Source organism: Gaoshiqia sediminis, assembly GCF_025907915.1.
Lineage (GTDB): Bacteria > Bacteroidota > Bacteroidia > Bacteroidales > Prolixibacteraceae > Gaoshiqia > Gaoshiqia sediminis.
Genome location: NZ_JAPAAF010000003.1, coordinates 57,672 through 173,014, shown reverse-complemented (window position 1 = coordinate 173,014; position 115,343 = coordinate 57,672). Strand labels below are relative to the sequence as shown.

Annotated in this window: 80 protein-coding genes and 1 tRNA gene (2 of these 81 cut by a window edge); 52 read left to right on the top strand and 29 right to left on the bottom strand. The window is 47.9% G+C overall.

Going from position 1 to position 115,343, the window contains the following annotated elements:
• The 4 genes in view from N2K84_RS03830 to N2K84_RS03815 are tightly spaced (at most 22 nt apart) and all read left to right on the top strand, a layout consistent with a single transcriptional unit that may run on beyond the window.
• Positions 1 to 308, top strand: the 3' end of a protein-coding gene (locus N2K84_RS03830) for a purine-cytosine permease family protein (RefSeq protein WP_282590454.1). Its footprint begins 1,204 nt before the window's first position; only the last 308 of its 1,512 coding nucleotides appear in the window; its start codon lies beyond the left edge, outside the window; its stop codon occupies positions 306 to 308.
• Positions 305 to 496, top strand: a complete 192-nt coding sequence (locus N2K84_RS03825; RefSeq protein WP_282590453.1) for a hypothetical protein — start codon at positions 305 to 307, stop codon at positions 494 to 496. The genes N2K84_RS03830 and N2K84_RS03825 overlap by 4 nt, the downstream gene beginning before the upstream one ends.
• 22 nt (positions 497 to 518) lie before the next feature.
• Positions 519 to 3,245, top strand: coding sequence for an alpha-L-rhamnosidase (locus N2K84_RS03820; RefSeq protein WP_282590452.1), 2,727 nt, complete (start codon positions 519 to 521; stop codon positions 3,243 to 3,245).
• Between the two features lie 18 nt (positions 3,246 to 3,263).
• Entirely contained in the window at positions 3,264 to 5,306 is a 2,043-nt protein-coding gene (locus N2K84_RS03815; RefSeq protein ID WP_282590451.1) for an aceric acid hydrolase, read from the top strand.
• A 95-nt stretch (positions 5,307 to 5,401) separates the two neighbouring features.
• Here the strand turns inward: N2K84_RS03815 and N2K84_RS03810 are convergent, their stop codons facing one another.
• Positions 5,402 to 6,934: a glycoside hydrolase family 28 protein gene (locus tag N2K84_RS03810; RefSeq protein ID WP_282590450.1), complete on the bottom strand. Its 1,533-nt coding sequence runs from the start codon at positions 6,932 to 6,934 to the stop codon at positions 5,402 to 5,404.
• Between the two features lie 358 nt (positions 6,935 to 7,292).
• Here N2K84_RS03810 and N2K84_RS03805 point away from each other — a divergent pair, with 358 nt between their 5' ends.
• From N2K84_RS03805 to N2K84_RS03605, 41 genes are all read left to right on the top strand, one after another.
• Positions 7,293 to 8,288, top strand: a complete 996-nt coding sequence (locus tag N2K84_RS03805) for a LacI family DNA-binding transcriptional regulator (protein WP_282590449.1) — start codon at positions 7,293 to 7,295, stop codon at positions 8,286 to 8,288.
• Between the two features lie 103 nt (positions 8,289 to 8,391).
• Complete coding sequence (locus N2K84_RS03800) at positions 8,392 to 9,537, top strand: iron-containing alcohol dehydrogenase (protein WP_282590448.1); 1,146 nt, start codon at positions 8,392 to 8,394, stop codon at positions 9,535 to 9,537.
• A 28-nt stretch (positions 9,538 to 9,565) separates the two neighbouring features.
• On the top strand, positions 9,566 to 10,480 hold the full coding sequence (locus N2K84_RS03795; RefSeq protein ID WP_282590447.1) for a dihydrodipicolinate synthase family protein: 915 nt from the start codon (positions 9,566 to 9,568) through the stop codon (positions 10,478 to 10,480).
• A 1-nt stretch (position 10,481) separates the two neighbouring features.
• The gene (gene pdxA, locus N2K84_RS03790; RefSeq protein ID WP_282590446.1) at positions 10,482 to 11,516 is read left to right on the top strand and encodes a 4-hydroxythreonine-4-phosphate dehydrogenase PdxA; all 1,035 of its coding nucleotides are present in this window, start codon (positions 10,482 to 10,484) and stop codon (positions 11,514 to 11,516) included.
• Between the two features lie 17 nt (positions 11,517 to 11,533).
• Positions 11,534 to 12,703, top strand: coding sequence for a four-carbon acid sugar kinase family protein (locus N2K84_RS03785; protein WP_282590445.1), 1,170 nt, complete (start codon positions 11,534 to 11,536; stop codon positions 12,701 to 12,703).
• A 2-nt stretch (positions 12,704 to 12,705) separates the two neighbouring features.
• Complete coding sequence (locus N2K84_RS03780; RefSeq protein ID WP_282590444.1) at positions 12,706 to 14,268, top strand: sodium:solute symporter family protein; 1,563 nt, start codon at positions 12,706 to 12,708, stop codon at positions 14,266 to 14,268.
• A 52-nt stretch (positions 14,269 to 14,320) separates the two neighbouring features.
• A complete protein-coding gene (locus tag N2K84_RS03775) occupies positions 14,321 to 15,712 on the top strand; it encodes a glycoside hydrolase family 140 protein (RefSeq protein WP_282590443.1) in 1,392 nt (463 codons plus the stop codon).
• Between the two features lie 9 nt (positions 15,713 to 15,721).
• Positions 15,722 to 16,660, top strand: coding sequence for a glycoside hydrolase family 43 protein (locus N2K84_RS03770; protein WP_282590442.1), 939 nt, complete (start codon positions 15,722 to 15,724; stop codon positions 16,658 to 16,660).
• Between the two features lie 19 nt (positions 16,661 to 16,679).
• Positions 16,680 to 18,518: a sialidase family protein gene (locus N2K84_RS03765; RefSeq protein ID WP_282590441.1), complete on the top strand. Its 1,839-nt coding sequence runs from the start codon at positions 16,680 to 16,682 to the stop codon at positions 18,516 to 18,518.
• 14 nt (positions 18,519 to 18,532) lie between these two features.
• Complete coding sequence (locus tag N2K84_RS03760) at positions 18,533 to 20,086, top strand: MGH1-like glycoside hydrolase domain-containing protein (RefSeq protein WP_282590440.1); 1,554 nt, start codon at positions 18,533 to 18,535, stop codon at positions 20,084 to 20,086.
• Positions 20,087 to 20,117: 31 nt separating this feature from the next.
• Positions 20,118 to 20,810, top strand: coding sequence for a DUF3826 domain-containing protein (locus tag N2K84_RS03755; RefSeq protein ID WP_282590439.1), 693 nt, complete (start codon positions 20,118 to 20,120; stop codon positions 20,808 to 20,810).
• A gap of 18 nt (positions 20,811 to 20,828) precedes the next feature.
• A complete protein-coding gene (locus N2K84_RS03750; protein WP_282590438.1) occupies positions 20,829 to 21,926 on the top strand; it encodes a sialidase family protein in 1,098 nt (365 codons plus the stop codon).
• Between the two features lie 140 nt (positions 21,927 to 22,066).
• Positions 22,067 to 23,467 carry an alpha/beta hydrolase family protein gene (locus tag N2K84_RS03745; RefSeq protein ID WP_282590437.1) on the top strand — a complete coding sequence of 467 codons (1,401 nt, stop codon included), beginning with the start codon at positions 22,067 to 22,069 and terminating at the stop codon, positions 23,465 to 23,467.
• Positions 23,468 to 23,628: 161 nt separating this feature from the next.
• Positions 23,629 to 24,987 carry a pectate lyase gene (locus tag N2K84_RS03740; RefSeq protein ID WP_282590436.1) on the top strand — a complete coding sequence of 453 codons (1,359 nt, stop codon included), beginning with the start codon at positions 23,629 to 23,631 and terminating at the stop codon, positions 24,985 to 24,987.
• Positions 24,988 to 25,007: 20 nt separating this feature from the next.
• Positions 25,008 to 25,595, top strand: a complete 588-nt coding sequence (locus N2K84_RS03735) for an RNA polymerase sigma factor (protein WP_282590435.1) — start codon at positions 25,008 to 25,010, stop codon at positions 25,593 to 25,595.
• 68 nt (positions 25,596 to 25,663) lie between these two features.
• Positions 25,664 to 26,848, top strand: a complete 1,185-nt coding sequence (locus tag N2K84_RS03730; RefSeq protein ID WP_282590434.1) for a FecR family protein — start codon at positions 25,664 to 25,666, stop codon at positions 26,846 to 26,848.
• A 149-nt stretch (positions 26,849 to 26,997) separates the two neighbouring features.
• The gene (locus tag N2K84_RS03725) at positions 26,998 to 30,303 is read left to right on the top strand and encodes a TonB-dependent receptor (protein WP_282590433.1); all 3,306 of its coding nucleotides are present in this window, start codon (positions 26,998 to 27,000) and stop codon (positions 30,301 to 30,303) included.
• Between the two features lie 18 nt (positions 30,304 to 30,321).
• Entirely contained in the window at positions 30,322 to 31,899 is a 1,578-nt protein-coding gene (locus N2K84_RS03720; RefSeq protein WP_282590432.1) for a RagB/SusD family nutrient uptake outer membrane protein, read from the top strand.
• Positions 31,900 to 32,068: 169 nt separating this feature from the next.
• Positions 32,069 to 33,136, top strand: coding sequence for a uroporphyrinogen decarboxylase/cobalamine-independent methonine synthase family protein (locus tag N2K84_RS03715; protein WP_282590431.1), 1,068 nt, complete (start codon positions 32,069 to 32,071; stop codon positions 33,134 to 33,136).
• A 9-nt stretch (positions 33,137 to 33,145) separates the two neighbouring features.
• Entirely contained in the window at positions 33,146 to 34,273 is a 1,128-nt protein-coding gene (locus tag N2K84_RS03710; RefSeq protein ID WP_282590430.1) for a uroporphyrinogen decarboxylase family protein, read from the top strand.
• Positions 34,264 to 35,538: an MFS transporter gene (locus tag N2K84_RS03705; protein WP_282590429.1), complete on the top strand. Its 1,275-nt coding sequence runs from the start codon at positions 34,264 to 34,266 to the stop codon at positions 35,536 to 35,538. Before N2K84_RS03710 ends, N2K84_RS03705 begins: the two co-directional genes overlap by 10 nt.
• Positions 35,539 to 35,554: 16 nt before the next feature.
• The gene (locus tag N2K84_RS03700; protein WP_282590428.1) at positions 35,555 to 37,990 is read left to right on the top strand and encodes a glycoside hydrolase family 95 protein; all 2,436 of its coding nucleotides are present in this window, start codon (positions 35,555 to 35,557) and stop codon (positions 37,988 to 37,990) included.
• Between the two features lie 319 nt (positions 37,991 to 38,309).
• On the top strand, positions 38,310 to 41,138 hold the full coding sequence (locus N2K84_RS03695; protein WP_282590427.1) for a glycoside hydrolase family 2 TIM barrel-domain containing protein: 2,829 nt from the start codon (positions 38,310 to 38,312) through the stop codon (positions 41,136 to 41,138).
• Positions 41,139 to 41,179: 41 nt separating this feature from the next.
• Complete coding sequence (locus tag N2K84_RS03690; protein WP_282590426.1) at positions 41,180 to 43,168, top strand: right-handed parallel beta-helix repeat-containing protein; 1,989 nt, start codon at positions 41,180 to 41,182, stop codon at positions 43,166 to 43,168.
• Between the two features lie 75 nt (positions 43,169 to 43,243).
• Positions 43,244 to 43,963, top strand: a complete 720-nt coding sequence (locus N2K84_RS03685; RefSeq protein WP_282590425.1) for an L-rhamnose mutarotase — start codon at positions 43,244 to 43,246, stop codon at positions 43,961 to 43,963.
• A gap of 36 nt (positions 43,964 to 43,999) precedes the next feature.
• Entirely contained in the window at positions 44,000 to 46,705 is a 2,706-nt protein-coding gene (locus N2K84_RS03680) for an alpha-d-galacturonidase (RefSeq protein WP_282590424.1), read from the top strand.
• A gap of 27 nt (positions 46,706 to 46,732) precedes the next feature.
• Positions 46,733 to 46,942, top strand: coding sequence for a hypothetical protein (locus tag N2K84_RS03675; RefSeq protein WP_282590423.1), 210 nt, complete (start codon positions 46,733 to 46,735; stop codon positions 46,940 to 46,942).
• Between the two features lie 81 nt (positions 46,943 to 47,023).
• A complete protein-coding gene (locus tag N2K84_RS03670; protein ID WP_282590422.1) occupies positions 47,024 to 49,501 on the top strand; it encodes a glycoside hydrolase family 95 protein in 2,478 nt (825 codons plus the stop codon).
• A gap of 74 nt (positions 49,502 to 49,575) precedes the next feature.
• Positions 49,576 to 53,070, top strand: coding sequence for a malectin domain-containing carbohydrate-binding protein (locus tag N2K84_RS03665; protein ID WP_282590421.1), 3,495 nt, complete (start codon positions 49,576 to 49,578; stop codon positions 53,068 to 53,070).
• Between the two features lie 39 nt (positions 53,071 to 53,109).
• Positions 53,110 to 55,389 carry a glycoside hydrolase family 31 protein gene (locus N2K84_RS03660; protein WP_282590420.1) on the top strand — a complete coding sequence of 760 codons (2,280 nt, stop codon included), beginning with the start codon at positions 53,110 to 53,112 and terminating at the stop codon, positions 55,387 to 55,389.
• 165 nt (positions 55,390 to 55,554) lie between these two features.
• Positions 55,555 to 56,619: a uroporphyrinogen decarboxylase/cobalamine-independent methonine synthase family protein gene (locus N2K84_RS03655; protein WP_282590419.1), complete on the top strand. Its 1,065-nt coding sequence runs from the start codon at positions 55,555 to 55,557 to the stop codon at positions 56,617 to 56,619.
• Between the two features lie 85 nt (positions 56,620 to 56,704).
• Entirely contained in the window at positions 56,705 to 57,766 is a 1,062-nt protein-coding gene (locus tag N2K84_RS03650) for a Gfo/Idh/MocA family protein (RefSeq protein ID WP_282590418.1), read from the top strand.
• Positions 57,767 to 57,808: 42 nt separating this feature from the next.
• Positions 57,809 to 59,392: a sodium:solute symporter gene (locus N2K84_RS03645; protein ID WP_282590417.1), complete on the top strand. Its 1,584-nt coding sequence runs from the start codon at positions 57,809 to 57,811 to the stop codon at positions 59,390 to 59,392.
• A 290-nt stretch (positions 59,393 to 59,682) separates the two neighbouring features.
• Positions 59,683 to 60,279 (top strand): RNA polymerase sigma-70 factor, encoded by a 597-nt coding sequence (locus tag N2K84_RS03640; RefSeq protein ID WP_282590416.1) that lies wholly within the window; start codon positions 59,683 to 59,685, stop codon positions 60,277 to 60,279.
• A 64-nt stretch (positions 60,280 to 60,343) separates the two neighbouring features.
• On the top strand, positions 60,344 to 61,348 hold the full coding sequence (locus N2K84_RS03635; protein WP_282590415.1) for a FecR domain-containing protein: 1,005 nt from the start codon (positions 60,344 to 60,346) through the stop codon (positions 61,346 to 61,348).
• Between the two features lie 194 nt (positions 61,349 to 61,542).
• Positions 61,543 to 65,079 carry a TonB-dependent receptor gene (locus N2K84_RS03630; RefSeq protein ID WP_282590414.1) on the top strand — a complete coding sequence of 1,179 codons (3,537 nt, stop codon included), beginning with the start codon at positions 61,543 to 61,545 and terminating at the stop codon, positions 65,077 to 65,079.
• A 19-nt stretch (positions 65,080 to 65,098) separates the two neighbouring features.
• A complete protein-coding gene (locus tag N2K84_RS03625) occupies positions 65,099 to 67,129 on the top strand; it encodes a RagB/SusD family nutrient uptake outer membrane protein (protein ID WP_282590413.1) in 2,031 nt (676 codons plus the stop codon).
• Between the two features lie 83 nt (positions 67,130 to 67,212).
• Entirely contained in the window at positions 67,213 to 68,943 is a 1,731-nt protein-coding gene (locus N2K84_RS03620; protein ID WP_282590412.1) for a pectate lyase, read from the top strand.
• A 266-nt stretch (positions 68,944 to 69,209) separates the two neighbouring features.
• A complete protein-coding gene (locus tag N2K84_RS03615) occupies positions 69,210 to 70,118 on the top strand; it encodes a sugar phosphate isomerase/epimerase family protein (protein ID WP_282590411.1) in 909 nt (302 codons plus the stop codon).
• 13 nt (positions 70,119 to 70,131) lie between these two features.
• Complete coding sequence (locus N2K84_RS03610) at positions 70,132 to 70,803, top strand: DUF3826 domain-containing protein (RefSeq protein WP_282590410.1); 672 nt, start codon at positions 70,132 to 70,134, stop codon at positions 70,801 to 70,803.
• Between the two features lie 77 nt (positions 70,804 to 70,880).
• A complete protein-coding gene (locus tag N2K84_RS03605; protein ID WP_282590409.1) occupies positions 70,881 to 74,045 on the top strand; it encodes a DUF6298 domain-containing protein in 3,165 nt (1,054 codons plus the stop codon).
• 6 nt (positions 74,046 to 74,051) lie between these two features.
• On the opposite strand, the gene N2K84_RS03600 is transcribed toward N2K84_RS03605, so the two are convergent.
• Positions 74,052 to 74,915, bottom strand: a complete 864-nt coding sequence (locus N2K84_RS03600) for a helix-turn-helix domain-containing protein (protein WP_282590408.1) — start codon at positions 74,913 to 74,915, stop codon at positions 74,052 to 74,054.
• Between the two features lie 115 nt (positions 74,916 to 75,030).
• Here N2K84_RS03600 and N2K84_RS03595 point away from each other — a divergent pair, with 115 nt between their 5' ends.
• Genes N2K84_RS03595 through N2K84_RS03580 form a run of 4 tightly spaced genes read left to right on the top strand, consistent with a single transcriptional unit; the run spans position 75,031 to position 78,627 of the window.
• Positions 75,031 to 75,699, top strand: a complete 669-nt coding sequence (locus N2K84_RS03595) for a cobalamin B12-binding domain-containing protein (RefSeq protein ID WP_282590407.1) — start codon at positions 75,031 to 75,033, stop codon at positions 75,697 to 75,699.
• 9 nt (positions 75,700 to 75,708) lie between these two features.
• On the top strand, positions 75,709 to 77,058 hold the full coding sequence (locus N2K84_RS03590; protein WP_282590406.1) for a uroporphyrinogen decarboxylase family protein: 1,350 nt from the start codon (positions 75,709 to 75,711) through the stop codon (positions 77,056 to 77,058).
• Positions 77,055 to 77,954, top strand: a complete 900-nt coding sequence (locus N2K84_RS03585; protein WP_282590405.1) for a CobW family GTP-binding protein — start codon at positions 77,055 to 77,057, stop codon at positions 77,952 to 77,954. The genes N2K84_RS03590 and N2K84_RS03585 overlap by 4 nt, the downstream gene beginning before the upstream one ends.
• On the top strand, positions 77,926 to 78,627 hold the full coding sequence (locus N2K84_RS03580; RefSeq protein WP_282590404.1) for a vitamin B12 dependent-methionine synthase activation domain-containing protein: 702 nt from the start codon (positions 77,926 to 77,928) through the stop codon (positions 78,625 to 78,627). The genes N2K84_RS03585 and N2K84_RS03580 overlap by 29 nt, the downstream gene beginning before the upstream one ends.
• Positions 78,628 to 78,897: 270 nt before the next feature.
• Here N2K84_RS03580 and N2K84_RS03575 read toward each other — a convergent pair whose 3' ends face one another.
• From N2K84_RS03575 to N2K84_RS03565, 3 genes are all read right to left on the bottom strand, one after another.
• A complete protein-coding gene (locus N2K84_RS03575; RefSeq protein ID WP_282590403.1) occupies positions 78,898 to 79,602 on the bottom strand; it encodes a class I SAM-dependent methyltransferase in 705 nt (234 codons plus the stop codon).
• A gap of 572 nt (positions 79,603 to 80,174) precedes the next feature.
• Positions 80,175 to 80,705, bottom strand: a complete 531-nt coding sequence (locus tag N2K84_RS03570) for a hypothetical protein (RefSeq protein ID WP_282590402.1) — start codon at positions 80,703 to 80,705, stop codon at positions 80,175 to 80,177.
• Between the two features lie 245 nt (positions 80,706 to 80,950).
• A complete protein-coding gene (locus N2K84_RS03565; protein ID WP_282590401.1) occupies positions 80,951 to 81,133 on the bottom strand; it encodes a hypothetical protein in 183 nt (60 codons plus the stop codon).
• 290 nt (positions 81,134 to 81,423) lie between these two features.
• On the opposite strand from N2K84_RS03565, the gene N2K84_RS03560 reads away from it, so the two are divergent.
• The gene (locus N2K84_RS03560; RefSeq protein ID WP_282590400.1) at positions 81,424 to 82,119 is read left to right on the top strand and encodes a hypothetical protein; all 696 of its coding nucleotides are present in this window, start codon (positions 81,424 to 81,426) and stop codon (positions 82,117 to 82,119) included.
• 1,034 nt (positions 82,120 to 83,153) lie between these two features.
• Here N2K84_RS03560 and N2K84_RS03555 read toward each other — a convergent pair.
• The 22 genes from N2K84_RS03555 to N2K84_RS03450 all read right to left on the bottom strand — a co-directional run bounded on the left by N2K84_RS03555 (position 83,154) and on the right by N2K84_RS03450 (position 108,264).
• Positions 83,154 to 84,530 (bottom strand): pectate lyase family protein, encoded by a 1,377-nt coding sequence (locus tag N2K84_RS03555; RefSeq protein ID WP_282590399.1) that lies wholly within the window; start codon positions 84,528 to 84,530, stop codon positions 83,154 to 83,156.
• 12 nt (positions 84,531 to 84,542) lie between these two features.
• Positions 84,543 to 86,003 (bottom strand): DUF1593 domain-containing protein, encoded by a 1,461-nt coding sequence (locus tag N2K84_RS03550; RefSeq protein ID WP_282590398.1) that lies wholly within the window; start codon positions 86,001 to 86,003, stop codon positions 84,543 to 84,545.
• Positions 86,004 to 86,033: 30 nt separating this feature from the next.
• On the bottom strand, positions 86,034 to 87,347 hold the full coding sequence (locus N2K84_RS03545) for a DUF1593 domain-containing protein (protein ID WP_282590397.1): 1,314 nt from the start codon (positions 87,345 to 87,347) through the stop codon (positions 86,034 to 86,036).
• Positions 87,348 to 87,363: 16 nt separating this feature from the next.
• Complete coding sequence (locus N2K84_RS03540) at positions 87,364 to 88,800, bottom strand: nucleoside hydrolase-like domain-containing protein (protein WP_282590396.1); 1,437 nt, start codon at positions 88,798 to 88,800, stop codon at positions 87,364 to 87,366.
• Between the two features lie 23 nt (positions 88,801 to 88,823).
• Positions 88,824 to 89,846 (bottom strand): DUF1593 domain-containing protein, encoded by a 1,023-nt coding sequence (locus tag N2K84_RS03535; protein ID WP_282590395.1) that lies wholly within the window; start codon positions 89,844 to 89,846, stop codon positions 88,824 to 88,826.
• 17 nt (positions 89,847 to 89,863) lie between these two features.
• Positions 89,864 to 91,228 (bottom strand): nucleoside hydrolase-like domain-containing protein, encoded by a 1,365-nt coding sequence (locus tag N2K84_RS03530; protein WP_282590394.1) that lies wholly within the window; start codon positions 91,226 to 91,228, stop codon positions 89,864 to 89,866.
• A gap of 23 nt (positions 91,229 to 91,251) precedes the next feature.
• Positions 91,252 to 92,679: a glycoside hydrolase family 88/105 protein gene (locus N2K84_RS03525; RefSeq protein WP_282590393.1), complete on the bottom strand. Its 1,428-nt coding sequence runs from the start codon at positions 92,677 to 92,679 to the stop codon at positions 91,252 to 91,254.
• A gap of 88 nt (positions 92,680 to 92,767) precedes the next feature.
• A complete protein-coding gene (locus N2K84_RS03520; RefSeq protein ID WP_282590392.1) occupies positions 92,768 to 93,742 on the bottom strand; it encodes an ABC transporter permease in 975 nt (324 codons plus the stop codon).
• A 10-nt stretch (positions 93,743 to 93,752) separates the two neighbouring features.
• Positions 93,753 to 95,288, bottom strand: a complete 1,536-nt coding sequence (locus N2K84_RS03515; protein ID WP_282590391.1) for a sugar ABC transporter ATP-binding protein — start codon at positions 95,286 to 95,288, stop codon at positions 93,753 to 93,755.
• A complete protein-coding gene (locus tag N2K84_RS03510; protein ID WP_282590390.1) occupies positions 95,272 to 95,910 on the bottom strand; it encodes a DUF2291 family protein in 639 nt (212 codons plus the stop codon). Before N2K84_RS03510 ends, N2K84_RS03515 begins: the two co-directional genes overlap by 17 nt.
• On the bottom strand, positions 95,907 to 96,863 hold the full coding sequence (locus N2K84_RS03505; protein ID WP_282590389.1) for a D-ribose ABC transporter substrate-binding protein: 957 nt from the start codon (positions 96,861 to 96,863) through the stop codon (positions 95,907 to 95,909). The genes N2K84_RS03510 and N2K84_RS03505 overlap by 4 nt, the downstream gene beginning before the upstream one ends.
• A 4-nt stretch (positions 96,864 to 96,867) precedes the next feature.
• Entirely contained in the window at positions 96,868 to 97,833 is a 966-nt protein-coding gene (locus tag N2K84_RS03500) for a transketolase family protein (protein ID WP_282590388.1), read from the bottom strand.
• Between the two features lie 88 nt (positions 97,834 to 97,921).
• The gene (locus tag N2K84_RS03495) at positions 97,922 to 98,752 is read right to left on the bottom strand and encodes a transketolase (protein ID WP_282590387.1); all 831 of its coding nucleotides are present in this window, start codon (positions 98,750 to 98,752) and stop codon (positions 97,922 to 97,924) included.
• A gap of 104 nt (positions 98,753 to 98,856) precedes the next feature.
• Positions 98,857 to 100,272 (bottom strand): L-fucose/L-arabinose isomerase family protein, encoded by a 1,416-nt coding sequence (locus N2K84_RS03490; RefSeq protein WP_282590386.1) that lies wholly within the window; start codon positions 100,270 to 100,272, stop codon positions 98,857 to 98,859.
• A 30-nt stretch (positions 100,273 to 100,302) separates the two neighbouring features.
• Positions 100,303 to 101,799 carry a glycerol kinase GlpK gene (gene glpK, locus N2K84_RS03485; protein WP_282590385.1) on the bottom strand — a complete coding sequence of 499 codons (1,497 nt, stop codon included), beginning with the start codon at positions 101,797 to 101,799 and terminating at the stop codon, positions 100,303 to 100,305.
• A gap of 225 nt (positions 101,800 to 102,024) precedes the next feature.
• Positions 102,025 to 102,786 (bottom strand): DeoR/GlpR family DNA-binding transcription regulator, encoded by a 762-nt coding sequence (locus N2K84_RS03480; RefSeq protein ID WP_282590384.1) that lies wholly within the window; start codon positions 102,784 to 102,786, stop codon positions 102,025 to 102,027.
• Between the two features lie 27 nt (positions 102,787 to 102,813).
• Positions 102,814 to 103,440 carry a 3,4-dihydroxy-2-butanone-4-phosphate synthase gene (gene ribB / locus N2K84_RS03475; protein WP_282590383.1) on the bottom strand — a complete coding sequence of 209 codons (627 nt, stop codon included), beginning with the start codon at positions 103,438 to 103,440 and terminating at the stop codon, positions 102,814 to 102,816.
• Positions 103,441 to 103,600: 160 nt separating this feature from the next.
• Positions 103,601 to 103,673, bottom strand: a tRNA-Thr gene (locus N2K84_RS03470).
• A gap of 66 nt (positions 103,674 to 103,739) precedes the next feature.
• Entirely contained in the window at positions 103,740 to 106,112 is a 2,373-nt protein-coding gene (gene lon, locus N2K84_RS03465) for an endopeptidase La (RefSeq protein WP_282590382.1), read from the bottom strand.
• A 255-nt stretch (positions 106,113 to 106,367) separates the two neighbouring features.
• Positions 106,368 to 107,126: a triose-phosphate isomerase gene (tpiA, locus tag N2K84_RS03460; protein ID WP_282590381.1), complete on the bottom strand. Its 759-nt coding sequence runs from the start codon at positions 107,124 to 107,126 to the stop codon at positions 106,368 to 106,370.
• A 131-nt stretch (positions 107,127 to 107,257) separates the two neighbouring features.
• Positions 107,258 to 107,680 (bottom strand): DsrE family protein, encoded by a 423-nt coding sequence (locus tag N2K84_RS03455; RefSeq protein WP_282590380.1) that lies wholly within the window; start codon positions 107,678 to 107,680, stop codon positions 107,258 to 107,260.
• Positions 107,681 to 107,760: 80 nt separating this feature from the next.
• Complete coding sequence (locus N2K84_RS03450; RefSeq protein WP_282590379.1) at positions 107,761 to 108,264, bottom strand: YkgJ family cysteine cluster protein; 504 nt, start codon at positions 108,262 to 108,264, stop codon at positions 107,761 to 107,763.
• A 188-nt stretch (positions 108,265 to 108,452) separates the two neighbouring features.
• Between N2K84_RS03450 and purL the strand changes: the two genes are divergently transcribed.
• Both purL and N2K84_RS03440 read left to right on the top strand, forming a co-directional pair.
• The gene (purL, locus tag N2K84_RS03445; protein WP_282590378.1) at positions 108,453 to 112,142 is read left to right on the top strand and encodes a phosphoribosylformylglycinamidine synthase; all 3,690 of its coding nucleotides are present in this window, start codon (positions 108,453 to 108,455) and stop codon (positions 112,140 to 112,142) included.
• A 254-nt stretch (positions 112,143 to 112,396) separates the two neighbouring features.
• A complete protein-coding gene (locus N2K84_RS03440; protein ID WP_282590377.1) occupies positions 112,397 to 114,436 on the top strand; it encodes a tetratricopeptide repeat-containing sensor histidine kinase in 2,040 nt (679 codons plus the stop codon).
• Positions 114,437 to 114,438: 2 nt separating this feature from the next.
• Here the strand turns inward: N2K84_RS03440 and N2K84_RS03435 are convergent, their stop codons facing one another.
• Both N2K84_RS03435 and N2K84_RS03430 read right to left on the bottom strand, forming a co-directional pair.
• Entirely contained in the window at positions 114,439 to 114,996 is a 558-nt protein-coding gene (locus N2K84_RS03435) for a DJ-1 family glyoxalase III (RefSeq protein ID WP_282590376.1), read from the bottom strand.
• Between the two features lie 109 nt (positions 114,997 to 115,105).
• Positions 115,106 to 115,343: the 3' portion of an RNA polymerase sigma factor gene (locus N2K84_RS03430; RefSeq protein WP_282590375.1), read on the bottom strand. The gene runs 269 nt beyond the window's last position; 238 of the gene's 507 nt are visible here — the last part of the coding sequence; its start codon lies off the right edge, out of view — the gene reads right to left on this strand; the stop codon is at positions 115,106 to 115,108.

Here is a 115,343-nt window from a genome sequence, read left to right as displayed (position 1 = left end):
TTCCTAAGTTAGGCTTAATCAGTAGCTTTACTGAAAAATCTCGAAAACTGTTTAGCTGGCCTGCTGCTGTCGCTTGGTTTGGCTCATTCTTTATCTGTTTTGTAATTTACGGAAAGGATCATTTACCATGGATGGAACGTATGATTGGAGATTATTTGCCGAGGTGGGTTGATGTCATTCAAATGGATTTAACTTACCTGATTGCACCCGAGTATATTTTAGCTTCGTTGATGTATTTGGGGTTTAGTTACATTCAGCAAAAACAAAAAAAGAACGTTCAATTAATACAAGAAGGAGGGTTATTATGAAAAAAGTGCTGATTGTAATATCGTTTATCGGATTGGTGTTGACCATCGTGCCGTCCATTTTGGTATTTAAGCAGGTTATCGCTATTGAAACGCATTTTCATTTAATGGTAGCCGGTATGTTTTTGTGGTTTGGTACTTCTCCTTTTTGGATGAAAACCAAATCGTTGGATGATGAAGAAAAAGCATAGTACATAATAAAACCTTGTTGTTTTGAAAATTACGAACTTAAAGACAGAGTATAAAAGCAATCCAGTGGGATTGAAAGCTTATAAACCTCGCTTAAGCTGGGAAATTGTCGATGAGAAAAGAAATGTTTTTCAACGGGCTTATCACGTGAAATGCGCAGCTACGGCGGCTGATCTTAATGATGAAAACAAGTTGCTTTGGAATTCGGGACGAATTGATTCAGATCAGTCAATTCATGTTGAATATGATGGGGTGATACTTCAATCAGGTCAACAAGCTTTCTGGACAGTAAAAGTGTGGAACAATTACAAGGAAGAATCATCCTGGAGTGCCCCGACTTGTTGGGAAATGGGACTCTTGAACAAGGATGATTGGAAAGCTCAATGGATTGAACCGACCCTTGAAGAAGAACCTTCCGTTTCGACCCCGTCTCCTTATCTGCGTAAGGAATTTCAACTGAATAAAGCGATCAGGAAAGCAACAGCCTGCATCACATGCCACGGCTTGTACGAATTGTCGTTAAACGGTGAAAAGGTAAGCACGGACCTGTTTACGCCCGGTTGGACCAGTTACCAACAACGATTGCAATACCAGACTTACGATGTTACCGAACAAATAACATCTGGTGCAAATGCCATCGGCGTGATTTTGGGCGATGGCTGGTACCGCGGGTTTCTGGTTTGGCAGGGTAATAAAAACCTGTATGGCGATAAACTTGCCCTTTTGTTTCAGCTTAAACTGGATTATGTTGATGGGACTTCTGAATGGATCATCAGCGACCCGGACTGGAAATCGGGCACAGGCCCTATTCTTAAATCAGATATTTACAATGGCGAAACCTATGATGCCCGACTGGAAATAGCGGGATGGGACTGCGCCGGTTTTGATGATTCTGCATGGCGGCCCGTCATTCTGAGAGATTACGGATTTGACAATCTGGTTGCATCGGAGGGAGTTCCAGTGAGGATTACTGAAACACTCCGACCGGTTGAAAAAATCACTACTCCAAAAGGGGAATTGGTTTTTGATCTAGGACAAAATATGGTGGGTTGGGTACGGTTTCGGTTGAAAGGAAATGCCGGCGACAAAATTACGCTGAACCATGCCGAAGTTCTCGATCAGGACGGCAATTTTTATACCGATAACCTTCGTGCGGCCAAAGCTGAGGATACTTATATCTTTAAAGGTGATGGCCAGGAAGAATATGAGCCCCGCTTTACCTTTCACGGCTTTCGCTATGTGAAAGTCAGTGATTATCCGGGTGAAATAACATTGGATGATCTGGAAGGCCGTGTGGTTCATTCGGACATGCCTCTGACGGGCGAATTTGTTTGTTCCGATCCGTTGATTAACCGGCTGCAAAAGAATATCGATTGGGGCTTGAGAGGTAATTTCCTAGATGTTCCTACCGATTGTCCACAGCGTGACGAGCGTTTAGGGTGGACCGGCGATGCTCAGGTTTTTGCACCAACAGCCTGCTTTAATCGCGATGCTGCATCATTTTATACCAAGTGGATGAAAGATTTCATCGTCGATCAGAAACCTGACGGTAGTGTGCCCTGGGTTGTGCCAAATGTTGTAAAAGACGGGGGAGGCACTGGTTGGTCCGATGGTTTTGGTTCAACTGGCTGGTCCGATGCGGCTGTCATTATTCCCTGGACGGTTTACCAGGTTTATGGTGATACCCGCATCCTGGAAGAGCAATATGAATCGATGAAAGGCTGGGTGGAATACATGATTCGTGAATCAGGCGAAGCCTGCATTTTTAATGCGGGGTTCCATTTTGGCGACTGGTTGTCGTTTGCCGAGTATTATTCATACAACTATAATGCCCCCGATTACGGCTATGCCGGGGCGCACACCGATAAAGAACTGATTGCCACGGCTTACTTTTATTACACGACTGGTTTGATGCAGAAAACGGCCAGTTTGCTGGGGAAGGTGGAAGATGAAGCACGATACCAAAATCTTCTACCCAAGATTAAAGACGCATTCAATAGGGAATTTGTCACCCAAACCGGTCGATTGACTTCCGGAACTCAAACTGCCTACACCTTGGCATTATGCTTCAATTTATTGCCGGATACTTTGGTGCCGGTTGTTGCCAAACGGTTGGCCGACGATGTTAATTATTTCGGGCACCTGACTACCGGCTTTATTGGCACGCCTCTCATTTGCAGGGCATTAACCGATCATGGTTATGCAGATGTTGCCTACAAGTTGTTGTTTAACAAACGCTATCCTTCGTGGCTGTATCCGGTAACACAGGGGGCCACTACGATCTGGGAGCGCTGGGATGGTATCAAGCCCGATGGAACATTCCAAACGGTGGGCATGAATTCGTTTAATCATTACGCCTACGGGGCAGTGGGCGACTGGCTCTATAAATCGGTAGCCGGTCTGAACCCGGACGAACAAAGCCCAGGGTACAAATCTTTTTTTATCAAACCCTGGTTGCATGAAGAGCTGGATTTTGCCAAAGCCAGTTATCATTCCATATATGGAAAAATTGTTTCGGGATGGAAAAGGGAAGGGGAGAAGCTGATCCTTGAAGTTGGAATTCCGGCAAACACAAAAGCCCGGATATTTATTCCATGTTCTGATGCTGCTAGTGTAACTGAAAACGGGAAAAAGCTTACAGGGCATCCTGATTTGACTTTTATCGGGCAGGAAGCCGGTCGGGTGATTATTGAAGCCGGTTCGGGATATTATCAATTGGTTTGCAGATCGTATGAATTTAAACAGCAGTAATTATTAAAATATTCAAGAATGAACTTAAAAGAAATCATGAAACCGGCCCTTGCTGCCATCTTTGCGATGGGTGTCTTGGGAATCTCGGCGCAGGATAAAAGTCTGGTGGATACTTCGCATAGTCCGTTTGCCAAATTAAGCGCCGTAAATATGACCGATGTAAAGTGGACGGATGGCTTTTGGGCCGAGCGCTTCCACGTTTGCGAGCACAACATGGTGCCCCACATGATGGACATGTATATGAATGATTCGATCAGTCATGGTTTCGCCAATTTTGAAATTGCCGCAGGGCTAAAGCATGGCACCCATGTTGGTCCGCCGTTTCATGACGGCGATTTCTATAAGATGCTGGAAGCCTTGATTATGGTGAATGCTATGAACCCGGTTCAGCAAACAGAGCAGAAGATTGATTCGATCATTGGCATTATCGCGAGAACACAACGGGCTGATGGCTATATACATACGCCCGTGATGATTAAAACCCGTGAAAATCCCGATGAAAAGGCTGAGTTTGCCGAGCGCATGGATTTTGAAACCTACAATATGGGTCACCTGATGACGGCGGCCTGTGTTCATTATCGACTAACCGGCAAGAAAAACCTGCTTGACGTGGCCGTAAAGGCAACCGATTTTCTGTATCGGTATTACAAGGAGCATGCGCATGAACTAGCCCAAAATGCCATTTGTCCATCACACTACATGGGCGTTGCCGAGATGTACCGCACCCTGGGTGAACCGCGTTATCTCGAATTGTTAAAAGGATTGATCGACATCCGCAGCATGGTTGAACATGGTCGCGACCACAACCAGGACCGGATCCTGTTTCGGGAACAAACCAAAGCTCAGGGGCATGCCGTCCGGGCCAATTACCTGTATGCCGGTGTGGCCGACGTATTTGCCGAAACCGGCGACGATAGTTTAATGACTGCACTCGATGCCATTTGGCACGATCTGGTGGAAACCAAAATGTACATCACCGGCGCCTGCGGGGCATTGTACGACGGGGTTTCGCCAAACGGTACAACCTACGACCAGCCTTCCATTCAATTGGTGCACCAGGCATACGGACAGGATTTCGAGTTGCCGAACCTGACGGCGCACAACGAATCGTGCGCCAACATCGGTAACGTGCTGTGGAACTGGCGCATGTTGCAGGTAACCGGAAAGGCCAGTTATGCCGATGTAATGGAGCAGGTGATGTACAACAGCCTGCTGGCTGCCGTGAGCCTTGATGGGAAGCGACATTTTTATACCAACCCACTGGCCGTTTCGGACGATCTTCCGTATGAGCTTCGCTGGTCGAAAGACCGGGAAGAGTATATCAGTTACTGCAACTGTTGTCCGCCGAACACCATCCGTACGGTGGCGCAAATCCACAACTATATGTACAGTATTTCGGATGAAGGCTTGTGGGTGAATTTTTACGGTGGAAACAAGTTGAAGACGGTTTTGGCGGACGAATCAGCGCTGGAACTGGAACAAGTGACCGATTATCCGTGGGACGGAAATGTAAAACTGAAAATTAACAAAGCGCCTAAAAAGGAATTTGCCCTGTTTGTGCGGATTCCCGCCTGGAGTGCGGACGCTGCAATTACGATCAACGGTAAACCAGCTGATGGTAAAAATCAGCCCGGGACGTATCGGGAATTGTCTAGAACTTGGGAAAAAGAAGATGTGGTAGAAATCAATTTCCCGATGGAGGCACGCCTGATTGAAGCCAATCCACTGGTGGAAGAAACCCGTAACCAGGTGGCCGTGCAGCGTGGTCCGGTGGTTTATTGCCTTGAGGCAGTGGATTTGCCCGAGCAGGTTGGTATCCATGAGGTGGCCATACCGGTTGACAGTCAGTTCAAGCCTGTTCCGTTGACGGTGGCCGGAGGTTCGTTTATGGCTTTACAGGGCGAAGTGAAAAAGCTGGATGCAGCAGATTGGAGCAATACCTTGTACCGCCCCGTTTCGTCCCGAAATGATGAGCGTATCACCATCAACCTGATTCCTTACTATGCCTGGAACAACCGCGGCAAAAGCGATATGAGCGTCTGGATTCCGCTTGCCCGGTAAATAACCCAAAAGGCCTGAAACTGAAAAACTACCCGGGTAGCTTTGCGGTTTCAGGCCTTCATATTGATCAACCTTCCGGAGTACCGGTCAATCCGTTACTTCAGCAGTTGTACTTCCTGTTTTACACCTGACAATACGTTATTTTGGATAACAATATCCTTGCACGACTGGCTTTGCTGAATGAAGATGTCGGTTTCGCGGGGCTGGAAACAATTCATGATACTTACCTGCTCCACATCATCGAGTTTAATGACCGGCGTATTGGCCAGTGGCGAATTGGAACTGAGGGCGTTAATCTCGATGTATTTGCTCTTTTCGATGGACAGTGCCGGACCGTTGAACGCATTCATCTGCACATTGTGGAAGCTGATGTCTTCGGCATCTTTCACGGTGAAACCGATTTCGCCGTTGATACGGATGTCGGTAAATGAAATGTTGCTGATAGGCATTTCATCCAATCCCAGCAAAAATCCAGCCTGTTTGGCATTCCCGGTTATCCCGCTGAAATGAATATTGCGAAACACCGGTGTTCTTTCTGATACCGGTTCGTACTCGGTTTTTGAATAGTACATGTTCAGTTTGATGGCTTCTTCACGGATGTCTTTCATAATCACATTGCTGACACGGATGTCTTCAACCACACCTCCCCGTCCGCGGGTCGATTTGATGCGAATGCCCCGTTCGGTGCCTTCAAACACGCAGTTGGTAATGGTGACTTTTCTAACATCGCCCGACATTTCGCTTCCAATAACAACGCCGCCGTGGCCGCTTAACATGGTGCAGTTGGTAATGGTGATGTTCTCACAGGGAGCTGCCTCGGCCCGCCCGCTGCGGTCTTTCCCCGATTTGATGGTGATGCAGTCGTCGCCTACCGAAATGTGACAATTGGAGATATGAACATACTTGCACGATTCGGGGTTGATGCCATCGGTGTTTGGAGAATCAGGATTGTTGATTGTTACGCCGTCAATGGTAATGTTCTCACAGAATTCCGGGTTGACGGTCCAAAACGGCGAATTGATGATGGTAATGCCTTCAATACGAATGTTTTTGCAATACATGGGCTGAATAAAGGGGGGGCGCAAAAAGCCACGCGTTACCATATCAGGAATGTCGGGCAGCAGCACATCCGGATTGTTCTCTGCAAATAGCTGTTGCCATTTCGACTTGAATGTTTTGGGTTGGGAGTACAGAAAATGGTGATAATCCCACCATTTTTTGCCTTGACCATCCAGCGTTCCCCGCCCGGTGATGGTAATGTTTTCGGCCTCGTAGGCATAAATCAGCGGTGAAAAATTTACAACGGTTGTCCCTTCCCATCGCGAAGGTACCATGGGCAGGTAATGGTCAAAGTTGTCGCTAAAGCGGAGGGTTGCACCGGCCTCCAGGTAAATAGTAATGTTGCTTTTCAGGTGGATGGGGCCGGTGAGGTAGTCGCCTGCCGGAAAGTAAAGTGTGCCGCCACCTTCCTGACTGGCAGCTTCGATCAGTTCGCGGATTACTTCCGTGTTAAGGTATTCTCCGTCGGTTCGGGCGCCGTGTTCCAACACGTTCTTCCAGCCGGGGTTTTGCGCATGCAGGTTTACCGTTAGGAATAGGAAGAATAAGATTTTTACCGTTTTTCTCATGACTTTTGAATCTGATTATTTAATGATTAAATGCGTTCTGCAGTTGTTGGTGTTACAAAAAAAGTAAAAATAATGTAAACGATTACATGTAAGGGTAAAATTTCTGTCAGACAAGTTGCCGCAGGAGGAAAGCATTGGTCAATATTCTTAAGTACCCTGCGAAATTTGCTGATCTGGAAATGATTGAATGGTGTTTTAAACACAAGTCTGCACGCGTGGATCTTTTTCATGCGTGGCAGCAAAAAACTGATTAAAAAATTCGTGTGTTTCATGAAATCGTTTACATTTGTATCTTGGTTGACTATTTAAGGGCGATTGTCTATTTTCAACCCGAATATTCATACGTAAAACAACGTTTATGGCCAGCATGAATGATGTCGCCAGAAGGGCAGGAGTATCTATCGCTACCGTATCGAGGGTACTGAATAACAGTAGTAGCGTGAACGAGGAAACTCGCCTGAAAATTCTGAAAGCGATCAAGGAACTAAAATATCAGCCCAGTCGGGTTGCCAAAAGGTTACGATCAAAAGGTGGCCCGGGTAATTTGCTTGGCGTTCTCATTCCCGACATTCAAAACCCGTTTTATGTTGATGTTCTGCGTGGCATTGAGGATATTGCTTACAAAAACAACTATGTGATCATTGTTTGCAACTTCAGCCAGGACGAGAAAAAGGAAGCCATGTACCTCGATATTCTGGAATCGGAAGCCATTGATGGCTTGATTGCTGCCCCGGCAAGCGAAGATGATGTTCGGGTGAAAAAGATGGTGCAAAACGGGTTGCCGGTAGTTTGTGTTGACCGCGGCTTAAACGGAATTGATGTGGACGTGGTTTGGGTGAACAATGATGCGGGAGCTTTTGCTGCCGTTGATTATCTGGCAAAGGCCGGTTACAAACGGATCGGACACATCGCCGGTCTGCCAACGATTCCTTCCTCGCGCTTGCGGGAGGCCGGTTACAGGCGGGCCTTGGCCGAAAACAACCTGCCCTTCGATCCTCAGTGGCTTGTTTATGGGAACTCAACTTACAAAAGTGGGGTCGAACTGGCAGAAAAGCTGCTAAGCCTGCCAACGCCTCCGGATGCCTTGTTTACCGGTAACAACCTGATCACCTTGGGCGCACTGGAAACAATCCACAAAAGAAAACTTCATATACCGAACGATGTCGCTATCATTGGTTTTGACGATATGAACTGGTCCAATTCATTAAACCCGCCACTTACGGCTGTGCGGCAACCTGCTTACGAAATCGGGCAGCGAGCGGGCGAATTGCTGATCCAGCGGATACGCGACCCCAAACGTGCCCCGATCCAAATGACGCTGAATTCGGAATTAATGGTACGGGGTTCCTGCTAGTAAGCTCAGAATTTCTTTATAAAAACGTTTTCATTTAATTTCAAATTTATATTTTTGTGAATCCTTGAGAAATAATTGGTTCGAAAATGTAAACGTTTACAAAATGAAAAAAATAATCATAAATAATCCTTCGCGCTTTGTATTTGGCAACGGAAGCCTCAAACAATTTGTTGATGACTTTTTGGAGAGGGGCTTCAAGCGCATGTTTCTGTTAACGATTCCGGTTTTGGACAAAACCTTATCGCCTTATTTGGCACAGCTGACTACTGGCGGTGTGGCCATTGAGGTGTACAACCGGATTACCAACGAACCCACTTTTGCCGAGTTTGAAAAGGTACTGGCGCTCGCCCGCAATTTTCAGGCCGATGCGGTTGTCGGCATCGGGGGAGGGAGCGTGCTTGATACGGCCAAGTTAGTGGCAGCGCAAATTCGCAACACACAGACAACAGAAGAGATTACCGGCATTGGTATGCTAAAAGAGCGGAAAACCTATCTGGCTTGTTTGCCCACCACTTCGGGAACGGGCAGTGAGGTATCGCCAAATGCGATTTTTCTGGATGAAAGCGATCAGGAGAAGAAGGGCGTTATCAGTCCGTACCTGATGCCTGATGCTGCCTATATTGACCCGATTCTGTCGGCTGGCGTTCCTCCGGCAGTGACTGCAGCTACAGGGATGGATGCCTTTGCTCATTGCCTCGAAGCTTTTGTCAACCGCTTTGCTCACCCGGTAACCGACCGTTATGCGCTGGACGGGATGCAGCTAATTTTTCAGAACCTGAAAAAAGCTTACGATGACGGAAGCGACCTCGATGCCCGGGCAAATGTATCCTTGGGCAGCGTTTACGGGGGCATGTGCCTGGGGCCGGTCAACACCACTGCGGTTCACGCGCTTGCGTATCCGTTGGGCAGTAAATACAAGGTACCTCATGGCCTTTCAAACGCTGTTATTTTGCCATGGGTGATGGAATTCAACTTGCCGGCAGCCACCGAAAAATATGCCCGCGTAGCAAAAGCAATCGGGATTACCGGCTGTCAATCTGAAGAGGAATATGCGCAGGCCGGAATAAGAGCGGTGCGGGAACTGATGAAATCGATCGGGATCCCCGCGAAACTTCGGGAACTTGGAATTCCTGAAAATGCGTTGGAAGATATGGCTGTTTCGGCCCTGAAAGTACAGCGGCTATTGAAAAACAATGTGCGCGAAGTTACTCTGGAGGATGCATTGGAAATGTATAAAAAGGCTTACTAGCTGAATAAAATAAAGGTTAAACACAAAAATGAAAAAAGACAATCCCTATAAAGGCGTCATCGTTCCGATGGTTACGCCACTGAATGATGATTATTCTGTTGACAGTGACGGAGTGGGCAAAATTGTCAACCTGTTGCTGGAAGCAGGCGCCAGCCCTTTTATTGCCGGTACTACCGGTGAAGCCAGTTCGCTTTCTTTTCAGCAAAAGGAAGTGCTGGTGAAAGAAACGGTTAAACAAGTGAACGGAAAAACATTGGTCTATGCTGGAATCTCGAGCAATTGTTTGCCCGAGTCGATCGATGCCGCCAAACGCTTTGCTGATTTGGGGGCCGATGTGCTGGTAGCCAACATGCCTTCGTATTATCCCTTGAAAGATGCCTTTACGCTGCGTTATTGTGAGCAGCTTGCCGAAGCCTGTCCCAAACCGCTTATTTTCTACAACATTACGGCAACAACCGGTTATTCCATACCACTCGATATCCTCGAAAAGCTAAGTTATCATCCCAATATTGTAGGCTTGAAAGATTCGGAGCGTGATCAGGATCGTCTGGATAAGGCGCTGAGCTTGTGGAAAAACCGGGAAGATTTTGCACATTTGATCGGTTGGGCAGCCATGTCGGTTTACGCCCTGAAAAACGGTTCGGATGGGATTGTCCCCAGCACCGGAAATTTTGCCCCTGTACCTTACGTGGAGCTTTACGAAGCGGCACGGGCAGGTGATTGGAAACTGGCAGAAACTCTTCAGCAAAAAACAAACGATTTGTCGGCCCTTTATCAAAAAGGGCGCAGTTTGAGTGAATCGCTGGCTGCTTTAAAAGTAATTATGAATGAAAAAGGATTGTGCGGCACACAGATGATGCCTCCGATCTACCGGATGGAAGAAAAGGAGGAAGCAGCTTTCATTCAGGAAATTGGTAAAGAACTGGAAAATATTAACGCATAGCATGGATACTCAAAATAAGATTATACTGGCCATTACCATGGGCGATCCTGCCGGAATTGGACCTGAGATTGCGGCTAAGGTATTTAATGAAATTTCGGTATATGCAGTCTGCCGACCATTGTTGATTGGCAACGCACAGGTAATACAGGAAGCCGTAAAACTGACCGGACTGAACTTGAAAATTAATCCGGTAACAGAAGTTGGGCAGGCTAATTTTACCTACGGAATCATTGATGTATATGATATTCCGTCCGATCATTTGTCCGAAATTAAGCACGGCGTAGTATCGGCTCCGGCTGGTGATTTGGCTTTTCGGTCGGTTCGCAAGGCCATTGAACTGGCGATGAATGGCGAAGTGGACGGAACTGTCACCGGACCCATCCACAAAGAGGCGATCAACCTGGCTGGACACCACTTTTCGGGGCATACCGAAATTTACGCACATTATACAGGGACAAAAAAATATACCATGTTGCTGGCTGACGAAAAAATAAAGGTAACGCATGTGAGCACACACGTTTCGTTGCGTCAGGCCTGTGATCTGGTGAAAAAGCAACGGGTATTGGATGTGATTCAATTGACACACGAAGCTCTGAAGCGCATTGGGATTGCCAACCCCCGGATAGGCGTGGCCGGTTTGAACCCACATGCTGGTGATGGTGGTTTGTTTGGAACAGAAGAGATTGAAGAGATTTTACCGGCCATTCAGGATGCACAGAAACAGGGCATACTAGCTGCCGGGCCATACCCTCCCGATACCTTGTTTTCGCTGGCAAATGGGGGAAGTTTCGATGGCTGCGTGGCCATGTACCACGATCAGGGGCACATTCCCTTTAAGCTGGTAGGCTTTATTTGGGACGAAGAAAAGCAAGCGATGAAGAGTGTGAAGGGCGTGAATATAACGCTGGGGCTGCCCATAATTCGTACCTCGGTCGATCATGGTACCGCTTTCGAAATAGCCGGAAAAGGTATTGCAAGTGCCGACGCTTTGCTGTTTGCGATCGACTATGCCATCAAACTTCATCAAAATCAGTAACATTGAAAGACGGGAAAATGATAGCAGTGATTGCCGATGATTTTACGGGTGCGGCAGAGATTGGCGGGATTGGGCTTCGGCGGGGCATGAAGGTGTTGATTGAAACCTCGGTTGAAGCTGTCGAAGATATCGACTTGTTGGTACTTGCCACCGAAACCCGTTCGATGCCGGCCTTACTGGCCAAGCAGGAAATTGAAAAAGTAACCGGTCAATTGCAGGATCTGAAACCGAGGTTTATATTCAAAAAACTGGATTCTGTATTGCGGGGAAATGTATATGACGAACTGAACAGTCAACAACTTGTTTCCGGAAAAAAAAGAGTGATTATGGTTCCGGCCAACCCTCATTTTAAACGGATCATCCAAAATGGTATTTATTATGTGGCTGGTGTTCCGCTGGCAGAAACGTCATTTGCGCACGATCCGGAGTTTCCGGTGAAGCACTCCACCGTTCGGGAGATTGTTGGCGGGGAAGCTGACAACGTAACCGTGAAAGATGTTACGGAGGATTTGCCGGATGAGGGCATTATTATTGGCAACGTGGTATCGGTGGACGAATTGGCCGCATGGGCCGGTCGGGCTGACGAACAGTCGGTATTGGCAGGCGGTTCCGGATTTTTTGATGCCATCTTACAACGGGATTTTCCGGCAAAAACAGAAACTGAATGCACAGATTATTTGCCTGGAAAACACGCCTTGTTTATTTTGGGAAGCACTTTCCCGAAAGATAAGACGATGATGGATAAATTTACGGACGCCGGCATTGAGGTTCTGAACCTGAACCAAGAGATTTTTCAGGAGCACAAAATTCCTTCCGGCTCGCTGATTGCGTTGGCCCAAAAAATTGTAGAGGCTATCCGCGAGAACCGGAGGGTGGCCGTTACTACGATTTGTTCCGACACCAATCGGAAGATTTCAGCCGAAACAACCCGTAAAAATGTAGGCCGGGTAGTGAAAAAAGTATTCAACCAGGTTGAAATTGATGATTTGTTTATTGAAGGAGGAGCAACGGCATCCTTAATTTTGCACAATTTGGGTATCCGGCAGCTGGTTCCGTTTCGGGAGTTGGGTTTTGGCGTAATCCAGATGCGAACGGCCCGTTATCCGGGACTGACAATAACCACCAAGCCCGGAAGTTATGCCTGGCCCGAAATTTTAATCAATAAAAAACTGACTAAACAAAAATAGCTATGCAATCAACACCCTCCATTCATGTAATTGATTACCTGATCATGATCCTTACTTTGCTGGTATCATTGGGGATCGGATTTTGGTTTTCGAAACGGCAAAGTGATACGAAAAATTATTTTACAGCCAAAGGATCATTACCCTCATGGGCAATTGGCATTTCCATTTTGGCAACACTAATCAGCAGCATTACTTTTTTGGCCTATCCGGGCGAAGGATTTACTTCAAACTGGATCCGCCTGGTACAGGGACTTATGGTTCCCATAGTGCTGGTAGCCATTGTTGGTTTTGTTGTGCCCTTGTTCAGGCACGTTATTCAGTTGAGTACCTACGAGTATTTCGAGAAGCGTTTTGGCTTTTTTGCCCGCCTTTACACGTCCATTTCATTTATCCTGACACACTTCTCGAAAATGGGAACGGTGTTTTTTCTAATTTCGCTGGCGCTGAGTAAAATGACCGGATTGGACACGGTGACCATCATCTGGATTATCGGCGGGGCCGTAGTTGTCCTTACCATGCTTGGCGGTATCGAAGCGGTTATTTGGTTGGATGTAATCCAGGGATTTCTGTTGATTATTGGTGGACTTATTGCCTTGGGGATCCTGCTTTTTCTTCCTGAAGGCGGTCCGATGGAAGTATGGGAAGTAGCCATGCAGAACGATCGTATTGGTTTTGGCCCGTTCGACTGGGATTTTGTCAATCTAACTTTCATTGTGATGGCGCTGAACGGCGTTTTTTATGCCATTCAGAAATACGGGACCGACCAAACCATTGTACAACGGTACCTGACTGCGAAATCAGACAAAGCTGCCATCAAAGCTTCGCTGATTGGCGTGCTGCTGAGTGTTCCAGTTTGGGCTATGTTCATGTTTATCGGTACGGCTTTGTTTTCGTACTACCAAATCACCGGCGATGTGTTGCCACCGGGAATTGAAGCTGATGCTGTTTTCCCGTATTTCATCATGACCAAACTGCCCGTTGGCGTGGTGGGACTGATTTTGTCGGCCTTGATTGCAGCGGCCATTTCAAGTCTCGATTCCGATTTGAACTGCTTGTCGGCCATTTTGATGGAGGACTATTACATCCGCATGCGGCCTAAAAGTACGGAGCAGCACCGCTTGTTTATGAGCAAGCTGTTTATTGTTATTGCCGGTTTGGGCGCAATTGCGGTGGCCATGTTTTATGTTGCTGCCGGAAGCGAGGGTGTACTCGGGATTATTTTCACCCTGTATTCCATCTTCTCGGGTGGTATTGCCGGGATGTTCCTGCTGGGTATTTTCAGCACCCGGGCCAATAAGCAGGGGCTCTACTGGGGAATTGGAGCCAGCGTGTTGTTTACCGCCTGGGCGCTGCTTACATCAACTCCTATCGGTCTTGAAGGAAACGAAAAACTTTTGGTAAACTTGGGATCATTCAATTACATACATCATAAATACATGATCGGTGTTTACAGCCACGTGGTGTTGATCTTTTTTGGCTACCTGGCCAGCTTTTTGTATAAAGGAAAGACGATTGAACCAACGTTGACTTGGGTTGGCTGGAGAAAGATGCAAAAAGGAAAATAATTCTTTCCATTCATTAAAAATAAATACGGATATAATTTCAAAAACCAATAAAATGAAAAACTTATTTCTGCTGATTAGCCTGGCGGTGCTTCTGTTTTCGTGCTCTACTGAAGTAAAACAAGAAAAGGGCATGGGCCTGCTGAAAGTATCCGCCGATGGTCGTTCTTTTACCGATGAGAACGGCGATCCGTTTTTCTGGCTTGGCGATACCGGCTGGTTGTTGTTCTCTAAGTTAAACCGCGAAGAAGCCGTAAGTTACCTGGATGACCGCCAGGAAAAAGGCTTTAATGTTATTCAGGTGATGGTGTTGCACAGTGTTGGCGCTAAAAACAGTTACGGCGATTCGGCGCTCGTCAGCCAAAGCGTGGCCCAACCATTTGTTACTGAGGGTAGTAGTTTTGAAAATCCTGAAGAATATGACTATTGGGACCACATGGATTTTGTGATCCGTGAGGCCGAAAAGAGAAACCTTTACATGGCGCTGGTGCCTGTTTGGGGAGGCAATGTGCGGGGCGGATTTGTCAGCCGCGACGAAGCTAAGGTTTACGGCGAATTTATGGCCAACCGCTATAAGAACCAATCTAATATTATCTGGTTGAATGGCGGAGATGTTCCCGGGGCCGATTCCATTCAAACCTGGAACATCCTTGGAAATGCCCTGCGTACAAACGATCCCAACCATCTGATCACTTTCCACCCGAGAGGAAGGACCCAGTCGTCGATGTGGTTCCACAACGAAGAATGGCTGGACTTCAATATGTTTCAATCAGGCCATCGCCGCTACGACCAGGATGATACCGAGTTGAATTACGGCGAAGACAACTGGCGCTTTGTGGAAACCGACTATAACCTGAAGCCGGTAAAACCCACCCTCGACGGTGAACCTTCGTACGAAGGAATTCCGCAGGGATTGCACGATACGCTGCAACCGTTCTGGAACGATGCTGATGTTCGCCGGTATGCCTACTGGTCGGTGTTTGCCGGTGCTTGCGGATATACTTACGGGCACAGCGCTGTGATGCAATTTTACCGCCCCGAAGATACCGGCGCTGCCTATGGCGCAAAAAAATACTGGACCGAAGCCATCAACGATCCGGGTGCCGCGCAAATGGTGCATGTGAAAAACCTGATGCTTTCGCGCCCGTATTTCGAACGGGTTCCCGACCAATCATTGGTAGCCGAACAACCTGGCGACAAATACGATCGTCAGCTGGCAACCCGTGGAAAAAATTATGCGTTCATTTACACTTACAACGGAAAGAACATCCGGGTAAACATGGGTAAAATTAAAGGTGAACAGGTGAAGGCCAGCTGGTTTAACCCGCGCAACGGCGAGATTTCCGAAATCGGTACTTTCCCGAACACAGGCGTACAGGAGTATAATCCGGCAGGTGAACCGGCTGACGGAAACGACTGGGTTTTGATGCTGGATTCAGTAATCTAAAACGCAGTGATGATGAAAAGAGCTTACCTATTTCTGTTGGTGTTGCTTGCCGGATTGGTTTCGTGCCAGCAGGCCAGCGAAAAAGAATATTACGTTTTCACTACTTTCCGTGAACCGGCCGACAAAGGTTTGTTCCTGGCCTACAGCGAAGATGGTTATCATTGGTCCGACCTTGGCGGACCCTACCTGGCGCCCGAAATCGGTAATCAGAAAGTTATGCGCGACCCTTCGGTGGTGCAGGGCCCCGATGGCACATTTCATATGGTATGGACGTCCTCGTGGAGGGGTGACCTGGGTTTTGGATATGCATCGACCACCGATTTTATCAACTGGTCGGAGCAGCAGTTTATCGAAGTAATGACCGATACCTCAACGGTAAACGTTTGGGCGCCAGAACTTTTTTATGACGATGGAGGAGAGCGGTTCATCATTATTTGGGCATCTACCATTCCTTTTAAATTTGAAAAAGGAGAGGAAGAAGAGCGGAACAATCACCGGATGTACTACACAACAACCAGAGATTTTAAGACCTTCACCGAAACAAAACTGTTTCTTGATCCGGGTTTTAGCGTCATTGATTGTGTTATTGTGAAGCGCAAAAAAGATGATTACGTGTTGGTATTGAAAGATAATACCCGCCCTAACCGCAACATCAGTGTTGCTTTTGGTAAATCGCCATTGGGGCCGTTTGACAACTATTCAGAACCGTTTACCGGTTTTCTGACCGAAGGCCCTACGGCCGTGAAAATCGGTAACGACTACCTGATTTATTACGATTCGTATGGGGATAAATCATACCGGGCGGTGAAAACTTCTGATTTTACTGTATTTACAGATATCTCAGGGGATATTTCTTTGCCAGAGGGGCATAAGCACGGAACGATTGTAAAAGTCAGCAAAGATGTGATTGATAAGTTGCTGCAAGCCAAGAGTGAAAAGTTTCAATAAACAGAAAATGATAGAAGATATGAGAAGGATTAGTATGGCAATATTACTGCTGCTGGCAGTATGGATGGTATCCGCTCAGGATACCGTTCGGTACACCGGCAGCACCTTGAATAATTCCGATTACCATCACGGGCAGTTGAGCCCGGTTATTGGCGTACACAACATTCAGGTACTTCGTGCCAGCCGTGAGCATCCCGAAATGGCTGACGTATATGGCTGGACCTACAACCACGGTCCGAACATCGCCTACTGGAATAACACTTTTTTTATTCAGTACCTCAGCAATCCGGTTAGCGAGCACGAAGCTCCCGGCCAGGTTTATCTGAGTACCTCGAAAAACGGATACGACTGGGAACAGCCCATTGTGCTTTTCCCACCCTATAAAGTTCCTGATGGCACGGTGAAGGAGGGTGTTGAAGGAGTTGCCAAAAACAATTTTTCGGTGTTGCACCAGCGCGTTGGATTTTATGTGGCCCCCAACGGGAAGTTGCTGACCATGGGTTATTATGGTATTTGTATCACCCACGAAGATAGTCCGAACGATGGCAAAGGGATTGGCCGTGCCGTGCGCGAGATCTATGCAGATGGCTCGTTAGGGCCCATCCATTTTATCCGTTATAACAAAGGGTGGAACGAAAAAAATACCGATTATCCCTTTTACCAGTCATCAACCGATAAAGCGTTTGTTGCTGCCTGCGATGCCATGCTGGCCGAACCGCTCATGATGCAACAGTGGGTTGAAGAGGCCGATCGCGACGATCCGCTGATTCCGTTGAAAGAACAATACAAAGCTTTCTCCTATTACCACCTCAATGATGGCCGTGTTGTCGGTCTTTGGAAACATGCGCTTACCTCAATCAGCAACGATGGCGGAAAAACCTGGGAATACACAGCTACACGCGCTCCGGGCTTTGTTACGAAAGCCGCTAAAATTTGGGGACAGAAAATGTCTGATGGTAAATTTGCGACGGTGTACAACCCGTCACAGTTCCGTTGGCCACTGGCCATATCGCTGAGCGACGATGGCCTTGAATATACCAACCTTCATCTGATTAATGGTGAAATTTCCACCATGCGTTATGGCGGTCAGTTCAAGTCGTACGGTCCTCAATACATGCGTGGAATTCTGGAAGGCAACGGAACGCCTCCCGATGGGAAAATGTGGCTCACCTACAGCATGAACAAAGAGGATATTTGGGTTTCGTCGGTACCTGCGCCCGCTTTGACCGAAGCGACCAAGCATGCTGCCGATGTATTCGATAAAATGAAAAATGGTAAGGAACTCGACACGTGGAATATCTTTTCGCCAGCCTGGGCCCCCGTGAAAATTGAGGAAGATCAGCAAGGCAAAAAAGCGCTGGTATTGCGCGACAAAGATCCCTTCGATTATGCTGTAGCTGAAAAGGTCATTCCGGCATCTAAAAAATTGGCTGTTGAGTTTGTGATTAACCTGGCCCAAAACGATCATGGCTTGCTGCATGTAGAATTGCTTGATGCAAAGGGGAATGCGGCTATCAGGCTGATGTTCAACAACGAATCGAATTTTATGAATAAAGACGGTTATGGCGAAAACCGAAATATGGTTTACGAACCCAACCGGGATTATGAGGTGAAGGTGATGGTAGATGTTGACCGCAATTTTTACGAAGTGTTCGTTGATGGTGAGCGCAAATCAGGACGGCTTTGCCATCAGAAAGTGGAGTCTGTTTCCCGAATCATGTTCCGCACAGGCGAGCGTCGCTATTATCCAACCATCGATTCACCCCGCATGCAATGGTTCGATGTGGAGAATTCCGGGGCCATCGATCAGGAAGCTGTTTATAGCATCAAATCATTTAAAACCTACGAAACGAAATAATAAGAAAGGAAAAAATGAATATTTCACGTAATCAACTCGTCATATTGTTTTTTATTCTGGGGATAACTTTTGCTGCTCATTCGGCAATGGCCTCGGGTAAAAAGCAGAAATCTGTTCTGAAGGCCGATGATTTCAAACATTATGCGGATTATTTCAACCGTATGGAAGACGAAAACATGGCGAAAGCCATTCCAAACTCGGCTTCGTGGGATTGGATGAAAACCAACATCCCGCTGTTTGAATGTCCGCAGGATAACTTTGAAGAAATGTACTATTATCGTTGGTGGACACTGCGCAAACACATCACCGAAACACCAATGGGGTACGGCATCACCGAGTTTCTGGTTGACCGTCCCTATGCCGATAAATACAACCTGATCAGCTGTGCGCTGGGGCATCATATCATGGAAACCCGCTGGCTGCACAACCCGGTTTATTTGCAGGACAATGTAAAAATCTGGTTCCGCGGAAACGACGGTGGCATGATGAGCAAATTGCTGAAGTTCAGCAGTTGGACAGCCTTTGCCCTGTACAACAGTTATTTGGTGAATGCAGATAAAGCCTTCGTGACCGAAATGCTGCCTGATTTGGCAGAAGAGTATCAACAATGGGAGGTGGAAAAAAGACTTCCGAATGGACTGTTTTGGCAATACGATGTGCGCGATGGCATGGAAGAGCAAATTAGTGGCGGGCGGAAAGTGAAAAACAAGCGCCCTACCATCAACAGCTACATGTACGGGAATGCGCTGGCTCTGTCGAAAATTGCGGGTTTGAATGGTAATCAAAAACTGTCAGACTTCTATGCGGCCAAAGCCGATACCATGAAACAGCTGGTGTTGGAAAACCTGTGGAGCGCCGACGATCAGTTTTTTGAAACGGTGAAGGAAGAAGGAGGCTTTGCCCAGGTGCGCGAAGCCATTGGGTATATTCCCTGGTATTTTAACCTTCCCAACGTAGAACATTCTGTAGCCTGGAAACAGGTAACAGACAACAATGGTTTTCTTGCTCCGTATGGACTGACCACTGCCGAACGCCGTCACCCCGATTTCCGCAGCCACGGCTGTTGCCGCTGCGAGTGGGATGGGGCCATCTGGCCTTTTGCCACTGCGCAAACGCTTACCGGAATGGCCAATCTCCTGAACGACTATCAGCAATCGGTGGTGAATAAAAACGATTATTTCATGCACATGGAGCTTTACGTGGAGTCGCAGTATCACCGCGGTCGTCCGTATATCGGCGAATATCAGGACGAAACAACCGGCTACTGGCTGAAAGGCGACCAGGAACGCAGCCGCTATTACAACCATTCCACTTTCAACGACCTGATGATCTCGGGTTTAATTGGTCTGCGCCCGCGTGCCGATGAGGTGATTGAGGTGAATCCCCTGATTCCTGAAGATAAATGGGACTGGTTTTGCCTCGACAATTTGCTTTATCATGGGAAAACGTTGACCATCATCTGGGACAAAACCGGGGAGAAATATAAAAAAGGAAAAGGCCTGAGCATATGGGCCAATGGGAAAGAAATTGGCCGGACTGCCCGTCTGGAAAAACTGATTTGTCAATAAAATCAATGGATAAATTTAAACCTAAGAATCAATGAAAAAATCTTATCTCAAGGCAGGTGCATGGTTGCTGGCCGGTATGCTTATGTTTTCTCCTGTTGCCCAGGCTGTGACCGGAAACACAAAAACTGTGACTGTTGCCGCAGAACCTACCGACCAGGAGAAAAAAGCCGCCGAATGGGTTGCTTCACTCAGCCTGAATGACGAAGTAAAAGAAAAAAGGGTTACTGCTGTTATCGCTGAGCACCTCACTGCTGTCCGCGACTGGCACAATGCTCATCCAGCCTCTACGGTCCCGGCGGGTATCAACCCTGTAACCGGAAATCCGTTAAGTGAACTCGACCGCCAGATCATCGCCGACTCGGCCATGCCCAAAACCGTGCATGAGGCTTTGATGACCGGACTTCGCCACGATTTGACGGAAGAACAGGTGGAGGCCATACTCGACAAGTACACCATCGGAAAAGTAGCTTTCACCATGCAAGGGTATAAGGCTATTGTGCCGGATTTAACGGAGAAAGAAGAAGCTACCATTCTTGGTTATCTGAAAGAAGCCCGCGAAATGGCTGTCGATTATAAAAACATGAAACAGATTTCCGCCATTTTCGAAATCTACAAAACCAAGTCGGAACAATACCTGAACAATAACGGGCGAAACTGGCGTGAAATGTACAAGGCTTACGTCAATGCACGTAAAGCCGAAAAAGCTGCAAAAGCAAATAATTAATTTTCAAGAAAGGAAGAAATGAATAAAAACTGGATCAAGATGGGGGTGCTGGTATTGGCAGCCGGATATTTTTCAGCCTGTTCCACGGAATCAGGCGACCGATGGAAGCAAGGAATTGTGGAAGAACAGTTTCTCTACGAAGAAGATGTTTACCCGTCCTGTCATTCAGGTACTTTGGCCGAAACACCCGAAGGCCTGGTGGCTGCCTGGTTTGGCGGTACGCGCGAGCGTCATCCGGATGTAACCATTCGGTTCAGCCGTTTGGTTGACGGGGAATGGACAAAATCCATTGAAGTGGCAAATGGCGTAATAAACGATACGTTGCGTTACCCAAGCTGGAATCCGGTGTTATATCAAATACCGGATGGCGATCTTCTTTTGTTTTATAAAGTTGGTCCAAAACCTTCGGAATGGTGGGGAATGTTGAAGCGTTCAACTGATAACGGTCGCACCTGGAGCGAGGCCGAAGCGCTTCCCGAAGGATACATTGGCCCGGTAAAAAACAAACCGGTATTGCTGGACAACGGGATGTTGATTTGTCCGTCGAGTACTGAAGGTGATGGTGGCTGGCAAGTACATTTCGAAATGACCCCCGACTTTGGTAAAACTTGGGAAAAAGTTGGCCCGATCAACAGTCCTTCCACGTATTCCATCATTCAACCCAGTGTGTTGACATATCCCGATGGACGGTTGCAGATTTTGTGTCGAAGCCGAAACAGTGTGATCGTTGATTCGTGGTCGTCTGATATGGGTGAAACCTGGTCGTTGCCGCAGGAATCCGGATTGCCAAACAATAACTCGGGCACCGATGCGGTAAGTTTGGCTGATGGCCGTCAACTGGTGGTTTACAACCATGTGAAAACTCCGATTGGCGCATCGAAAGGTTACCGTACACCGCTGAATGTAGCTGTTTCGGAAGATGGCCGCAATTGGTCGGCAACGCTGGTCCTTGAAGATTCCGAAATTAGCCAGTATTCCTATCCGGCTGTTATTCAGTCTTCCGATGGCATGTTGCATTTTATTTATACCTGGCGACGCGAAAAAATGAAATACGTAAAAGTGGATCCGGCAAAGCTAAAGTTGACCAAAATTGTCAACGAGAAGTGGCCGGAGTAACCGGAAATAAAGTGCCAGTGGCCGCAAGCTTGTGTCTGTAAAAGATGGGATCCCGAATCAAGTTCGGGATGACCTTCTCTAAAGGGGATTTTACTAAGGGCACAAGTTTACGGCCACTGCCGATATTAAACCTAAAACCGATGAAAAAGATTTCTTCACTGATTGTACTTTTTGTGGTGGCTGTTTATCAGCTTTTTGCACAGTTTCCCAACTCCGACAATAACTTTCGGCGTCCGTTAAAAGAGGTTTTAAAAGACATTGAAACGCAGTATCAGGTAAAATTGCGCATTTCGGCAAAAGATGTGGAAGGGAAAGTGCTGGACTATGCCGACTGGCGTTTTCGTCCAGGTTTGGAAGAAACCCTGAAAAATGTGTTGGCTCCGTTTGATTTAGTTCACCTGCCCGACGGCGCCCCCGACAAGTTTAAAATTGAAGGGTACCGCTATCACCTGCGAACTGTACCGGAAGCTCGCGAAATTCTGGATCATCTGGCAGGTAAGTATTCGGATAAAGACAGTTGGGAAGTCCGGCGCAGTGCACTGAAAAGTTGCCTGCCCGAGGCCGTCCGTTTGTCGCCTCTGCCCCAAAGCCCGGGTGCAAAACCCATTCTGACACCAAAACGAAAAATGGACGGTTATACCGTTCAAAATATCGCGCTGGAAGTATTGCCGGGTGTTTATGTCTGCGGCTCGGTTTATCAACCCGCTAAAATAAAAGGGAAAATACCGGTAGTTTTGTGCCCGAACGGCCATTTTGGCGAAGGGCGTTACAATAAAGATATCCAGGCCCGCTGTGCCGGACTGGCCCGGATGGGCGCCGTGGCCGTGAGTTACGACCTGTTTGCCTGGGGCGAATCGGCCCTGCAATTTGAACCGGAAGCACACCGCAAAAGTTTGGCCAACACCATGCAGGTGCTGAACAGCATTCGTCTGCTCGATTACCTTCTTTCGCTGGATTACGCCGATCCCGACCGGGTTGGGATTACGGGCGGATCAGGTGGGGGCAGCCACAGCATTCTGATGGCAGCGCTCGACGACCGCATCGATGTGAGCGTTCCGGCAGTGATGATGTCGGCCATTCATTACGGCGGATGCCCCTGCGAAAGCGGTAACCCGATTCATTTGTGCGAGGGTGGAACTAATAATGTGGAATTGGCCGGGCTTTTTGCACCCAAACCACAGCTCATCATTTCGGATGGCGGCGACTGGACAGCCAATGTTCCCGAACTGGAGTTTCCCTACCTGGAACGTATTTATAAGTTTTACGGCGCTGATGATTTGGTTGAGAATGTTCACTTTCCCAAAGAAGGACACGATTACGGCCCGTCGAAACGGGCTGCCATGTATTGCTTTATGGCGAAACATTTGCGACTCGACCAGTCTAAAGTTTTTTCTGGTGACGGGCAATTGGACGAATCGACTATCATCATCGAATCTGCTGATCAGTTAAAAACATTTGGTGCGAACGGCGAGAAACTTCCGGCCAACGCGCTAATTGGATTCGATCAGCTGGAGGAAGTTTTTCAGAAAGCTTTTTTATAACTTAACTATTAACGTTAAGAAAAAGTCACCCTGAATTTATTTCAGGGTCTGTATATAATGGATAGAGATCCCGAAACAAGTTCGGGACGACGATATCCGAGTTCTCAAAATACCAATACAGTTCTATGTGAGAATGATGTGATCTTAAAAATGAATAGATTATGAAATTAAATCAACATCGCTATTTGATATTTTTAATGCTGGTTTTGTTTACCGGTTTAAGTGCAATGGCCCAGCAACTTGCTTTTCCCGGTGCGCAGGGATTTGGCGCATATACGCAGGGCGGGCGCTTTGGCAAAATTGTGGAAGTTACTAACTTGAATGATGCTGGTCCCGGAAGTTTGCGCGAAGCTATCGAAGCTGAGGGGCCGAGGACGGTGGTTTTTTGCGTGTCGGGAAACATTGAGCTGAAGTCGATGCTCACCATCACCAATCCGTTTATCACCATTGCCGGACAAACAGCCCCGGGCGATGGTATCTGTCTGAAAGATTTTCCTTTGCACATACAGGATGCGCATGATGTGATTGTTCGTTTTATCCGGGTACGTCCGGGCATTGCTTCCGGGCTGAACGGCGACGAGATCGATGGTATTGAAGTGCGCGATTCGAAAAATATCATCATCGACCACTGTACCGTGAGCTGGACCGTGGATGAAGGTATTAACTCATGGAAGGGTACCGAAAATATTACGGTACAATGGTGTATCATTGCTGAACCACTTAATAAATCAATTCATCATAAAAGTGCCCATGGTTTTGCCGGATCGGTAGGAGGGAAGTTTGCATCGTATCACCATAACCTGTTGGCTCATGCTGCCGGGCGGAACCCCAGTATCGGAGGAAATAGTGAGTACATGACCGAATCGCTCGATTTTCGAAACAATGTGGTGTTTAACTACGGGCACCGCACTTGCGATGGCAAACCCGGAAGCATAAACTTTATTGCGAATTATTACAAACCAGGCCCGGCATCATCCGATAAGATAAAGACCCAACTGGTACGAATTGACAATGCGCAAAAGTATGGTTTCGATTCAAAATGGTATATTGCAGATAACGTGGTGCATGGTTTTCCGGCTGCCAAAGAAAACAATTGGGAAAATGCCGTTGCCTGGGACGAAGGAACTTCGCCTGAAATTAACCGGTTGAAAGAACCTTTGCCAACGTTGGAAATCTCGATGGTTTCGGCTGAAAAGGCGTACAAAAATGTACTGAAACATGCCGGGGTGATTGTCCCCGGAAGAGATGCGCACGAAAAACGAATAGTGGCTGAAGTAGAGGGGAAATCACCAATCCGGGGAAATGGTATAGTTGATACGGTGGAGCAGGCCGGTGGCTGGCCCGAGTTGAAATCTGGTGAAGCTCCTGTAGATACTGACCATGATGGCATGCCCGATGCGTGGGAGTTGAAAGCTGGATTGGACCCGAATGATCCTTCGGATGCGAATAAAAACAGAAACAATGATGGCTATACCAATGTGGAAGAATATTTGAATAGCTTAGTGCCAATGCTGGAATAAAAAAATTACCTGCTGCTTGTATGATGAAAGGAGTCCAAAACGCCGACTGGTCTGTTGAATGGTCCCGCTTTAAATGCGGGGACATGGATTCCTTTCGCCGTATTTACGACCATTTCTTCGACCGTCTGTATCGGTATGGCTGCAAACTTACCGCCAATACCGAGATGGTTGAAGACAGCATGCAGGAACTTTTTCTTTCCCTTTACACCCGACGCGAAAATCTGTCGGAAACCGTTTCTGTTGAGTTTTATTTGCTGAAGGCCCTGAAATTGATTATTTACGGGAAGCTTCGAAAAGAAAAAAAGTATGTTTTCAGTCGGGAAGAAAACGATTTTAAGCTCGAATTTTTATTGGAAACCGACGAGCCGGAGGATCTGGATCAACGCAGGGTTGAGCTTATCCTTAAATCACTGGGCGAACTTAATCCTGCTGCCCGTGAAATTATCTACTTAAAATTTTATAGCGATTTGGACTACCGGCAAATTGGGGAGATGCTGGGCATTCAGCCCGATTCGGCCAAGAAGCAAGTGTACCGCGTCGTTTCGTCCTTGCGCGCCTTGTTGAAAGATACTCCGCTGGAATTATTGCACATATGCTTTAGGGCATAAAAAATAGCCTGAAATTCCTGTCCACTTTTCCTGTCTTCGTGCAATTAGAAAGAAAATACACGCAACGAATGGCGGACCTTGAAAAATATATTGAAGATAAACGATTCATAAAATGGGTTTATGAGCCAGATCCCGAAACTGAGGCCTATTTTGCCAGTTACCTGGAGGCTCACCCGGATGAAAAAACGGAGTTCCTTCGGGTAAAAAAAGAACTATCCCTGTTAAAGGTTAAACAGCTGAAACCCGACACTGCAACAAAAGAACGTATTTACCACGAAATTACAGCTGCCCGTCCGGCAGGGAAAACCGGGCATTTGGTTCGCTTCAACCTGGCCGTTTGGGTTCGTTATGCAGCTGTAGCGATCTTCTTTTTTGCAATTGGCTCGCTTTTTATGTACGAATTTGGCCGAAATGCGGGAACAATGCCAGTGGCTGAAAGTTTGTTGGTGAAAAGCGCTTCCCAAAATACAATGGTTTACCTGGCCGATGGCTCACAGCGCGAAATTGGTCATGCCCAAACCGTGATCGATTTTTCTCATTCAGGCCATCTGGTTGTCGAAAACGATACCATAAAAATTGGGAAAACTTTTCCTCAAAACTCAAAAAACCTTGTAGTTGTGCCACATGGAAAGAGGGCCGTTGTAAAATTGTACGATAACAGCGAGGTGAAACTAAATGCCGGTAGCCGGATTATCCTGCCGGATGCTTTTTCGAAAGAAACCCGGAATGCCTATCTGGTGGGAGAAGCTTTCTTTGATATCCGGAAAGATCCGGCCCATCCGTTTTTGGTTGAAACATCGTCGGCCGTTGTGAAGGTCTTGGGCACCAGCTTCCATTTAGCTGCTTATCCCGATCGCGAGGAGGTAAGCACTTTCTTGCAGGAAGGCGTGGTTCGCTTCCGGGCTGCCGATCATGGTTTGTTTACCGGTTGGGTGGAGCTGAAACCAAACGAACAGGCAACTTTTAGCCGGGCCAGTCAAAAAATTGCCGTCACCCGGGGCGACGAAACATACTACCGGCTTTGGAAAGACGGCATTGTCCAATTCAACAACGAAACGGTGCAACAGCTGATCAACCGTGTAGAACAATATTTCAACATAACAGTTCGCCTGCCCGACCCCCAGGTTGGTGACTTGCGAATTAGCGGGAAACTGGATTTGAATAAAGATTTAAACGAGGTATTTGAATATGTAGAACTAATAACTGATAAAAAAGTAGTGAAAGAAAATGCCGGCGCATTTAGTTTGAACTAAAAACCGGAAGATGGTGGCACATCCTCCGGTTCAAACCAGGTTAAAACTAACTGGCTGGTTTATTATAAACTAAACATTTCAAATTTATGAAAAAAAAATCATTAACTGACTTTCCCACCTGGGGGAGCATTAAAACATTATGGAGAATCATGAAACTAACTACACTGATCTCTTTGTGTTTCGTAATTACGGCAGCAGCCAATTCGTATTCACAATCAACCAAACTAAACTTAAAGCTTTCCAACTCGTCGGTGAAGGAAATCCTGAACCAAATTGAAACGGAAAGTGAATATGTATTTCTGTATAATCTGAGCGAAATGGATGAAAACCGCAAGGTTGACATCGATCTTGAAAATGCCACCATCACCGAGGTGCTGGACGAAATTTTAAAAGGTCAGCACCTAACCTATTCCCTTTATGACCGTCAGGTGATTATCCGTGCAGATGATCAGGCCCGGCAATCAACCCAAAGTGTGCAGCCGCAAACGGCAAGCGGTAAAGTTACCTCTACTTCGGGAGAGCCGATTCCGGGAGTTACTGTTGTAGTTCTGGGAACAAACACAGGGACAATCACCGATCTGGATGGATCATTTACCTTGAGTAATGTAACGCCGGGTTCGGTTCTGGTGTTCTCTTTTGTGGGTATGGTTTCTCAGGAAGTGAGCTTTGAAGGGCAGGCTTTCCTGAATGTAAAACTGGCGGAAGAAACTATTGGAATCGAAGAGGTAGTGGCCATTGGTTATGGTACCATGCGTAAAAGTGACCTGACGGGAGCCATAACTCAAGTCAAATCGGACGAATTGGCGGCGGCATCCGTTTCAAACCCTATTCAGGCTTTGCAAGGACGCGCTTCCGGGGTGGCCGTACTGACGAACAATGCTCCTGGTTCTTCGCCCACCTTACGTGTTCGTGGTAGCGGCTCTATCAATGCCGGCAACGATCCCTTGTATGTAGTGGATGGTTTTCCGCTGATTAATAACGACCTGAATGATATCAACCCGAACGATATTGCGTCTATGGAAATCCTTAAAGACGCTTCTTCATCAGCAATTTATGGGTCTCGCGGTGCGAATGGCGTTGTGCTCATTACCACTAAAAAAGGACAGCAAGGGAAAAATAACTTGTCGGTAAATTCTTACTTCGGAATTCAAACTCCGGAACGATTGGTTGACATGCTTGATCAGGATGAATTTATCGAATATGTGAATGAGGCTTATACTTACTCCAAAGGGGCCCCGGTTTATTCATCCACCAATCCGGCACCGGCCTATAATACCGACTGGCAGGATGCAATTGTTCGTGACCAAGCCGTCCTGCATGAGCATTCAATTACTTTTGACGGAGGAAACGACCGCACAAACTACCTGTTGTCTGGTGGGGTCTTTTCACAAACCGGGCTGCTACCGGCATCCGGCTTTGAGAAATATACTTTCCGTAACAATCTCACCCATAAATTCAGCAATTGGCTCACCGTTGGTTCGCATATGAACTTCAGTCATGCGGTACAGAATGTACGGGATAATCCTACCGGGAATATTTTCCGTTTCGGCTGGCCTACCATGCCAACCAAAAACGAAGACGGCTCTTGGTATTATTCCTTCCTCGATCCGCAACATGACTCTTATATAGAAGGGCGCTGGAACCCGGTGGCTGATGCCCAGGAAGTAACGGATGAAAGGACTCGTAATCGAATTCTGGGTGATGTTTTTGCCGAATTCACGCTGCACAAAAATTTGAAATTCAAAACGAATATAGGCGTTGATATGTCGAATTCAAAAGGCTATCAATACGAAACTTCCAGGTCGTCAGCAGGATTGAGCTCAGGTGGAAAGGGAGTGGGCGGACAATCGTACAATAAAATGACTTCTCTGTTGTCGGAGAGCATGTTGACTTATTCCAATGTTTGGAATGATGTGCATCGGTTTACTGCCGTTGGAGTTTATTCATACCAGGATTATGAATACGATGTGCTGAGTATCAGTGGATCTGGTTTTGACAATGATGCCACCGGGGCTTACGATATGAACCTGGCTACCCGGGAAGGTGTAAGATACAGCTCAAATAAATATGGGAATAAACTGATCTCGTGGACTGCCCGTGCTTCTTATGTGTATAACGACAGATACATGATTACGGCAACTGGCCGCTATGATGGCTCATCCCGTTTCGGTGAGAACAATAAATGGGGGTTCTTCCCTTCACTGGGGTTGGGCTGGACAGTCAGTCAGGAATCTTTCCTGATTGATAATCCCGTGCTCACCAACCTGAAACTGCGGGCTAGTTTTGGTATTACCGGTAACCAGGAGATCAGCAACTATGCTTCATTGCCCAAACTGACCTCTGCCAATTATGTCTATAATTCAGTTTTGATGCCCGGATATACCGAATCAATCGGAAATCCGGATTTGAGCTGGGAGCGCACCACTCAAATCGATTTGGGTATGGAAGTGGGCTTATGGAATATTTTTGATATCAATTTTGATTATTACCAGCGCACCACCAATGACCTGTTGTACAATGTACCTATCCCGACAACATCCGGCTTTAGCAGTATTCTGAATAATATCGGTGAGGTACAAAATAACGGTGTGGAATTATCCGTATTCTCGAAAATCCTTGACGGGGAGCTGAAATGGTCGGTTGGGGCCAATGTGACTTACAACAAGAATGAAATCACGGAGTTGTACGGTGACGTTGAGAAAATTACCCTTGGGACTTCATCGAACGGTTATGCCCGCTTTTTGGAGATCGGTAAGCCGGTAAATGCAGTCTATACCCGCGAATCTGCCGGCATCATCCGCACCCAGGAACAGTTGGACGAATACCGGAAAATCCGTTCCACTGCGAACTTAGGTGAAGAGATGTATGTGGACCATACCGGGAATAATTCGATTGGTACAGACGACTACATTTGCATCGGCTCGCCGGAACCCAAGTTTTTCTATGGTTTCTCAACCAATGCCAGCTATAAAAATTTCACATTGGAAGTTTACGGACAGGGAGCGCATGATTATGCTTCTGTCGCCGGGATCGACAACAGCGCCTTTGGCGGAACTTCGCTGGTAATTGGTTATGCCACGTCAACCGATAGTTATCTGATGTACGGTGAAAATCAGATCTTGAACCAAAATTACCAGCCTTCTCAATATGCTTACGACCGCATGTGGAGCGAAAGCAATCCGAACGGTAGCTTCCCGCGTGCCGGGGCCAAAGATGTCTATTTTTCAGACCGGACCAGTGCTAACTGGAGTTATTTTATTCTGAAAAACATCAAATTGGGATACGACTTTACCCCAATGATCAAAAATGTAAATTGGATAAAACAGCTGAATGTTTATGTCAACATGCAGAACTACTTTAACCGGGCCAATCATCGCGGTTACAACCCGGAAAACGGGGATACAACCTACCCCTGGGCAAAGTCGATGATCTTTGGTGTTAATGTTAAATTTTAATCAGAAAAACGAATCATTATGAAATTTATAAAATATCTTTTGCTCGCATTTGCTGTGCCGTTCTTTACTCAGTGCACAGACCTGGATGAAGAACCTTATACCTTTCTCGCTCCTTCAGCCTTTTATCAGGATGCCGAGGAATTGGGTATGGCCGTAGTAAGTGTTTATGATGCATTTCAGACAGCTTATGGAGGTTCTAACTATAAGCATCATATGTATTTAGAGGTTTTAACTGAATTTGGAGCTCCCGCCTATGCCAAGGATGATGTCCATCTCTGGAATGCCTGGTATGATATAAACAACCCATCCCGTACCTTTTCAAACGACTGGCCTCGTGCTTTTACGTTGATTAATCGGGCCAACATTGTTCTTGGTCGTGGCGAAGGAATTGATATGGACGAAACATTGAAAAGCCGCTATTTTGCCGAAGTGCGATTCCTTAGGGCATTGGCTAATTATAAATTGGTTCGCATCTTTGGCGGCCTTCCCATTCCAGAATCCTATACCACGTCCATGGAAGGGCTCGAAATCCCGCGCAAATCGGTTGCCGAAACGTATGAACACATCATTGCCGATCTGGAATTTGCCGAAGCTAACCTTCCGTTAAAATCGGCTTATTCGGCCAATGACAAATGGCGACCGTCAAAAGGTGCTGCTCAGGCCTTTTTGGGTGAAGTTTACCTGACCCGTGCCAGCATGGAAGGAGTGGATGCTTTCTTCGATAAATCGAAAGAATACAGTGAAAAAGTAATCCAGTCCGGCGAATTCGAGTTGGAACCCGATTTTAAAGATCTCTGGTATTGGTGGAATACCAACAATAAAAACGGGAAGGAATCCATCTTCGAAGTTCAATACGGACAAATTAGCGGCGAATATAACAACTTGCACGTCATGTTTGGGGTGAATATTACGGAAGCCAGCATTGGCTGCTATATGTACCGTCGTTATGGTCCTACCATCCCGGCATATTTGTCGTACAGCGATGACGACACCCGGAAGGAAGGAACTTTCCTGGATCGTTTTAACCGGACAACCAATGGTGTAATCACCGGCGAATTGGTTTTTGTTCCTGAGGATAACGGATTTTATCCCGGTTCTCAGGGCTGGAATACAGCCTCGCCCGGAAACATTAAGTTTTACGACAGGACTCCCGAGTCGGCATCTCTGAAAATGCCTCAGGCCAACATTTATGTCATGCGTTATGCTGATGTATTGCTGAACTATGCTGAAGCTGAAAACCACATCAATGGCCCCACAACCGATGCGCTGGATAAAATCAATGAGGTTCGTAACCGTGCCAACCTGGAAGATATTCCCGAGGGAGTTAGCTTTCAGGAACTGGATGACTTTATTTACCGTGAACGCGGTTGGGAATTTATCGGCGAATCGCAGCTTTATTTTGACGCTCTGCGTACTGACCGACTTGGCGCAAAAGTTCAGGACGAATGGGAATACGGACTGGATAATGGTGTTTATATGTACAAGGACGCTACTCTGGAATTTGTTCCTCAAAAGACCTTCTTGTGGAAGATCCCGACTTATGATTTGGATTCCAATCCCGCGTTGGAGCAGAATCCGGATAATGTTTCGAAATAGTTAATCCTGAGATAGTGAGGGCGGAATGGTTTCATTCCGTCCTTCATTTTATTTTGAACGCGGATAATTCTTTATACTTTCAGGAAGTATAGTGTCAGCATTAATAATTAATATAAAATTTCAGCAGCTAAGGGTTTTTAACTGTACGTAGCGATGAATCTATAAAATCATGAATAAGTTCTTGGGAAATGAAATGTTGCCTGTAGATATTGTGCTAGCCCCTGAATGGTGGTACAAAAATGAAAAGGTCACTTTCGACCGTGATTTCTTTTTTCATCCGCTGAAACGGGTGGAGGTAGAGCAGCGTATGGAGAAAGTGCTTTATGAGCGTTGGGGAAAATTTGGCTTGGGAGAGCATAGAGATCAGGCGCGGCCGGAAATTGGGGCCGTTCATCTTGCTGCAGGATATCTGCTTTCTGAAATGATGGGGTGTGAGGTAAAATATACTGAAGCTCATCCACCTCAGGTGTTGGCGGCTCATCAGGAGTTAAGGAATATTTCGGTCGATGAGGCTTTTCGTTCTGATGCTTTTCGCAAAGTTTCTGGATTGACCGATTCCCTGAAAAAGAGATATGGATTCCTGACAGGCGATATTAACTGGGGAGGAATCCTGAACATTGCCATGGATTTGCGGGGAGAAAATATTTTCCTAGATATGATGATGACGCCGGATGAGTTAAAAGAATACTTTGCTGGGATCGCCAGTGTCATTGAGAAGTTTACTTCATTTCTTCAGTTTGAAACAGGAACGACATCAATTTCTGTAAATCGGGCCGTTCGTCATTTAAACCAACCTGTTTTGCTGCATTCCGAATGTTCGCATACCATGATTTCAGAGGAAGATTACGAAAATTACCTGTTGCCGTTTGATCAGCAATGGAGTAAAAACAGACCGTTTGGAATTCATTACTGTGGATCCGATCCGCACCGGATGGCAGCCAGCTTTGCCAAAATACCGCACCTTGACTACCTCGATCTGGGCTGGGGTGGCGATGTAAAAGTACTTCGGGGACATCTGCCGGATACGTTTTTTAATATCCGCTTGAGCCCGGTTGAAATTACCCGGCAGTCACACGACGAGATCCGGGAAACAATCACCAGACTGGTTCACGATTCGGGAAATCCTTATCTGACCGGCGTTTGCTGCATCAATATGGATGACTCGGTTACCGATGACCAGATTAGTACAATTTTTGAAACCGTGAAAGAATTGAAAAATGAGTATTCTGGCAAATAGTTAACTAATATGACAAAAAAATTCAATAACCGATTGGCTGATGCCCAGGCAACGCAGGTAACGCCGGTAAAATCCGAAGCGTTCGATTTTCCAGAATACGAAGCTTATGCTGCCGCATTGAATGAAGGCTGTGCCCGTTTTTGGCAACAATCGTCCGGTGTGGCAGTGTACCGCCGGATGCGGGTGGGGGAGTGCTTTTCGTACGGTTGCCGCGATATGACGCGCTCGCTGGAACTTCAGTTGGGAGCATTGCAGAAAAGCATGCTTTTTAAAGCCGATGTGCCCAATTTTCTGGAGCCTTGGTACGGCATCGGTACTGTTGCCAGCGCTTTTGGGGGCGATTACATTTGGGTGGAAGGAAATGCGCCTGCTCTGAAACCACGCTTTTCAACGATCGATGAAGTGCTGGCTTACGAACCGCAAGAGATATCGCAAACCCTGATTGGCCGGTATACGCTGGACATGATTGACTATTTCATGGAGCAAACCCAAGGTCGCTTGCCGATTTCGCTCACCGACACCCAATCACCGCTGAACATGATTGGTCACCTGTATCCGCTCGATCAGTTTTTTATGGATATGCTGCTGGAGCCGGATAAAGTATCGCAGCTATTCGATATTTTGGCGGATTTATCCATCAGCTTCAACCAAGAGCAATTGAAGTTGATTGGCCCTGCACTGGCATCGCCGGGACATGGGTTCGCTTCTTCAACAAAGTGGACTGGTTTGGGCATGAGCGATGACAATGCCATTATGATTTCGCCTGATCAATATTTAGAACTGGCTGCTCCTTCTGTTGAAAAAATATGCACTCCGCTGGGAGGACCGGTTTTTCACTCGTGTGGCGACTGGTCGGGCTGGGTAGAGGCCGTGCTGCAAATAAAAGGACTGAAGATGGCCGACGGGGCTTTTTCGCCTCAAACCGATCCGGGGGCAACCAGCAACCTGGAGGCTTTTCATCGTTTTGCCCATTCTGGCATTGTGCTGAATGCCCGCATCGTGGGCGATTTGGAAACCATCCGCGAGCAGGTTTCGCGCCTTTGGGTGCCCGGGATGAAACTCGTTGTAGTAACGTACTGCGAAACTCCTGCCGAACAGGAAGAAGCGTATGATTTAATCCATCAGATATGCAGGTAGAAAAGCAAGACAAAATAGGAAATTATCGCTGGCGCATTGTGGTGTTGCTGTTCTTTGCAACCACCATCAACTACATCGACCGGCAGGTGCTGGGCATCCTGGCTCCGCAGCTTCAGCAGCAATTTGGCTGGTCTGAGTCCGACTATGGCTTCATCATCATGGCCTTTCAAATCGCGTATGCTGTTGGATTGATCTCGATGGGAACGCTGCTGGACAAAATCGGTACACGTTTGGGCTTTATTATTGCAATTTCGTTGTGGAGCCTTGCCGGGATGGCCCATGCTGCTGCCCGAAGCGTATTCTCCTTTTCTTTGGCACGTTTTGCGCTTGGCATTGGCGAATCGGCCAATTTTCCGGCGGCTGTTAAAACGGTTGCTGAATGGTTCCCGAAAAAAGAACGGGCTTTGGCTACCGGAATTTTTAATTCGGGACCTAATGTTGGAGCTATCCTGACTCCTTTGCTGATACCGGTTATAGCGCTGGAGCTGGGGTGGGAATGGGGCTTCATTATTACCGGAGCACTGGGGTTTATCTGGTTGCTCTTCTGGATTCCGATGTACCGGAAACCGGAACTTGATAAACGTTTGAGTGATGCCGAACGCCGGCATATCTTACAGGATGACACAGAACCTGATGCAACCAAACTGCCCTGGAAATCAATCATCTCGTATAAGCAAACCTGGGGGATATGCCTGGCTCGGTTTCTTACCGATCCCATCTGGTGGTTTTTTCTGTATTGGTTGCCCAAATTTTTAAATTCAAATCACAATATCGATCTAACCAATATTGGTTTGCCACTCATTATCATTTATATGGTTTCAATTGGTGGTTCAATCTTTGGCGGTTGGATGTCTTCCTTCTTGATCAATCGCGGAAAGAACCCTGTCGCGGCCCGAATACTGACGATCTTCTTGCTGGCTTTGTTGGTCGTTCCTATCTTTTTTGCCTCATTTACTTCCAGCCTATGGCTTGCTGTGGCGCTCATATCGATGGCAACCTTTGCTCATCAGGGATATGCCGCTAATATTTTCACCATCGTTTCGGATATATTTCCGAAGAGTGCAGTGGGTTCTGTTGTTGGACTTTCCGGTTTTGCCGGAGCTATCGGTGGTGTGTTGTTTTCCGGGGCCGTTGGAGTAATCCTTGAAATTACCGGTAGTTATTATGTCATCTTTGGAATTGCAAGCGTAGCTTATTTGCTGTGTTGGTTATCGCTTCAATTGTTGGTGCCGGCACATCAAAAGATTCAACTGCCACAGATTTGATTATTGAAATGAATATATGAAGAAAGTTTTCGATAAAATAGCCTTCAGTTCCGGGGTGTATCAGACAGTTTTCATCTTTCTGTTTACTTTTTTGTATTCGTGTCAAAAAGCGGAACCGAAAAAACATACTATTTGGTTCAAAGAACCTGCCGAATATTTTGAAGAGGCTTTGCCATTGGGAAATGGACGTATCGGAGCAATGATTTATGGCGGTGTAGAACAGGACCAAATTTTGTTGAACGAGGGAACTTTGTGGTCGGGAAAACCGGTTGATCCGGCCATGAATCCGGAGGCATACAAGCATCTTCCGGCTGTACGCGAAGCTCTTTTCTCCGAAAATTATGAGCTCGCCAATCAGCTCATAAAAAAGTTGCAGGGAAGTTTTTCGGAATCTTATCAACCAGTGGGCACCCTGTTTTTCGATTTTGGCAAGCAAGGTCAAATTTCGGACTACCGCCGGAAACTGGATCTGGAAAGTGCAGTTTCAACTGTTGAATACACTACCGGTCAAACGCAAATTCTGCGTGAATCATTTGTGTCCTTTCCTGATCAGGTAATGGTGGTCCGCTTTTCTGCAAAAGGAAAAGTTAAGCTAAGTTTTTCGGTGAAAACTGACAGTCCGCTGCCGCATGTGGTTGCCGTGGACGAAAAACGGCTAACCATGACAGGAAATGCTCCGGTGCATGTTGTTCCAAGCTATTGGGACAGCGTTCATCCGGTTGAATTTGCAGAAGGGCAGGGGATGCAGTTTTGTCTGTTGGCTGAAGTAGCCGTGACGGATGGCCAAATTACCCAAAGCGACAGTTTGTTGCAGGTGGACGATGCTTCTTTCGCCGAGTTCCGGGTATCCGTGGCAACCAGCTTCAACGGATTTGATAAAGATCCCGCAACCGAAGGAAAAGATGAAAAAGCACTCGCTGTGAATTATTTAATCCAGACTCAACAATATTCGTACGATCAGCTAAAAGAAAGGCATATTCGCGATTTTCAGTCGTATTATAATCGTGTTCGCATTGATCTTGGAGAATCGGAGCTTGATACGCTCAGCACACCCGAACGCCTGATGCATTTTTCAAACGGTGGCGACGACAACGATCTGGCAGCTTTGTATTTTCAGTTCGGTCGCTATCTGCTCATTAGTTCCTCGCGGCCAGGCAGCATTCCCGCCAACTTGCAGGGAATTTGGAATGCTCATGTACGCCCAATCTGGAGTAGCAATTATACCACCAATATTAATGTTGAAATGAATTATTGGCCTGCTGAGGTTTGTAATCTGTCTGAAATGCACGAACCGCTGATTGATTTCACGGCAAATCTTGCCAAAACCGGTGAGATTACGGCGAAAACATTTTACGATTGCGGAGGCTGGTGTTGTCATCATAATACAGACATCTGGGCAATGAGCAACCCCGTTGGTGACTTTGGCGGTGGCGGGGCCAACTGGGCCAACTGGAACATGGCAGGGGTCTGGATTTCGACACACTTGTGGGAACACTTTGCCTTTACCCGAGATACTGTTTATTTGCGTGAAAAAGCCTGGCCCTTGATGAAAGGCGCAGCACAGTTTTGTCTGGACTATATGGTTCCCGGGAAAGATGGCTATTTGCTAACTGCTCCTTCAACTTCGCCCGAAAATAAATACCTGACTGATCAGGGGGTTGTCGGTGGTGCATTGTATGGTGCAACGGCCGACTATGCCATGATGCGTGAATTATTCAGCAGTCTGATTGAAGCTGAAAAAATATTAGAGATTGATCCGGAATTTTCGGCGCAGTTATCACAGGCGATGAGGCAGTTTCCTCCTTATAAAATCGGACGTAAAGGGAATATCCGGGAATGGTATTACGACTGGGAAGATGAAGACCCGACCCATCGGCATATGTCGCACTTGTTTGGCCTCTATCCTGGCCATACTATCTCTTTGACAGAAACACCCGAACTGGCAGAAGCGGCCGAGCGCACCCTTCTGTTGCGCACAAACGTTGGTACCGGCTGGTCAATCGCTTGGAAAATGTCATTGTGGGCACATCTGAAAAATCCGGAAATGGCTTACGATTGCCTGAAACGTCTGTTGAACTATGTTGACATTCGAAAAGAAACCGGTATGAACTTCACCGGGGGTGGCGCCTATGCCAACTTATTCGATGCCCATCCACCGTTTCAAATAGACGGAAATTTTGGAGGTACGGCCGGAATTGCTGAAATGTTACTGCAAAGCGGCAATGGAGAAATTGAACTTTTGCCTGCCCTGCCGCAAGCATGGAAAACAGGACGGGTTTCAGGGCTTCGCGCGAGAGGGGGCTATACGGTGGATATGGAATGGGAGAATGGTTCTTTCAAAAAAGCAATCGTTGTTCCCGACCACGAAGGACATTTTAAAGTCCGGGTAAATGAAAAACTCCTGGAATTGTATGGAAAAAGAAATGAACTGGTAGTGGTTCGGAATATGTAAAATGAGATTGAATTTTCAAAATATATCAAATATTTCTATGTGAAATGTAAACGTTTTCGTAATATAGCATCGCCGTTTTTAAATATAGGAATACGAAGCAAACCAATTAATAAAACATGATAAACCGACTAGTTTTCTTGCTTGAATGAATTTATTTGTCCGTCTTGATTTGGAAATTATTATAGCAATACTGTAAACGTTTACAGTTGATGTGTAGATACAAATAATACTGGCGAGGTGAAATTGGAACATGTTTGTTCCGGTTTTCCCCGATCGAATTACAAAACAAAGATTAACTGGTCGAATAAAATTAAATCTGATGAAACACATTTTTGTAAAGCTTTTCTGTGTAGCTCTGGTTCTGGTGCAGGGATTTGCGGCCACGGCCCAAAAAACAGAATTGAAATACCTTTCGGGCACCGGAAGCGAACAACCTGTGGAGTGGCAGTTTTTCTGCACCGATGGAGAAAATTCCGGCCAATGGACTACCATTCCGGTACCGTCGAACTGGGAATTACAGGGCTTTGGCAAATACAACTACGGCCATGCAAAAGACGGTGAACGGGGAAAAGAAAAAGGCCTATACCGCCATTCATTTGAGGCACCTTCCGACTGGAAAGGGAAAGCCGTGAACCTCGTGTTCGAAGGCTCCATGACCGATACCGAAGTGAAGATTAACGGTAAGCTGGCCGGGCCTATCCATCAGGGATCGTTTTATCGGTTTAAATATGATGTTAGTCGTCTGCTGAAATACGGGGCCACGAACCAGTTGGAAGTTAGCGTTGCCAAACACTCGGCCAATGAATCGGTCAACAGGGCCGAGCGCTACGCCGATTTCTGGATTTTCGGTGGCATTTTTCGCCCGGTGTACCTGGAGGCCAAGCCACAGCAACACATCGAGCGGGTAGCTATCGACGCCCGGGCAGACGGTTCGCTAACAGCGGAGGTCTTTTTGCAAAAACCGACAGGCTTGGAAACTTTAAAAGCACAAGTTTTTGATCTGAGCGGAAATCCGGTAGGATCGGAATTCTCAGCTTCGGTTTCCAAAGGTGTCAGCATGGTTCAGTTGCAGTCACACATTCCAAATATGAAAGCCTGGAATCCCGAAAATCCGAATCTGTACCAGGTTACCGTCAGTTTGATATCGAAAGGTAAAGTCGTGCATGAAGTGACAGAGCGTATTGGTTTCCGAACAGTGGAAGTGCGTGAGCGCGACGGCGTCTATGTGAACGGCGTGAAAATAAAGTTCAAAGGTGTCAATCGCCATACCTTCCGTCCCGAAACCGGCCGTTCCTCTTGTAAGGCATTCAGTATTGAGGACGTGAAACTGATGAAGGAAATGAATATGAATGCCGTGCGTATGTCGCATTATCCGCCCGACAAACATTTCCTCGAAGTGTGCGATTCGCTGGGCTTGTTTGTACTGAACGAGCTGGCTGGCTGGCACGATGCATATGATACCGAAGTGGGCAGCAAGTTGGTCCAGGAGATGGTGACCCGCGACGTAAACCACCCGTCGATTGTATTGTGGAGTAACGGCAACGAGGGCGGACACAACTTAGAGCTGGATCCGCTTTTTGGTCAGTACGATATTCAGAAACGAGAGGTAATCCATCCCTGGAACGAGTTTAACGGCTTTGCCACGCAGCATTACCGGGCTTATGATTATGGCGCCGGTACTTATTGGAACGGTCACCTGATCACGATGCCTACCGAATTCCTGCATGGTATGTACGATGGCGGTCATGGCGCCGGTCTGTGGGACTACTGGGAACTGATGTGGAGCAAATCACGTGCTGCCGGCGGTTTTCTGTGGGTTTTTGCCGACGAAGGTGTGGTGCGCACCGATAAAAATAATGAGATCGATACCGATGGTAGTCATGCTCCCGATGGCATCTTGGGCCCTCACCACGAAAAAGAAGGCAGCTTCTTCGCTATCAAAGAAATTTGGTCGCCGGTGCGCCCCGACGACAGCGATATCACGGCTGATTTCGACGGAAAAATCAAGCTCGAAAACCGCTATTTCTACACCAACCTGAAAGAATGCAGCTTCAGCTGGAAGTTGGCGAAATTCCCTTTGCCGGGAAGTTCGGAGAACGTGAAAACGGTAACCGGAACTGCTTCTGCACCCGATATTGAACCCGGGCAAAAAGGGGTGCTGCAACTGTCGCTTCCGGCAGACTGGGCGGGCTACGACGTACTTTATTTTACGGCAACCGACCGCTTCGGAAACGAAATTTACACCTGGAGCCGGGCCATCAAGCTTCCGTCCGACATGATTGCGAAACTGTTGTCCAAATCCGAAAGTAACAATGCTTTGTCTTTCACGGAAACAAACAATGTATTTCGTATTAAAGCCGGAACGGTTGAATATTCAATTGGGAAAACGGATGGTATGTTGAAAAAAGTGGTGAACGAAAAAGGCGAAATTCCTTTCCGTAACGGGCCCGAAATGAGTGCCGGGTTGACTGCTTTCAAAAGCCTCGAAATGAAAAATTATACCGATAGCCTGATGTTGATCTGTTCTTTTAACACAGATAAATCCGATTCTACCCGGATGAAAGAATTTACCTGGACTTTTTACCCGAGTGGTTGGGCCAGATTACACTTGTATTATGTACCGGAAGTGTACGACAAGGATTTCGACTATATGGGCGTAAACTTCAGTTACCCCGAAGAGTTGGTGACCGGCGTGAAATGGCTGGGCCGTGGCCCCTACCGGGTTTGGAAAAACCGCATGCAGGGTGTTGAGCTGGGAGTTCATCAGAAAGATTACAACAATACCATTACCGGGGTTGCGCCCCTGATTTACCCCGAGTTTAAAGGCTACCACGCCAATTTGTACTGGGCAAAAATTGAATCGAAAGAACAGAGTTTTACCGTTGCAACATCCACAGAGGATGTGTTCCTGCGCCTTTATACTCCGGCTCAGCCAGAGAAGGTGTACGAACGCACAGCTCCGGCATTCCCGGCTGGCGACATCTCGTTTATGCAGGCAATTCCGCCCATCGGCACCAAGTCGAACGATCCCTGGAACATGGGCCCGAGCGGAAAGAAAAACATGTTTTTTGACTACGGCCCGTACGACAATTGGCGAACCCGAAGCAAACAAATGACGCTCTATTTCAATTTCGACGCAGGGCAATAATGATGGAATTTCAAACCAACGAAAACAAGCGATAAAACCAAATGAAACAAAATCGATTAAACCAACTGCTGATTCTGGCTTTGATGGTACTGACGACCTGGTCGGCCGGAGCAGCCGATATTTGGGTGTCGCCTGCGGGGAAGGACACCAATCCCGGTACGGAGAGTAAACCGCTTGCTTCTTTGCAGGCTGCCGCTATAAAGGCTCGCCAATTGAGGGCAAAGAATACCGCAGCCATTAAAAGTGGTATTCAAATCATTCTGAAAGAAGGCGAGTATTGGCTGAAGGAGCCGCTTCAACTTGGGCCGGAAGACTCGGGAACCGAGCTGTCACCAACCGTTTTTCGGGCTGCCGACGGCGCCAACGTGGTGATCAGTGGCGGTGTTACCGTTACCGGCTGGCAACAGGTTGAAGGCAATGTTTACAAAGCGGAACTTAATCGCGATGCCAAGCTTCGTACCCTCTTCGTCAACGGCAAGCGTATGCGCATGGCCGGAACGGATGTTCCGGTAAACGGCTTGGGTGATTGGGGAAAGTTTCAGATTGATGGAAACGAATCCTGGGCATTTGGCGCAGGAACGGCGATTGACGGGATAAAATTTGCGGCAAAGGACATTCAATCCTACAAAAATCCTGAAGATATTGAGTTGGTTCAATTCAACGTGTGGACCGAGAAAATTTTTTGCGCCCGCGAACTGGAGCAGTTTGGCGACACCACCGTTGTGAAATTGCAGCAACCTTACGGCGCTATTGCTACCAGTATGGCCTGGGCCGGAAAAATCAACTACAAAAAAAGCTTTGTAGTTCGCAATGCGTTGGAACTGCTCGATTCACCGGGCGAGTTTTACTTCGACCGGAAAAGTCAAACGCTTTATTATTATAGTGATGGAGAAGATATGGCTACTGTAAAGGCCATTGCTCCCATGGCCGAAGGCCTGGTTCAAATCAAAGGCAGGTCAGCATCTGAACGGGTGAAAAATATTCGCTTCGAGGGAATCACCTTCTCGCACGACCATTGGCAACTGATGGACGTAGCCGGTTCGCACGGCTTTGCCGGTATCCAAAGTTTGGGACTGGCGGTGAAATACATTCCCGGCGGCAACTGGCACCCAACCGAGTACAACAGCACCGATGTTCCGCGTGGAGCTGTTCAGGTTGAAAATGCCGAAAGCATCGAATTCGTTCGCAATAGCTTCGAGTGCATCAGCTCGGGAATCGCCATCAACCTGGTGAACGATGTAAAAAACAGCCGGGTTGAAGGCAACTTTTTCCACGACCTGCTGGGCAATGCCGTCAATATTGGCCATCCGCAGCACTATAAAATCGGCGATGGCAACATTTTTCCCGAAGGCGTTGAAGGCCTTTGCGAGAACAACCGGGTAGCCAACAACTACCTGCGCAATGTGAGCCTCGATTTCCGTCAGGTGGAAGGCATCACCTCGTTCTTTGTGGCCAATACCGACATTGTACACAACGACATTGCAGGCACGCCCTATGGCGCCATTGTGTGCGGCTGGTGGTGGGGAAACTCGCAAATACCGCCTTCAACTGTTGCCAAAAACAACCGCATCAGTTTCAACAAAGCCGGCGATACGCACCAAGTTTTGGATGATGGTGGCATCATTTACCTGCTGGGCGAACAGCCGGGAACGGTGGTCGAGGGCAATTATGTGTTCAACGGCCCGCGCTGCATTTACCCCGACGATGGCTCGGCCTACCTGACCATCACCCGCAACGTGGTTGGCAATGCCAGCTATAAGTGGATGTGGCTGCACCTGTGGACCAAGCGTTGTCACGACATCGTGGCCCGCGAAAACTACGTGAAAAACAACTTGCTGATGGATAATGGCACCAACAATATCATCGAAGAAACCTATTCGTTCCGCGAGGATGAATGGTCGGAGGAGGCGCTGAAGATCATTGATTTTGCAGGAATTCAGCCCGAATACAAAGATATTGTCCCGGAAAACGAACCCGAAAAAATCAGCATTCATCCGGAAGGTTTTAAGGAAAGGGATGTTTTTCATTAGACTTGAGTAATGAGCAACGAGTATTGAGTAGTCGTACTCGAAACTGACAACTGACAACTGAAAACTGCAAACTGCATGAAGCAAATGATCACCTGTAAATTTTTGATGCTGCCGGGACTGCTGGCTTTGTTGATAGCTTGTCAGCCTAAAAGCGCAAAGCAATCGGTGAATACAATGGCTTGGCTCCCGGTTGACCGCGTGGCGATTGAGTTGATTTTGGATGAAGAGGGGCAGAAAGATTCTTTATTGCACCAACTGGGGCAAATGCCGTTTGAAATCTATCAATGGAAAAATCACCTTGTATTTTTCGGAGCCGACAGCGACACAACAGGTTTTACAGAACAGGCTCGGGCAACCGGTATCAGCCTGCAAACGAAAAAATACGATGCGCCGATGTACGTGTTCGACCGTGCGGCGCATTGCGGCGATTCGGCTGTGGCACGGCCCTGGCGAAATTATTTGCTCACGGCGAACCTGGTGGCCGATTCGGCTTTGCAACAGGAGTACATGCACTATCATGCTGTGCAGTTTGAAGAGTGGCCGGAAGTAGCCGAAGGCTTTTGCCGTGCGGAATTTCAGCAGCTGTTGGTATATCGGAATGGCCGTCAGCTGATGCTGGTCATCTCCATACCCGCTAACAAAACGCTCGATGAGCTGAACCCGAAGACCGAAGAAAACAATCCCCGCGTGGTGGACTGGAACAAGCTGATGAGCAAATACCAGGAAGGAATTGAGGGAACTGATCCTGATGAAACCTGGGTTTTCCTCAATCCTGTTGAGGTAGGGGACATGTAAAAACGATACTTTATTAACCGATAGAACACAAATCAAATGAATTATCAACGAATTAAAAACGCCATTCTTTCACTGATTGTCTTGGTTGTCTTTTACGGATGCTCCGGAAAGGGAACCATCGTCATTGTGTCGGAGCAAAGCAGCCCGCGCGAAAAATTTGCCGTTGAGCGCTTATCTTCCCAACTGACGGATGCCGGATACATGGTTGAAATTGCCGCTGAAATCCCGGAAACAAAGAACCTAACCATTGAGATTCAACAGATTGAATCGGCAAATGATACTGTTTCCTTGTCAAATGAAGGCTATTCCATCGAAACAACAGGAAATACCATCCATCTGCATGCAACCGGAACGTCGGGTATTTTGTATGGCTGTTTGTATTTGGCAGATCAGGCAAAACAAAATGGCAAGCTGCCCAAAACCATCAACCTCACCGACCAGCCGGAAATGGTGATGCGCGGGACTTGTGTGGGTTTGCAGAAAACCGAATACCTGCCCGGACGCCATGTGTACGAATACCCGTACACCCCCGAAAGTTTTCCGTGGTTTTACGACAAAGAATTGTGGATTAAGTATCTCGATATGCTGGTGGAGAACCGCTACAATGCGCTTTACTTATGGAACGGTCATCCGTTTGCATCGTTGGTGAAGTTGGATGATTATCCGTATGCCGTTGAGGTGGACGACGAAACCTTCGAAAAGAACAAGGAGATGTTTGCTTTTCTGACCGAAGAGGCCGACAAACGCGGCATCTGGGTGATCCAAATGTTTTACAATATTCTCGTGTCAAAACCTTTTGCCGAGCACCACGGGCTGAAAACCCAGGACCGCAGCCGGCCAATCATTCCGGTGATTGCCGACTATACGCGTAAAAGCATTGCTGCTTTCATCGAAAATTACCCGAACGTGGGATTGCTGGTTACGCTGGGCGAGGCCATGAATACCATTGACGACGACGTGGAATGGTTCACCGAAACCATCATCCCCGGCGTTCAGGACGGACTGAAAACCCTGGGCATCGAACACGAACCGCCGATTGTGCTGCGCGGCCACGATACCGATGCCGGCCGGGTGATGGACGCTGCCTTGCCGATCTACAAAAATCTGTACACCATGTTCAAGTACAACGGCGAGTCGCTTACCACCTACGAACCCCGCGATTCGTGGGAAACCAACCATACGGTACTCAGCAACCTGGGATCGGTGCACATCTCCAATGTACATATTTTGGCCAACCTGGAGCCATTCCGTTACGGTTCGCCCGATTTCATTCAGAAAAGCGTTCAGGCGATGCACGACATTCAGGGAGCGAACGGCTTGCACCTTTATCCTCAGGCTTCCTATTGGGATTGGCCCTACGCGGCTGACAAAACCGATGAGCGCTTGCTGGAAATGGACCGCGACCGCATTTGGTACGATGCCTGGGCCCGCTATGCCTGGAACTCGAAACGCGACCGCAACGATGAAATCAAGTACTGGACGGGGGAGTTGGGCGACTTCTACGGTTGCGGCCAGGAAGGAGCAAACATTCTGAATGCCTATGAGGAAACCGGCGAAATTGCCCCGAAATTGCTGCGTACCTTCGGCATCTCCGACGGCAACCGGCAAACCATGTTGCTGGGTATGTTCATGGGGCAGCTGGTGAATCCGCATAAATATCATGTGTATGCCAACTTCTGGACTTCGAGCGGTCCGGTAAAAGAAGTGCTGCTGGACTATGCCGCCAAAGAATTTAACGGCGAGGCACACGTAGGCGAAACACCTCCGCAAATCATTGATGAAGTGGTGCGGCACGGCGCGCTGGCTGTGGAGGCTATCGAAAAGGCTGCTCCCAAAGTGACTAAAAACAAAGAAGAGTTTGAGCGCTTAAATAACGATGTGTACTGCTACAATGCCTTTGCCAATCATTTTGCCGAGAAGGTGAAGGCAGCCATGCTCGTTCTTAATTACAAATATTCGGATGACGTGGCCGATCTGGAAGCAGCCGTGCCGCATCTCGAAAAGAGCATGGAATACTTCAGCGAGCTGGTTGACCTCACCAAGGATACTTACCTGTACGCAAACAGCATGCAAACGGCCCAGCGCCGCATCCCCATTTCCGGGGCCGACGGCAACAATAAAACCTGGGAGGAGCTTCAGCCACATTACCAGGCCGAACTGGATAACTTCAAACGAAACCTGGATATGCTGAAAACAAAAGGAAGCGCAGCCGGAATGCAACAGCGTACGATTTTTGAACCGGCACAGGTGACCATCCTCAATCCGGGAGCAAAACGGTACGCCTTGAAACCGGGCCAACAGGTTTACAACGACAACAAAGCAGTTATCGAAGCCGTGGCCGAAGAGTTGCAAAAGCTTTCCGGCGTTCAGTTTTCCGACAAACAGCAGCAGGAAGCAGGCACCGTGCTCAAATTCAAATCTGATAAGCCAGTGAAAGTGCTGGTGGGCTATTTCAACACAAACAGTTATAGCGTGCTGAATCCGCCAACGCTCGAAACCAATGCCAATGCCAACGACCGCGGTCAGGCCGATATCAAAATAGCCAATGCCATGCATATCCCCGGACTGTACCCGGTAAATGTGTACAACTACCATTACGAGGCCGGCGAACATGAGCTGGTACTGGGACAGGGCAGGGCTTTGATCCTGGGCTTCATCGACGGGGCAGAGGAAATCCCCATTCACGATGCCGGCATGACCAAAGATGAGCATGGCCCGGCTGTGGACTGGCTGTTTTATTAAATGAATTGAGCCGGATGCCACTTCGTGATGGATAACCTACCGATGCAACGGCCTAAGGAATACATCATGACCCTTAAGGAACGCGTGAAACATGTTAAGGAACAGGTGATCGGCCTTAAGGAACGCGTGAAACATGTTAAGGAACAGGTGATCGGCCTTAAGGAATGCATAAAACAGGTTAAGGAACAGGATTTCAATCTTAAGGAACGCATGATGCACGTTAAGGAGCAGCGTTGAATCATTAAGGAACACATGGTGAGAATTAAGGAACCCATGATTTGCGTTTAGGAAGGAATGGGACCCGTAAAAAAGATAGATATGATCGTAAAGAAAAAAGAGATGGTTCGGAAAATATGGTTATTACCGCTGGTTTTGCTGACAATCAGTCTGTCGGCACAAACGACGACAAAACTAAAACTTTGGTATCAACAGCCTGCTGCCAATTGGAACGAGGCGCTTCCCATCGGGAACGGTCGCCTGGGGGCCATGATTTACGGCGCCACCGGCATTGACCAGATCCAATTAAATGAAGAAACCGTTTGGTCGGGTGGGCCAAACAGCAATGTAAACCCCGAAAAGGCAGCCTTGCTTCCAAAGTTGGTTGACTTGTTTTTTGAAGGGAAGTACCAGGAAACCGATGATTTGGCCAATGCCGAAAAGCTTTCGCTAAACAGCGGCATGATGTACCAACCGGTCGGCAATCTGTGGCTGACTTTCCCCGGGCACGAGCAGGTGATAAATTATTACCGCGAGCTCGACATCGCCAATGCCTCGTCGAAAGTGACTTACGAGCTGAACGGCGTAACCTACACCCGCGAGTACATGGCTTCGCTCGACAACGGAGCCATCATGGTTCGGCTGACTGCCGGGCAGGGTGGAAAAATCAACTGTACCCTGGGCCTGAACTGTGATTTGCGCAGTCGCATCATGCTTGAAAAAGACTCGACTATTCATCTCTCGGGCATTACCGACGACCACGAAGGCGTACTGGGCCAGGTTCGCTTCGAAGCGCTGGTGAAGCCTGTTTTACAGGGCGGCGAATTGGCGCTAAACGAAAAAGGATTGGAGATTAAAGATGCCGACCAGGCCACAATTTACATTTCTATCGCTTCAAACTTTAAGAATTATAATGACATCAGCGGAGACGGTTTGGCAACGGCTTCTTCCATGTTGAAAACCGCGTTGAACGATGATTTTGACGCGGCCAAAGCCAAACACGAAGCGATTTACCACCGCTATTTCAACCGGGTATCCATCGATTTGGGTGAAACCGCCGCCGCAGCTTTGCCAACCAACGAGCGCGTTGAGCAATTTAAAGAGGGCGACGACCCCCAACTGGTCAGTCTGTATTTTCAGTTTGGCCGTTACCTGATGATTTCGGCCTCGCAGCCGGGCACGCAGCCCATGACCCTGCAAGGCATCTGGAACGACCGTGTCACTCCGCCCTGGGACAGCAAATACACCACCAACATCAACGCTGAAATGAACTACTGGCCGGCAGAGCTGACCAACCTGTCGGAACTGCACGAACCTTTCCTGACGATGGTGAAGGAGCTTTCGCAAAGTGGACAGGAAACTGCCCGCAAGCTTTACAACGCTCGTGGTTGGGTGCTTCACCACAATACCGACATCTGGCGCGTAACAGGTCCCATCGATTGGGCGCGCTCGGGCTTGTGGCCCACTGGTGGCGCCTGGGTGTGCCAGCATGTGTGGGAGCATTACCTGTACACCGGTAATCAAGATTTTTTACAGGAAGCTTACCCGGCCATGAAAGGGGCGGCGGAGTTTCTGCTCGATATTTTGATTGAAGAACCAACGCACGGATGGCTGGTGATCGGTCCTTCGGTATCGCCCGAGAATGCTTACCTGCCCAAAATCAACGTGGGCGTGGGCAACACGATGGACAACCAGCTGGTGTTCGACCTGTTCTCGAATGTGATTCGGGCCTCGGAAATGTTGGAGGTCGATCAGGCTTTTGCGGACTCGCTGGCTGCGGCCAAAGATCGTCTGCCGCCCATGCAGATCGGGCAGCACAGCCAGCTGCAGGAATGGATCAAAGACTGGGACCGCGTGGACGACAAACATCGCCATGTTTCGCATTTGTACGCGATGCACCCAAGCAATCAAATTTCGCCTTTCCTTACCCCGAAACTCTTCGAGGCCGCTCGTAATTCGCTTGTTTACCGGGGCGATGAGTCAACCGGCTGGTCGATGGGCTGGAAGGTGAACCTCTGGGCCCGTATCCTGGATGGTAATCATGCGCTGAAAATGATTGGCGATCAGCTGTCGCCATCGCTACGCAACAACCGGGGGAAGGAATCGGGCGGTACCTATCCGAACCTGTTCGATGCCCATCCGCCTTTTCAAATTGATGGCAACTTTGGCTGTGCAGCCGGCATCGCCGAAATGCTGATGCAAAGTTACGATGGCAACATCTTCCTGCTTCCTGCTTTGCCCGATCGCTGGCAGAAAGGAGAAATCAAAGGGCTGAAAGCACGTGGCGGCTTTGAGGTGGACTTAAGCTGGGAGAACGGCAAAATAAAAACATTCACTATTCACTCGTCGTTGGGCGGAAACTGCCGCATCCGGGTGAAACAACCGGTTCAGTCGGCTGACGGCGCTGCCTTGGTGGCTGCAAAAGGAAGTAATCCCAACCCGTTTTATCAGCTCAATGAAATCAAGGACCCGCTGATTTCATCCAAGGCAAAACTAAAGGGCGTGAAAACACCGAAAACCTTCCTCTACGACTTTCAAACCGAAGCCGGGACGAGCTACACTTTTGAACTGAAAAAATAATGATACCAGAGAAAGGCAGAATGATGATGCAGAACTTGGGCCGGTGCAGCCGGAAATGTTTACACCTGTTTTTAATGATTTTTTTGGCGGGGAGCCTGTTCTCCTGTTCCCAAACGGAGCAACCGAACATTCGCCGCCAGCAATTGCTGAATGCGGATTGGCTCACGGTTGCCGATGATTCGTCTTCGGCAGCATTTGCCGGATTTCAACAGCCGGATTTTGCCACCGACGGCTGGCTAAAAGTGGATGTCCCCCACAACTGGGACGATTACGGGGGCTACCGTCGTCTTCGCCACGGAAACCGTCACGGTAATGCCTGGTACCGCAAAACCTTCAGCGTGGACCAGGCGCAGCCAGGCAAACGGTACTTTCTTTGGTTCGAAGGCGTTGGCTCGTATGCAACGGTTTGGTTGAACGGCGATTCGATTGGCTATCATGCCGGAGGCCGTACCTCGTTTACCCTGGATGTGACCGATTTTATTCAGCCTGAAAGTGAAAACGTGTTGGCCGTTCGTGCCGATCACCCGGCTGACATTCGGGATTTGCCCTGGGTGTGCGGCGGTTGCAGCCCGGAGTGGGGCTTTTCGGAAGGAAGCCAACCCATGGGGATTTTTCGCCCTGTACATCTGATCGTCACTGACCCGGTGCGCATCGAGCCGTTTGGCGTACACATCTGGAATGATGAAAACATTTCGGAAGAAGAAGCGACACTCCACCTCACCACGGAGGTGAAAAACTATCAGCAAAATGAAGTTTCCATCCGGGTGGTGAATAGTTTGAAAGACGATAAAGGCAAGGTCTTTAGTCGTGTTGAAGAAGAAATTCGTCTGGCGGCCGGACAGATGGACACGGTTCGGCAATCATTCAACACGCTGAAAAATCCGCGTTTGTGGGCGCTCGAAGATCCGTATTTATACACCGTCCACACCGAGCTGTATGAAAATGGCCGGTTGGTGGATGAGCTGAAAACTCCGTACGGCATTCGCTGGATTAAATGGGACATCTTTGGAGATAACCCCACCAATCGTTTCTACCTGAACGGGAAGCCGGTTTTTATCAACGGAACGGCCGAGTACGAGCATCTCATCGGGCAGAGCCATGCTTTTTCGGATGAACAGGTGCAGGCCCGCGTGGACCAGGTGCTGGCTGCTGGCTACAATTCGTTTCGCGATGCCCACCAGCCGCACAACCTGCGCTATCAAGCCGAATGGGATCGCCACGGTATTTTGTGGTGGCCGCAAATGGCCGCCCACATCTGGTTCGACAATCCGGACTTCCGCCGAAACTTTAAACAGTTGATGACCGACTGGATCCGGGAACGACGTAACAGTCCTTCCATTATTCTGTGGGGGCTCGAGAACGAAAGCACCCTGCCCACCGATTTTGCTGAAGAATGTTCCGACCTCATCCGGCAGCTCGACCCAACGGCATCCAGTCAGCGTTTGATCACAACTTGCAATGGGGGCACCGGCACCGACTGGAATGTCATTCAGAATTGGTCGGGCACCTATGGCGGCAACCCCGATTTGTATGCCGAAGAAATATCCAGGCAGTTGCTCAACGGGGAATATGGCGCCTGGCGAAGCGCCGACTTGCACACCGAGGGCGAATTCGACCAGAACGGCATTTACAGCGAAGACCGTTTCAACCTGCTGATGGAATCTAAAATTCGTTTGGCCGAATCGGTTAGCGATCAATGTTGCGGACAGTACCACTGGCTGCTCACCTCGCACGAAAACCCCGGACGAACGCAGGGCGGGGAAGGCATGCGCGAGCTGGATCGCCTGGGACCGGTCAATTATAAAGGCATTATCACCATCTGGGGCGAACCGTTGGATTCCTGGTATATGTACCGGGCCAATTATGCGCCCAAAAAAACCGAACCAATGGTTTACATCGTGTCGCACAGCTGGCCCGATCGTTGGCTCGAACCCGGCGTGAAAAGCGGTATCCGGGTCTTTTCCAATTGCGATGAAGTGGAACTGTTCAATGGGTTGAAATCGCGTTCATTCGGACGAAAGTCAAATCCCGGCAAGGGAAATCATTTTGTTTGGAATGAAGTGGATGTTCAAACGAATGTTTTGTATGCCGAAGGATATGTAAACGGTAAAAAGGTGGCCGAAGATTACATCGTATTGCACCATTTGCCGGTAGCCGAGGGCATTGAAGCGCTGGCAGGAAAGGCGGAACCGTTGACCTCCGGTACTGACCGGAATTACCTGTACCGGGTAAATTGCGGCGGTCCAGACTATGTTGATGCAGACGGCCATACCTGGATGGCCGATGTACGGAAATCGGATGAAAAATCGTGGGGCTCTGGCTCGTGGACGGACGATTACGATGGGCTTCCGGCCTTTTACGGCAGCCAGCGGCAGTCGTACGATCCGGTGCAGGGCACGCTCGACTGGCCGCTTTTACAGAGCTACCGCTACGGACGACATAAACTTTCGTACGAGTTTCCGGTGCCCGATGGCGAGTACCAGGTCGAATTGTTCTTTACGGAACCCTGGTATGGTAAAGGCGGCGGACTGGATTGCCGCGGATGGCGCTTGTTCGATGTGGCGGTAAACGATGAAGTGATGCTTAAAAAGCTGGACATCTGGAGCGAGGCGGGGGTTAACCGGATGCTGAAAAAAACGCTTCAAGCAACGGCTACCGGGGGGAAGCTTAAAATCTCTTTCCCGAAAGTGGATGCCGGGCAGGCTGTAATTTCCGCTATTGCTGTTTCCACTGCCGATAAAAAGATATCACCCGCCACGGCTTCGGAAAGGTTGTTGTCGGGAAACGTGCCGGGCGTGTTTGCTGCCAAAACATGGCTCAACACTGGTGATAAATGCTTTGCGGATGCTGACCTGCGTTTTGCCGTCCTTCCTTCCGAGTTGTACGGCGCGGAGTGGTTGCAACCGGCAATCAAAGATGGTTTCTTATCAGACCAGTTAAAATCGCTAAAAATCAATGCCGATGCAGACCTGTATTTCGCGCTGAAGGATTCTGTAGAAGCGCCTGCTGGGTTTAAAAACCATCCTGAAATTGTAAAAACAAACCAAAACGGAGGGACTACCTGGCACATGTACCGCAAGCGGTTTGTTACTGGTGAAAAAGTCCAATTCCCGAATGAAGGTGAATTTAGGCTGATGATGTTGGCGGCTGTTCCGGTGACCAAGCTGGACGATGCCATCGACCTGCGCGAAACGGTGACGTACCGGGTGGAGGATGCCACGCTGGCAGGCAAGAGCCGGAAAACCGAATTGGCCGGAAAGGAAGGCATACTTCTTCCCGGAAAAAATGATGCCGTGAGCTGGCAATTTTCCGTTGGCCTGGCTTCAAAATACGGGCTGGAAATCCGCTATTTGAACCCGACAGAAAAATCGCTGATGGTGGAAATGAGTATTTTGAGCCGCGACGGAAGGGTGATGTGGCAGGGGCCGCTGGAATTTTTGCCATCGGGCGAAAAGCTGAAAAGCCTGCGCACCGACACACATACTACCATCAACGCCGGAACCTATACCATCCGGTTTAAATTAATGGAAGGCGGGCCAATCGGTTTCAACTTCCTGAAAATACAGTAGTCTGGCTTTCAATTATTAAAATGATTATTCACTCAGAATATGAAACAAACGAATTATCAACTCTACGACTTTCTGGACTTTGACCCCAACCGTTTGGGCGAAGAAAGCTTGTGGAAAACCTGCATGCCCGTTGATGCCCGGGTTGACGGGACGGATGTGGTTTTTGAAATTCCATTTCAAAAGCAACTGCCCGGAAACGACGTGAATCCTGACCTGACCGTTGACCGCAAAAACTTTGAGTTGCGGTTGAGGGCCTATGGCGAAAAAATACTGCGCTTGTCGGTGGCTTTTGATGGTCAGTCCATGCCCGGTTCGGAAATGCTGGCGATTGACCCGGAACTGAAAATTGTAGCTTTGTCAGTTGAAAAGCACGCAGACAAATGGCTGGTTAAGGATTCCAACGGAACGATACGGGCCCGACACAACCGGCAACCGATCGCTATTGATCACTGGAGCGATTTGCTACCGCCTCCGCGCGAATCGCTGGAAATGACTTTCCTGCCCGATGGGAAAAAGGAAGTTGAACTGAGCGCCTACGACCAGTTTTTCCCGGCCCGCCACGATGCTTTTGCGCTGGCTTGTGTGGAGCGGGAAGGACAGTGGCGTCGCACTACCATGTCGTTTCATGCCGAAGCGGATGAAAAATTTGTCGGTACCGGCGAACGCTTCACGAAAATGGATTTGTCGGGGCACACGTTTCAACTGAAAAACCAGGACGGGCAAGGAGTGAACAACCGCCGTACCTACAAAAATATTCCGTTTTACCTGTCGAGCCGAATGTATGGCCTGTTTATGTACACCACGGCACCCAGCAAGTTTTCGCTGGCCGACCATTCCACCCGCTCGGTGCAGTTGCTTACCGAAGAACCGGCAATGGATGTGTTCCTGATCGGCGGAGATACTCCTGAAGAAATTCTGTACGAATACCGGCGCCTTACCGGTTTTCCCACCATGTTGCCACTTTGGAGTTTCGGCACCTGGATGAGCCGCATGACCTATTTTTCGGCGGATGAAGTGGAGCAAATCTGCGCCCGGCTGCGACAGGAAGATTTTCCCTGCGACGTGATCCACCTCGATACCGGCTGGTTCCGCACCGATTGGCTGTGCGAGTGGAAGTTCAACCCCGAGCGATTCCCCGAACCGGAAAAGTTCATCCGCAAACTTCGGGATGATGGTTTTAAGGTGAGCTTATGGCAAATGCCGTACATTGCTGCCAAAGCCGAGCAGCACGACGAGGCGTTGGAAAACAAATACATGTGCATCCTGAAAAAGACGGAAAAGCAGGGCGGTTCCAATTTCAGCGCGCTGGATTATGCCGGAACCATCGATTTTACTTACCCAAAAGCGGTGGAATGGTACAAGGAACTTCTTCGCAACCTGTTAAACATGGGCGTGGTTTGCATAAAAACCGACTTTGGGGAAGACATTCACCTGGATGCGGAATATCATGCCATGAAGCCCGAACTGCTGAATAACTTGTATGCGTTGCTATACCAAAAAGCGGCATTCGAAGTCACGAAAGAAATTACCGGCGATGGCATTGTTTGGGCCCGCGCCGGATGGTCGGGTTGCCAGCGTTACCCGCTGCATTGGGGAGGTGATTCGGCCTGCTCCTGGGATGGCCTGGCCGGTTCGCTGAAAGGTGGCCTGCACATCGGTTTGTCGGGCTTTGGGTTTTGGAGCCACGATGTACCCGGATTTCACGGGGTGCCCGATTTTATGAACTCGGTCATTCCCGATGATCTGTATGTTCGCTGGACCCAGTTTGGCGTATTCTCTTCGCACCTCCGTTATCATGGCACCTCAAAACGCGAACCGTACGAATATCCCGCTATTGCCGGAATCGTGCGCAAGTGGTTGAAGCTGCGTTATGCACTGATCCCCTATTTGCTCGAACAAAGCGAAAAGACAACCCAAACAGGTTTCCCGGTATTGCGGGCCTTGATTTTTCATCACCCCGATGATAAGATGTGCTGGCACATCGACGACCAGTATTATTTCGGCGACGATTTCCTGGTAGTCCCGGTGATGAACAGCAAAAACACGCGTGATATTTACTTGCCCGAAGGAACCTGGGTGAACCTGTTCAGTGGAAAAATAACGGAAGGAAACTGCTGGCTGAACGATTTTGAGTGCCCGCTGGATGAAATGCCGGTTTGGGTGAAATTGGGCGTACAAATCCCGGTTTACCCGCACCCTGTTAGCAATACGGATGAGATAGATTTGGCAAAAACTGTTTCTTTGAAATTTGATGAAAACTATCGTGGAATAGCAGACAGCATTTTGACGGAATTATGGAATGGGAAGATCAACCAATAATGAAGGAGAACCATTGGTTAGAAAACATTAATTGTCAATTAAATAATCAATATTGAATGATCGATTTCCAATGCCGAAGAAACTGGCACTCTTTAATTTTGAAACTTGAAACTTGGAACTTGGAATCTGGAACCTGGATTTTAAAACCCGAAACTTGAAACGAAAATGAAAACCTGGAAAACCAACTGGGAAGAATCCCAAAGAAGATATATCGATTGGTGGAACGGAAAAGGCATTGTGCTGAGCATGTGGGAACATCTGCAAAAAGATGGCGCCCCGCATGAAGTAGTGCCTCCGCCCGCACTGGCCCGCGATTTGCATCAATTGTGGTTCGACCCGAAATGGCGGGCCGAAAACCTGCATTATCAGTTGTCGCGCAGTTCGTTTAAGGCCGACATTTTGCCGGTGGCCAATACGCATCTGGGGCCGGGATCACTGGCTGCCATGATGGGTGCGGTGCTCGATGGCGGCGAGGATACTATCTGGATCAAACATGTCGAAGGCAAAGAGCTGAACCTCACGTTTAATGAAAATGACCCATACTGGAAATTGCACGAAGATTTGCTGAAAGCCTGCAAAGCAAACTCGGCCAACCGCTACTATGTGGGTTGCCCCGATTTGGTGGAAGGACTGGATGTGCTGGCCAGCATTCGAGGAACCAGCGAAGTGATGATGGACATGATCATGGACCCCGACGGGCTGGAGCAGCAGTTACAGCAAGTAAACGATGTCTATTTCGAGGTGTTCGACCGCATCTACAACATCATCCGCGAGGGCGATGAAATGGCATTTTGCTACTTCTCGATTTGGGGGCCTGGCAAGGTTTCCAAGCTTCAATGTGACCTGTCCATCATGATTTCCGAAGAAGATTTCCGGCGCTTTGTGCAGCCCTATATTTGGGAGCAATGCCGGAAAATTGACTACACGCTTTATCACCTGGACGGAGTGGATGCTCAGCGCCACCTGGATGCTTTGCTCGAAATTGACGAACTCAACGCCATCCAGTGGACACCCGGGGTGGGGCAGCCGCAGGGCGGCGATCCCAGCTGGTACAACCTTTACAAACGCATCCTGGCCGGAGGCAAATCGGTGATGGCCAACTGGGTAACCCTGGACGAACTGGAACCGCTGCTGGATAATGTGGGCAACCAGGGGCTGCACATCAATGTCGATTTCAAATCGGAAAAGGATATTGATACGGCGTTGAAAATTGTGGAGAAATACCGGTAAGAACTGGCTTCTGGCTACCGGTTACTGGTCATTGGATAACTGGACAATTTGAAACTCGGAATTTGGAACTTGAAACTTTTTTAATATGCTTCGATTAGGAATTTTAGGATTGGGAGAAGGGCGTAGCACTATGTCGGCAGCCCTGAAGAGTGAAAAATGGGAGTTGCGTACGATTTGCGACAGGAATGAGGATCTTTGCAAACAACGGGCAAAAGAGTTCGATTTCCAACTTTATACAACTGAATATCAGGACATGATAGATGATCCGGAGATTGATGTCATTGGCATTTATACGCCCGACCACCTTCATGCTACCCACATTAAAATGGCCTTGCAGCATGGCAAACATGTGGTTTGCACCAAGCCGTTGCTCGATTCGCTGGATGAGGCTGCCGAATTGCTGGCGGTTTCGGAACAAACGGGCAAAAAGGTATTTGTAGGACAAAGCTCCCGTTTTTTTGAACCCATGAAACGTCAGCGGGCCGATTTTGAAAAAGGAGAGATTGGTGCCTTGGTTACGGTTGAAGCCCAGTATAATGCTGACCACCGTTGGTTTTTGGGCAAACGCTGGTCGTTGCAGGAAAGTTTTATGTGGTTATTTGGCGGATTGAGTCATCCGGTTGACCTGGTGCGCTGGTACCTGCCCGACCTGGATGAAGTAATGGGCTACGGCATGTTGAGCCCCAACGGGGCAGGTGGCGGGTTGAAAAATGAAGATACCATGCACGTTATCTTTAAGGCTGCCGACGGGCGCATTGCCCGCGTGAGCGGAACGTATTCGTGTCCCATCCAGCCCACCAGCCGCGAAAGCGAGATGACCTGTATTCTCCGCGGTACAGAAGGGTGCAGCCAGGCCGACTACATGGACCTTCGCTATGCCATCACCGATAAAACCGGTGAGGAAAAACTAATCACTTTCGAAGATAAGCTGAAATATTATTTCCGTTTCGAAGGGAAATCGCACCACGCCGGCGAGTACCAGAATTACCTCGAATATTTTGCCGATTGTTTGGAAAGCGGCCAAACGGCATATCCCGACCTGAAAGAAGGCATCGGCACCATTGCAGTGCTGAAGGCCATGCAACTTTCATTGAAAACCGGCTTACCGGTAAAAATCAAAGATTTACTGAAAGACATTTCGTTTTAAAACTCAAACTATAAACCTGACTAATCATTCTAAACAAACAACATGGAGAGCATCAATAGTTTTTTACAACCCATCGATTTTATTGTCGTTGTCATTTATCTGGTGGTACTCATTGGCATTGGCTACTGGGTCAGCTTTATTAAAAAACGCGAGGAAGGCGAAAACCTGTTTTTGGCCGGTCACTCACTGGGCTGGTCAAGCATCGGGCTAACCATGTGGGGAACCAACGTGGGGCCCTCCATGCTGATTGCCTCTGCCAGTATTGGATACACGACCGGTGTGGTGGCCGGAAACTTCGGCTGGTATGCTTTTGTGTTTATCTTTTTGCTGGCCATGGTGTTTGCCCCGCGTTACCTGGGGGCGCATGTTCAAACGTTGCCCGAGTTTATGGGCAAACGCTTTGGGCAATCCACCCGCAATATCCTGGCCTGGTACACGCTGATCACCATTCTGATTTCGTGGCTGGCTTTAACCTTGTTTGCCGGCGGCATCCTGGTGGGGCAGATTCTTAATTTGCCGCTGTGGATATCAGTCATCATTCTGGTGATGATTGCTGCTTTCTTTACCATTGCCGGCGGGTTGAAAGCCATTGCCTACACCAATGTGTTCCAGATGGGATTGTTGATTGCTGTTTCATTGATACTCACGGTTGTTGGAGTTGTAAAAGCCGGAGGGCCTATGGCCATTTTCGAAAATACCCCTTCGCATTACTGGAACTTATTGCTCCCGGCTGATGATCCGAACTATCCGTGGCTGGCCATCATCCTGGGCTACCCGGTAATGGGGGTCTGGTTTTGGTGTACCGACCAGTCGATGGTTCAATCGGTGCTGGGAGCCAAAAACCTGAAGCAAGGTCAGCTGGGCGCTAACTTTACCGGTTGGCTCAAAATTTTGGATGTGGCCTTGTTCATCATTCCCGGGATCACCTGCTTTGTGTTGTTCCCGAACCTTTCAAATCCCGACGAAGCTTACATGACCATGGTAACGCGTTTGCTTCCTTCCGGAATGATCGGGATGGTGATGGCCGTGCTGATTGCCGCGCTGGTGAGCACCATCGACTCGGCGCTCAACTCGCTGAGCACTGTTTTTACCATGGACATTTATGTGAAAAAGCATAAACCCGATGCTACCCAAAAACAAATCATTACGATTGGCCGGATTGTCACCGTGTTGGGCGCTGCTATTTCCATTGTGCTCACCCTGGCTATCGACAGCATCAAAGGGTTGAACCTATTCGATATCTTTCAGGCAATATTGGGTTTCATAGCTCCGCCTATGGCTGTGGTGTTCCTGTTCGGCGTTTTGTGGAAACGCACCACTACCCGGGCGGTCAATTTCACCTTATCGGTTGGAACAATCATCAGTATTGGCACCGGGATTTTCTATCTCTGGATATTCCCGAAAGAGCAATATACCTTCTGGCCCCATTTTCTGCTTCTTTCTTTTTTCATCTTTGTTTTTCTGGCTGTGCTTACTTTTCTGATCTCACTTTCTGAAAAAGAGGTCGAAGCCCGGCCCCATTTCGACTATGGCGACCTTGGCCGACCCGACCGAAAAGTTTTGTGGCTGTGGGCTGCCCTGATTGTGGTTATGATCGGACTGTATGTTCTTTTCAACGGGCATTAAAATCTCATAGTCTGTTACCATCTTGATTTACCGGATGAGAAATGTGTTTTAGAAGCATACTTCCGACTTCCGAAAATTGTAAAGCAATTGTGTTAAAAACGATTACATGATCAACGAAAACAGATTGTGTTAAAAGTTTTGTGCCTAGTTTGATATGTGAATGTAAACGATTACATTTGGACGGTGTAAATCTTGGCAATGCTAATTTTAATAGATGTCTTTCATGGTTGACCGTATCAAGGAAGACTTGGTACAAGAGAGTTTTCAGTTTAAAGTGTTAAAATAGGAACATGCTCGGAAACAGCAAGCACATAGCAATCGGTTTAAAGAGGCGCGACCTGGAGGCGTACCGGGAATTATTTTTCCAATACCATGGACGGTTGACGCTATTTGCCTGCAAATTTACCGGCGACATGGAAACAGCACAGGACATTGTGCAGGATGCTTTCATGAATCTATGGGAAAAATCCGAAACCTTAACTATTGAAGCTTCTCCTAAAGCTTATCTTTTTCAGGCAGTGCGCAATCGATCGCTCAACCACTTCCGCCACATGAATATTAGGCAATCGGTACACGACCGGCTTGTTGGACAAATTGATGCCCAAGAGAGGAAAGTTTATACCGATTTTAATAATCCGTTCCATAGTCTGCTGGAATTGGAATTGGATAAAAAAATCAGGGAAGTAGTAAGTGCATTGCCAGAGAAATGTCGCGAAGTGTTCGTGCTTAGCCGTCAAAAAGATCTTCGCAACCGGGAAATTGCTGAGCACATGGGGATTTCAGTGAAGATGGTAGAAAAGTATATTGCTAAAGCCATGCGGGTACTTCGTTCCGAACTGACCGAGTATATGAGTGTGCTGATTTTGTTTCTTTTCAAAAATTTCTAAAAAAAATAATTCTGGTGGTAGGGTAAGGTGCAAGTGAAGTGTCTTCGCAATGGAAAGCAAAAGTATGGAAGCGACAAAATCAATAAAATTAAAAATCATAGCCTATCTGGACGGGGAGTTGGATGAGCACGGCATGCAAGAGCTGGCAGACTGGATGGGCAGGTCGGAAGCCAATGCCCGTTACTTTGCCGAGGTAAAGGATTTATGGGAAGTGGCTCTGCGCGATGCTTCGCAACAGGCTGAAACAGAAAAAGAATGGGCAAAATTTATTGCCAATACCCAACAAACAGAAAAAGAGACAAAAAGGATAACAGGTGTAAACTGGAACCGAGTTGCTCAATTGGCCGCCGTTTTGGTCATCGGCATTTTTATCGGAGGGATTTTATTTTATCAGGCAACCGATCAAACTCCGGCTTACATTACAGCTTCAGCTCCTCATGGATCGATTTCAAAAATAATTCTTCCCGATCAAACCGAAGTGTTTCTGAATGCTGGTTCAGAAATGAAATATGCCTTTGATCAACAGGCTAATCAGCGTGAGGTAATTCTTGATGGCGAAGCTTGGTTCCGGGTTGCCCGGAACGAGAAGAAGCCGTTTACCGTCCATACTGGCACTTATGATGTTCGGGTGCTGGGCACCGAATTTAATGTAAAAGCGTATAGTTCCGAAAATACTGTTGCCACCACCCTGGAAAAAGGAGCGGTCCGGATTGTTTCAACCGGGAATCTTCGCCTGAGCAGTGAAATACTGCTGAACCCGGGCGAACAACTGGTGTACAACCTGGAGCAGAAATCAGTGAATGTAAAAAAAGTGGACACCAAACTTTACACCTCCTGGAAAGAAAACCGGCTGGAGTTCATCCGCATGGGCTTGGGCGACCTGATCGTGTTGCTTGAACGCCGGTATGGGGTTGACATCCTGGTGGAGGATAAAGATATTTTGAAGTACCACTATTCCGGTACCATCAAAAATGAAACGATTCTGGAAATCCTGGAAATTATTCAGCATACTTTACCAATCAGGTATGAAATAACAGACCAAACTATCAAAATCTTTAAAAAGCTATGAAAGTCATAAAAAAAGAGTGAAACGTACAGACAGAACAAAAAAGCCGGCAAATGCTGTAACATTTAACCGGCTGAAAGAATTTAATGAAACGGTGCTGTAACACCATTTATAAACTAAAATCATACGAATTTATGAAAAAATGTGAAAGTGCGGCCTTCCCTCCGCAAGGGATGCTGCGTAAATTATTATTCAAAATGAAACTGACAATTGTGATCCTGTTTTTAGGACTGATGCAGGTTTCCGCATCGGTTTACTCGCAGGCAACTAAGTTTTCCTTCGATCTGAATAATCGGCAGATTATTGATGTGCTGAAGGAAATTGAAGAATCAAGCGAATTCCGGTTCTTTTTTCAGGATGAGCAGGTGGATGTAAGCCGCCGTGTAAGTGTGAATGTGGAAAACGGAACCATCGATGAACTTCTTCAGGAAATGTTTGCCAAGCAAAACATTTCGTACAAAATTTTCAACGATAAAATGATTTTGCTGACGGCTGACCAAGCCAAAGAAGCGACCCGTATCCAGCAACAACGGATTACTGTAACCGGTAAGGTAACTGACGAAGCCGGCCAGTCCATGCCTGGTGTTACCGTGGTGATTGACGGTACCCAAACCGGCACCATCACTGATGTGAACGGGAATTACACCCTCACCAATGTGGACAGCAACGCGATCCTGAGTTTCTCGTTTGTGGGCATGAAATCGCAGCAAGTACCCGTTGCCGGTAAAACCAACATTTCGGTCACCCTCGAATCGGCATTCGAAGAAGTGGACGAAGTGGTGATTGTTGGTTATGGTACCCAAAAAATGAAAAACGTGACCGGCGCTGTTTCAACCGTAAATCCGCAGGAAATTACAGATCTTCCGGTGGGTAACCTGGGAGCTGCCCTTCAGGGGACAGTGACCGGCCTTAACGTAAGTGGTGGTCAAACCCGTCCGGGGGTAGCAGCGACCTTAACTATCCGTAGCCCGTTTACTCTTTCAAAAGATGGCGGTACAACCAGCCCGATTTACGTGATCGATGATTTCGTGGCCGACGAAACTGCATTTAACAACCTGGACCCGAACGAAATTGAAAGTATTTCGGTTCTGAAGGATGCTGCAGCGGCTATTTACGGTGCCCGTTCATCGCAAGGTGCTGTACTGGTGAAAACCAAAAGAGGTAAAGAAGGCGCGCCAAGAATTTCGGTGAGCAGCCAATTTACCTTCAACGACGAAACTTCGCGTGCAAAAATGTTGAGCGCTTACGATTACGGTGTTTTCTACAACCGCTACATGGGCCCCAGCGGAAAAAACAAAACATCCAATCCAACATACGACTTTTTCCAGGCTGATGAGTTGGAGACCATGAGAGACTTGAATTATGACTGGCTGGAAGATGCATGGACTTCAAGCGGAAGTATGAAGCATAACGTAAACCTGAGCGGAGGTTCGAAAAATGCAACTTATTTTGCCGGTATTTCTTACTTCACCCAGGATGGTAACCTGAGCTCACTGGACTATGAACGCTGGAACTACCGTGCTGGCGCCGACATTAAGGTGTCTTCGAACCTGAAGGTGGCTTTGCAGGTTTCGGGTGATTATGGTGAAAAAAAGCAAACCTTCAACAAAATTGGTGGTGAGGTTGACGAAAATGACTACAGCACACTGTTGACAACTCCCTATTACGTTCCTGCTTATGTTAACGTTTATGATGAAAATGGAATGCCTACGGGGGAGCAATTGCCGACCATGCGTTATGGCCCGTTAAACAACAGAACGGACAATGATATTATCCGTTACAACTTCTTTGAGATTGAGCGCCTGGGCGACACCAAGCACAACAAACCAACCAATATGCGGTTGAATACAACGGTTGAATACGATTTTGGTTGGAGCAAAGCGCTGAAAGGCTTGAAGCTGAAAATGGCCTATTCAAAAGGGATTAGCACCAATCTATACAATCAGAACGGTTCTCAATATACGGCTTACTATTTTACCGAACGTTCAGGTTCCGGTCGTCACTTGTATGAAGGCGACATTGCCGGTTCGGCCAAAACTTACACGGTTAAAAACGGTAATCGCTTGTTGCGCGACGGTGTTCGTTCCGACAGTTACCAGTTGAACCTGTACGCGATTTATGAACGCTCTTTCGGCAAGCACAATATCAGCGCCCTGTATTCCTGGGAAAAATCGGAAGCCGAAACCGAAACTGTTCGCTACTACAAAGATGATGTGTTATCATTTACAAACGGACAATCCAATACAGCAACCGGGTCTCCCGATGGACAAACCACCCGTACTGAATCCGGTTTGATGTCATATATCGGTCGTTTTAACTACTCATATGCCGATAAGTATTTGTTCGAGTTCCTGATCCGCTCGGATGCTTCTACCAAATTTGCGCCGGTAAACTACTGGGGAACATTCCCGTCATTCTCTGCTGGCTGGGTAATTTCCGAAGAAAATTTCTTTGAAGGGGTTAGCTGGATTGACTTCCTGAAAATTCGTGGTTCTATTGGGTTCCTGGGTAAAGATAATACCAAGGCTTGGTTATGGAGACAGCGTTATACTTACCAAAATAATAAAGGCGCTGTATTTGGAACCAGTACTTCTTCCAACATCGGCTGGGGCCTCAAAATGGAAGCTGCTCCCAACTACAATGCCACTTGGGACAAAAGTACCAAATATAACCTGGGTATCGACAGTAAGTACCTGGATAACAAATTGTCGTTCAGTATCGACGGTTACTTTGACCGCAACACGGAAATGCTGACACAACGTGATGCATTGGTTCCGGTAACTGTTGGTGGTAACCTGGCTGCCGAAAACTATGACGCCATTGATGCTTACGGGATTGAAATTTCTGTAGGTTGGAAAGATAAAATCGGCTCGGATGCCAGCTATTTTGTGAAACTGAATACCGGTTGGAGTGATACCCGCTACCGGAAAAAAGACTGGCCAGCCATCATTGGTTATAATGATCAATATCCTGACGGGCCGGTTGACCGGGGTAAATGGGGATACGACTGTCTGGGCATGTTCCGCACACAGGCCGACATCGACGCGTATGTCGCTGACTACAATATTACAAGTGTATTTAACAACAATGTGGATAACTTGAAACCGGGTATGTTGTATTACCGCGATGTTCGGGGAGAACAGAACGAAGACGGTTCTTATGCCGGACCTGACGGAATCATTGATGATAAAGATATGATTCAGCTGTCGAAAAAATCGGGTAATCCATACGGATTTTCGCTGAACTTTGGCGGTAACTGGAAAGGCCTGAGCCTGACTGCACAAATTGCAGCTTCATGGGGCGGATTCTCCGAATTACCAGGAACAGCCAAATATGTAAATGAAAAACGTGCTGACTATACCAACGTTCCTGTGTTCTGGAACGACATGTTCTCCCTGCCGGTTTTGGATGCCGATGGTGCTGAGATTCCCGGAACCGGAAACGTGGACGGTAAATATCCGAACATGTACCAAAGCACATTCAACAGCGTAACTTCCAACTTCTGGCAAATCGATTCGTTCAATATGCATCTGAGAAATGTAACGTTGGGCTACAACTTACCAAAAAGCTTGTTGAACAAACTGAACATCGATGGCTGCCGTTTTAGCCTGACCGGTATGAACCTGATCAGCTTCCATAACCCATACCCGGAGAAATTTATGGACACCTTCAGCAACTACGGTGCTTATCCAACGCTGCGTTCGGTAACTTTGGGTGTAAACCTTTCATTTTAACCAATAACAGAATATTGCTATGATACTTAAAAATATTTTTAAGAAAAGTTTATGGGGAATGATGTTGTTGCCCCTGATTACAGGCTGCGACGATGAGTTCCTGGTAGAAAAGAAGGACTTTAGCGGGTTCAACGAAGAAATCTACAACGATGTACAGACAGCACAGGCCAAAGTCGATTACATCTACTACTTGTCATTGCCTGGCGGTACAACCGGTGGTTCAGATGATTTCAGCAAATCGACGGAAGAATTTGTCGGTTCATCGAAGTTTACACAGCTTTCGGAAGTTACCAAAAGCAATGTTAATGACTATTTCTTTTCGAAAAGTACCTCTGGACCGTACGCTTTTATCCGCGAATGCAATATGTTCCTGGATAATATTGATAATGGGACGTTAACAGAAGATGAAAAAACTCCACTGAAAGCACAAGTCTATTTCTGGAGGGCTTGGCACTATTCCAAGCTGGTAAATACCTATGGTGGTGTTCCTATCGTGCTGACAGCACAGAATGCTATTCTTGGTGAAGGAGATATTACTCAATCTGATCTGGCTGTTCCGCGGAGTTCAACCGCAAAATGTATTGAGCAAATCATAAAAGATCTTGATCTTGCTATTGCTGGTTTGCCAGGTTCATGGAACGATGCCAACTGGGGACGTATTACTTCGGGGGCTGCTGCTGCCCTGAAAGGTCGCGTGCTGTTAACTTATGCCAGTCCATTGTTCAATCGGAATGATGATGGCGCACGCTGGCAAGCTGCTTACGATGCCAACCTGGCTGCCAAACAGTTGCTCGAAGCCAATGGCTTTGGATTGGCTGACGGCACCGGTAACCGTGCTGAAAAGTGGGAGAAGATTTTTGTGACTCCCAAAACAAGCGAAGCAGTTATTACGGTATTGCACAATACCGTTACGACCGATTCGTATAAAAAGAATAATGGATGGGAACAAAGTGCCCGCCCGAAAGAAGCCCAAGGTAACGGTGGTTACGGAGCTACAGCCGAAATGGTTGACTTGTTCCCGATGAAAGACGGAAAACGTCCGGGTGAAAGTACGGACTTTACTTACGATCCATTGAAGTTCTACAAAGATCGCGATCCGCGTTTCTATCGTACCTTTGCCTTCAATGGTGTTGTTTGGCCTTACAAACAAGACGCTGCCTACACGGTATGGAGCTATCAATGGTTTAAAGATGATGCGTCGTTTATTTCCGGGAAAGAGGGACAAGGGTTTGCTGAATATGCCGGTCGTGTGAATACAGGCGTGTATGTTCGTAAGCGTACAAACCCGGCTGCTGAATTTAGTGCTACTGATAAATTTTCACGTTCTGCAACTCCTTATATCGAAATGCGTTTTGCAGAAGTGGTGCTTAACCTGGCCGAAGCTGCGGTAGGGATTGGCAATTTGAATGAAGGTTATGAGGGGTTGAAAGCTATCCGCAACCGCGTGGGTATTCCTGCCGGCGCCGACGGCAACTACGGTATTCCTGCCGGTTTGGACCGCGATGGTTTGTTCCGTGAAATCTTGTATGAACGTCAGATTGAATTTGCTTACGAAGGCAGACGCTTTGAGGACATGAGACGATGGATGCTTTGGAACGATGATGCTACCATCAATAACAATACCTGCGCTCGTTTAGGTGTTGAACCTTTCAACGGAAAACGTCACCACGGTATCATCCTTGGAGTTAAACCTGAAATTTATACAGCCAGTAAATCGGGTTTAAGTTACGATGTGTTTAACCCGTTAAGCCCAATTTACAATGAAACCTTAGTAACCCGTGCCGGAATTGCTGTTAACCCGAATGCCGCTGATGCAGACTTTGAAGCTCAAATTGCATTACTTGACAACTTCTACGGTACCAACCTGGCCCGTATTGAGAACGACCAGTTGGATCCATTAAGTCCGCGCTTCGAGGTTACTTACCTTAGCAAGTACTACTTCCTTGGTTTGAAAGAAAATGTGATGAAACAATCACCTTACTTGCTTCAGACTATTGGATGGGATGATTACTACGGTAATCCGGGTACTTTTGATCCGTTAGCTGAATAATTTCAGAATAAAGAATCATGGGTGATAGCAGGAATTTCCTGCTATCGCTTTTTAATGAATCACCCATTAACAATTATTAAGATATGAAGTTTAGAGAGATTACAGGGATTTGTGTTTTGTTGATGCTTGGTGCAATCACATCAGTTCAGGCACAATACCCAACCATTTCAGACGAAGACAAAAAAGCTTCGCAGGAGCTGATTGACGAAACCTACCGGTTATCGGATGTTGCCTGGGAAAAAGCACTTCCTATTGTTGAAAAAGAAGCGGCTGAAGGTCGCCCGTACATCCCTTGGGCTGGTCGTCCAAGTGATTTGCCACAGTCCGATATACCTAGTTTCCCGGGTGCTGAAGGTGGCGGTATGTACACGTTTGGTGGCCGTGGCGGACAAGTAATTACAGTGACCAGCCTGGCCGATAGCGGTCCTGGCACGCTGCGCGAAGCTTGCGAAACCGGTGGCGCCCGTATCGTGGTGTTCAATGTTTCGGGTATCATCAAACTCGAACGTCCAATCATTGTTCGTGCTCCTTACATCACCATTGCCGGACAAACCGCCCCGGGCGACGGTGTTTGTCTGGCAGGCGAAAGTTTCTGGATCAACACGCACGATGTCATTATCCGGCACATGCGCTTCCGCCGTGGCGAAACCTGGGTGGGCCGTCGCGACGATGCGATTGGCGGAAATCCCGTGGGCAATATCATGATCGACCACGTTTCGGCAAGCTGGGGCCTGGACGAAAACATGTCGATTTACCGCCACATGTGGAATGAAGGAACCGGGAAAGCCGACCTCAAATTGCCAACGGTGAATATTACCATCCAGAATTCTATCTTCTCCGAAGCCCTGGATACTTGGAACCACTCGTTTGGCAGTACCCTTGGCGGCGAAAACTGCTCGTTCATCCGTAACCTGTGGGCCAACAACACGGGCCGTAACCCGTCGATTGGCTGGAACGGTACCTTCAACTTTGTGAACAACGTTGTTTTTAACTGGATGCACCGTTCGGTGGATGGTGGCGACTACACAGCCAAATACAACATCATCAATAACTACTTCAAGCCTGGTCCGGTTACTCCGGTTGACCGTCCGGTAGGATACCGTATCCTGAAACCCGAATCGGGACGCAGTACCCTGAAAGAAAGGGTTTACGGAAAAGCTTACGTACACGGAAACATTGTTGAAGGAAACGAAAAAGTGACCAACGACAACTGGGCAGGCGGTATCCAGCTCGAAGACCAACAGGACCCGGATAATCGCTATGCCGAAACTTTGCTGGCCGACAGCCTGGGCGCCTATAAAGAAATGGTTTACTGGCACCGTCCGTTCGATATGCCCTACCTGACCATCATGCCAACAACCGATGCTTTCGGTTACGTGTTGGATAATGCCGGCGCCACCTTGCCGCGCCGCGACCCGGTTGACCAGCGTATTTCACGCGTTGTAAAAACGGGCGTGATTGAATATGAGAAAAAAGTTAGCACGAAGGATGTGCCTAAGTTCAAACATCGTCGTTTGCCCGAAGATTCTTACAAAATGGGAATTATCACGGATGTTTCGCAAGTGGGCGGTTACCCTGAATACAAAGGAACTCCATATGTGGACACCGACAAAGATGGTATGCCGGATGCCTGGGAAAAGCAATACGGACTGAATCCGAACGATCCTTCGGATGCCAATGGCGACCTGAACGGTGACGGATATACCAACATTGAAAAGTATATCAATGGCATCGATCCAAGAACGCGTGTCAACTGGCAAGACCTGAGAAACAACTACGACACGCTGAAAGACAAAAAAGACGGTCTGTTGTAGAATTAGGTTGATCGCTTGAAAATAGGGGAACTAAAAAGCTTTTATAACTGTCATCCTGAACTTGTTTCAGGACATGTGTCGGGTTGACGGATCAGATGGAAGATCCTGAAATAAATTATAAGAATGACCCTTTCTGTAAAAGTTTTTAGCCCCCTTATTTCCGGTACAACTATCGGAAAATAGTCGTACGTAAAAAATGTCAGGCAGATAACCGTTTGTGATGCTGTCTGAAAAGCCAAAAAAAACAGAATCTGATTTCAGAAATCATGACCATATCCAATAGAAACAAGTTATACCTGAGGTTGTTATTTGTGCTTGGCCTTGTTTTAATCCTGGTTCCAAATCAGTTAGCGGCCACTCAGATAAAAAAGAAAAAGGCTCAGCCATATAAAATTGGCGTGGTGGATCTGATGATCCTGAAACGCCAAAAAATCAGCGCTTTCCCGCTTGCCAAAGAGCTGGGCGCCGATGGGGTAGAAGTGGATATGGGCGGACTGGGTAACCGTCCGACTTTTGCCAACAAACTGATTGATCCGGTGGTACGCAAAGCGTATCTGGATACAGCTAGCACTTTGGGGCTCGAGATCAGCTCGCTGGCCATGACCGGTTTTTACTCGCAGTCGTTCCCTACCCGCGAAGGGGTTGACCTTACCGTCCAGGACTGCATCAATACAATGGTGCTGATGGGCGTGAAAGTGGGCTTTTTGCCCATGGGAGTGGAAGGTGATTTGCAAAAATATCCCGAACGGCGCGAAGCCATCGTGGCGCGGCTGAAGGTGGTGGCTGAAAAAGCCGAAGCTGCCGGTGTGGTTATCGCCATTGAAACCGACCTGGATGCATCGGGAGAAGTAGAACTGCTCAACGAGATTGGTTCACCTGCCATTCAGATCAGCTTCAACTTTTCGAATCCACTGTCAGCCGGGCGCGACCTTTACCGTGAGCTCGAAATTTTGGGAAAGGATCGGATTGCCCAGATCCATTGCACCAACAAAGACGGTGTTTGGCTGCAAAACGATCCTCAGATCGATATGAAGAAAGTAAAAAAAGTGCTTGACAAAATGGGCTGGAGTGGATGGTTGCTGGTTGAGCGTTCGCGCGATGCCAATCATCCGCACGATGTACGCGGAAATTTCGGGGCCAACGTAGCCTATCTAAAATCAATTTTTCAGAAATAAAAAATACAAAGTGATGAATAAAATAGCTTTAACAACAATCGTTCTTTTTCTGTTGATGGTGGGCCAGGTGGCTGCACAAATGGCTTCAACGAAAAAACATGCCGACGAAGCTTACTGGGAAGTGGTAAGCAAGCGGGCCGAAAAAATTGTCAAGGACCTGAATATTCAGGATGAAGCCAAATTTGCCCGGGTACGCGACTTAATTGCCCAGCAATATTACGATTTGAACGGTATTCATGACGGAACCAAAGCAGCCAAGGAACAGCTGAAGAAGCAAATTCAGGACAAGGAAGCCGCTACAGCCAAAATCGAAAAAAATCAAAAAAAGGCAGATAAAGATCTGGCCAAATTGCACAAGCTGTACTTGAAAAACTTGTCCAAAGAGCTGAACGACGAACAAATTGAAGGTGTAAAAAATGGGATGACTTACGGGGTTCTTCCCATTACTTATGGTGGATACCAGGAGATGATCCCCCACCTGACGCAGGAAGAAAAGCAACAAATTTATGACTGGCTGGTGGAAGCCCGCGACCATGCCATGGATGCCGGTTCGTCAGACGAAAAGCACGGCTGGTTCGGAAAGTACAAAGGCCGGATCAACAATTATTTGTCGGCCCGCGGATACGACCTGAAGACGCTGAGTAAAGAATGGGAAGAAAGGGTTCGCGAAGCAAAGAAAAAATAAACGCAGAACTAAAATCTTTGGATTGCAATGGACATGATTGTGCGTTCAATCGTACAACCGATAAAAAAATACTGTTTATGAATCATTCATTCAAAAACAAAAACATCAGCAAAACCTTCGCGTGGAGATACCATGCGAAGGTTTTGTCGTTTTTTCTGCTGTTGCAAGGTTTTGCCTCGACAAATCAGGCACAGCAATCAGTAGTTAAACCATTGAAAATTGCGGGTGGCGAAGTTACCAGTGTGCCCGATTCGCTGGGCAACCGGATACCCGATTTTTCCTATGCGGGATACCAGGCCGGTGAAAAAGCCATCCCGGATGTGCGGGTGAAAGTGGTTGTTCCAATGCGTGAAGGTGATGCTACGGCGGCCATCCAGTCGGCTATCAATTATGTAGCTGGTTTGCCGATCGATGCTGATGGTTTCCGCGGGGCAATATTGCTCGATCGCGGAACGCACAGTGTTTTCGGTAGTCTCACTATTCCTGCCTCGGGCATCGTGTTGCGCGGTTACGGGCAGGGCGAAAACGGAACCGTTTTACTCGGCGCCGGAACCGATCGTGAAACGTTGGTGCAGGTACTCGGGGCTGACAATCGCCGTGAAGAAAAGCCACTGGAAATAACCGATGCTTATGTGCCGGTTGGCGCCTTTTCCTTTTCGGTAGAGGATGGCCACACGCTGAAGGCGGGTGACCAGGTGACGGTTTGGCGCCCTGCCACCAACAACTGGATCGAAATGTTGGGGATGAAGGAATTTGGCGGTGAAACCGGCTGGCTTGGCTGGCGCGAGGGAGACCAGGATATCCGTTGGGACCGTACGGTGGTTTCGGTTGAAGGAACCCGGGTGACCATTGATGCCCCGATAACGACCGCGCTCGATCAGCAAATGGGCGGTGGCAAGCTGGTGCGCTATGAATTGCCCGGACGGATTAGTCAGGTGGGAATTGAAAACCTGACCCTTCGCTCTGCGTACGATCCGGAAAACCCGAAAGATGAAAACCATCGCTGGATGGCCATTACGCTGGAAAATGTGTGTGACGCCTGGGTTCGGCAGGTCACTTTTGAGCATTTTGCAGGTTCGGCAGTGGCGGTTTACGAAAGTGCCCGCCGTGTTACGGTGGAAGATTGCCAGTCGTTAAATCCGGTGTCTGAGATTGGCGGACAGCGACGATACACGTTTTTTGTAACCGGCACCCAAACCTTGGTACAGCGTTGTTATGCCCAATTTGGCTACCACGATTTTGCTGTGGGCGCATGCGCTGCCGGGCCAATCGCTTTTGTGCAGTGCGAATCGCATTTGCCGCATCAGTACAGTGGGACGATTGATAACTGGGCATCGGGCGTGTTGCTGGATATTGTGAATGTTGACGGTCATGCCCTGGGTTTCCCCAATCGTGGGCCCGAAGGGCGCGGTGCGGGCTGGACCGGCGCCAACAGCATGATGTGGCAGTGCTCGGCAGCCCGCATGGACAACCCGGCGCCTCCGGGGGCCATGAATTGGGCGTATGGCGCCTGGTCGTTGTTCAACGGAAATGGTTTCTGGGAAAGCCCCAACAGCCATGTCAATCCGCGCAGCCTTTACTATGCCCAACTGCAAAGCCGTTTAAAGGCCGACCTGACTGACCGCGCGAGTTTGCTGATTGTAGAAACGAACGCCACCAGCAGCCCCACCATTGAGCAGGCTGCAGAACTGACTGTGTTATCGCGTCAACCGGCAATTACTTTGCAGGAATGGATTGCCCGGGCGCCCGAGGTCAATCCCGTTTCTACTGACTTTGCAGGAATAAGAACGATTGATGAGATTGGGGTTCAGCAGGAAAAAGAAAAGGCGTTTGGTTTCCCAATGGGCCTGAAGAACGGTTGGTTAGTTCGGGGAGACCATGTTCTGACAGGTATGCGCCAATCTGTTCCCTGGTGGAGCGGAAATATTCGTCCGAAGGGATTAGCAGGCGCAAAGCCGGCGATAACCCGTTATGTTCCGGGACGGACAGGAACCGGTTATACGGATGATCTGAACCAGCTCACTGACACCATGCTGAAGAATAATCAGATTGGCATGGAGCAGAATTATGCCTTGTGGTACGAGCGCCGCCGCGACGATCACGAGCGTGTACGTCGCATGGATGGCGATGTGTGGCCACCCTTTTATGAGCTTCCTTTTGCCCGCATCGGCCAGGGCCTTGCCTGGGATGGGTTGAGCAAATACGATCTGACCCGATACAATCCCTGGTACTGGATGCGGTTGAAACAGTTTGCCAACCTGGCCGACCAAAAAGGGCTGGTGCTGGTCCATCAAAATTACTTTCAGCACAACATTCTGGAGGCGGGCGCCCATTGGGCCGACTCGCCCTGGCGACCGGTCAACAACATCAACAATACGGGTTTTCCGGAGCCTCCGCCTTACGCAGGTGATAAACGCATTTTTATGGATGAACATTTTTACGATGTGACCCACCCGGTTCGACGGGAACTGCACCGGGCATACATTCGTCAGTGTCTGGAAAACTTCCGGGGAAATACCGGCGTCATTCAGCTAACGAGCGAAGAATATACCGGCCCGCTGCATTTCGTTGAGTTTTGGCTGGATGTGATTGGCGAATGGGAAGCCGAAACCGGCGAACAGGTCATCACCGGTTTGAGCGCCACCAAAGATGTGCAGGATGCTATTCTGGCCGACCCGGTACGCTCCGGCATTGTGGATGTGATTGATATCCGCTATTGGGCATATCGGGCCGACAGTAGTTTGTACGCCCCGCAGGGTGGACAGCATTTGGCTCCGCGCCAGCATGCCCGGCAGGTGAAAACAGGCAAACGTTCGTTTGAGCAGGTTTACCGGGCTGTGAGCGAATACCGGTTGGCCCATCCCGAAAAGGCCGTGATGTATTCCGAAGGGCAGTACACTGCTTTTGGTTGGGCGGTATTTATGGCCGGCGGTTCGCTGGCTCCCATCCCCCAGGTAGAGGACGAAGATTTTCTGGGGAGTGCATCTGCAATGCATCCTGTTGAAAATAATGAGCCCGGCGTTTATACTTTGCAAAACAAAAGTGGCGAGATGATCATCTACCTGGAATCGGGGAAAACATTGGAGCCTGACTTAAAGCCTGCAAAAGGCAATTTTAAGCTGTTCCGTACCGATCCTGCAAATGGAAAACTGATCGGAAAGCCTGAAAAACTGAAAAACGGAAAGCCTGTCAGGTTGGAAAATCCGACCAATAAACCGGTAGTGATCCGGTTGGGAAGGTAAGCCGTTTTAATGCTTGATGCGTTGCCGGTAGGAGCGGGGAGAAATGCCCATTTTTTTCTGAAAGTCTTTCGAAAAGTAATACGGGTCGGTGTATCCCAGCATAAAGGCAATTTGCTTGATTTTAAGTTTGGTCTGGTCCAGGTACTCGCACGACTTAGTGATTTTTAAGTGCGAAAAATAACTGAGCGGACTGTAGTTGGTTTCTTTCCTGAAAATAGTCGACAGGTAAGTAACCGAGTAACCCACTTCATCCGAGATGTCTTGCAGCGACAATTTTTTGTCGATGTTTTGTTCCATAAAGCGGACCATCTTCTGGATGAGTGGGTTTTCTTCTACCTGAATGTCTTCGCTGGTTTTGGAGGCGAAAACAAAAGTGGCCAAAAAGTGGGCAAACGTGAAATTCACGTAGTGCATATTGGCATACAAGTATTTGTTCGACAGATTGTTGAACAACTCGTCGATGAGCATGGTGCGGTTGGCCACCCGGTTGTTGATCGAGGGGACAAGGTCGCGTACCACCGTAAACTCACGTTCCAGTATGGTACTTTTTGAGCCGTTGAACCGGCAGAAAATCAATATCGTAGGATCGGTCGTCCCCGAAGTGATTTTGTAGCTGAACCCATGCGGAATGATGCAAAACTGTTCGGGGGAAAGTTTCACTTCGTCCGAAGCTATTTTTAACGAGCAATTTCCTTTTACACAGTACAGCAGCAGATGGTTCTGAAGCGGCCCAACTTCTTCCAAAACCGAGTGCTTCCCGAACAGCAATTCGGAAAGTTCGCACAAATACAGGTCTCGGGTCAACGGATCGGCCTTGAGGGACTCAATAATAAAAGCCGGCAATTTGATAAACCGCTTTTTGACAATCATTTTTAATGGATTTAAAGCTAAATAAAGTAAGATTTTCCATCTTTTTCAAAAAAAGCACTATTTTTTGTGCTATTGAATGCAGGTAGATTTGTAAATAAAACTAAATCTGAATGTTATGAATGAACTGTTGACCAAATTAGCCGAATGTGTCGAATTCGGTAAAATCAATAAAGCAGCCCCGTTCCCCCCGCAAATGAAAGGACAGGACGGAGCCGACGAGATTACCCGTCAGGCGCTTGATTCGGGTGTTCCGGCCCAGGATATTTTAGGTGAGGGGCTCATGCCGGGCATGGAACGGGTAGGCATCAAATTCCGTGAAAATAAAGTGTTTGTACCCCAGGTACTCATGTCGGCCAAAGCAATGAGCACGGCGATGGTACACCTGAAACCGTATTTTGCTTCGGGCGAGGCCAAGCAGAAAGGCACTTTCATTATTGGAACGGTGCAGGGCGATTTGCACGATATCGGCAAAAACCTGGTGGCCATGATGGTGGAAGGAAACGGGTACAAAGTGGTGGATTTGGGCACCGATTGCCCGGCTGAAAAATACCTTGCCGCCATCCGGGAAAACCCCGGTGCCGTGATCGGTTTATCGGCCTTGCTAACGACCACCATGACAAGCATGGAGAAAATTACCCGGGAAATAAAGAACGCTTTCCCCGAAACGCTGGTAGCTGTTGGCGGCGCCCCGGTAAACGACGATTTCCGACTGAAAATAGGCGCCGATGTGTATGCGCCTGACCCGCAGGGAGTGGTTGAATTTCTGAATACTAAAATTGCCTGATACTGCGAAATGAACGGATTACAACTACTTGAAAAAGCGTTTCGGCTGGAGCAGACCGAACGCGCTCCCTGGGTGCCTTTTGTGGGGGTTCACGGGGGAAAACTGATTGGCCTCGATGCCGAAACCTATCTGAAAGATCCCCGCGCTATTGTGGAAGGGATCAGCAAAGCAGTGGAGCTTTACCAACCGGATGGCATTCCGGTTGTGTTTGATTTGCAGATTGAAGCCGAAATTTTAGGCTGCAAGTTGGCTTGGAGCAAGGAAAATCCTCCGGCGGTTGTTTCGCACCCGCTGGTGGAAGGTGTCGAATTGAGTTCGCTAAGCCTGCCAACGGAACAGGACGGCCGCTTGCCCGTGGAGCTGGAGGCTACAGCTGCTTTGCGGAAGAAATACCCCGACCTGGCGTTGTACGGATTGATTACCGGGCCGTTTACGCTGGCCCTTCACCTGCTGGGTACCGAGGTGTTCATGAAATTGTTTGAAGACCCCGATTATGTGAATGAACTCATGGAGTTTTGTACACAGGTGGGCATTCGCCATGCGGAAATGTTGCTCGATGCCGGCTGCGACGTGATCGCCGTGGTTGACCCCATGACCAGCCAGATCGATCCCATGTCGTTCGAAACGTTTGTGAGCCCCTCTGCTAAAAAAATCTTCGATTTTGTTCGTTCCAAAAACAAATACAGCTCTTTCTTTGTGTGCGGCCATGCCCAGCAAAACATCGAAGTGATGTGCGATTGCCGTCCCGACAATATCTCGATTGACGAAAATATCCCGCTCGATTTTGTCAAAGATATTGCACTTACCAAGGGGATCAGCTTTGGCGGAAACCTGAAACTGACCAGCGTATTGTTGCTGGGCAACGAGCTGGATTCGAAAAAAGAGGCCGTCAACTGTCTCGACCTGGGCGGCGACCGCGGATTTATCCTGGCGCCCGGCTGCGACTTGCCCATGGATACGCCGGTTGAAAACCTGCAAGCCGTTACCGAGCTGGTTTACGACGATTACGCACGCCAGGTGACCCGCGAGATGGAGCACAGTTCTTCGCTGCAACCACTGAGCCTCGACGGGCATTTTGTGGATGGGAAGGTGATCATTGACATCATCACCCTCGACTCTTCATCGTGTGCCCCCTGCCAGTATATGGTGGAAGCCGTGAAGCAGGCGGCAGCCGGGTTTGACGACAAGGTTGCGGTAACCGAGTATAAAATCAAAGAGGTGGATGGTATCCGGATGATGCTGGCCCTGGGTGTGCAAAATGTGCCAACCACCTGCATCAATGGCAACGTAGCTTTTATCAGCCAGATACCGCCCAAATCAGCTATCGTGAAAGCCATCGAAAATGCCCTGAACGCATGAGCATTCCCCTGCATCTGGTAACCGGTTTTTTGGGAAGCGGAAAGTCTTCGTTCCTCGATCATTTTATTCGGACCCATAGTGGCAAAAGCAAAATCGCCATTATTCAGAATGAATTTTCATCGGTGAATGTTGATGGGCGAAGGCTTCGGACTGGGGCGGGTTACGATTTGCTGGAAATTAACAACGGTTCGGTGTTTTGCGTCTGCCTGCTGGGATCGTTTATCGATTCGCTGGCTGAGTTTGCCGCAAAACACCAGCCTGATTTGTTGCTGATGGAAGCTTCCGGCTTATCCGACCCCATTGGGGTGGGGCAGGTTTTTCAGTCGGGAAAGCTGAAGGGGAAAGTTTACCTGGAGCACGTGTGGTGTTTGGTTGATGCCGTCAATTTCGACCGTATCCCGGCCCTGAAACTTCGGTTCGAACACCAGTTGCGGTCGGCCGATACCATTGTGGTGAATAAAGCGGATTTGGTGGGTGATAAGCTGGCTGAAATTGTGGCACAGGTGAAAAGCGTGAACCCTTTTGCGCGGGTTGTCTCAACCAGTTACGGCGTGGTCGATCCGGCAGGCGCCAAACGTGCCTTAAACCTGTTTCCTCAGGAAGATCCATTGGGGCGCCCCGATATTCAGTCGGTGGTCATTCGGAGCAACCGCGAAATTAGTCCCGAAAAGTTGCACGAATTTGTGGCTCGCATCCGTCAAAATTGTTTTCGTTGCAAAGGATTCGTTAAATTGGAGGGCGGAAACTTTGTTTTTGCGCAGGGCGTTTTTTCGGATTTTACGACTGAAACGGTACCGGCCTTCACGGGCCCTACCGAACTGGTGTTGATCGGAATTTTTGAACAGGCAGAAAATCTGCAAATTACCTATGATGAATATTGCCGACGTGATTTTTGAACAGACCTACCGGTTTGACGAGCTGACCATCGATTTGGATCAGCTGTCCCGCGATTTGGGTTATGAATTCGACGATCTTCCGGAGCCTTTTGCCGGTTATCTGGAGCAGGTTGTGGACGATTGCCGCCATCTGACGGACATTTGCGGAACTTACCGTTTGATGGACTGTGTGCATTCCGGAGACGGGGCACGCACAGTAATGGCCGGAAATGTGGAGTTTAAAGTTGGCAAAACGATTGCCAATGAATTGTTGCGGGCCGAAAAACTGGCTGTTTTTGTATGCACAGCCGGAAAAACCATCAGCGAGAAATCGGCCGTTTTTCTGAAAGGCGACGATCCCGTGTTGGGCTATGTGTACGACATCATGGGCAGCGCCATTACCGAAGCTGTGGGCGATGAAATCCAACAAGTAATCAGCCGGGAAGTCAGCCTGTTGGGCGAGAAAATAACCAACCGCTACAGCCCGGGATATTGCCACTGGAACGTGGCCGACCAGCACAAATTGTTTTCGCTGTTTCCGGCAGCGCCCTGCGGGGTTACCCTTACCGCTTCGGCGCTGATGCATCCGGTAAAATCCATCAGCGGGGTGATCGGTATCGGGAAGAACGTCGTTTTCAGGCATTACCAGTGCGATTTGTGCAACATGCCCAATTGTGTTTACCGCGGAAAATAAGGCAGGGGTGGTGCGATTTTTAATCGCGCATCAAAAACTGGCGATTTTTAATCGCACAATTTAAAAAACCGGCGATTACAAATCGCCGCACCCGAACGTCTTGTCCTCCTTTTCCCGTCATTCCGGCGAAGGCCGCCTGCCTGTTGGCAGACAGGGAATCCGTGCCGGACAGGTAATCCTTTTTTGCAGGCGCATGGCTTATTTTGTCGTTACAAACGACCGGAAGCTTACCTCTCGTCGCCGCTTAGCTAAGTCGAGGGTGAGTTTGAGTTATTTCTCATCGTTATTGGCGTTTAATTTAGCTTTAAAATACAGCAAAGTGCCGTTTTCATGAGGAAATGGCTCAAAATCGAAATTTCTATTCTCAAACAGTACTTTTAAATCATCAAGCGTATAAAGTGTCCCATGAATTATTGCCTTTGATTTTTTCCTCTCTGGAATTGGTACACTACAATAAAATATTCCGTTTGGTTTTAGAATTCTTTGCAGTTCTGAAAGAAATTTGTCAATACTCTGAAAGAAATTTAATGATAAATTACAAACTGCAATATCGAACGTATTGTCTTGAAAAGGTGTCTCGCATGCATCTGCACAATAAAGTTCAACTATTTTAAATCCATATTGGTCAAATTTCTTTTTGGCTAAACGAAGAAGACCTGAACTGATGTCAACACCTGCATAGCTATTTCTTTTATTTAAAAATTTGATTGCATCTCCACTTCCTGAAGCAAATTCAATTATTACTTTATCGGATACATTTTCAAATATTTCTCCCAAAATTTTATAATGCTCTTCAATGGATGAATTAAATTTTTTTGGGAAAACGGATTTTTCCATAATCCAATCATAGAGAAAAGAAAATAAATCTCCCAGCCATGGTTTATTCTTTATCGGTCTATTGCTATTATCAAGTAAAAAATTAATTCCATTTTTCTTGGTAATCTTAACAGAGTCTTTAATTATTATTTTATCCATTGTACTTCATTTTTTTAATTTGCACCAAACGTTTCTGTATCCTAATTTGGCTACCCTACGTTTGAGCGAAGCGGTAACGAGGGGTTCGGTGTCTTGAGTTTAAGGGTGGTGCGATTTTTAATCGCACAATTTTAAAAACTGGCGATTACAAATCGCCGCACCCGAACGTCTTGTCCTTCTTTTCCCGTCATTCCGGCGAAGGCCGCCTGCCTGTTGGCAGACAGGGAACCTGTGCCGGACAGGTAATCCTTTTTTTGCGAACGCATGGCTTGTTTTGTCGTTACAAACGACCGGAAGCTTAACCCTTGTCACCGCTTCGCTAAGATGAGGGGGAGTTTGGAGCCGCTCCCGAATGGGGGGATGGGCAATTGCCCAAAGCCCGATTCTGGGTACGACCATTACCCGGGAACGATTACGGAAGAGAGGTTATCAGGCGTTGCTCCCGTATTACGAGAAAATTGCTCCACATCTTAATGAACCGCTGTATACGAGACCCGTACGTACAGTGGAGTGAGAGGCTCTCCCCGTCAGTGTTCACTGGCGGGGCAGTCTACTCGATTATGCACTGCCATTTATTTTATTTCAATTTTTTCGTTATTGTCTGTCAGAAACTCAATCAATTCAAGAAAAGCATCAATTGGAGCAGTCCCAAAATCTACTGTTATTTCCTCTATTCCATCCGATTTTTGAATCATTGAACAATTGTGAATTGAATTACTATATTCAGTCTGTCGAGACTCTTCAATATCAATCCATTTCTCAATCCACGGTATCAATTTATTTATATCAATTTTGTCAGTGATGATTTTACAATTGTCCCAACAGAAAGGATTTACCTCAATTTTCGAATTGCTTATTATATTTTTAATTGTCTCGTAATCAAGAATTGAGTCAAGCTGCAAGGCGTTTATTCTATTGACTTTTTCGTCATCTTTGAATATGAAATCAACTCTTATTAAATTGAAAGGATGTTTTAATTCCTCTTCTCCAGTTTCAATTAAAAGTTCTACGGCAAATTGAGTTTTGTCTTTCTTTAAGTAGTCAATGCCTTTTCGAAAAAAATCCAAATACCTATTTCTTTCAGTTTTAATCGTGTCTATCATTTCTTTGTATTCATGGTTGTGCACAACGTCTTAATAAGTTTATAACTAAAGATACTTCCGCTTTGTCAGCTTAAGTATGTAATATATTGTACCGGTTCGGGTGTGTAACTTAATTGGGTAATTGCCTGTACCGCTTTTTCCGCCCCTAAATTTATCACAATCCATTCAAAAAATGTTCTGTTAATCACCGGAAATGCACGAAAGTTTTTAACAACGTCAACCGGAACCATAAAAAATCGGTTGGTTTAGGCCATTATATCGTTGGTTAGGGCATTCACTTTTCTGGTTGAGGCGTTCCCGGCGTTGGTAGCCTCATGCTCTTCTTCGGTAGGGGTAATCTCTTCTCTGGTAACCTCATTTTCTTCTCTGGTAGAGGCATCCTCCTCTCTGGTAACCTCATTCTCCTCTCTGGTAGAGGCATTCTCCATTCTGGTAAGCTCATTCCCCTTCATTTTGAGGTAAAAAGTGCTGATTTTAGCTAATAAAGATCAAAAAACCGGAGAATATGGCATTTTGGTGCTTACCGAGGGCAGTTTTCGACAAAAACAGGCAGTCATGCGGCTCTGAGATGGATGAACAAGCCATTTTTCATCATTCAGCCATAAAAATAAAAAAATTCCGCTCAGAGTCGAAAAACATAATATCAGTGTTGCATTTTAATTCAAAGTAGCCTAATTTGTACATAATTAATTCAATCATCAACCAATTTCATTGTAACATGACGACAAATTTCAATTTTAGCTTTGGAGACCTTATCCAACGCGCCGACCGTGTTGACACGCTCCTGCAACGCGATGCCGAACAGTTTTCGGGCATCGGCTACGATGGCGATTTTCGCGCCAGTCTGAAGGATAAAACGACTGTTTTCCGCGCCCTTCCGTCGGACGACTACTGGCAGGGACAGCAGATGCTGAAAACCGAGGACAAGAAAAGGCTGTTGAGCGAGCTTACCGCCCAGCTGGTCGATCTGCGTTTTCGCGCCAAGCTGGCCCTGGGCGAACGCTCGGTGGAATACCGTTCGCTGCGTTTCGCCAAGCTGAAAGACATCAAGGAGCAAGACCTGATCATTTATGCTGAGCATGTCACCAAAACCTGCCGGGAAATGCTGTCTAAACTGGCCCTGCGAAATGTGACCGAAGAGATGCTGGCGACGATCGACACCACGGCGCAGCAGCTCGACACGGCCATCGACGAGCAAAGGAAAATGATCTCGATGCGCGAAGGCAAAACCTTTGAGCGCGAAGAAAAGGCCAACGAAATATACAGTCTGATTTCGGAAGTATGCGAGGTGGGCAAAAAGATTTGGGAAGATGTTAATCAGGCGCATTACCACGACTACGTGATTTACGGCTCGAAAGAGAAGATTGAGGACGAAGAGGAAGTGGTGGAAGAAGATACGGAAGCGGCTGAATAAGCCGAACGGGTTGACTAACCAAAAAGAGGCTGCCTCACAGTGTATTGAGATCCCGAAACATGTTCGTGGTGACTTGGTACAGGACTTTTGAGGTAGCCTCTTCTATGTTCAACGGTGTGGTGTGGAGCCTCGGCAACGGGATGGGTAATCCTCTTTTTACGAACGCATGGTTCGTTTTGTCGTTAAAAACGACCAGCAGCTTACTCCTCGTTACCGCTTCGCTCAAACGAGGAGGAGGCGGGGTTGCTTTTTTCTTCTACCCATATTATGTCCCTACGGGACTGTCCCATAGGGACAACATGTTGGTAGAAAATATGTTAATAATTACAACAGAGTCCCGTAGGGACTTTATATCTTCTTTACCGGACATCAATGTAAAAAAACCTTATTTTATTAATTTAACCTTAGTAGCAATCGATTAACGTAATGACTACAACCTTATTTACCTTATTTGATGAAGATTGAATACAACAATTTATACACTCATTTTATTTTTACAACCTTTGGGCGAAACCGGATTATTCCTGAAAAAAACCGCGTGAGAATTCCTTTATGATCCAGCCCGAGCACCATAAAAAACAGAGCTTCTCTGAAGAATATGAACGGTTTCTGAAGCATTATCAGGATACCCTCAAGAAATAAGGTTTATAAGGTGGGAGGGGGATTCGTTCTCAATGAGCTACTAAGGTGAGAAAAGAAAATAAGGTTTTTTGAACAGGGGAACGCTAATCCCCACTAGTAGATCAATTGATCCCTGAATAAGCCGAACGGGTTGACTAACCAAAAAGAGGCTGCCTCTCAGTGTATTGAGATCCCGAAACAAGTACGGGATGACTTGGTACAGGACTTTTGAGGTAGCCTATGTTCAACGGTGTGGTGTGGAGCCTCGGCAACGGGATGGGTAATCCTCTTTTTACGAACGCATGGTTCGTTTTGTCGTTAAAAACGACTAGCAGCTTACTCCTCGTTACCAGTTCGCTCAAACGAGGAGGCGGCGGGGAGACTACTCACTTTCATGAAAACCTGGTTTCGTTTCAGTAAATGCTGTTTATGTATTTCTCCAGCATGGTGTAGCCATCCTCCGCAAGCTTATTTCTGTCAGACGGATTATTCGGGTCCAGTTCGTGCTTTGTTTCCCAGTCATCCGGCATACCATCGTGATCGGAATCTGTTGGGGCAGGCAAACTTTTCAGCTCGGGCCAGCCGCCAACATCTTGTTGCGAGTCGATGATCCCGCTTGCTTTTGAAACGCCGGAGCTTTCACCTTCTTTTTTGTAGGTGTTGCCTTCGTAAGTAGCAAAACCGCGCCTGGTCTCTTCAACAATCCGGGAATCCACCGGATCTCTTTTGGGCAGTATGGCGCCTGCTTTTTCCAGAACAAGTTTAAAGGCTTCTTCGGCTGTTTGTTGCTGAATGGGCATGGATGGCCAGGGATCGTCAAGTTTAATTTTTTCGAAGGAAATTTTCGTTTGTACCCCGCCATTCCAGTTATCACCCGAGACCTCGCTATTCCCCTCCACAACATTGCCTGCAATATGCCATTTGCCGTAATCGGTTTCACTTCTGAATGACGGATTCGCCACGCGGTAAGATAGCTCGCCGGTTCGTGTTGCCGGTCCGGGTTTGTAATAGTTATTAACCAGGTTGAATTCCGAAAAGTTGAACTTGTCGTTTCCAACTTGTTGGGCCTCGCCGCCATAACAGCTGTTGAACCCCCAGTTGTAAATGACATTGTTCCTGGAGTCGGTATAACCGGAGCCCGATGCCATGCGTGGATTCCGGCTGCTGTGATGCGCCAGCAGGTTGTGGTGGTAGGTGCTGTGATTACTGCCCCAGATACCGCCAAACCCGTGCGAGCCTTTTACATGGTTCGATCCGTACAGGCTTTCCGAAATTAAGCACCACTGAACTGTTACGCTGTCGCAATGGTAAATCGACATGGTTTCATCGATGCTCCAGCTTGCCGACAGATGGTCCAGTATCATGTGCTTTCTGTATCTGCTGGAAACGGCATCGTAATCCTTGCCGGAAACATCGCCGGGCCGCACCCGGATGTATCGGATGATGACATGGTCGGCATCAATTTGCAGGGGATGGTTTTTGAGACAAATGCCATCGCCGGGCGCGGTCTGGCCTGCAATGGTAATGAACGGGTTCCGGATGGTTATCGGGCTTTCAAGTTCCATGTTGCCGGAAACCCTGAAAACTACGGTTCGGGGACCGGAGGCTTCCACCGCGGCTCGCAGGCTACCTTCTCCGCTGTCCTGCAAGTTGGTCACCTCGTAAACCACCCCGCCTCTTCCTCCTTTGGCATATTTACCATACCCTTCGGCGGTTGGAAATGCCAATTGCTGGGCGTAATTGCATAGGGTCAGAAAAATGAATGCAATGCTGATTGCTGATTTTTTCATGTTGGATGTGCTTTAAGGTTCAATTTGAATGATGATCCGTTGATATCGGCTTAATGCCGGGCTACCGTTATCTTCCACTTCGCAAACGATGTGAATGGTTTGGCCGGCCTCGGCATCGGAAGGAACGGTAAATGAGCTTTCCCGTTCGTTCGGGGTTTCAATCACAACATTTCCGGGATAAGTATCGGCTTCGGTGTATTGCCACCACGAATAACTGAGTTCATCTCCATCGGGATCGGTTGTTCCTTTGGCGCTCAGTTGAATGGTGCTTCCGGGTTTTGCTGTGATGTCCAAAGCAGTGTTCAATTTTACAATAGGCGGATGGTTTGCTTCCTCAAAGGATTTTACACACCAGTCGGCCCGTGCTGCAAAATCGTTTTGGATAGCATCAATCCAGCGCCACTGGGGTTTGAGGTACTCGGTAAGTTCCTTGTCGTTTTCGATATTCTTTCGCAGGCGTTCGCGTCCCCAGGCCGTACGTGTGTACCATCTACCTTCGGGATATTGGTAGCCCGGCTCCGACACCGGATCGAGCCAGGTATTGTCGCGTACCCGCACGAAGCGTCCACCCCATCCGCCCCAATCCGGAGACACTTCGTTACGCAAGCCGTTTGGGATGACGTGCAGGAAAGCAGGTGTATCGCCCTCGGACCGGAAACGCCCATCATCATGTGCCTCATACAAGGCAAGCAGGGGACCGCGGTCTTGCAGGAGGTTTCGATTCATCCATTCGGCAGAAAAGTAATGCTTCATTTTCTTCGGGATATCCTTTCTCTGATTGTCGTACGCGAAGGCGATAAACTGATCGGAAATAATCGTTGGTATTCCAAACTTGCTCCAATGCGGGCGGATGTACCTTTGATAGGTATCGTCCTGCTCCCAGATCAAATACAACCGGATCTTTTGTGCCACTTCTTCTATCCTGTCCGGGTGCTCTTCTTCTATGGTTTTCAAGGCACGGGCGATGGTGTTGGTTCCTCCCCAAGCCTGGAGCCAGATCGGGCGCGAATCGGAATCGTCGAGCAATACCTCAACGATTCGTTGTGACCCGGGCGTTACCTCGTCCATTTCTCCCTCTGCGATTATATTACCGACATAGGTGCGTGATCGCAGGAATTGAGCCATGGGATAACGAGGATCGTGCTTGATAAGATTCGGATGGACTTGGGCATAGGCGTCAAGGAACGGATTGACCCAGTCATCGCCGGCCCACACTCTGGATCCGTGCCAATGATATTGGGAGCTCGACAGGATAATTCCCTCGATATCAAATTCGTTGGCGTAAAGCAGGAACCGAACCATCGAGCATCGGTCGTCAATTTCCCCGTCGCTTGTAACAATAATTCGCGGTTTGTTAGCATGCTGCACCTGGTTGACGGCATGGCTGCACGAACTGGTCCAGGCAAATAAGATGACCAGCAAATTAAAGACTGTTAATTTGCGTAAGGTACGGGTTGCTGTTGTTTGATTCATGTTGGTTACGTTTATTGGTTTTGTTTGTGTTTACTTCGAAGCAGGCTGGCAGCGCCGCATTCTTCGGGCAAAATCGCGGAGATAGTCTTCGCGCCATTGGCTGACGGTTTTCGCGCCGATGTGCGGGCCTTCGCGCCACTCCATCCGGGGATCGTCGGTGTACCAGTTCGGAAACTTTTCGGAGGGTTGGCTGGCCAGCCAGGGAGGTGTGGTCACCGCGGTTACCTGCCCCGTTTGACCGTTCAGCTCAGGCACATTGCTTTCGATTTCGAACCGAAATACCTTGGCCCCTTTGGGCGAAAAACGAAAGCGCATGGTGCCGTCGTTGCTGATGGTTCCGGGCAGGGCCTGGTTTTCTACTTTCAGACAGGCTTCCGGCCCGGAGGGCAATTGATTGGGTAGGGGCAATGCCAGTTCCATGACGGTAAACTCGGCAATGGTGTCGTTCGATTCGGGCATTCGGTTAAATATCCGGTAGGGACGTTCCCAGGCGCGGGTGTATTGCCCGCCCCAGTTGGGGATGGTCGGGTCTTCCGGATCGGAACTGTTCAGCAACCAAGCCAGCGAGGGCGTGTCGCCCATTTTGATGGTGCCTCCCAGTTGGGTCATGAAAAAGTCGGCCATAGCACCGCGCCCATCGATGTATTTTGCCGGAAAGGCGGTGTTGCTCCATTCGTCCGACTGGTTTCCGCCGGTAAACCAGCCCCGGTAAGTGGCGTTCGACTCGATGATCCACAACCCGGGAAAGTTGTCGGCCAGGTATTGGAAAGCGTCGGGGCCCCACTTTTTATTCGGGCCACCGATGTAATACACGCGCAGCTTCGGTAAAATATCGGGAGCATCGTGCAGGGCCTGCGCCAAATCTTCAATACCGCCCCAAATCAGCACGAACAAGGGGCGCGGGTCGTCGCGGCGCGCACACTCGATGATCCAGTCCGAGCCTTCGGTCCGTTCGCTGAAGCCTTGATAGGGTGCGCTTTCAACGCCGCCTTGTTTGGTGATTTTTCGCAGCGCATCGGGCGCAGGATACCGGTTCGACCATTGTTTCAGGTTGGGATAATCTTTTTCATAGGCATCAATTACCTGGAGAATGTGTTCCTTTCTCCCCGGTCCGAAGGGCGATGAGATCAGCCCTTCCAGGTCGATGGTGTCGGCATATAGCAGCAGGTGTACCATCGACTGAAAATCGTCGGGATCGGTTCCGCCAATATCGGTCGAAACGATGACCCGATACGGCTTTTCAGTTCCCCTATTCGTTGTGGTTCCCTCTTTTGTTGCTTTTAAGCCACATGAAATGACTACCAGCGAAATCAGGACAAAGAAAAAACTTGAAGATTTTTGCATGATGCGCATAATAATTTTATTTAACGGTGACGATTACACGTTGATATCGGGTAAGCCGGGGCGATCCGTGGTCGGTAACTGCCAGGATGATGTGGATTGTCCCGGTTCCCGGTGGCATCACCCGCTGGGTGGGTACTGCAAACCACGCTTCGGGCTGGTCGAAATTTTTAATCTCGATGGGCTGGCCGCTTCGGGCGTTCGAAACGGGAAACGAACCGGCTTCGGCATAGCAAAACCAGTGATACGACAGCGCGTCTCCGTCAGGGTCAGTTGAGCTTTTTGCACTCAGGTTGATTCGCTCGCCGGATTTGGCTGTCAAATGTTCGTCGTGATCGAGTTTCACAACCGGAGGGTGGTTCGCTTTTTCAGGGGGAAGGATTGTCCAGTCCATGCGGGCGGCAAAGTCGTTTTGATAAGCTTCGCGCCACCGCCAGATGGTTTCGTGGTTGCCATCGTGCCAGCGACCGTCAATGCCTAGCACTTCGTCGTCGGCATCGCTCCAAATGGGTCGGGTTTCGGGTTCCATGTGCCATTTTTGCATGCGTGGGGTGTACCGTTCGTAGCGGCCTCCCCATCCTCCCCAATTCGGGTGTTCCGGGTCACTCAGCCCATTGTTGATCAGGTTGAGGAACGAAGGGGTGTCGCCTTCCATTAAGAAATCCCAACGCGGGTACTGTGCGCCAAGAGGACCTTTTCTACGAATGTTCCGATCGAGCCATTCGTTGGTTACCAGCGTGAAGTCGGCGCCATCGCAACGGGCATGAAAGTAATCGCCGCTGATGCCGCTCCAGGTGGCGTGATGGTAGGCGCCGCCAGCGTTAAACCCGGGACTGACGATGTAGAACAAATCCGGGAACTCTTTGCGAATCCAGGGGCCGCTGTCGTCCTGGTCGGAAATGGTATATACGCGAAGTTTAGAAACAAAAGCAGCTAATTCATCTTTTGAACGTGTTTCCCTGACTTTCCAAAGCGCCTGGGCCAGTACATTGGGGCCACCCCAAACGGTAACCCAGAGAGGACGCGCATCCTGGCGGTCAACGGCTGCAATCAGCGCTTCCGAGGCGGGAGAGTCTTTGCCTTCACCAACGGCCAGCATGCCGTATTCGGGCCACCCTTCGGTAATTTTAGAACGAACCAAATCGGCTGTCGGGAATCCGGGCTCATGTTGTTCCAGCTTGTCGCGCACTTCGGTATAGGCTTCCACGATTTCACGAATTCGCCAGGTGGCCACCTGGTTTTTCTGATGAATGGAGGTGGTGGCTGCCAGTCCTTCTATATCCCACTGGTTGGCATAAACCAGAAACCGAACCATCGACATGGCATCGTCCGGCTCGTTTTCGATATCGGTGAGGACAAAAACGCGTGGCTTGTCTGCTGCAGCTGCAGGGATAAAAGACAATGTCAGGAATGTACAAAGAATATTGAGTAATAAGCTTTTTTTTAAAAGTATCATTCTATTGGTTTTTTTATGGTTAATCATCTTATACACCAATCAGCACGTTCCTGAAATTCTGTTTGGAAGTCGTTCTTCCACCTGGAGATAGTTGATTCGCCAGTCCCATCAACGTAATGATTCGTTGAGCCTTTGCGAACATATTGTCCGCCCCAACTGGGCTGCGTGGGATCTTCAGGATTGTTGATTCCCCGGTTAGCGCTAACCAGGTACAGGAACGAAGGTGAATCCCCTTCAATCACTCCAGGACCTGCTATTGCTTTGGGTGGGTAAATGGCACAGAGAGGCCCATGGTTGTTGATGATATTTTCTTCGGCCCACTCCTTGCTACCGCTTCGAAACATACCCTGGTAAGTCTTCTTCGACTCAATGATAAACAAATCAGGAAATTCATTCATGAGCCACTCATGAGTTGCATCCTGGCAGGCAATCAGAAAAACGCGAAGTTTGCTGATAAAGACCTTGAGCTCTTCTTCGCTGCGTGTGTTTCTCACATCCCAAATGGCCTGTGCAATCTCTCGAGGACCTCCCCATACACTGATCCATAAAGGTCGTGGATCGGGTTTATCCGCTGCTGCAATGATCGCATTCGAAGCCTCACTGTCCAGGCCTTTACCAATAATTTCGCTGCTTGGTTGTTTTCCACAACCCCATTTGATTTTAATTCCATTATTATTCCCCTTACCCTCATAGGTGACAGCACGTAAGGCATCAGCAGTCGGATATTTGAGATCATGTTTTCTCAGGTTCTCGTCCACCTTGTCGTATTCGTCAAGCGCGGCCAGCATATTTTTCTTTTCAGCTACCATGCCGTAAGTTCCTGCCGATACAATCAATCCCTCGACATCAAATTCATTGGAATAAAGCAGGAAACGGACGATCGACTGCACATCATCCGGGTCGCTATTGGTCACTGGAAAGGGTGGAAAATCAGATGAGATGATTATACGATAAGGCTTACTGGTGATCGATTCCTGGGCGACCAAGTGCTGATGTGACAAAGATGCAAATAGAGACGGAATTATTATTTTCAAATAGAAATTCATATTATTATTTCGATTTTTTATTGTTCCATGTTTACGATTAAACGTCGGTAGGCATATAGGTTGGGATTGCCATTGTCAACAACTTCCAAAATGATGTGTAGGGTTTTACCTACTGCATCTTTCGGAATTTGAATTTTAGCTGATTCTGATGAGCTATCCTGAATAGTAATAAATCCCTTATAAGAACCAGGTTCCTTATAGAACGACCATGAATAGGTTAATGAATCGCCGTCGGGGTCGTTCGATCCTTTTGCATTTAGCTCTACGATTGAACCGGACTTTGCAGTCATGTTCAATACTTTTCTGGTTTTATCTCCATTCAATACTGCAACCGGATGGTGGTTTGCATCTTCGTAATTGTTGGTGATACTCCAATCCATACGGGCAGCAAAGTCGTTATCATAGCCTTCGCTCCATCGTTTTATTGCTTTGGCACCATCTATTGTGTTGCCGTACATGTAATATGGATCGTACATGGTTTCCCCGTCTTCCTTAATTTTTTCAACCTCGGACATACTCCGGATGCCGGCTTTTTTAGTGAAGCTGAAACGACCACCCCAGCCACCCTGGTCAATTTGTTCGGGATCGTTCAGGCCGTTGGGATACACTTGCATGAATGCGGGGGAATCACCTTCTGTTGCCCATTGTCGATCCGGGTAAACGGCTCCCAGCGGACCATGATTTTGAATGTGCATGTCTAAATATTCATCGGAAGGTTGCCAACCGTAAACACCTGTGGCCCGGATATAAAAAACATCTGGGAAGTTTTTTGCAATCCAGGCTCCTGCATCGTCCTGTCCCAGAATATCGTAGAGCCGTAGTTTGCTCAGGAATTTGGTTAATTCTTCCGGCGACCGGGTTTCATGAACTTTCCAGATGGCCTGGGCAACGGTGTTCATGCCTCCCCAACCCATCACCCAAACCGGGCGCGGGTCATCCTTATCAACCGAGGCAATAATCAGTTCCGAACCGGGACTGTCTTTGCCTGTACCCACTTCACTCATACCATAGCCCATTTGTCCCATCACAGAGATTGATTGTAAATATTCGGGAGTGGGGTATCCGTCGGCATGCACACTCAGGTTAGAATAAACCTTGCCATAAGCATCTACAATCTGGGCAAGCATGGCGGTGTTGCTTTGCGACTTCTTCCAGCAACTGGTAGCGACAATCAGGCCTTCGATATCGAATTCGTTGGCGCATGCCAACTGGCGCACCAGGGATTGTTCATCGTCAGGGTCGGCTCCCAGGTCGGTTGTGTTAATTACCCGGGGTTTATAACTTACTTTAGTATTCTTCACCTGGTTGCAGGCCATGAACGATGTACAAGGCATAAACAAGGTGAAGAAGATTAACTGAAAAAAGGAATGAAAAGTTTTCATACTGTTCCAACGTTTTTTTAACATTATTTCTCCGGCCACTCACTCTTCAGCAGGTAATGGAAGGTGCTGTTGACGGAGTTCGCTTTCGCTTTCTGTACTTCAATCGTTTCATTTTGCAGCAGGCGGATCATTTCTATACCGGCATAAAGTACCGGTCCGTAACCGTGTGTGGCATATATGCTTTTGCCCCGATGATAGTAGTAAGTATTGTCATGGGCGAAAGTGGTGCCTTCGCAGGTCCCGTCCACGGCCCCGTTTTCAAGCACCCGCGTTTGGGTGGCATTCCAGCCGGTCAAGGCAACCGGGCCGTACACATGGCTGATCCATCCTTCGTTGATGCCTTTGGCAATGGCAAAAGTGAACATGGCCGTGCAGGAGGTTTCGGTGTAGGTGTCGTTTTTGTCGAGCAGGTTATGCCAGAAACCGGTTCCGTCCTGCAGGTTGGCCAAACTGCGAACCATCGACCGGTACAAATGCAGGATTCTGTCGCGTCCTTCATAGTTCTCGGGCAAAACGCTGAGCAGCTCGGCCATCGACATCAGCGTCCATCCGTTGGCTCGTCCCCAGTAAAAGCGCGGATCGTAATCTCCCGAGGTTACATTCCACCCGTGGTCGAACAGTTCGGTTTGGGAAATGTACAGCCGGTCGGCCATTTGCAGGATTTGTTTGACGGCATCATCGAAATATTTGTGGTCGCCGGTGAGCACGCCCATATTGGCCAGGAAGGGAACGCTCATGTACAGATCGTCGGCCCAGATGGATTGGTATTGCGGCCGGTTACGGGCCAGGGTGCCGTCTTCCAACCGAAATTGGTTGTTGGAGATGTGCTCGTCGGTTTGCCTGATCAGTTCAAGGTATTTTTCATTTTTATGTTTCAAATAGGTTTTGATCAGGGCAGCGCCGATAGAGCCGCAATCATCCAGGGCGTGGAAATTCAAAATGCGGCCCCAGTTGCCGATTTTCTCTTTGTTTATTTTATCGGCATTTTGTTGAAAATAGGGAAGGTGCTCCACCACAAAATCGAAGAACTGGATGTTGTTGTCGAAATAAGTTTTGTCGCCGGTTACATCATCCATGTATTCGAAGGCAGAAAGTACAACTCCATGGGTGTACGAATACTCGCTGGAAAAACCTTTGGACGGTTCTGCATGCAGGTTGAAAGTGGTGAAGTCGGTGATTTCTGCACCAGTTTCTGAATCAACAATGATTTGGGGACTTGAAGCCTCGTAGTAACCCCGGATACGGTTTAACACTTCTTTGATGCCTTCAACCGTGGGGTATTCGTAAGGGATAGCATATTCCGGTATTCTGCCGGAAGGTTGTTGCTGTGCCGTGAGCGTTGTGCTGAAGAGGGTAATACAAGCGAGAATTAGCGTCCATTTACAGGTGCTTGTCCGTTTTCTGTTTGTTGCCGGGTTTCCGGCAGTAGCATGCAGTTGCAGATTTTTCATATTCAGGTCGTTTTTAGTTTATAATTTTTCGTTCGTCCTTTTTCATACCCTTAAAATTGAAGGCACGTTACCATCTTTCCAAACTTATTTATTCTTCCTTCGAGTTAAATTTCTCAATAACTACGGCCAGCAGAATGACAAATCCTTTGATGACTTGTTGCCAGAAAGGGGAGACGTTAAGCAGCACCAGACCATTGTTTAAAATGCCAATAATCAGCGCCCCCTGAACGGTACCCATAATGGTTCCTTTTCCTCCGGAAAGAGAAGTGCCCCCAATCACAACGGCAGCAATGGAGTCGAGTTCGAAACCAAAACCGGCATTGGGCTGGGCCGAGTCAAGCCGTGAGGTGACAATGATACCGCCAATTCCTGCCAACGCACCGGCGATGGAATAAACGATGGTTTTTATGCGTTTGATTTTTAAACCGGAAAGTCTGGCTGCCGTTTCGTTGCCGCCAATGGCATAGATGTGGCGTCCCAGCATGGTTTGATTGGTTAAAACAACAGCTGCCAGCACAATGATGGCCGAAATCCATACCGGCATGGGGATACCCAGCAACCAACCGGTTCCGATAAAAGCCATGTTGTCGCCAAGCCCGGTGATCGGAAAGCCGCCGGTCCACAGCATGGTGAGACCGCGAGCAATGGTGAGCATGGCCAGGGTGGCCACAAAGGGCGGAACTTTGAACCGGGTGATGGTAAAACCGTTAAACCATCCCAGCAAGGTTCCTGTCAGGGTGCCTCCAATCAACGCTCCCAGCAGGGTGAAGCCAATGTACAGGTTTGCATCGGTAAACTCGGCGCCAAATTTCAACATGCCTGCGGTTACAGCTCCGGCCAAGGCCAGGATTGAACCTACCGAAAGGTCGATGCCCCCGGTTAATATCACCAACGTCATTCCAACGGAAATGATCACATTAACCGATATTTGGCGCATCACATTCCAGGTGTTTTCGGGGGTTAAAAACCGGTCGGAGAGAAGGCTCAGGGCGATACACATGGCCGCCAAGGCAATGATGGATTGAAATTTTATCAGATTTTGTTTGAGTGTGACTGTATTCATAGGTTTTGCTTTATTCTTTTTCTTTTAATGCGGCTTTCATGATAATCTCTTCGGTGGCCTCAGTCCGGCTAAGCGTTGCCGCCAGGCGCGATTCCGATAAAACCAGAATGTTATCCGATAAGGCTAAGATTTCTGGCAACTCGGACGACACCATGATGATTCCCATTCCCTGAGCGGCCAGCTCGTTAATAAGCCTGTAAATTTCACTTTTCGCACCGACATCGATTCCGCGGGTTGGTTCATCGAGTAAGAGGATTCGGGGATTGGTGGCCAGCCACTTGGCAATCACAACTTTTTGCTGGTTTCCTCCGCTTAGTTTTCCCACCGTTTGGTTTGAAGAAGCAACTTTGGTACTCAACTTTTTGATGAACAGTTCGCTGAGTTCTTCTTCTTTCTTTTTACGAATGAAACTGAATGAGGAAATCTGCTCCAGGCTAGCCATGCTGGTGTTTTTCGCCACACTCATATTCAGCACCAATCCCTGAAGTTTACGGTCTTCCGGTACCAGGGCGATTCCTGCAGCAATGGCATCGTTCACACGGCGTATTTTTAGTTCTTTGCCCCCAATGCTTATTTTGCCGGAAACATGCTTGGGATAGAGGCCGAAAATGGCTTCCAGTACTTCCGTTCGTCCGGCGCCCATCAGCCCGCAAATGCCCAGAATTTCTCCTTCATGAAGCGTAAAGCTCACATCGTCAACCAGCAAATCATTTTTGTTCTGCGGATTTTGAACTGTCAGGTTTTCAACCCGCAAAACTTCGGTTGTGCTCATGGTATTGGCTTTTTGGAAGCTGTTGGTCAGGTCGCGTCCCACCATCAGCTGGATCAGTTGATCGTGGGTTACGCCTTTCATTTGGCCCGATCCCATGCTTCGGCCATCGCGCAAAACCGAATAGCGGTCGGCAATTTCGAACAACTCGTTCAGTTTATGCGAAATGTAAACAATCGCGACTCCTTTGCTCCGCAACTCCCTGATAATTTTAAAAAGCAACTCCACTTCCTGGTCGCTGATAGCCGAGGTCGGTTCATCCATAATCAGCACTTTGGAGTCGAGCAGCAGTGCCTTGGCGATTTCGACCAGCTGTTGCTGCCCCACCCGAAGCTGGTTGACGGGAGTCGAGGGGGAAATATCGAGGTGAAGGCGGCTCAACAGGGCTTTAGCCTGTTTGTTCATTGCCGCGTAATCGAGCAATCCAAGCCGGTTGGTTTTTTCAATCCCCAAAAACAGGTTTTCGGTAATGCTGAGGTGGGGAACCAAGTTCAATTCCTGGTGGATGATGACAACGCCCTGTTCTCCGGCTTCTTTCGGGTTGTTAAAGGCCACTTTTTCACTGTTGAGCAATACATCTCCCTCATACTCGGGATAAACACCCGAAATAATTTTCATCAGGGTTGATTTCCCGGCACCGTTTTCTCCGATAATTGCAGTCACTTCTCCCGGAAATATTTCCAGATCAACGTTTTGAAGAGCATAAACCCCCGAAAAATCTTTGGAAATATTTCTGACTTCAAGGACCGGTCTGGGTATATTATTCTGTTTTTCCATCCGAAATGATTGCTTTGACAGGAATGATTCGTAAGCTTGCCGGAAACGGCTCATCTTCTTTCTGCTCAGCCATTCCGCAGAATTCAATTGCTTGGCCTTTTTGGGCTGCTTGCGTTAAGTGGCTGGTTACTTTTTTGCGAACCAATTGGTTGACAGCAATGGAGACCTTGTTAAAATCGGTCATGTTCACAAATTTGTCAATGTTAACCTGCCCCGAGCCGTCGCGCACAGCATTTCCGAAAATGAAAGCTGTTTCGAGTTCAACGGTATTGCCGCCGATGGTGGCTACCGAAATAAATTCGTCGTTTACCGCATCTATAATCCCAAAACCTTTAAGGGTGAAGTAGGCCGTTTTCGAAATCCCTAACTTTTTGCCGTACTGACGGAAGGCTGCTTCCTGATTTTCGTTCAGGAGTTTTAGCAGCTGATCCGCATCGGGGGCGTTTTCAATACTTTCAGCGAGTTTTTCGTTCCAAAACCGGTTGGCAAATTCGTCGGCATCGAACGTAGTTTGCCTGGTTTGCGCCTGGTACACCTGCAGATTTTCAATTTTGAAGGAGGCGAATAACACCACAGGGATTGCCACAACGGCGATCAGTCGTTTTATGAGTTTCCTTTTCATGGCCGGGTGGTTTGGGGTAAGTATTTCGAGATGTTGTCCGGGGTCACGAGGTCAACTTCGACTGGCATTTTATGGCTGAAATTCGCATCACCCCGGATGAGTTGGTCGGCCAGTTCGGCCGATTTCCGGGCCATTAAAACGGGATATTGCATCACTGTTGCCGCCATTTTTCCATCGGCAATGGCGCGGATGGCATCGTCGGAGCCGTCGAAACCGAAGACTTTGATCCGGTTTGCTTTTCCGGCGGCCAGTACTGCCTGATAAGCACCCAAAGCCATGGCATCATTTCCGCAAAAAACGGCATCAATTTCGGGATTGGCCTGCATGATGGTTTCCATCACATCCATAGCCTTGTTGCGGTCGAAGTCGGCGCTTTGCTGTGCCACCATGACCAGTTCCGGAAATTCATCCACCACGCTGTGAAAACCATTTGAACGGTTCCAGGTGTTGTTGTCACCAACTAGCCCGAGTATTTCGACGTAGCGGCCTTTTTGTCTCATCTGCTTGACGAAGTATTCGCCGAGTTTGACACAACCGGTAAAATTATCGGAAAGAAGTTGGGAGGCCGCTGCATCGCGTGAATTGATCTCGCGGTCCATGCAGAAAGTTGGTATGTCGGCAGTTTTGGCCCGCTGAACATTTAATACGGAACCATCGGCATCGGTAGGATTAAACAGAATGGCATCGTAGCCCATCGCAATGATGTTGTCGAAATGTTCGGCTTCTTTTGCCGAGTTGTTTTGCGAGTCAAAAATATGGGCTTCGTAGCCTAATTCGCGAGCTCGCTGAGCAGCCGATTCGCCCAACACCACAAACCAGGGATTGTTGAGGGTGGAGATGACGACTGCCATTTTTTTCTGACTGTCCTGACGTGAGGATGTTTTGCAGCTGATAATTGCTGCAAGCAAGCACAGGAATAAAATAGGTTTAGTTAGGTTCGATTTTCGGTTCATGTATTCAGGTTTGAATTTTGTTTATGCAGGTTCGTGCCGTTCGTGCCAGTCCTTCCCCTGAAATTCCGTAGTGGTTGAAGATTTCGGCTTGCGAACCGGCAACGGTTTCCTCGTCGGGTAGGCCAACGCGTTTGAAGGGCACCGAAATTCCGGCTTCGAGAATGGTTGATGCGCAAGCTTCACCCAAACCGCCGTTAACGCTGTGTTCCTCTACTGTAATCACGGTTTTACATTCGCGGGCCGCTTTCAGGATGGTTTCGGTATCGAGCGGTTTGATGGTGTGCATGCTGATGACGCGCGCGCTGATGCCCTGTTCGTTCAGCTTTTGAGCGGCTTCGAATGCCGGAGCAACGGTTTCGCCGCACGCAATAAAGGCCACATCGGTTCCTTCAACGATGATGGAAGCTTTACCGATTTCAAATTTTTCGTCGGCGGTGTGCAGGTGCGGCATGTTCTTTTTGCCGAATTTCAGAAAGAAGGGCTTATCCGACGCAGCGGCGGCTTTTACAGCCTCGCGGGCTTCGAAATTGTCGGCCGGAACCACCACTACGATGTTGTTGATGGCGCGCAGGACGGCTACGTCGTGCAGCGAGTGGTGCGTGGACCCCAGGGCGCCGTAGCTAACTCCGGCACTGATGCCCACCAGGTTAACCGGATAGTTTGAATAGGCAACGTCATTTTTGATTTGCTCGAGTGAGCGGGTGGCCAGGAAGCAGCTAGGGGATGTGGCAAATACTTTTTTGCCCGCAGCGGCCAAACCTGCCGCTACGCCAACCAGGTTTTGCTCGGCAATGCCCACTTCCACAAGCTGCTCGGGCAGTTTGTCGGCAAAAGGCGTCAGTTTACCCGAGCCGCGCGAGTCGCTGGTAACAGCCATAATGTTGCGGTCGGCCTGGCCCAACTCAATCAGTGTTTCGGAGTACACCTCCAGGTTGGCTTTTCCTTTTATCAATTGATCTGTGATCTTCATTTGAATGTATTTCTAAAAATTTTCTCCTTTTCAGAAGATGCAATTACCGTAATCTGTTTGTTTCTCTGAAAGTCGCCGTTTGGGGGATTTAGCGGGCTAATTGGGCATCCAATTCGGTCAACGCTTTTTCGTATTCTTCATCCGAAGGAACGCCGTGGTGCCATTTTTTCACATCTTCCATAAAGCTGATGCCTTTGCCTTTCACGGTGTTTGCCAGCACGAAGGTTGGCTTGCGGGGAACTGCGGGAGCGGCGTTCAGCACCTCACGCAACTGTTCAAAATCGTGCCCGTTCACTTCGATGACGTTCCATCCGAAAGCCAGCCATTTTTCCGCAATCGGATGCGGACTGCACACTTCAACATTACGGCCGGTAATTTGAAGGGTGTTGTGGTCGAGAATAGCAACCAGGTTATCCAGTTTGTAATGGGCCGCCATCATGGCCGCTTCCCAGTTTGAGCCTTCGGCCAGTTCGCCGTCGCCCAGCATGGTGAAAACACGGTACGGAGCTCCATCTTTTTTTGCTGCCAAAGCCAGACCTGCGCTGATGGGCAATCCGTGCCCAAGGGCGCCGGTGTTGAACTCGATGCCTTTCACCTTTCGGGTAGGATGACCCACATACTTCGACTGGTATTTGCAGAGCGTTTCGAGTTCGCTCATCGGGAAGAAACCGGCATCTGCCAGTACCACGTAAAGCGCTTCAACGGCATGGCCCTTACTTTGGATGTAGCGGTCGCGGTTCGGATCGTTCACCGTTTCGGGCGACACGTTCAGCACATCGTTGTACAACACATTCAGGATGTCGATGCACGACAGGTCGCCCCCGGTGTGTCCCGCATTGGCCAGTTTGATGTATTTCAGCAGAGCTTTTCGCAAATGAATCGACTTTTGCTTCAGCTCCAGATTGGTATATTTTTTCATTTTAAGATTCCAAGTTCCAAGTTCCAAATTCCAAGTTCCAGATTCCAAGTTCCAGGATGGCCTGTTTTCTCTCCGGCGGTTGTCGGAAGGCCAGGAGGAGCTTTCTATTCGTGTTTGTATATTTCCCATCCCAGGTAGTTTCCGATGGCTTCTTCCAGTATTTCGGAAACATGTCCGCGAACCATAGCCACGTGGTGCTCGAAGCCGTTTTTGCACATGTATTTCATCAGGTTTTGCAGGTTGGGGATTTCGCAAACAGCAATACCGCCATCCATTCCGTACGGATCGTCGGTCATGGTGCCTTCGCCGAGGTATGATTTGATCAATCCTTTATTGTCGTCGGTTGAGATGCGGAAATAAGTCATGTTGCCGGCGGCCACTTTTCCTTTCACGGCGCCAAAGGTGTCTTCGCTTCCCAGTACGGTTCCCAGTACATCCAGGCTTCCGATCTCAATTTCGTTTTGGAAGAATGATTTGGGGTAGTTGCTGCAATGGGTGCAAACCACTTTGTTGCGGTCTTCGGCGAAGTTGTTGTTCCAGTCGAGGATGGCCGAAGGCGTTTGGGCAGCCAGGGCCAGTGCATACATAGAGATCGTTCCGGCCACATCCACTTCACAGGCCGACGGCATGAGTTTCTCGCCCATCATGCTCATGGTAACACAGGCAGCGCAACCATAGTTTTTCTCGATCGAATCCCAGCATTGCAGGGCCGAAATGTTGATATCGTTTTCGTTGATCCAGTTTTCAACAGCTAACCCAAAGCGGGCTTGTTTAGCAATTTTGCCTTTGGCTGCAATTCCACAGGTGCCGTAGGCCTGGATAGCTTCCACTTTTTCTTTTACGGCCGGGTCGTTCTCGCCGATTTTGTTGGCAGCAGCAATAATTTCGGACATATCAACCGGGACCACAGTGATGCCGTACTTTTGCAGCAGTTTTTCGCTGTAGCGCATGGTTTGGAACCCGATGGGACGAGTACCGATGGCGCCAACGCGCAGGTTGCTCAGGCCTTTCACCACGCGGCAAACACCGGCGAATTTCAGCAGGTCGGCGGTGAATTCTCTGCTGTCGAGGCTGTATGTATGGTAAATGGTGTCGGTAAATTTAACCCCGTATTGGTAGAAGTTATTACAAACAGAAAGCTTTCCGCAGAAGGCATCGCGGCGGCTTTTTACATCCACTTTGTCATTGTCGTCGTCGCAGGCCTGTACTAACACCGGTACATTCAAACCCGACATTTTGATGGAGTTGACTACCCCCAGCTCGTCGCCGAAGTTGGGTAGCACAACCAGGATACCGTCGATGAGATCGGCATTCTTCTTGAACAAAGCGGCACATTTCACGGCATCGGCATACCCTTCGATGTTTCCGGTCGGGGTTTCCGATTCGGGAAGAATGACATAGCCAAAACCCATGTCTTCCAGTTTTTTCAATACTTTTTGACGGGCATCAACCGCCAATTTGAAGTTGAAAATATTCCGTGTGGCGATAATTACGCCAAAAGTTTGTTTTTGATTTTTCATAATTCTGTATTTAAATTTTTTCGATTTCAATTAATGCAGCCGGGCGCGTTCAACGGCTTTTTGCCAACCGGTTACCAATCCAGCTATTTCATCTTTGTTTTGTTTGGGCTGATAGGTTTTTCCTGCCACCCGCAGTTGTTCAAGTTCGTCGGGGTTACCCCAAAAGCCGAAAGCCAAACCAGCCATATAGGCTGACCCCAGCGCTGAGGCTTCCTCAATTTCGGAAGGTGAAACTTCCTGCTGCAACAAGTCCGATTGGAATTGCATGAGAAATTTGTTGCGTGTAGGGCCACCGTCCACGCGAAGTTCTTGAAGTTGAATTCCTCCTTTTTCTTCCATCAGGCTAATCAGATCGTTCACCTGAAAAGCAATGCTTTCGAGCGCTGCGCGAACGATATGCGCTTTAGTCGTGTTTCGGCCCATTCCCGAAAGGCAAGCACGGGCTTGGTTGTCCCAGTACGGAGCGCCCAGTCCTACGAAGGCCGGAACAAAATAGACGTTGTTATTGTCGGGTACCGAGTTGGCCAGGCTTTCGGTTTCCGAGGCATGGCTGATCAGCCCGACCTCGTTTTTCAGCCAGTTTAGCGTGTCGCCGGTGCAGTGGATGTTTCCTTCGAATACATAATGGATTTGCTTGCCGCAGCTGTAACCAATTGAGGTTACCAGCCCCTGCGGAGCATCCAGGGCTTTGGTGCCAATGTTCATCATGATGGACGAGCCGGTGCCGTAAGTCGCTTTAGCCATGCCGGTTTTGAAGCAGGTTTGACCAAACAGCGCTCCGTGAGAGTCGCCAATGAGGCCGGCTATCGGTTTTTGCGTATGGAACAGGATTCCGGGTTCGGTATGTCCGGCTACTTCGTCGCTGAAGCGAACTTCGGGGAACATGTTGCGGTACAGACCAAACAATTCGATCAGCTCGTTGTCCCAATCCAACGTATGGATATTGAAAAGCATGGTGCGGCATGCGTTTGAGTAGTCGGTGGCATGTACTTTTCCGCCGGTCAGTTTCCACAACAGCCAGCTGTCCATGGTTCCTAAAAGTAGTTCGCCTTTTTTGGCTTGTTCTTTCAAACCGGGTGTGTTTTGCATGATCCAGCTCAGCTTGCTGGCCGAGAAATAGGGATCAATGAGCAAACCGGTTTTGCTGCGGATCAAATCTTCGTATCCTTTCGTTTTTAATTCCAAACATAGTTGTGCGCCGCGCTGGCATTGCCAAACCGCTGCGTTGGCAACAGGTAATCCCGTGTTTTTATCCCAGATGAGTGCCGTTTCGCGTTGGTTGGTGATGGCAATTCCGGCAAGTTCGTCTTCCGTAACCTTTTGTTCGGTCATTACTTGCCGCATCGCTTCGCAAGTATTGTTAAAAATTTCAACCGGATCGTGCTCGACAAATCCCGCGTGCGGGTAAAACTGCCGGTGCGGAATAGTGGTCCGTTGTTTCAGCCTTCCGCATTTGTCAAACAAAATGGCCTTGGTTGCCGATGTGCTTTGATCGATGGCCAGAATGTATTTTCCGTCTTTTTCCATGTATTTTTCAGCCTTGATTTTTGAAATAAACCCATTTTTGTTTGTTGGGAATGTTTTTCGATGATTTTCGAAAACAAAAATAAAAGAAAAAATACGAAAATATTCAAAAAGAAAGAAATAATTTCGGAAAGAATCGGCAGTGAGTTAATATGTGGAGCTAATTCCGGTAAAAGAAGTTGTTCGCTTCCGGTTTGAAGTGTGCAATGAACCCTGTCCGATTGAACATCAGGCAAGGATCATTTTGATGTCGTTTTTTTGGAGCATTTCGATTTCTTCCTGTTTGATTTTCGAATCGGTGATCAGGTAATCGATGAGCGACAAGGCGCCGAGGCTGGCAAAAGAGCTTTTTCCTATTTTGGATGAATCGGCAACCAAGTACACCATGTTTGCCGATTCAATCATGGCCCGTTTTACACAAATATCGCTGATGCTGGGGTAGGTAAGTCCCGATTTCAGGGTAATTCCGGCGGTGGCCAGAAAGAGTTTGTCCACGTGGAGATCGTTGAAAAAGTCGGCAGCTTTTTGTCCGGTTAGTGATAGGGTCGGGGCCTTAAATTCACCTCCGGTCAACACGAGATTGATCTCAGGATCGGCGCCGAGAATGAGTGCAATGTTTAAAGAGTTGGTAATTACCGTCAGGTTTTTGAATCCGGAAATCAACTTGGCAATTTCGGTGGTGGTTGAACCCGAATCCAGGATAATGGTATCGCCGTCGTGGATGAATTCCAGTGCTTTTTGGGCGATCGCTGCTTTCTCGGTCAGGTTTTCCTGATTTTGAAGGGCGATATTTTTTACATTGAGTCCGATGTTTTTCAAATAAGCACCGCCATGTTCCCGTTCAATGAAGCCGTCTTTTTCAAGTTTCTCAAGATCCTGGCGGATAGTGACTTCTGTTACTTTAAAAATTTTGCTCAGTTGCAGTACTTTCGCATGACCATCCTCGCGGATCATTTCCAGGATTTTTTCTCTTCGTTGATTGGGTAACATATTGTTCTGATTTTGAGGATTTTAAAATTACAGGTTCTTGACGTTCAGATATTCAGTTAATCTTTTGATGGTGATTAATTTTAAACCGTGTTTTTGTGCCAGCACCAACAACTCCGAATAACGTGCCATGGTTCCGTCCGGGTTCATAATTTCAACCAAGGCTCCTGCCGGTTTCAATCCGGCAAGCCTGGCTAGCTCAACGGTTGCTTCGGTATGGCCAGGTCGTTCCCGCAGCCCTCCCGGATGTGCAATGATGGGGAAAATGTGTCCGGGACGTCCAAGTTCTTCTGGTTTTGTTTGCGGGTTGGCCAGGGCATTCAGCGTTTTAGCCCGGTCGCTGGCCGATATTCCGGTTGTGCAACCTTGGGTCATCAGATCGACAGAAACGGTAAAGTTGGTGCTGTTTAGCGCGGTATTACTTTGCACCATTCGTGCTAATTTTAGCTCGGTGCAGCGTTCTTCGGTCAGTGCGGCACAGATCAACCCTCGTCCATGAGTGGCCATGAAATTGACGATTTCAGGAGTGACCAGCTCGACTGCGGCAATAAAATCGCCTTCATTTTCGCGGGTTTCATCATCGGTTACGATAATAATGTTGCCTTTCTTGATTTCCTCAATCGCGTCTTCGATATCTTGATATTGAAATTTCGTCATGCTAAGCTTGTAAAATAGAAACGCAAATATATAAAATATAAAAGAAGCAAAAAGAAAATATAAACGTAATTGGTCGTGCGCAATGCAGCTGGTTGAGCTGATTTGTTGCCTAAAATTTGACTGACCAAGTTGAATTTACTGGAGAGTAAAAATTGGAAAGAGCCTCTCACGGGACTCGAACCCGCGACCTGCTCATTACGAATGAGCTGCTCTACCAACTGAGCTAAAGAGGCCATTGCGATAGCAAATATAGAAAAATGGTGAATTGGAGCTTCAGTGAATTCACCATTTTTTCTGTATTATTCCGGAAAGGCAATTTTGATGACATCCTCAAAATAATCTACAAAATGAACTGTCATGCCTTCTTTCAGATAGTCAGGCAATTCGTTGTAATCTTTTCGGTTCTCGGCGGGGAAAATGAGCTCGAGAACTTTTACCCGCCGGGCGGCAATGGTTTTTTCGCGAACACCCCCGATGGGCAATACTTTTCCCGTAAGGGTCAGTTCTCCGGTCATAGCCAGGCCTTTACGCACCGCTTTTCCCCTTGCCAGCGAATATAGAGCCAGCGCCATGGTGATGCCCGCCGATGGCCCATCCTTGGGAGTGGCGCCGGCTGGAACGTGCAAATGGATATAATGCTGATCGAAAAAGCCAGACAAGGACTTATCTTGTGAAAGCAGCGATTTTATATATGAAAAAGCAATCTCGGCCGATTCCTGCATCACATTTCCCAGTTGGCCGGTTTGTTTAAAACCAATGTTTTTTCCTTTTACGGCAGAGGCCTCAATGTAAAGGGTGGCCCCGCCCATGGCCGTCCACGCCAGTCCGAGGGTAACGCCGGGAATGGACCTTTTATACAATTCTTCGGGCGAAAAGGGCGGTTGCCCCAGGTATTCCACCAAATTTTTCTGGTTCACGTTCAGTTTGCCCGTTTCCTGTTCGGCATGCATCAGGGTCGCTTTGCGCATGATTTTTTTGATCTGGTTTTCCATGTTCCGCACACCTGCCTCGCGGGCATAACCATCTGCAATCATGGCCAGGGCCGGGTTGGTAATTTGAATCTCGCTGGCTTTCAGTCCGTGCTCTTTCCGTTGCTTGGGAACCAGGTAGCGCTTGGCTATTTCCACTTTTTCTTCCAGGATATAGCCCGAAAGTTTGATGATTTCCATCCGGTCGAGCAGCGGGCGCGGAATGGTGTCGAGCTGGTTGGCAGTGGTTACGAACAAAATGTTGGACAAGTCGAAGCGGACATCGAGGTAATGATCCAGAAAGTCGCTATTTTGTTCGGGGTCGAGTACTTCCAGCAGGGCTGCTGCCGGATCGCCCTGGTAGCTGGCCCCGATTTTATCAATTTCATCCAGCATAATTACCGGGTTGGCTACTCCGGTACGCTTCAAACTTTGAATCAGCTTGCCGGGCATGGCACCAATGTAAGTGCGCCGGTGACCTTTAATTTCGGCTTCGTCGCGCATGCCGCCAAGCGAGAAACGGTAAAATTTGCGTCCCAAGGCATCGGCAATTGACTTGCCAATGGAGGTTTTGCCCACTCCCGGCGGGCCTACCAGGCATATAATGGAACCGGAAACTTTTCCGCGCTTCACAATGGTGCTAATAAATTCGAGTATGCGTTGCTTGACGTCGCCCAAACCGTAATGCTGTTCATCCAGGATTTTACGTGCTTTCGGCAGGTCGTAATTGTCGGGTGAATAAATTCCCCACGGCAGATCGGTCAGCCAATTTAGATAGGTGCGCGAAACCTGGTATTCGGCCGATCCCGACTCGAGGGTCTTCATTTTGTTCAGTTCCTCGCGGACGACGGTGGCTGCTTCTTCGGTTAGCTCTAGTTTTTTGATTTTTTTTTCAATGTTTTCAATCTCGGTGGTCTTGTCGTCTTTTTCTAAGCCCAATTCCTGTTTGATCACTTTTAGCTGTTCGCGGAGGAAGAATTCGCGTTGTTGCTTTGAAATTTTTTCTTCGATTTGCTTTTGAATGTCCTGTTGAAGCTGGTTTAGTTCAATTTCTTCCTTCAGCAGCACTAATAGCTTTTCACTACGCTCGTACAAGTCGTAAGCTTCCAGGATGGCTTGCAGTTTTTCGCCGTCGGCAGTCAGGAACGAACCCACCAAATCCATTAGCAATCCGGGCTTGTCCATGCCTACTTGCGAGAGGGCCAGCCGCATTTGTTCCTGAAACATCGGATTTAGTTTGATCAGTTCTTTTACCGAGTTGATGACGGCCAGGGTGTAAGCCTTTAATTCATTCGAGGGGGTTGTTTTCTCTTCATAATCATATTCTACCTGCCACTGCGGAATTTTATCGCGAACAAATTCCTTTTTATATTGAAAGCGTGTTAATCCCTGGGCGAAAAAGTGGATGCTGTCATTGGTTTGGTTAATGATTTTGATGATTTTCAGCAAGGTTCCTGTGTGATATAAGCTTGAATTCAGATAATTGTTTTCATCCATTTGCCGGATGAGTGAAACGCCGATGAACCCGTTATTTTTTTCGTAGGCATGTTTAACGTACTGCGCCACTTTGGGACTAATAAATGTGAGGGGCAACGCCAATCCGGGGAAAATGGGTCTGTTTTCGAGCGGAAGGACAACAATATTGTCAGGATAAATCTCTGAAACCAGCACCAGCCCGGAATTTCCAGTATGATTATTTTCCATGGTCAATATGTATTATGGTTATCGTTTTTCCTTGTTTTTTGATACTTTCAATTTATACGTGTTATTTCGATTTTCAAAACATACGCCAGGTAAAAAAAAGGTACGATTTGTCAGAAAAAACTGCCAAAATGGGAGAATTGCTTGATGATACAGGATGGGTTGCCGCTGACAGGGCAGGACTGAGGAGGTAAAAAAATCCCGGTTGGACAGGCCAACCGGGACAGGTATTTGGTAAATCAATAATTTCTTCAGCGATTAATAGGCGTTAATGATAGCCAGGAAGTCGTCTGCTTTCAGTGAAGCGCCACCGATCAAACCACCGTCAACATCGGGGTTAGCAAACAGTTCGTTCGCGTTTTTCGGGTTGCAGCTTCCTCCGTACAGGATTGAAATTTCATCGGCAACTTCTTGTCCGTATTGAGCGGCCATTGCATCACGCAGGTCTTTGTGCATTTCCTGTGCTTGTTCGGTCGTAGCCGTTTTCCCGGTACCGATAGCCCAGATAGGTTCGTATGCAACAATTACTTTTTTGAAATCGTCAGCGCTCAGTTTAAAGACAGTTTCTTTCAGCTGGTTGATGACAAATTCTTTTTGAGTACCCGCTTCGCGGATTTCCAGGGGTTCGCCGCAGCAATAAATAGGAGTCAGTCCGTTTTCGAGCGTCAGCGCTACTTTTTTGTTCAGGATTTCACTGGTTTCACCGTAGTATTCGCGTCTTTCAGAGTGTCCCAGAATGACGTATCCGGCGCCGGTAGATTTTACCATGGCAGCGGAAACTTCGCCTGTGAATGCGCCTTTTGCTTCGGCAGCGCAGTTTTGAGCGGCAACACCAATGCGGCTGTTATCAACTGTTTCAACAACTTTGGTGATATGGGTGAACGGAGTTCCAAGAACGACAACAACGTCTTTTGCGCCTTCTGTGGCAACCAGTTCGTTTACAGCTTTTGCTAGTTCAACACCTTCCTGCACGGTGGTGTTGCATTTCCAGTTACCGGCAACAACTTTTTTTCTCATGTTTGTTTATTTTGATGGATAGTGATTTATGTATAAAAAAATATCGGCGCAAAATTAGAAAAAGGTAGTTGTCTTATCCATATTTCCTGCCGTTTTGCGCTTGAATTTAACTATTGTTTAAACCGACACCATTAAAAGCTTAGCGTGTGCCAACCTTCTTTCAGATAGTTGGTTAGTGGAACCCCCATTGGGCGCACGTCTATGTCCAGGTCGGCCAGGTCGTGATCTACGCCGTACATTTTTGCGCAGGCGATACAGGCCTCCACCGTGATGCCCATATCGGCCATTTTTTTGATATCGGCCTGCAAATCTTCATTTTCAGCGAGCAACTTGGCCGATGGTCCCCAAATGATCAGTACCACTTCGTCGAACCAGCCCTGTTTTTTTGCGTTCATGGCGTACATGAAACAAACTTTTTCGGCCACTTCCGGGTCGCTGCTTGTCCATAATACAGCCAGTTTGTTGCTGTTGTCGATCATCTCCTTTTGATTTTGTGCCTTACTATGCCAGGTAGTTCCCCAAACGACCAGCATTAGAAGTAAAAGTTTCTTCATCTTAAAAATTTGGGTTGGCGGCAATTTATTAAGCTTTCAGTTGAATTCAAAGCCACCAGGATATATTTAAACATTTCTTATCAGTTGTCCGCTGCCAGCTGGCTGATGTCAATCAAGTGAAATTCAGAATAGTCAAGCTGGTTTTCTTTTAGAAATTCTTGGTTGATCAAAAAGAGTTTGCTGTTGAACCGGTCCTGCGGAAAGGTGTTTTCAGTTGAGAAATCTTCATCGTCAAAACTGGTAAAGTTCAACTCGCAGGCCGACAGTTCCCATTGGTCATCATTCATAAAAAGTAAAGGCAGTCCGTGTGTGCGGCAAATAACGGGACGGTGCTCGTAAATCCGGCAGCTATGGTCTTTCAGGAAAATGCAGCTTCCGTCAACTGAAGGTTGAAGCTCAACAGGATGCGTTTTCAGACTGTCGCGGATGGCGTAATACTCAACAGGGAAGACCTTGTAATCTATGCAACACAGGTCGCACCCCTTTTTACAGGCCATGTGACCGGAGTGAAGCTGCGAAAGTTGGTCGCTTAACGCGTCCACCTCGTTGAGAAGTTGCCGGTATTTTTCAAAGTTGAATGACATTGGCGGAAATTTTGGGCAAAAGTAAGGAAAAGCAAAATATGACTGTTTCTAAAAGAACATTATTAACAGCCAGCTGTAGTTTTTCACATTCGGCTTCTTTTAAGGCTATGGGGCTGAATCTTCCTGAGGAATTTTTATCTTTGTGGCGTGTTTTAAAACATGTCAATTTTATCTTAAACAGGTTCACCATGATTTCATTCTTTAAAACTCCTCAGAACAGCGTAATTGCTGTTCAATCAATCGGTTCGCTTGATGATTCAGACAAAGAAAAACTGATTTGGCTGTTTGGCGAAGCAACTTGTATTGAAAGTGAAACTTTGGCAGGCTGGTTTGTTGGGCCTCGCAAAGAAATGATTACCCCCTGGAGCACCAATGCTGTTGAAATAACCCAAAACATGGGCATTTCGGGCATTGTCCGCATGGAGGAGTTTGTTGAAGTTGCCAGCGAATCAGCTGCTTTCGACCACATGCTGCAACGTATGTACAACGGTTTGGGACAGGAAATTTTCACCGTTAATAAACAACCTGAGCCGATAATCGAGATTGACGATATTGCCGCCTACAACGAAAAAGAAGGGTTGGCTCTGAGCGAGGATGAAATACAATACCTGAATACAGTGTCCGAAAAAATGGGTCGGAAGCTGACCGACAGCGAGGTGTTTGGCTTTTCGCAGGTGAACTCGGAGCACTGCCGCCACAAAATTTTTAACGGCACGTTCGTGATTGACGGGGTAGAACAGGAATCGTCACTTTTCCAGATGATTAAAAAGACATCGAAAGAAAATCCGAATAAAATTGTTTCGGCCTATAAAGATAATTGCTCATTTGTGCAGGGGCCAGTGGTAGAGCAATTTGCACCCAAGACCCAAGACAAGCCTGATTTTTTTGAAGTAAAAGATATTGAAACCGTGCTTTCATTGAAAGCCGAGACCCACAACTTTCCGACCACGGTTGAACCGTTTAACGGTGCTGCAACCGGCACGGGCGGCGAAATCCGCGACCGCATTGCCGGGGGAAAAGGTAGTTTGCCCATTGCCGGGACTGCTGTTTACATGACTTCGTACCCGCGCACCGAAGACGCCCGCAACTGGGAACAGGCCACCGAAGAACGCCCTTGGTTGTACCAAACCCCGGAGGAAATCCTCATTAAAGCATCGAACGGCGCCAGCGATTTCGGCAACAAGTTCGGTCAGCCGCTGATCTGCGGTTCTGTGCTGACCTTTGAGCATTTCGAGAATTACAAAAAATATGGTTACGACAAAGTGATCATGCTGGCCGGTGGTATTGGTTTTGGCCGCAAAAAGGACAGTTTGAAAGATTCGCCCAAAAAAGGCGACAAAGTGGTGCTGCTGGGAGGCGATAACTATCGTATCGGTATGGGTGGCGGTGCGGTTTCGTCGGTCGCTACCGGCGAATTTGAAAATGCCATTGAGCTGAACGCCGTTCAACGGGCCAACCCCGAGATGCAAAAGCGCGCCTACAACGCCATTCGTGCCTTGGCGGAGTCGGACGAGAACCCGATCATTTCGATTCACGACCACGGCGCCGGCGGCCACCTGAACTGCTTGTCGGAACTGGTGGAAGAAACCGGAGGTCTGATTGACACGGCTAAATTGCCGGTTGGCGATCCCACACTTTCGCAAAAGGAAATTATTGGCAACGAGTCGCAGGAACGTATGGGACTGGTGATGCACGAGAAAGATGTTGACCTGCTAAAGACCATTGCCGACCGTGAGCGTGCGCCAATGTACGTGATTGGCGACGCAACGGGCGATATGCAATTCACTTTCAAAAACTCGAAAACAGGCGAAACACCTATCGACTGGCAGTTGGCCTACATGTTTGGCAATCCGCCAAAAACTGTGCTGACAGACACCACTTCGACTGAAAAATTCGCCAATCTGGCGTACGATCAATCTAAAATTGAGAATTACCTGGAAGATGTGCTCCAACTGGAATCGGTAGCTTGCAAAGACTGGTTGACCAATAAAGTTGACCGCTCGGTAACCGGACGCATCGCCAAACAGCAGGGCGTTGGAAAGTTGCACCTTCCGTTAAATAACTTGGGTGTTATTACGCTCGATTATCAAGGTAAAGCCGGTTTGGCCACTTCAATCGGTCACGCACCGGTAGCCGGAATGGTGGATGCCGAGAGAGGTTCTGTTCTTTCCATCGCCGAATCGCTGACCAACATTATTTGGGCGCCGATGCCGGACAAAATACGCAGTATTTCATTGAGCGCCAACTGGATGTGGCCAGCCAAAAACCCGGGCGAAAATGCCCGTATCTACAAAGCGGTGAAAGCGGCCAGCGACTTTGCCTGTGCGTTGGGCGTGAACATCCCAACCGGAAAGGACTCGATGTCGATGACCCAGAAGTACAAAGAAGATGTGGTGTATTCTCCGGGAACGGTTATCATTTCGGCCTCCGGTGAAGTAACTGATGTGAAGAAAGTAGTGGAACCGGTACTGGTAAATGATGCATCGAAACCACTTTATTATATTGACTTCTCATCCACGAATTTGGCTTTGGGCGGCAGCGCATTTGGGCAGATCATCAACAAAATAGGGCAGGAAGCTCCGACTGTGGCTGATGCTGCCTATTTTGTGAAAGCTTTTAATGTCATTCAGGATTTAATTGAAGAAGAGTTGATTGCTGCTGGTCACGACGTGGCCTCGGGTGGGTTGATCACCACCTTGCTTGAAATGTGTTTCAGCGACAACGAAAGTGGTCTGGAGATCGACCTGAACGGCATTGGTGAGGCCGACAGTGTGAAAGCCTTCTTCAACGAAAACCCGGCTATTGTTATCCAGGCTGCCGATGCAGCTGTTGTGGAAAGCAAACTGGCATCTGCGGGAGTGCGTTTCGTGAAAATTGGCGTTCCTTCAACCAAGCGGGAACTGACTGTAAGAAACGGAGATCAGAATTTCGGGTTGGATATTGATTCGCTCCGGGAATTGTGGTTTAAAACGTCCTATTTGCTCGATCGTAAACAAAGCGGTGAGAAGCTGGCCCTGGAGCGTTTCAAAAATTACAAGAAAAACGAACTGAACTACGATTTCAAAAACTTTCACGGCAAAGCCGCCAGTTATGGTATCGACATGAAACGTCGCGAACCGAGCGGCGTCCGGGCTGCCATCATCCGAGAAAAAGGGGTAAACGGCGACCGCGAAATGGCCTACATGCTTTACCTGGCAGGATTCGATGTGAAAGATGTGCACATGACCGACTTGATTGCCGGACGCGAAACGCTGGAAGACGTCAACCTGATTGTTTTCGTGGGTGGTTTCTCCAACTCCGATGTGTTGGGCTCGGCCAAAGGATGGGCAGGCGCCTTCAAGTACAACGAGAAAGCCCGTGTGGCTCTCGAAAACTTCTATAAACGTAATGATACGCTGAGTTTGGGTGTTTGCAATGGCTGTCAGCTGGTGGTTGAGTTGGGGCTGATTTATCCCGAGCATGAGAAAATGCCCAAAATGCTACACAACGAATCGCACAAGTTTGAGTCGGCTTTTGTAAATGTGGAAATTGCCGAAAATAATTCGGTAATGCTGAAGAGCCTGGCCGGCATGAAACTTGGTGTTTGGATTGCTCATGGCGAAGGAAAGTTCAGCTTTCCGTATGCCGAAAGCAAATACCAGATTCCATACAAATACGCGAATCAGTTTTATCCCGGAAACCCGAATGGATCTGACTTTCATGCGGCAGCCATTTGTTCGAATGACGGACGCCACCTGGCTATGATGCCCCACTTGGAGCGGGCTTTCCGTCCTTGGCAATGGCCGTTTTACCCGGCCAACCGGAAACAGGATGAAGTGACTCCGTGGATTGAAGCCTTTGTCAATGCCCGGGAATGGATCAAAGAACATAAGAAATAGGAACGAAAATACTGTCCCGAAAGCAGTTCTTTTGGGTTTGCGGCAATTTTGGCATCTGCCAAATGCTTTCGGGACAGCTTTTATAAGTAGTACGCTTGTTTTGTCCGTTATTTTTTTCTGAAAAGCGGATCCGTGCGTAGGGGAAAGTCGGTTTTTGTTGTTGCGGATTTGTTTATGCTTGTGTTTTACAACTTCACGTAATGTGTTTTCGGAGAAAATGAACATCTTTGTGATAACAGGACCTCAATTTAATTATGGACAAACTGCTACTATTTGTCTTGCTTTTCGCTCAACTCAGTTTGTGGGCTCAACCTCCGTCTGACAGCCTCGAAAATTCGTTGCCCAAACTTCAGGGTAAGGCAAAGGCTGCAGTATTAAATCAACTTTCTGAAACCTTCCGTAGTGAAGATAGTTCCCGGTCACTTAATTACGCGAGAGAAGCTCTGTCACTGGGGCAATCGTTCAGCGATCCGGAAATTATTGCTGCTTCGTATTATAACTTGGGCGAAAGTTATTATGAGTTTGACGAATTTACTCAGGCTCTGAAGTTTTATCAATCAGCTCTGAATATATACCGAGAACTTAACAACGCTATCCGAATAGGTGAAACCTGCAATGCAATTGGCTTGGTTCACTATTTTAGGGGAGAATATGATCTGGCTCTTGAAAAACAAATTGAAGCCCTGAAAAATCTGGAGAAGACAGACGAACTTCAGGAGTTGGCGCATGTTTATTCCAATATTGGGATGGTGTATTCGCGCTTAAGCGATTATCGGATGGCCATTGCCAATTACCGGAAGGCTACCGTCATAAACAACCAAATCAATGATTTATATAGTGTTGCTGTAAATTACAATGGAATCGGTGTGGGGTATTACAACTTGGGGCTATTGGATTCGGCCAAGGTAAATTACGGGATTGCGCTCGACTATTTCAAACAAATTAACGACCGAAGAAGAGTGGCCATTGGGCTGAATAATATTGCCAATATTTATGTGGATGAAGGAGATAGCTTGCAAAAAGCACTTGATTATTATGAGCAAGCATTTCATGTTTTTGATGAGTTGAAAGATGTTCGTAACAAAACTTTTGTGATGGAGGGTTTGGGCTGCGTTTACCGGGCCATGGGGAATAACACAAAAGCTCTGGAGTTATTTCAGGATGGCTTGGAAGTTGCTCAATCCAATCGCTTCGGGTATTACATCCAACAATTATACTACAAGGATATTGCCGCCACAAACGAATCGCTCGGGCGAATTGATGAGGCCTATTCCGCCTTCAAACTGCACAAAATTTATCTGGACAGTCTGCATCAGGAGGAGCGTATGAGGCAAGCGGCTGCCCTGGAAAAAAAATATGAAAGTGAAAAAAAGGAAAACGAAATTGCCCGGTTGAGTGCCGAACGTGAAGTTACACGCTTACAAATGCAGAAGGACAAGGCGATCCGTACTTTTGGCGTTATCGCTATCTTGGTGCTGTTGGTTACCATTGTATATACATCGATTGCCAATTTCAACAAGCAGCGGGCCAATCAGTTGCTGGCGCAGAAGAATACCCAGATTGAGGCGCAGAAGGAGGAGTTGGAGCTGATGAATTCTTCGAAGAACAAATTTTTCTCCATCATAGCACATGATCTGAAGAATCCGTTGCACACCATCATGGGATATTCATTTTTGTTGAACAGGGAATACGACCGGTTTACCGATACCGAAAGACGCAAGTATGCCGGTGATATATACAACTCAACAAACAATATTTTCCGCTTGCTACAAAACCTTCTGGATTGGAGCCGTTCGCAAACCGGACGCCTGAAGTACGATCCGGTTACCTTTGGGTTTGCCCAATTGTACGAGCGGATTTATCACCTCATGAAACCGCTTGCCGAGCAGAAAAATATTACGCTTCGTGACGAAATTCCAACTGATTTGCAGGTGTACGCCGATCCGATGATGGTGGATACCATCCTGCGTAACCTGATTAATAATGCTATCAAGTTTTCAAATTCCGGCTCTGAGGTGATGATAGAAGTAACATGCAATCATACCGAAGTTCAAGTTCATGTTAGGGATCGCGGAGTGGGAATGTCTTCATCCGAACTGGAGAATTTGTTCCGTATCGATTCGAAAGTGAAACGCCGGGGAACAAACGAAGAGGATGGCTCGGGACTCGGACTGATTCTCTGTAAAGAATTTGTGCAGATAAATAAAGGCTCCATTTGGGCGAAAAGTTCACCAAGGCAGGGAAGTACCTTTTCTTTCACGATCCCCGCGGGCAATGGGCGGGAGAGGGGCTGAGATTATCCCCAATTTTCTACCAGCATGGCTTTGGCTAATTGATCCGCTTTTTGTTTGCTGTCGAGCATTTCTACAATTTTAAGAGCAAAAGTCAAGGCTGCACCAACTCCTCTGCCGGTGATAATGTTTTTATCGACTACGGCCGGTTCTTCGTTAACCAAGGCTCCCGTAAGATCTTTTTCGAAGCCGGGGTAGCAGACTGCCTTTTTACCATTCAAAAGTTGCAGGTGCCCAAGGACTAACGGGGCTGCGCAAATTGCCCCCAAGGGCTTTTGCTGTTGGTTAAATTGAATGATTCGTGATTTCAACCCTTCATGCTGATCCAGGTTTTTGGCTCCGGGCATGCCGCCAGGCAGCAGGATCATGTCCGTTTCGTCATAATTAACTTCATCGAACAGCTTGTCGGCCAGTACCGGAATTTGGTGCGAACCGGTAACCACCTTATCACCGGTTACCGATACCATAGTTACTTCAAAATCCGCACGGCGTAAAACATCGATGATGGTGATAGCTTCAATTTCTTCGAACCCTGTGGCGAGGTGAACGGCAATCTTTTTCATAACTGGGATCTCCTGTTTTTTTGAACCGTGAAGTTAAAAACAAAAAAAATGATTCGCGAAGAGCGAACCATTTTTGTACCCGATATGATCAATCAATCAACAATTACGCTTAGTTCGCGTAATCTTTTAAAGCTTTTTCCAATTTTTTGCGTGTGAAGAAAATCCGGCTTTTTACCGTCCCCAAAGGCAAGTTCAGGTGTTCGGCAATTTCTTTGTACTTATACCCGTCCAGAAACATAGTGAACGGAACTTTGTATTCATCTTCCAAGGCATGAATATTTTTCAGGATTTCTTTTGAGCTGAAAAATGAATCCGGTGATGGATAGATTTTGTCCTTCGAAAATTTG

Bases quoted from the DNA above. Each gene is read 5' to 3' on its own strand.
- N2K84_RS03490 (WP_282590386.1), bottom strand. From the start codon at position 100,272: ATGAAAAATCAAAAACAAACTTTTGGCGTAATTATCGCCACACGGAAT.
- N2K84_RS03510 (WP_282590390.1), bottom strand. From the start codon at position 95,910: ATGAAAAGGAAACTCATAAAACGACTGATCGCCGTTGTGGCAATCCCT.
- N2K84_RS03685 (WP_282590425.1), top strand. From the start codon at position 43,244: ATGAAGCAAATGATCACCTGTAAATTTTTGATGCTGCCGGGACTGCTG.
- ribB (WP_282590383.1), bottom strand. From the start codon at position 103,440: ATGACGAAATTTCAATATCAAGATATCGAAGACGCGATTGAGGAAATC.
- N2K84_RS03550 (WP_282590398.1), bottom strand. From the start codon at position 86,003: ATGAATCAAACAACAGCAACCCGTACCTTACGCAAATTAACAGTCTTT.
- N2K84_RS03655 (WP_282590419.1), top strand. From the start codon at position 55,555: ATGAAAACCTGGAAAACCAACTGGGAAGAATCCCAAAGAAGATATATC.
- N2K84_RS03590 (WP_282590406.1), top strand. From the start codon at position 75,709: ATGAACGGATTACAACTACTTGAAAAAGCGTTTCGGCTGGAGCAGACC.
- N2K84_RS03585 (WP_282590405.1), top strand. From the start codon at position 77,055: ATGAGCATTCCCCTGCATCTGGTAACCGGTTTTTTGGGAAGCGGAAAG.
- N2K84_RS03770 (WP_282590442.1), top strand. From the start codon at position 15,722: ATGATGAAAAGAGCTTACCTATTTCTGTTGGTGTTGCTTGCCGGATTG.
- N2K84_RS03615 (WP_282590411.1), top strand. From the start codon at position 69,210: ATGACCATATCCAATAGAAACAAGTTATACCTGAGGTTGTTATTTGTG.
- N2K84_RS03730 (WP_282590434.1), top strand. From the start codon at position 25,664: ATGGCGGACCTTGAAAAATATATTGAAGATAAACGATTCATAAAATGG.
- N2K84_RS03715 (WP_282590431.1), top strand. From the start codon at position 32,069: ATGAATAAGTTCTTGGGAAATGAAATGTTGCCTGTAGATATTGTGCTA.
- N2K84_RS03785 (WP_282590445.1), top strand. From the start codon at position 11,534: ATGATAGCAGTGATTGCCGATGATTTTACGGGTGCGGCAGAGATTGGC.
- N2K84_RS03815 (WP_282590451.1), top strand. From the start codon at position 3,264: ATGAACTTAAAAGAAATCATGAAACCGGCCCTTGCTGCCATCTTTGCG.
- N2K84_RS03545 (WP_282590397.1), bottom strand. From the start codon at position 87,347: ATGCAAAAATCTTCAAGTTTTTTCTTTGTCCTGATTTCGCTGGTAGTC.
- N2K84_RS03600 (WP_282590408.1), bottom strand. From the start codon at position 74,915: ATGATTGTCAAAAAGCGGTTTATCAAATTGCCGGCTTTTATTATTGAG.
- N2K84_RS03695 (WP_282590427.1), top strand. From the start codon at position 38,310: ATGAAACACATTTTTGTAAAGCTTTTCTGTGTAGCTCTGGTTCTGGTG.
- glpK (WP_282590385.1), bottom strand. From the start codon at position 101,799: ATGGAAAAAGACGGAAAATACATTCTGGCCATCGATCAAAGCACATCG.
- N2K84_RS03580 (WP_282590404.1), top strand. From the start codon at position 77,926: ATGATGAATATTGCCGACGTGATTTTTGAACAGACCTACCGGTTTGAC.
- N2K84_RS03625 (WP_282590413.1), top strand. From the start codon at position 65,099: ATGATACTTAAAAATATTTTTAAGAAAAGTTTATGGGGAATGATGTTG.
- N2K84_RS03555 (WP_282590399.1), bottom strand. From the start codon at position 84,530: ATGAAAAAATCAGCAATCAGCATTGCATTCATTTTTCTGACCCTATGC.
- N2K84_RS03480 (WP_282590384.1), bottom strand. From the start codon at position 102,786: ATGTTACCCAATCAACGAAGAGAAAAAATCCTGGAAATGATCCGCGAG.
- N2K84_RS03610 (WP_282590410.1), top strand. From the start codon at position 70,132: ATGAATAAAATAGCTTTAACAACAATCGTTCTTTTTCTGTTGATGGTG.
- N2K84_RS03605 (WP_282590409.1), top strand. From the start codon at position 70,881: ATGAATCATTCATTCAAAAACAAAAACATCAGCAAAACCTTCGCGTGG.
- N2K84_RS03725 (WP_282590433.1), top strand. From the start codon at position 26,998: ATGAAACTAACTACACTGATCTCTTTGTGTTTCGTAATTACGGCAGCA.
- N2K84_RS03495 (WP_282590387.1), bottom strand. From the start codon at position 98,752: ATGAAAAAATATACCAATCTGGAGCTGAAGCAAAAGTCGATTCATTTG.
- tpiA (WP_282590381.1), bottom strand. From the start codon at position 107,126: ATGAGAAAAAAAGTTGTTGCCGGTAACTGGAAATGCAACACCACCGTG.
- N2K84_RS03750 (WP_282590438.1), top strand. From the start codon at position 20,829: ATGAATAAAAACTGGATCAAGATGGGGGTGCTGGTATTGGCAGCCGGA.
- purL (WP_282590378.1), top strand. From the start codon at position 108,453: ATGATTTCATTCTTTAAAACTCCTCAGAACAGCGTAATTGCTGTTCAA.
- N2K84_RS03740 (WP_282590436.1), top strand. From the start codon at position 23,629: ATGAAATTAAATCAACATCGCTATTTGATATTTTTAATGCTGGTTTTG.
- pdxA (WP_282590446.1), top strand. From the start codon at position 10,482: ATGGATACTCAAAATAAGATTATACTGGCCATTACCATGGGCGATCCT.
- N2K84_RS03630 (WP_282590414.1), top strand. From the start codon at position 61,543: ATGAAACTGACAATTGTGATCCTGTTTTTAGGACTGATGCAGGTTTCC.
- N2K84_RS03690 (WP_282590426.1), top strand. From the start codon at position 41,180: ATGAAACAAAATCGATTAAACCAACTGCTGATTCTGGCTTTGATGGTA.
- N2K84_RS03745 (WP_282590437.1), top strand. From the start codon at position 22,067: ATGAAAAAGATTTCTTCACTGATTGTACTTTTTGTGGTGGCTGTTTAT.
- N2K84_RS03640 (WP_282590416.1), top strand. From the start codon at position 59,683: ATGCTCGGAAACAGCAAGCACATAGCAATCGGTTTAAAGAGGCGCGAC.
- N2K84_RS03765 (WP_282590441.1), top strand. From the start codon at position 16,680: ATGAGAAGGATTAGTATGGCAATATTACTGCTGCTGGCAGTATGGATG.
- N2K84_RS03575 (WP_282590403.1), bottom strand. From the start codon at position 79,602: ATGGATAAAATAATAATTAAAGACTCTGTTAAGATTACCAAGAAAAAT.
- N2K84_RS03810 (WP_282590450.1), bottom strand. From the start codon at position 6,934: ATGAGAAAAACGGTAAAAATCTTATTCTTCCTATTCCTAACGGTAAAC.
- lon (WP_282590382.1), bottom strand. From the start codon at position 106,112: ATGGAAAATAATCATACTGGAAATTCCGGGCTGGTGCTGGTTTCAGAG.
- N2K84_RS03735 (WP_282590435.1), top strand. From the start codon at position 25,008: ATGATGAAAGGAGTCCAAAACGCCGACTGGTCTGTTGAATGGTCCCGC.
- N2K84_RS03825 (WP_282590453.1), top strand. From the start codon at position 305: ATGAAAAAAGTGCTGATTGTAATATCGTTTATCGGATTGGTGTTGACC.
- N2K84_RS03565 (WP_282590401.1), bottom strand. From the start codon at position 81,133: ATGGAGAATGCCTCTACCAGAGAGGAGAATGAGGTTACCAGAGAGGAG.
- N2K84_RS03560 (WP_282590400.1), top strand. From the start codon at position 81,424: ATGACGACAAATTTCAATTTTAGCTTTGGAGACCTTATCCAACGCGCC.
- N2K84_RS03800 (WP_282590448.1), top strand. From the start codon at position 8,392: ATGAAAAAAATAATCATAAATAATCCTTCGCGCTTTGTATTTGGCAAC.
- N2K84_RS03760 (WP_282590440.1), top strand. From the start codon at position 18,533: ATGAATATTTCACGTAATCAACTCGTCATATTGTTTTTTATTCTGGGG.
- N2K84_RS03805 (WP_282590449.1), top strand. From the start codon at position 7,293: ATGGCCAGCATGAATGATGTCGCCAGAAGGGCAGGAGTATCTATCGCT.
- N2K84_RS03660 (WP_282590420.1), top strand. From the start codon at position 53,110: ATGAAACAAACGAATTATCAACTCTACGACTTTCTGGACTTTGACCCC.
- N2K84_RS03530 (WP_282590394.1), bottom strand. From the start codon at position 91,228: ATGAAAACTTTTCATTCCTTTTTTCAGTTAATCTTCTTCACCTTGTTT.
- N2K84_RS03620 (WP_282590412.1), top strand. From the start codon at position 67,213: ATGAAGTTTAGAGAGATTACAGGGATTTGTGTTTTGTTGATGCTTGGT.
- N2K84_RS03675 (WP_282590423.1), top strand. From the start codon at position 46,733: ATGGATAACCTACCGATGCAACGGCCTAAGGAATACATCATGACCCTT.
- N2K84_RS03450 (WP_282590379.1), bottom strand. From the start codon at position 108,264: ATGTCATTCAACTTTGAAAAATACCGGCAACTTCTCAACGAGGTGGAC.
- N2K84_RS03755 (WP_282590439.1), top strand. From the start codon at position 20,118: ATGAAAAAATCTTATCTCAAGGCAGGTGCATGGTTGCTGGCCGGTATG.
- N2K84_RS03645 (WP_282590417.1), top strand. From the start codon at position 57,809: ATGGAGAGCATCAATAGTTTTTTACAACCCATCGATTTTATTGTCGTT.
- N2K84_RS03720 (WP_282590432.1), top strand. From the start codon at position 30,322: ATGAAATTTATAAAATATCTTTTGCTCGCATTTGCTGTGCCGTTCTTT.
- N2K84_RS03700 (WP_282590428.1), top strand. From the start codon at position 35,555: ATGAAGAAAGTTTTCGATAAAATAGCCTTCAGTTCCGGGGTGTATCAG.
- N2K84_RS03525 (WP_282590393.1), bottom strand. From the start codon at position 92,679: ATGAAAAATCTGCAACTGCATGCTACTGCCGGAAACCCGGCAACAAAC.
- N2K84_RS03535 (WP_282590395.1), bottom strand. From the start codon at position 89,846: ATGAATTTCTATTTGAAAATAATAATTCCGTCTCTATTTGCATCTTTG.
- N2K84_RS03505 (WP_282590389.1), bottom strand. From the start codon at position 96,863: ATGAACCGAAAATCGAACCTAACTAAACCTATTTTATTCCTGTGCTTG.
- N2K84_RS03515 (WP_282590391.1), bottom strand. From the start codon at position 95,288: ATGGAAAAACAGAATAATATACCCAGACCGGTCCTTGAAGTCAGAAAT.
- N2K84_RS03455 (WP_282590380.1), bottom strand. From the start codon at position 107,680: ATGAAGAAACTTTTACTTCTAATGCTGGTCGTTTGGGGAACTACCTGG.
- N2K84_RS03595 (WP_282590407.1), top strand. From the start codon at position 75,031: ATGAATGAACTGTTGACCAAATTAGCCGAATGTGTCGAATTCGGTAAA.
- N2K84_RS03435 (WP_282590376.1), bottom strand. From the start codon at position 114,996: ATGAAAAAGATTGCCGTTCACCTCGCCACAGGGTTCGAAGAAATTGAA.
- N2K84_RS03795 (WP_282590447.1), top strand. From the start codon at position 9,566: ATGAAAAAAGACAATCCCTATAAAGGCGTCATCGTTCCGATGGTTACG.
- N2K84_RS03440 (WP_282590377.1), top strand. From the start codon at position 112,397: ATGGACAAACTGCTACTATTTGTCTTGCTTTTCGCTCAACTCAGTTTG.
- N2K84_RS03520 (WP_282590392.1), bottom strand. From the start codon at position 93,742: ATGAATACAGTCACACTCAAACAAAATCTGATAAAATTTCAATCCATC.
- N2K84_RS03650 (WP_282590418.1), top strand. From the start codon at position 56,705: ATGCTTCGATTAGGAATTTTAGGATTGGGAGAAGGGCGTAGCACTATG.
- N2K84_RS03710 (WP_282590430.1), top strand. From the start codon at position 33,146: ATGACAAAAAAATTCAATAACCGATTGGCTGATGCCCAGGCAACGCAG.
- N2K84_RS03670 (WP_282590422.1), top strand. From the start codon at position 47,024: ATGATCGTAAAGAAAAAAGAGATGGTTCGGAAAATATGGTTATTACCG.
- N2K84_RS03665 (WP_282590421.1), top strand. From the start codon at position 49,576: ATGATTTTTTTGGCGGGGAGCCTGTTCTCCTGTTCCCAAACGGAGCAA.
- N2K84_RS03780 (WP_282590444.1), top strand. From the start codon at position 12,706: ATGCAATCAACACCCTCCATTCATGTAATTGATTACCTGATCATGATC.
- N2K84_RS03635 (WP_282590415.1), top strand. From the start codon at position 60,344: ATGGAAGCGACAAAATCAATAAAATTAAAAATCATAGCCTATCTGGAC.
- N2K84_RS03705 (WP_282590429.1), top strand. From the start codon at position 34,264: ATGCAGGTAGAAAAGCAAGACAAAATAGGAAATTATCGCTGGCGCATT.
- N2K84_RS03775 (WP_282590443.1), top strand. From the start codon at position 14,321: ATGAAAAACTTATTTCTGCTGATTAGCCTGGCGGTGCTTCTGTTTTCG.
- N2K84_RS03680 (WP_282590424.1), top strand. From the start codon at position 44,000: ATGAATTATCAACGAATTAAAAACGCCATTCTTTCACTGATTGTCTTG.
- N2K84_RS03540 (WP_282590396.1), bottom strand. From the start codon at position 88,800: ATGATACTTTTAAAAAAAAGCTTATTACTCAATATTCTTTGTACATTC.
- N2K84_RS03500 (WP_282590388.1), bottom strand. From the start codon at position 97,833: ATGAAGATCACAGATCAATTGATAAAAGGAAAAGCCAACCTGGAGGTG.
- N2K84_RS03570 (WP_282590402.1), bottom strand. From the start codon at position 80,705: ATGATAGACACGATTAAAACTGAAAGAAATAGGTATTTGGATTTTTTT.